80 protein-coding genes and 2 rRNA genes are annotated in these 99,309 nt (G+C 67.3%); 54 read left to right on the top strand and 28 right to left on the bottom strand.

The window, feature by feature from the left end:
- Together J2852_RS11135 and rrf are read left to right on the top strand one after the other, a co-directional pair.
- Positions 1-97: ribosomal RNA gene (locus tag J2852_RS11135) — 23S ribosomal RNA — on the top strand; the annotation flags it as partial.
- Positions 98-211: 114 nt separating this feature from the next.
- A 5S ribosomal RNA gene (gene rrf / locus J2852_RS11130) occupies positions 212-327 on the top strand.
- Between the two features lie 157 nt (positions 328-484).
- On the opposite strand, the gene J2852_RS11125 is transcribed toward rrf, so the two are convergent.
- The 5 genes from J2852_RS11125 to J2852_RS11105 form a co-directional block, all read right to left on the bottom strand.
- The gene (locus J2852_RS11125; RefSeq protein WP_209875286.1) at positions 485-10,753 is read right to left on the bottom strand and encodes a hypothetical protein; all 10,269 of its coding nucleotides are present in this window, start codon (positions 10,751-10,753) and stop codon (positions 485-487) included.
- A 61-nt stretch (positions 10,754-10,814) separates the two neighbouring features.
- On the bottom strand, positions 10,815-12,122 hold the full coding sequence (locus tag J2852_RS11120) for a hypothetical protein (RefSeq protein ID WP_209875284.1): 1,308 nt from the start codon (positions 12,120-12,122) through the stop codon (positions 10,815-10,817).
- Entirely contained in the window at positions 12,119-15,433 is a 3,315-nt protein-coding gene (locus tag J2852_RS11115) for a hypothetical protein (protein ID WP_209875282.1), read from the bottom strand. The genes J2852_RS11120 and J2852_RS11115 overlap by 4 nt, the downstream gene beginning before the upstream one ends.
- Positions 15,434-15,548: 115 nt before the next feature.
- Positions 15,549-15,944 carry a hypothetical protein gene (locus J2852_RS11110; protein WP_209875280.1) on the bottom strand — a complete coding sequence of 132 codons (396 nt, stop codon included), beginning with the start codon at positions 15,942-15,944 and terminating at the stop codon, positions 15,549-15,551.
- Positions 15,945-16,305: 361 nt separating this feature from the next.
- A complete protein-coding gene (locus J2852_RS11105) occupies positions 16,306-16,869 on the bottom strand; it encodes a TetR/AcrR family transcriptional regulator (protein WP_209875279.1) in 564 nt (187 codons plus the stop codon).
- 158 nt (positions 16,870-17,027) lie between these two features.
- Between J2852_RS11105 and J2852_RS11100 the strand changes: the two genes are divergently transcribed.
- The gene (locus J2852_RS11100; protein WP_209875278.1) at positions 17,028-17,555 is read left to right on the top strand and encodes a PaaI family thioesterase; all 528 of its coding nucleotides are present in this window, start codon (positions 17,028-17,030) and stop codon (positions 17,553-17,555) included.
- 28 nt (positions 17,556-17,583) lie between these two features.
- Here the strand turns inward: J2852_RS11100 and J2852_RS11095 are convergent, their stop codons facing one another.
- The 4 genes from J2852_RS11095 to J2852_RS11080 all read right to left on the bottom strand — a co-directional run bounded on the left by J2852_RS11095 (position 17,584) and on the right by J2852_RS11080 (position 21,706).
- Positions 17,584-18,525 (bottom strand): electron transfer flavoprotein subunit alpha/FixB family protein, encoded by a 942-nt coding sequence (locus tag J2852_RS11095; RefSeq protein ID WP_209875277.1) that lies wholly within the window; start codon positions 18,523-18,525, stop codon positions 17,584-17,586.
- A gap of 1 nt (position 18,526) precedes the next feature.
- Positions 18,527-19,276 carry an electron transfer flavoprotein subunit beta/FixA family protein gene (locus tag J2852_RS11090; protein WP_209875276.1) on the bottom strand — a complete coding sequence of 250 codons (750 nt, stop codon included), beginning with the start codon at positions 19,274-19,276 and terminating at the stop codon, positions 18,527-18,529.
- Between the two features lie 19 nt (positions 19,277-19,295).
- Positions 19,296-20,849, bottom strand: a complete 1,554-nt coding sequence (locus tag J2852_RS11085) for a malonate--CoA ligase (protein WP_209875275.1) — start codon at positions 20,847-20,849, stop codon at positions 19,296-19,298.
- 92 nt (positions 20,850-20,941) lie between these two features.
- A complete protein-coding gene (locus tag J2852_RS11080) occupies positions 20,942-21,706 on the bottom strand; it encodes a GntR family transcriptional regulator (RefSeq protein ID WP_343206720.1) in 765 nt (254 codons plus the stop codon).
- Positions 21,707-21,886: 180 nt separating this feature from the next.
- On the opposite strand from J2852_RS11080, the gene J2852_RS11075 reads away from it, so the two are divergent.
- The 25 genes from J2852_RS11075 to J2852_RS10955 all read left to right on the top strand — a co-directional run bounded on the left by J2852_RS11075 (position 21,887) and on the right by J2852_RS10955 (position 52,702).
- Positions 21,887-23,026 carry an isobutyryl-CoA dehydrogenase gene (locus J2852_RS11075; RefSeq protein ID WP_209875274.1) on the top strand — a complete coding sequence of 380 codons (1,140 nt, stop codon included), beginning with the start codon at positions 21,887-21,889 and terminating at the stop codon, positions 23,024-23,026.
- Between the two features lie 53 nt (positions 23,027-23,079).
- On the top strand, positions 23,080-23,970 hold the full coding sequence (gene mmsB, locus J2852_RS11070) for a 3-hydroxyisobutyrate dehydrogenase (protein WP_209875269.1): 891 nt from the start codon (positions 23,080-23,082) through the stop codon (positions 23,968-23,970).
- Positions 23,967-24,788: an ABC transporter ATP-binding protein gene (locus tag J2852_RS11065; RefSeq protein ID WP_209875267.1), complete on the top strand. Its 822-nt coding sequence runs from the start codon at positions 23,967-23,969 to the stop codon at positions 24,786-24,788. Before mmsB ends, J2852_RS11065 begins: the two co-directional genes overlap by 4 nt.
- Positions 24,788-26,719: a long-chain fatty acid--CoA ligase gene (locus J2852_RS11060; RefSeq protein WP_209875265.1), complete on the top strand. Its 1,932-nt coding sequence runs from the start codon at positions 24,788-24,790 to the stop codon at positions 26,717-26,719. Before J2852_RS11065 ends, J2852_RS11060 begins: the two co-directional genes overlap by 1 nt.
- A gap of 50 nt (positions 26,720-26,769) precedes the next feature.
- Positions 26,770-27,657, top strand: coding sequence for a branched-chain amino acid ABC transporter permease (locus tag J2852_RS11055; protein ID WP_209875263.1), 888 nt, complete (start codon positions 26,770-26,772; stop codon positions 27,655-27,657).
- Positions 27,658-27,669: 12 nt separating this feature from the next.
- The gene (locus J2852_RS11050; RefSeq protein ID WP_209875261.1) at positions 27,670-28,743 is read left to right on the top strand and encodes a branched-chain amino acid ABC transporter permease; all 1,074 of its coding nucleotides are present in this window, start codon (positions 27,670-27,672) and stop codon (positions 28,741-28,743) included.
- 130 nt (positions 28,744-28,873) lie between these two features.
- A complete protein-coding gene (locus tag J2852_RS11045; RefSeq protein ID WP_209875259.1) occupies positions 28,874-30,154 on the top strand; it encodes an ABC transporter substrate-binding protein in 1,281 nt (426 codons plus the stop codon).
- A gap of 78 nt (positions 30,155-30,232) precedes the next feature.
- Positions 30,233-31,072, top strand: coding sequence for an ABC transporter ATP-binding protein (locus J2852_RS11040; RefSeq protein ID WP_209875314.1), 840 nt, complete (start codon positions 30,233-30,235; stop codon positions 31,070-31,072).
- Between the two features lie 149 nt (positions 31,073-31,221).
- Positions 31,222-32,451, top strand: a complete 1,230-nt coding sequence (locus J2852_RS11035; RefSeq protein WP_209875257.1) for a phenylacetate--CoA ligase family protein — start codon at positions 31,222-31,224, stop codon at positions 32,449-32,451.
- Between the two features lie 34 nt (positions 32,452-32,485).
- Positions 32,486-33,979 (top strand): aldehyde dehydrogenase family protein, encoded by a 1,494-nt coding sequence (locus tag J2852_RS11030; RefSeq protein ID WP_209875255.1) that lies wholly within the window; start codon positions 32,486-32,488, stop codon positions 33,977-33,979.
- A gap of 227 nt (positions 33,980-34,206) precedes the next feature.
- Positions 34,207-35,379, top strand: coding sequence for an isovaleryl-CoA dehydrogenase (locus tag J2852_RS11025; RefSeq protein WP_209875253.1), 1,173 nt, complete (start codon positions 34,207-34,209; stop codon positions 35,377-35,379).
- Positions 35,380-35,397: 18 nt separating this feature from the next.
- Positions 35,398-36,579: an acetyl-CoA C-acyltransferase gene (locus J2852_RS11020; RefSeq protein WP_209875251.1), complete on the top strand. Its 1,182-nt coding sequence runs from the start codon at positions 35,398-35,400 to the stop codon at positions 36,577-36,579.
- Between the two features lie 146 nt (positions 36,580-36,725).
- On the top strand, positions 36,726-37,859 hold the full coding sequence (locus J2852_RS11015; protein WP_209875249.1) for an acyl-CoA dehydrogenase: 1,134 nt from the start codon (positions 36,726-36,728) through the stop codon (positions 37,857-37,859).
- A 139-nt stretch (positions 37,860-37,998) separates the two neighbouring features.
- Positions 37,999-39,606 (top strand): carboxyl transferase domain-containing protein, encoded by a 1,608-nt coding sequence (locus J2852_RS11010; RefSeq protein WP_209875247.1) that lies wholly within the window; start codon positions 37,999-38,001, stop codon positions 39,604-39,606.
- Between the two features lie 10 nt (positions 39,607-39,616).
- Positions 39,617-40,399, top strand: a complete 783-nt coding sequence (locus tag J2852_RS11005) for an enoyl-CoA hydratase/isomerase family protein (protein ID WP_209875245.1) — start codon at positions 39,617-39,619, stop codon at positions 40,397-40,399.
- Positions 40,400-40,403: 4 nt separating this feature from the next.
- On the top strand, positions 40,404-42,410 hold the full coding sequence (locus tag J2852_RS11000) for an acetyl/propionyl/methylcrotonyl-CoA carboxylase subunit alpha (protein WP_209875243.1): 2,007 nt from the start codon (positions 40,404-40,406) through the stop codon (positions 42,408-42,410).
- Position 42,411: 1 nt separating this feature from the next.
- A complete protein-coding gene (locus J2852_RS10995) occupies positions 42,412-43,311 on the top strand; it encodes a hydroxymethylglutaryl-CoA lyase (protein ID WP_209875241.1) in 900 nt (299 codons plus the stop codon).
- A 29-nt stretch (positions 43,312-43,340) separates the two neighbouring features.
- The gene (locus J2852_RS10990) at positions 43,341-44,174 is read left to right on the top strand and encodes a universal stress protein (RefSeq protein WP_209875239.1); all 834 of its coding nucleotides are present in this window, start codon (positions 43,341-43,343) and stop codon (positions 44,172-44,174) included.
- Between the two features lie 20 nt (positions 44,175-44,194).
- On the top strand, positions 44,195-45,841 hold the full coding sequence (locus J2852_RS10985; RefSeq protein ID WP_209875237.1) for an electron transfer flavoprotein-ubiquinone oxidoreductase: 1,647 nt from the start codon (positions 44,195-44,197) through the stop codon (positions 45,839-45,841).
- A 35-nt stretch (positions 45,842-45,876) separates the two neighbouring features.
- Positions 45,877-46,638: an SDR family NAD(P)-dependent oxidoreductase gene (locus tag J2852_RS10980; RefSeq protein WP_209875234.1), complete on the top strand. Its 762-nt coding sequence runs from the start codon at positions 45,877-45,879 to the stop codon at positions 46,636-46,638.
- A gap of 208 nt (positions 46,639-46,846) precedes the next feature.
- Positions 46,847-48,010 (top strand): MBOAT family O-acyltransferase, encoded by a 1,164-nt coding sequence (locus J2852_RS10975; RefSeq protein ID WP_209875232.1) that lies wholly within the window; start codon positions 46,847-46,849, stop codon positions 48,008-48,010.
- Positions 48,010-48,147: a hypothetical protein gene (locus tag J2852_RS10970; protein ID WP_209875230.1), complete on the top strand. Its 138-nt coding sequence runs from the start codon at positions 48,010-48,012 to the stop codon at positions 48,145-48,147. The genes J2852_RS10975 and J2852_RS10970 overlap by 1 nt, the downstream gene beginning before the upstream one ends.
- 11 nt (positions 48,148-48,158) lie before the next feature.
- Positions 48,159-49,907: a class I adenylate-forming enzyme family protein gene (locus J2852_RS10965; protein ID WP_209875228.1), complete on the top strand. Its 1,749-nt coding sequence runs from the start codon at positions 48,159-48,161 to the stop codon at positions 49,905-49,907.
- Positions 49,894-51,720 (top strand): AMP-binding protein, encoded by a 1,827-nt coding sequence (locus J2852_RS10960; RefSeq protein ID WP_209875226.1) that lies wholly within the window; start codon positions 49,894-49,896, stop codon positions 51,718-51,720. Before J2852_RS10965 ends, J2852_RS10960 begins: the two co-directional genes overlap by 14 nt.
- Before the next feature lie 16 nt (positions 51,721-51,736).
- Positions 51,737-52,702: a hypothetical protein gene (locus J2852_RS10955; RefSeq protein WP_209875224.1), complete on the top strand. Its 966-nt coding sequence runs from the start codon at positions 51,737-51,739 to the stop codon at positions 52,700-52,702.
- Here the strand turns inward: J2852_RS10955 and J2852_RS10950 are convergent.
- The 4 genes from J2852_RS10950 to J2852_RS32020 all read right to left on the bottom strand — a co-directional run bounded on the left by J2852_RS10950 (position 52,675) and on the right by J2852_RS32020 (position 58,403).
- Positions 52,675-53,541 carry a glycosyltransferase family 47 protein gene (locus J2852_RS10950; RefSeq protein ID WP_209875222.1) on the bottom strand — a complete coding sequence of 289 codons (867 nt, stop codon included), beginning with the start codon at positions 53,539-53,541 and terminating at the stop codon, positions 52,675-52,677. The two genes, J2852_RS10955 and J2852_RS10950, sit on opposite strands and share 28 nt — an antisense overlap.
- Positions 53,542-53,614: 73 nt before the next feature.
- On the bottom strand, positions 53,615-54,637 hold the full coding sequence (locus tag J2852_RS10945; RefSeq protein WP_209875220.1) for a hypothetical protein: 1,023 nt from the start codon (positions 54,635-54,637) through the stop codon (positions 53,615-53,617).
- Entirely contained in the window at positions 54,634-55,743 is a 1,110-nt protein-coding gene (locus J2852_RS10940; protein ID WP_209875218.1) for a glycosyltransferase family 9 protein, read from the bottom strand. Before J2852_RS10940 ends, J2852_RS10945 begins: the two co-directional genes overlap by 4 nt.
- Positions 55,740-58,403 carry a tetratricopeptide repeat protein gene (locus tag J2852_RS32020; RefSeq protein ID WP_209875216.1) on the bottom strand — a complete coding sequence of 888 codons (2,664 nt, stop codon included), beginning with the start codon at positions 58,401-58,403 and terminating at the stop codon, positions 55,740-55,742. Before J2852_RS32020 ends, J2852_RS10940 begins: the two co-directional genes overlap by 4 nt.
- A gap of 136 nt (positions 58,404-58,539) precedes the next feature.
- Here J2852_RS32020 and J2852_RS10930 point away from each other — a divergent pair, with 136 nt between their 5' ends.
- Entirely contained in the window at positions 58,540-59,610 is a 1,071-nt protein-coding gene (locus J2852_RS10930; RefSeq protein ID WP_209875214.1) for a LacI family DNA-binding transcriptional regulator, read from the top strand.
- Positions 59,611-59,973: 363 nt separating this feature from the next.
- Here the strand turns inward: J2852_RS10930 and J2852_RS10925 are convergent, their stop codons facing one another.
- Positions 59,974-61,362 (bottom strand): sensor histidine kinase, encoded by a 1,389-nt coding sequence (locus J2852_RS10925; protein WP_209875212.1) that lies wholly within the window; start codon positions 61,360-61,362, stop codon positions 59,974-59,976.
- 256 nt (positions 61,363-61,618) lie between these two features.
- Here J2852_RS10925 and J2852_RS10920 point away from each other — a divergent pair, with 256 nt between their 5' ends.
- Positions 61,619-63,037, top strand: a complete 1,419-nt coding sequence (locus J2852_RS10920; RefSeq protein ID WP_209875210.1) for an aminotransferase-like domain-containing protein — start codon at positions 61,619-61,621, stop codon at positions 63,035-63,037.
- A gap of 256 nt (positions 63,038-63,293) precedes the next feature.
- Positions 63,294-64,763: a cytochrome c oxidase accessory protein CcoG gene (gene ccoG / locus J2852_RS10915; protein ID WP_209875207.1), complete on the top strand. Its 1,470-nt coding sequence runs from the start codon at positions 63,294-63,296 to the stop codon at positions 64,761-64,763.
- A gap of 1 nt (position 64,764) precedes the next feature.
- On the opposite strand, the gene J2852_RS10910 is transcribed toward ccoG, so the two are convergent.
- A complete protein-coding gene (locus J2852_RS10910; protein ID WP_209875205.1) occupies positions 64,765-65,688 on the bottom strand; it encodes a LysR family transcriptional regulator in 924 nt (307 codons plus the stop codon).
- Positions 65,689-65,852: 164 nt separating this feature from the next.
- On the opposite strand from J2852_RS10910, the gene J2852_RS10905 reads away from it, so the two are divergent.
- From J2852_RS10905 to J2852_RS10880, 6 genes are all read left to right on the top strand, one after another.
- Positions 65,853-66,971: an ABC transporter substrate-binding protein gene (locus tag J2852_RS10905; protein ID WP_209875203.1), complete on the top strand. Its 1,119-nt coding sequence runs from the start codon at positions 65,853-65,855 to the stop codon at positions 66,969-66,971.
- Between the two features lie 185 nt (positions 66,972-67,156).
- Positions 67,157-68,224 (top strand): ABC transporter ATP-binding protein, encoded by a 1,068-nt coding sequence (locus J2852_RS10900; protein ID WP_209875201.1) that lies wholly within the window; start codon positions 67,157-67,159, stop codon positions 68,222-68,224.
- A complete protein-coding gene (locus J2852_RS10895; RefSeq protein WP_209875199.1) occupies positions 68,221-69,075 on the top strand; it encodes an ABC transporter permease in 855 nt (284 codons plus the stop codon). Before J2852_RS10900 ends, J2852_RS10895 begins: the two co-directional genes overlap by 4 nt.
- Entirely contained in the window at positions 69,075-69,875 is an 801-nt protein-coding gene (locus tag J2852_RS10890; RefSeq protein WP_209875197.1) for an ABC transporter permease, read from the top strand. Before J2852_RS10895 ends, J2852_RS10890 begins: the two co-directional genes overlap by 1 nt.
- Positions 69,876-69,900: 25 nt before the next feature.
- A complete protein-coding gene (gene speB, locus J2852_RS10885; RefSeq protein ID WP_209875195.1) occupies positions 69,901-70,950 on the top strand; it encodes an agmatinase in 1,050 nt (349 codons plus the stop codon).
- 4 nt (positions 70,951-70,954) lie between these two features.
- On the top strand, positions 70,955-71,758 hold the full coding sequence (locus J2852_RS10880) for a carbon-nitrogen hydrolase family protein (protein WP_209875192.1): 804 nt from the start codon (positions 70,955-70,957) through the stop codon (positions 71,756-71,758).
- Here the strand turns inward: J2852_RS10880 and J2852_RS10875 are convergent.
- Complete coding sequence (locus J2852_RS10875; protein ID WP_209875189.1) at positions 71,727-72,647, bottom strand: LysR family transcriptional regulator; 921 nt, start codon at positions 72,645-72,647, stop codon at positions 71,727-71,729. The genes J2852_RS10880 and J2852_RS10875 overlap by 32 nt on opposite strands.
- Before the next feature lie 116 nt (positions 72,648-72,763).
- Here J2852_RS10875 and J2852_RS10870 point away from each other — a divergent pair, with 116 nt between their 5' ends.
- Positions 72,764-73,951 (top strand): urate hydroxylase PuuD, encoded by a 1,188-nt coding sequence (locus J2852_RS10870; protein ID WP_209875186.1) that lies wholly within the window; start codon positions 72,764-72,766, stop codon positions 73,949-73,951.
- On the opposite strand, the gene uraH is transcribed toward J2852_RS10870, so the two are convergent.
- Positions 73,936-74,313 carry a hydroxyisourate hydrolase gene (uraH, locus tag J2852_RS10865; protein ID WP_209875183.1) on the bottom strand — a complete coding sequence of 126 codons (378 nt, stop codon included), beginning with the start codon at positions 74,311-74,313 and terminating at the stop codon, positions 73,936-73,938. The two genes, J2852_RS10870 and uraH, sit on opposite strands and share 16 nt — an antisense overlap.
- Positions 74,314-74,471: 158 nt before the next feature.
- On the opposite strand from uraH, the gene uraD reads away from it, so the two are divergent.
- The 4 genes from uraD to J2852_RS10845 all read left to right on the top strand — a co-directional run bounded on the left by uraD (position 74,472) and on the right by J2852_RS10845 (position 78,320).
- Positions 74,472-74,954, top strand: a complete 483-nt coding sequence (uraD, locus tag J2852_RS10860) for a 2-oxo-4-hydroxy-4-carboxy-5-ureidoimidazoline decarboxylase (protein ID WP_209875180.1) — start codon at positions 74,472-74,474, stop codon at positions 74,952-74,954.
- Positions 74,951-76,177, top strand: coding sequence for an allantoate amidohydrolase (locus tag J2852_RS10855; protein ID WP_343206719.1), 1,227 nt, complete (start codon positions 74,951-74,953; stop codon positions 76,175-76,177). Before uraD ends, J2852_RS10855 begins: the two co-directional genes overlap by 4 nt.
- 3 nt (positions 76,178-76,180) lie before the next feature.
- Positions 76,181-77,410, top strand: coding sequence for a M20/M25/M40 family metallo-hydrolase (locus J2852_RS10850; RefSeq protein WP_209875177.1), 1,230 nt, complete (start codon positions 76,181-76,183; stop codon positions 77,408-77,410).
- A gap of 457 nt (positions 77,411-77,867) precedes the next feature.
- The gene (locus tag J2852_RS10845; protein ID WP_209875174.1) at positions 77,868-78,320 is read left to right on the top strand and encodes an RrF2 family transcriptional regulator; all 453 of its coding nucleotides are present in this window, start codon (positions 77,868-77,870) and stop codon (positions 78,318-78,320) included.
- Here J2852_RS10845 and J2852_RS10840 read toward each other — a convergent pair whose 3' ends face one another.
- Complete coding sequence (locus tag J2852_RS10840; protein ID WP_209875171.1) at positions 78,321-79,154, bottom strand: uroporphyrinogen-III synthase; 834 nt, start codon at positions 79,152-79,154, stop codon at positions 78,321-78,323. It abuts the gene before it with no gap.
- Between the two features lie 110 nt (positions 79,155-79,264).
- On the opposite strand from J2852_RS10840, the gene J2852_RS10835 reads away from it, so the two are divergent.
- Positions 79,265-79,546: a GNAT family N-acetyltransferase gene (locus J2852_RS10835; RefSeq protein WP_209875168.1), complete on the top strand. Its 282-nt coding sequence runs from the start codon at positions 79,265-79,267 to the stop codon at positions 79,544-79,546.
- A complete protein-coding gene (locus J2852_RS10830) occupies positions 79,543-80,337 on the top strand; it encodes a DUF3108 domain-containing protein (RefSeq protein WP_211112186.1) in 795 nt (264 codons plus the stop codon). Before J2852_RS10835 ends, J2852_RS10830 begins: the two co-directional genes overlap by 4 nt.
- Positions 80,338-80,451: 114 nt before the next feature.
- On the opposite strand, the gene J2852_RS10825 is transcribed toward J2852_RS10830, so the two are convergent.
- The 3 genes from J2852_RS10825 to J2852_RS10815 all read right to left on the bottom strand — a co-directional run bounded on the left by J2852_RS10825 (position 80,452) and on the right by J2852_RS10815 (position 82,410).
- On the bottom strand, positions 80,452-80,979 hold the full coding sequence (locus J2852_RS10825; protein WP_343206718.1) for an RT0821/Lpp0805 family surface protein: 528 nt from the start codon (positions 80,977-80,979) through the stop codon (positions 80,452-80,454).
- A 95-nt stretch (positions 80,980-81,074) separates the two neighbouring features.
- Positions 81,075-81,473: a hypothetical protein gene (locus tag J2852_RS10820; protein ID WP_209875162.1), complete on the bottom strand. Its 399-nt coding sequence runs from the start codon at positions 81,471-81,473 to the stop codon at positions 81,075-81,077.
- 490 nt (positions 81,474-81,963) lie between these two features.
- Entirely contained in the window at positions 81,964-82,410 is a 447-nt protein-coding gene (locus J2852_RS10815; RefSeq protein ID WP_209875159.1) for a DUF4112 domain-containing protein, read from the bottom strand.
- Positions 82,411-82,772: 362 nt separating this feature from the next.
- Here J2852_RS10815 and J2852_RS32015 point away from each other — a divergent pair, with 362 nt between their 5' ends.
- Entirely contained in the window at positions 82,773-83,198 is a 426-nt protein-coding gene (locus tag J2852_RS32015) for a response regulator (protein WP_209875156.1), read from the top strand.
- A 21-nt stretch (positions 83,199-83,219) separates the two neighbouring features.
- Here J2852_RS32015 and J2852_RS10805 read toward each other — a convergent pair whose 3' ends face one another.
- Positions 83,220-83,951 (bottom strand): hypothetical protein, encoded by a 732-nt coding sequence (locus J2852_RS10805; RefSeq protein WP_209875153.1) that lies wholly within the window; start codon positions 83,949-83,951, stop codon positions 83,220-83,222.
- Between the two features lie 556 nt (positions 83,952-84,507).
- Between J2852_RS10805 and J2852_RS32010 the strand changes: the two genes are divergently transcribed.
- The 3 genes from J2852_RS32010 (at position 84,508) to J2852_RS10790 (ending at position 88,893) form a co-directional block, all read left to right on the top strand.
- A complete protein-coding gene (locus J2852_RS32010) occupies positions 84,508-85,665 on the top strand; it encodes a hypothetical protein (RefSeq protein ID WP_209875151.1) in 1,158 nt (385 codons plus the stop codon).
- A 98-nt stretch (positions 85,666-85,763) separates the two neighbouring features.
- On the top strand, positions 85,764-87,515 hold the full coding sequence (locus tag J2852_RS10795) for a type I secretion system permease/ATPase (RefSeq protein WP_209875148.1): 1,752 nt from the start codon (positions 85,764-85,766) through the stop codon (positions 87,513-87,515).
- Between the two features lie 22 nt (positions 87,516-87,537).
- Complete coding sequence (locus J2852_RS10790; protein WP_209875145.1) at positions 87,538-88,893, top strand: HlyD family type I secretion periplasmic adaptor subunit; 1,356 nt, start codon at positions 87,538-87,540, stop codon at positions 88,891-88,893.
- A gap of 77 nt (positions 88,894-88,970) precedes the next feature.
- Here J2852_RS10790 and J2852_RS10785 read toward each other — a convergent pair whose 3' ends face one another.
- The gene (locus tag J2852_RS10785) at positions 88,971-90,425 is read right to left on the bottom strand and encodes an aldehyde dehydrogenase family protein (protein WP_209875142.1); all 1,455 of its coding nucleotides are present in this window, start codon (positions 90,423-90,425) and stop codon (positions 88,971-88,973) included.
- A gap of 539 nt (positions 90,426-90,964) precedes the next feature.
- On the opposite strand from J2852_RS10785, the gene J2852_RS10780 reads away from it, so the two are divergent.
- The 4 genes from J2852_RS10780 to J2852_RS10765 all read left to right on the top strand — a co-directional run bounded on the left by J2852_RS10780 (position 90,965) and on the right by J2852_RS10765 (position 93,932).
- Complete coding sequence (locus J2852_RS10780) at positions 90,965-92,428, top strand: ribonuclease J (RefSeq protein WP_246499481.1); 1,464 nt, start codon at positions 90,965-90,967, stop codon at positions 92,426-92,428.
- Positions 92,429-92,577: 149 nt separating this feature from the next.
- Positions 92,578-92,919 carry a hypothetical protein gene (locus J2852_RS10775; protein ID WP_209875137.1) on the top strand — a complete coding sequence of 114 codons (342 nt, stop codon included), beginning with the start codon at positions 92,578-92,580 and terminating at the stop codon, positions 92,917-92,919.
- 211 nt (positions 92,920-93,130) lie between these two features.
- A complete protein-coding gene (locus tag J2852_RS10770; RefSeq protein WP_209875134.1) occupies positions 93,131-93,274 on the top strand; it encodes a hypothetical protein in 144 nt (47 codons plus the stop codon).
- A gap of 181 nt (positions 93,275-93,455) precedes the next feature.
- Positions 93,456-93,932, top strand: coding sequence for a DUF2243 domain-containing protein (locus J2852_RS10765; RefSeq protein ID WP_209875132.1), 477 nt, complete (start codon positions 93,456-93,458; stop codon positions 93,930-93,932).
- 7 nt (positions 93,933-93,939) lie between these two features.
- Here the strand turns inward: J2852_RS10765 and J2852_RS10760 are convergent, their stop codons facing one another.
- Positions 93,940-94,275, bottom strand: coding sequence for a DMT family transporter (locus J2852_RS10760; protein WP_209875129.1), 336 nt, complete (start codon positions 94,273-94,275; stop codon positions 93,940-93,942).
- 241 nt (positions 94,276-94,516) lie between these two features.
- Between J2852_RS10760 and arr the strand changes: the two genes are divergently transcribed.
- Complete coding sequence (gene arr / locus J2852_RS10755) at positions 94,517-94,933, top strand: NAD(+)--rifampin ADP-ribosyltransferase (protein WP_209875126.1); 417 nt, start codon at positions 94,517-94,519, stop codon at positions 94,931-94,933.
- Between the two features lie 135 nt (positions 94,934-95,068).
- Here the strand turns inward: arr and J2852_RS10750 are convergent, their stop codons facing one another.
- Complete coding sequence (locus tag J2852_RS10750) at positions 95,069-96,835, bottom strand: SLC13 family permease (RefSeq protein ID WP_209875114.1); 1,767 nt, start codon at positions 96,833-96,835, stop codon at positions 95,069-95,071.
- A 110-nt stretch (positions 96,836-96,945) separates the two neighbouring features.
- On the opposite strand from J2852_RS10750, the gene J2852_RS10745 reads away from it, so the two are divergent.
- Positions 96,946-97,533: a DUF533 domain-containing protein gene (locus tag J2852_RS10745; protein WP_209875111.1), complete on the top strand. Its 588-nt coding sequence runs from the start codon at positions 96,946-96,948 to the stop codon at positions 97,531-97,533.
- Here the strand turns inward: J2852_RS10745 and J2852_RS10740 are convergent.
- From J2852_RS10740 to J2852_RS10730, 3 genes are all read right to left on the bottom strand, one after another.
- On the bottom strand, positions 97,508-97,939 hold the full coding sequence (locus J2852_RS10740; RefSeq protein ID WP_246499479.1) for a CBS domain-containing protein: 432 nt from the start codon (positions 97,937-97,939) through the stop codon (positions 97,508-97,510). The two genes, J2852_RS10745 and J2852_RS10740, sit on opposite strands and share 26 nt — an antisense overlap.
- Positions 97,940-97,953: 14 nt before the next feature.
- On the bottom strand, positions 97,954-98,247 hold the full coding sequence (locus tag J2852_RS10735) for a hypothetical protein (RefSeq protein WP_209875108.1): 294 nt from the start codon (positions 98,245-98,247) through the stop codon (positions 97,954-97,956).
- A 63-nt stretch (positions 98,248-98,310) separates the two neighbouring features.
- Positions 98,311-99,273, bottom strand: coding sequence for a hypothetical protein (locus tag J2852_RS10730; protein ID WP_209875105.1), 963 nt, complete (start codon positions 99,271-99,273; stop codon positions 98,311-98,313).
- Positions 99,274-99,309: the final 36 nt, after the last annotated feature.

Below are 99,309 nucleotides of genomic sequence, written 5' to 3'. Positions count from 1 at the left end.
TGAGAGCCGTGATAGACCATCACGTCGATAGGGGGCGTGTGGACCGGCGGCAACGCCCGAAGCTAAGCCCTACTAATCGCTCGATCGGCTTGATCCTCTGCGCTCGCCACGCGCAGCGGCAAGCCCGCTCTCAAGATTGCTCCCGCCGTCAAGAAAACGTCCTCGAAAAGCAAGAGTTTCGTTGGTGTGGTCGATGTGCGCGTCGTGGTGACCTGGTGGTCATGGCGAGGTGCCCAGCACCCGATCCCATTCCGAACTCGGCCGTGAAACGCCTCAGCGCCGATGGTACTGCGTCTTAAGACGTGGGAGAGTAGGTCGCCGCCAGGTCGCCACGACGCGCACAACACAACACCAACACCAACCACACCCAACGAACGCTCAACGCACCGTCACTTGCAACGTCTTCCCAACAATCACCGAAACCGGCCGCCCCAACAAAGGGCGGCTGGTTTCACGTTTGGGCAGCCTCGCAGACAACGCCGGCTCACCCTTTTCCCGCCGAGACCTTGTCGAGCGGCAGGAACAGGTTGGGCAACTGGATAAGCGCGGTGCTCGCCGATTCCACGGTGGCGAAGAGATAGGCCGTCACGACGAGTTGGCCATCGCCGTCCAGCGCCGGTTGCTGAGCAACCCAGCGGTCGAAGGACGCAGCCAGTGCGTCTGCATACTCGTCAAGTGGAACTCCGCCATCGGTGTCGTCCGCAAGGACAACCGTGCGGCTCACCGTCACCGGCTGCACGGCGTAGACGATTTCAGCCTTCCCGCTCGCGTCAGTTCCGCTGTACTGCGCGAAGCGATAGCCCAGAATCAAGGCGGTGCGCGGCTCGATCGCAGTTCCGGCAATCGCGGTCAGCAACGAGGCAAGCCAGCCGCGCAGGCTTTTGTCGGCCGTCTTGACGATGGACGCGATGTCGTAGCCGCTGCTCGGCCCCACGATTAGAGGCGCAATGGGCTGAGGAAACGCCACCTCGGGCGTCGTCAGGATGAAGTCCGGCATGACGGTGCCCTCCTGCGTCAGCGCGACGTCAGAGTTGCGCGTCACGACGGCCGACGCCGAGGCGTTGTGGTGCAGCCGGACGTCCAAGCCGGACAGCGTGATTTCCAGATCCACGAAGGTGTCCCCGGGGGCGGGGTGGAAGGTAATGATCAGCGGTCCACCGCTGCTGTTTCCCGATCTCGGGCTATCGGACGCATTCAGCACCGTCGCAGCCATCGTCGTCCCCACGGGCAGGCCTTCGGCCTTGACGGTCGCCGTCCATGCGCCGTCCGCGGAGTCTTCCACCGCTTCCATTCGTATGGTGAGGGTGGTTGCGGTCACGGAGGATGACGTCGGAAGCGCCGCAAAGTTCACCAATGGGCAGTTCGCCGCCGGGCTGTTCCAGGTCGCGTTGTAGCGCAGCGCATCCACCAAATCGGCCATCGCCGCCACGATCGCTGACGCATCGGAATCCCCCTTCAGTAGAGCCGGCAGGGCGGGCCCGATCTGGGCGGATCCGGCCTGAAACTGAACGACAGCTTCGGCCAGCGTAAGCTGTGGCTTGTCGGTGGTGAGCTCCATGGCGGCCGGCGCCGTCGTGGCACTTTGGAGATTGTAGGTGATGGTCAGGTCCGTGGTGTCCTGGGCCACTTTCCCAAGGTGCAACTCGGCACCGTAGGTCCACCGGAACAGGGTGTCGAAGCTGACCGTTGTGCCCGGCGCGCTGTCGGCGGTCTGGGTGTCGAGCGAGGGCGCGGCTGGGAAGAAGCGGTCTATCACGGGAATAGAGACCGCGCCGGAGCCGATGGGGACCGAAACGGGAATGGCGAGGGCGAGCCACGTCTCGCCGCCGTCCCCATCCCCGGCCACCGCCACATGGCTGATCTGGAAGGCAAGTTCGATCGACAGGGTCGCATCGTCGGTTGGATCGCTCGGCTGGAAGAGGTAGGCGAGGGTCGCTGTGGCCGCCGATGGATCGGACAGAGTAAGCCGCGCGCTGGTCGGGATGGCGGCAGTCGATTTGTTGCCGGGCGTGACCAGTCCCCACAGGGAGAGCCCGGCGTTCCGCCAGCCGTCAGGGAGATCGTCGCCCCAGGTCGCGGGGAAGTTGAGAACGCCGTCGATGGCATAGGCGTTGGCGAGCGCGTTCTGAAGGCGGTCGGCAAACGTGTTCCGCGCGAGCGACTGGCCGGCGGGGTCGGTTCCCGCTTGGTTGGCGAACAGGTAACGGAGTTGATTGTCGGCGTAGAGCTCGCCCAGCGCCGCCCGGCCGGAAACCAGCCGGCGGTAGTCGTCGACGCTGGCCTTATAGGCTGCCGCCGCGTAGGGGCCGCCGAGGACCTGATCGACGAAGGCGAAGCTCGACTGCAGCAACTGATCGCAATCGACCGACGAAAAGGCGGTCTTGCCCCATTCGCAGCTGCCGTCGCTGAAGGTGTATTGGGGCATGGGGACGGTCCCGGATTGCAGGCTGGTGTAGGCCGGAGCCGGCGCGAAGTAGGTCGGGTTGTCGGAAATGGTGGGGTTCACCAGGGCGGCTGCGACGGCCCAGAGCGTGCCGCTGTCCCGGGCGTCCGTTCCGCTCGCCAGCGCCAAGTCGGGGAAGGCCTCCTGGAATTTCTTGGCGAAGTCCGTCAGCCCCGCCGACAGGTCGGCGGCGGCCGAGGCGGCGGCGTTCGCGACGCCGGGCAGCAGCGCGACGTCGTCGGCATCCAAGTTGGCGATGCGCCACAGCGTCAGGGTCACCGCGATGGACACGGGCGGCATGGCCTCGGTTGGAGCCGCGATTGGGTAGGACAGCGTGACCGGGTCGGGTGGGGTCGCAGCCGTGCCGTCGAGATAGGATAGAGCGGCATCGACATAGTCCATGATCGCCTGCTGCCCCGTTGCATCCACGAGCAGCCCCGGGCCGTCGTCCAGTGAGGTGGACAGGCGGAACTCGACGTCGGCTCGGCGGCTCAACTGCCAGGATGCCGTCTCGTAGAGCGGCCGGGCGGTCGTCCTGTTGGTGTCGAGCGTGGCCTTGTCGACGCTGAGCGTCAAAGTCAGCGTCGACCGGCTGTCGGCTGCGCTCCAGAGGATTTGGCTGCCGGTCCACGAGGCTGGCCCGACCAGCAGATCCGTGTAGGTCTGGGGAGCGGTGAAGGGCGCCAGATCGGCGGCGATTGCGTTTCCGAAGGAATCGCGCAGCTGCGCGGTTACGGTGGGTTTGGTGCCGATGGACGCGTAGGGATTGTCGCTCGGCCCGGCGGCGAGCAGGTTGTTGAGCGGTAGCGACAGGACATAGGTCCAGCTGTCCCCATCCGATGGGCTGCAGGGCGGCGCGTAGCCGAGGTCGGCGTAGGCATCCCCGCTCACGGCGATGGCGAAGGGGCTGTACAGCTGGTTCAGCCAGGTCTGCCGGTCGTCGGCCAAGCCGGTGGGATCGGGGTTCGGCCGCGTGACCTGAACCGGCAGAACGCCGGGGGCGAAGGCTGGCTGATAGGTCAGCACCGTCGAGGACGTGGCGTAGAGGCCGGTGCTGTTGAGGGCATCTGCCGCTCTCGCGACGAACAGGACGGTGTCGGATGCCACCGACGAGGTTTCGGCCGTGCCCGACTGCGGTTGGCCGCGCAACGCCAGAATCGCGATCTCCGCCGTGTCGGAGGAGGAGAACAGCGCCGTCAGGCCGGCATCCGCCGTGCCGAGCGTCAGGTAATAGCCGGTGGCGTTCGTCTGGCTGTAGGCAACGAGGATGTCCAGCACGCCTTGCGCGTTCTGGAAAGTGGCGTCGGTGGTGGGGGCCGCCGCCCCGTCGGCCATGGCGACGGCGGCGGTGCTCTCCGCAGGCTGCTCCTCCATCGAGAGGATCGTGCGCAACAGGATGGTGTCGGCGGGCGGGTTCGCGCCGTCGGCGTAGCGGCCGCCGGCCGTCGGCACAAGAAGGGTAAGCGCGACATCGGCGTCCTCCCGCACCGCGTCGGCCAGGGCCGAAACGATGCGCGCTGAGCCGGCGCCGAGCCCGGCCAGAGCGAAGGCGGTCGTATCCTGGCTGCCGTCGGGGAGGGTCAGCTTGCGCAAGGTGACGTTGATCAGCGATCCCCACTGGATCGTTGCGTCCAGCGGCGTGCCGGTATCGCCGGCCGTCCCGGCCTGGAGGGTAACCGTTCCGGGGTTGGCGGCAAGGCTTGAAGGGATGGTGGCCAGAGTGGAGGTCGCGCCGCCGGCGGGCGTGTAGGACGCGAAGGTGGCGAACACGTAACTGGCGTTGCTGGCGGTCAGCTTCGCCGGCATGTCCAGGGTGAGCTTCGCCTGGACGGTGAGGCCCAGGATGGCGTTGATGTCGCTCGCCGTGAACTTGCCGAGCACGCCGGGCGCGACGGTGATCCAGCCGCCTCCGGCGCCCGCGGCGACGGTAAGGTCCAGCCCGGTCGCCCAGGTGCCGTTCGGCCCGGCCGGAACGACCTTCGACACCGGCGTCTGCTGGCCGGTCAGCGCGTAGAGCGGCTGCACGTCCTTGCCCGCTTGTCCGGTCCGCGACAGCCGCACACCGCCACGGAAGCTGACCGTGATGCCCGACGCGGTCTGGTCGAAGGTCAGATCGTTCCACTGGTCCGCAGTGATCTGATCGAGTGAGGCGGCTGCCGTCTGCCGCAGCGCCTCGTCGCTGCCGCTTTTCAGCAGATACTCGAAATAGGCGAGAAAGGCGTAGGTCGCCAGCGAGGCCGGGTCGCTCTCCGGCGAGGTCGTGACCGGGACGCCGTCGCCGTCGCCGGACGGGACCTGGAACAGCGCGTTGATCGTCTCAATGTCGGCTTCGTAGGAGACCGGCTGCTGGTTGTAGGTCGCGAAGTCGCAGACGGTCGCCAGGGGCTGTTCCGTGGCACCGCCGCAGGAGATCAGGTCGGGGATCATCGCGAAGGACACCGCCGACTGGCTGTCGCCATCGCTGCCCGGAACCGCGACGACCGTGACCGACGTGAAGCAGTCCTGGAAGAACTCGACCAGCGTGCCGTAGGCGAGCTGTGTCGTGGGGGCGTCTCCCTCATAAAGGCGGGTCAGCCGTGGCCTTGCCCGCAGGCGTCGGGACAGATTGCCGAACGCCGCGCCGGACGCGGTTCTGCCCTCGCCGGCGGTGCCGGCCTTCGCCAGCGCCCATTGCAGCAGCGTGCGCATCAGCGCATTGAAGGCGCAGTCCTTCTGCGCGGAGTCGTATTGGATCGCGAGATTGCACAGTACCTGGGGAATGCCGCCGACATCGCCGTCGCCGTCGCCAAAGGCAAGCGTCAGTTCCGGCAGGAACCACAGCGTCAGGGGGGTGGTGGGCGCCGGCTGCGCGGTGGCGGCGCGGGCCCAGGGGATCGGCCGCGCGAGCGCCATCGCCGTCGCCGCGTCGTTCGCCACGGACGCAAGGGACCAGGGCAGCGGCCCGGTGCCGACGTCCACATCCGCCGTGTAGCTGAAGCTGATGGTGATCCTGATCCCCGGCCAAATTCTGATCCGGATTTTCGCGCCGGCGTGCACTTTCACGGTGGTGGTTAGCGAAATTGACGATCCGCTGGTGAAGGTCACGGCGCGGGTCAGGCCGATGCTCACATGGACCGCCGCCGACACCAGCCCGAAATCGACCGTCCCGTAGAGGGCGCCCGCGTAGCCCAGCGTTAGCGTCGCCTGGAATTCCGCCGGCTGCCCGCCCGCGCCGGCCGGCGGGCCGCTCGCCCCGGCGTTCGGGTCGTAGCCGGAACCATAGCCGGCGACCGCGTTGAATCCGCCTGTGTAGGTCAGCGACCAGCTTCCCGACAGAAGGCCGTCCTTGACCTTGCCGGTGGCGGTCATGGACATGGAGGCGGCGACGCCGCAGGCGTAGGAGACCGTCTTCCACCCACCCGGCAGCGTCGTGCCGGGGGCAAGGTTGTAAAGCTTGAACCCTCCCTGGCCGGTGAGGCCGCCGTAGGCCGGCGTTGAGAGCGAGGTCGAGCCGGGCGAGGTGCCGTCCTCCGGATATCCGAAATTCAGCTCCCATGCCCCGTCCGTGTAGAAGGACAGCGTGATCTCCGGGAACTGGTACTGGAAGGGGCCGAAGGGAAGCGTCCGCCGGGTCGTGCTCGACAGGCTCGTGGAGAAAACGCCTCGGGTGTCGCTGAGGCGCTGGTAGGGCAGGATCGTGTCGAGCCCGAGGCCACGGAACCGCGCCGCGTAGGGGCCTGGATCGGCAAGCGTGATGTCGAGAGTCACTGAATCGAGCAGCGTCGCGGTGACCGCCACGGTTGCCCCCGCCGACGGCTGGGTCATGCCGCTCCACTGGAACGATCTGTAATCGGTGAGCGCCGGGCCCTGCAGCCAGGCGATGAGGTCGGATGGATCGGTGTAGGGCGTCGCCGGCCCCACCATCTGGGCGACCGCGCCGTAGTTCAAGCGCAGGCAGAAGGCGTCGGTCACCGCCTGCCGCAAATCGTCCAGCGCGGCGCCGGTCATATCGTAGGCGGATTTGATCGCGTCGTAGACGTCGTCGGCGGTGTAGGCGACCTGCGCCATCAGGTCGACGGCCTCGCCGTAGGCCGCGCCCAGAGCCTTCAGCGCCTCCGCGGCCGCTTCGGAGCCAAGCCAGAACAGCCCGTTGGCGATTGCCCGCGCCCAGGCGGCGGTGTCGCGCAGCAATTCGTCCAGCAGCGCTTCCATGTTGGCGACGACCCAGTCGCCGATGGTCTCGGTCAGATGGTTCAGGTCGTCGAGGCTGAAGGCGATGGTCGCCTTGAAGGACTGGTCCCCCCAGGAAAAGCCGATGCTGCCTTTGAAGTGGGCGTGGGCGATCTCGTCGGTGGAGAGGGGAAACGACACGGCGAGTTCCAGTCCCATGCCGGTGTCGAGCTTGATCGCCGGGATCACCACGACCCCGTCGATCTTCACCGGGTCCGTGCTCGCCCGGACATCGACCGACAGCGGAAAATCGGCCGAGAAGCCGTCCGCGTTGTCCAGCAGGCAGGTCATGGAGGCGTCCAGGACGCCGCAATACACGCCCGGCTCATCGAAGGCCGGCAGCTTGAGCGACAGGCCGAGATGGAAGCTGAGGCCGTTCTCCAGAATGGAGATCTTGGTCGTGATGGATTCCAGCTTGAGCAGCGCGACCGCGGCGTCGAGGTCGAAATGCGGCGGCACGTCGCCGTCCTGATAGGTCGCGAGGCAAACCGACGGCCCCTTGGTCGGGTCGTCGGCGGCGCTGATGACGAGCAGATCGACCTGTTTGCCGTCCTTCTCGTCGTTCTTGCGCAGCGGGTAGACGAACGGATCGTCGGAATCCGCCTTCATGCTCAGGCCCCAGGTCCCGCCCCAGTTGCCCGCCACCATCGGGTGGAGCTTGACGTAGACGTCGAAGGACATGCCCGGCAGCGAGAGTTGCGCGCCGAAGCCGTAGCCCTCCGCGAAGGTGATCGTGCCGATCTTCGTGGTGCTGGGGACGACGTAGAGCCAGGGGTCGATCGACAGCGTGTAGTCCGGCGGGTCGTCCGAGGTGCGGATCAGGTGGAAGATGTAGCCGGTCTGGTAATCCGCGACGAACCACTCGCTGTTGGAATCCTTCCTGCTCTTGCGGACGACGACCTGGGTCGTGCAGGTCGTGGTGGACAGGTCGGGACCCATGGCATAGCCCAGTTCCGACACCAGCGCGCGGAAATCGTCCGGGATTCGGTAGGCGTTGAGTTCGGCGAAATCCGCGTCCGTCAGCGTCGTGGCGGCGCTCTCGACTTTCAGCGGGATGGGCGCGGCGCCGTAGGTCTTCAGGACGCCCAGCATCAGCGACGGAACGGAGATGTTCGCGGCCCATTTCAGCATGTCGGCGAAGCTCAGGCTCGGGACGTTGCTGATGCTGCCGATGAACAGGCTGTTCCGTGGGCTGGCGCCGTTGAAGTAGATGGTCAGGAACGCCTCGATGCCGCCCGGGGGATAAGCGAGGAAACCGGTCAGGCCGAAGGACGGAACCGCCTCGCCCGCCAGTTCGCCGATGCCGAGCAGCAGGCCCAGGTCGCCGACCGTCAGGTCTGGGATGCCGAAGGGCTCGTGCCAGGTGGAGGTCATGAAGATGGCGGCGGAGCCGCTGACCGCGCCGGTGTTCTCGACGAACAGCAACTGGCCGATGAAGTCGAGCGCGTTCTTCCCGTAGGGGCTGGGCGGCTCCACATAGCCGGACCCCGCCTGAAGCGTGACGTCCACGCCGATCAGCACCTCGTAGTAGCCGGCATTGTTCATGGTGAAGCCGACCGAGGCGCTGTTCACGGTGGTGGACGGTCCCAGGTTCCAGGCGATGTCCTGGATGGTTCCGTCGAACTGGAAGAGCCAACTCTCCGGGGTGTCGTTGTAGAAGCCGATCACCACGCCCATCGCCGACCTGTTCCTGGTCATCAGCCCCATGGCGCCGTTGGTCGTGGAATCCTGGCAGTCCGTCCAGGAGAAGCTGCCGGTGAAGGTGATGCCCGGATAGACGCCGGGGGCGCCGGCCTGCTGGATGGGAAGCCGGTAGGTGCCGCTACGGAAGTTCGCGTAGGTGATCGCCATTTCCGCCGACAGGCCGAAACTGTGGCCGTCGTACGTGTCGAAGAGATGAAGGCACGAGGCGAGCTTGCTGAAATAGTCCGATGTTACGGTGAACTGGACGCCCGCCGCGAATCCGTACCCCCTGCCGACACCGGGGGTCGGCACCTGCTGGTAGAAGCCCGCGAAGCCGACGTCGCCGGACGCGGCGCTTCCGGTGATGGTGAAGACCTTCCGTTCGAAATCGTAGGTGAAGGCGAGCGATTCTCCCGTCCGCAGGTTCGGTTGGGTCGCGTTGTCGGCGGGATAGCTGGGCTGGCTGTTGTCGAATGTGCCGGCGACCGCCATCCAGTCGTAATGGCCGCCGCTCGTGAACGAACCGTCCAGCAGCCCGACCTGCGGCCCCCACTCGTAGGTCATCGCGAAATCGAGGCCGGCGACGGTGATGTCGCCGCCGAAGGTGCCGGCCCAGCTCTTGCCGGAATCGGCCGAGTGGATGGCGATGCTGAAATCGCCGCCGAGATCGACCCCGCAGGCCACCAGATCCCACGCGACCGCGCCCGCGACGGCCATCCTTCCCGCCGACCCGTCGCCGGTTCCGCTGCTGATCTCCGCCGAGAAGGAACGGACGGTCACCGTCATGTCGAATTCGTCCGGCGTCGCCACGTTGCCCAGAAGCTGGTAGACCACGTCGCTGACGGACAGGGTTTCCTCGTTCAGCAGTTGGCCCGCGAAGTCCCAGCGGTCCGCGGTGATCGTCGAGGTGACGCCGAAGACCCAATTCTCCACCGAAACCATGCCGTTCAGCGCGTACTGGCTGCCTTGGACGGAATCGTACGCCATCTCCACCATCGCCCCGGAGATGGCGATGTCCAGGCCCGACAGTTCGACATCCGCGTCCACCATGGCGGACCAGCGGATCGTCGTCTGCGTCCCGAAGGCGAGGCTGATGCCAAAATCGCCGAAGCCGATGCTCAACAGGTCCGGGTTCGCGGCGATCTGGCTGGGAAAGACGCTGAGGACGGTGCTGTTCAGCGTGCCCAGATCCAGCGTGGTGTCGCCCAGCCAGTTCCCCGCGAAGGACATCGACGGGTACTCGACCTCGATCGAGAACCGGGCGGCCCCGATCGACAGCAGCGCGGAGATGGCGCCGTTGACGTAGCTCGCGTCGCCCCAGGAGCACACCCAGGTCATGTTCAGGGCGTCGACGACGAAGCCCGGCAGCCCCGGAACCGGATGCCACGGGGTGGTGATCCCCAAGGTCCCGTAGGTGTCGGTGGTCACCGCCGTCTCGGGGTCGAAGGTTACGCCGAAGGACGCGACGCCGAAGCTTGCGATGCCCGTCCGCTCGGTGAACAGGCCGGAGGTCAGGTCTCCGGGATAGGCGGCTGTGGGGAACAGCGGCAGGAAGACGTTCTGCGAAGCGGCCGGGGTGGCGTCCGCGTCGCCGATGTGCTGAAGCGTCACCTCGTCGGACAGGCCGAGCATGATTTGCGTCGCGTAGACGGTGTCGGCCTGCCCGACGATGGCGCTGTCGCAGACGAAGAGGTTGTCGATCTGCGGCACCATCCAGCTTTCGCAGGTTCCGTCGTCGGTCGGGGCGTCGTCCGTGGACGGCACGTAGCTGAGGCCGAGGCGGTAGCCCGGCGCCGACATCGTCAGCCCCACCAGCGTGATGCTGACCGGACCGAGCATTGTGGCCAAGGTGAAGGTCGGCCCCCATTGGTCGAGCGTGACCAGGCCGCTGGCCCGCGCCGGGTCCTGCCAGGCGACCAGGGAATCCAGCGGAACCAGCGGTCCCACGGGATGGGCGTCGGCCGCCAGGGTCACCCCGTCGGGGGCCGTGCCGGTGTTGAAGGCGAAGGAGAGGGAGGGGGAGGACAGCACGTCAGCCGTGAACGGGCTGTCGGTGAAGGCGTAGATCCCGTCGCCGAGGACCCAGCCGTCGGGCAGTTCCACCGCGACGGTGAGGGAGACGTCGCCCTGGCCGTCGCCGGCGATCGTGACATCGACCGTGTAGGGATCGCCGTCGAGGAAGCCGTTTTTGCCACCCCAGCACTGTTCGGTTCCGGCCAGGAAGCCGGAGGTTCCGGAGAACCGAAGCCGCTCGCCCTGCGGCTGCGGTAGCGGGCCCGGCAGGGTGACCCGGATGCCGGGCGGCAGTCCGGCGGACGTTAGCACGGCGTCCAGTCCCGTGGTGCCGAGCGAGGCATCGTCGAGGGTGACCGGGTTGCCCTGGGCTGCCAGCGTCGTGTAAATCGAATCGATCGTCATGATCGTCCCTCGTCCCTGCCGACCGACACGCGGTGGCCGTTGCGGGCTGCGTGTGCGCGGTTCAGAGCGACGGAAAATCGATGAACACCGGCATATGGTCCGAAGCGCCGTTCATGCCGTTGGCCGCCTCGTGTCCCTGGCGGTGGGCGATGTGGCCGAAATTGTTCCAGCCTCGGAACTGCGTGACGGAGTTTCCTTTGGTGGATGGCCGGTTGTATCTCGCCAGAAGGGTGTTGTAACGGGTCTGAAGCTGCGACGTCCATCGGTAGCCCGCGACGCCGTTCCCTTGGACCTGATCGACGACAAGGGTGGTGGGAGCCATCCCGTCGCCGCCGCTGAACCGGTATAGGACGTTGTCAATGGCGGGGATCGATGTGTTCGTATAGATTTGAGGATTCGCGCCTTTGACGAGGAACATGGTGGGGGTTTGAATGATCGAGGCCTGATAACGGGCTGTGCGCAAATTCTGATAGGCGGGATTTGGGCCGTTCCTGTACATGGGAACATTAAAGTCGCCGATCACCATTTTTGTGTTCGCGGTCCCGGCTTGCCTAATTTCAGGAAGATTTCCAAATGTGCCGATGGCTTTTGTGGCGGATGGGGAGTAATATCTCTGCATTGTTTCCCAATTCGTTTTATTTGAATTTGGTGAAGTGTGAACGGCAAAAACATTTATCCGTTTGTTGTCCGAAGTGATGAACGAGAAATTGACCGGAGCCCTGTTGTATTTGTAGGGAAATTTAAAGAACCCGTCGTAAAAATTATCGGCGTTTAGGAGATTCAACGGAACTTCCGGTGCGTTGTTGTTCGGGTAATACGCCTGCGGCGCGTAGGACGTCCCATCATCCGCGCTCGCCACGAAGGCCGGGTCGTCCCAGGGATCGGGATAGTCCTCGGCAATGAACCGGGGATTGTCGGCATCGACCCTTCCGCTGTGCACGCCGTACCACAGCAGGCCGGTCCACGGCCATTGCACCGCCTGCAACGGGACGTCGACGTATTCGTTCGGAACCGGCCCCATGTTGGTCCAGATGTGCGGGCCTTGGAACGTCAGGCGGTTCGACAGATACAGACAGCCGACCGCCTCGCAGGCTCCACCCGCGCCGACGGTCACCGGCGGAATGCAGACGTAATTGCGATTCTTCCTCTTCAGCCACCTGTAGAGTTGCAGAAGGCCCTGCGTGCCCGGCAGATTGCTGAGCACCTTGCCGCTTCCCCCGTCCGCCGCGTTCCGGAAGCAAATCTCCACCAGGATGATCAGGTCGGGGTACTGGGCCTGGGTGATGCAATCCTGGATGACCTTGCGGAGGGTGGCGTTGCTGTACTTTCCATTGGTGAAGTTCTGAACGTTCCAATACAGGATTTTCATGATCCGATGCCCTCGGCGTTCGCGATGTCCGAACGGGTGGTCGCGGCGCCGTACCACGGAAGGCCGGTCGCGGCGGTTCCGGACGTCCCGTCGAAGGGGACACCGAACATCGGGATGGTGAAGGGTTGGGCGTTGCCCGGAACGGCGGTGCCCATGAAGTTCAGACTGCATTGCCGGAGATACAGTTCGGTGCGGACGCTCCGGCCATCGGGCAGGAGCGCGCCCGCGATTGCGACGGCACCGATGGAGAGCTTCGCCACCCCTTGCAGCGTCACCGCCCTGTTCTGGTCGATGCCGTCGATCAGCAAGCCCAGGCTGTAGCTCCCGGCGGCCGTCCAGCCCAGGTAAAGGGTCCCGGTCAGGCTGCCGCTCCGTGCCGCCTGGAGGCCCGTCGTGCCGAGCGTCAGCGTATAGGCGATGGCGTAGTCGAAGGCGTCGACCGGGATCGTCCAGCCGGTGGGCACCTGCAACGGGATGGCGCCCAGGGAGGAGACGCTGCCGGCGGGCAGCAGCGCGGCCGCGTTCAGCGGCAGGTCGGTCGCCAGCCCCGTCCGAAGGCCCTGGCCGGGCGTCGGGAACCCGACCTTGCTCACGTCCAGGGCGTAGGCCGTCTTCCCGCCGTCCCCGGCGGTCATGACGATGCCCAGGTCGCTGTAGGGCAGCGCGTCCAGGTCGAAGAGATCGACGGTGGGCTGTGCTCCCAGATAGAGGTAAGGATCGCCGGCCGTGCCACCGGCGTTGGTTTGGGCCGGAGGGTTGAAGGTCAGCGTGCCGCTGATCGAGAAGCGCGAGGTGTCGCCATCGACCGGCACGAACTGCACGCCGCTGACGGTGACCGTCTTCAGGATCTGCGCGGCCGTTTGCGTCTGGGCATAGTCGTAGGCGGCGCGGAAGGCCGCCGTTCCGGTCGACACGAAGGCGTAGTAGCCGGCCGCCCCGGCGGTCGCCGGCTGCTGATAGCTGCCCGACAGCGGCACGATGTTGTCCGGTGCGTCCTCTCCCGCCGCCGTCTGCCGGGCCGCTGGCAGGCTGAACAGGCTGTTGATCTCCAGGCGCCCGGTGGCGTTGAAGGAGCTGAGCGTGCCGTTGTCGAACCCGGCGAGCAGCCGGTCGAGGCTGTACCCGAACTCCTTGCCGTTGGCGGGTGATGCGCTGGTGTCGGCGGTCTCCATGTCGACCACCGCGAAGGGCGCGCTGGCCGTGACGGTGGCGGTGCCGTTCGCGGCGCCCAGATCGTTGGTCTGCACGGCGAGCGCCACCGCCGACAGGCCCCGGCCCGGCAGCATGCCCGACACGGTGGCCGGAAGGCTGGTGGCGGGAACGGCGAAGCTCATCACGCCGTTCCATGCGGGATCGGTCAGCGCGTTCCACAGCGTGGCGTACAGCGCCGAGGTCAGCGGGTCGCCGGAGGCCGCCGCTTCGATGGCGTCGATGGCCTGGATCAGATTGGCCTGAGCGATTGTGGGATCGCTGTTGAAGGACGCGCCGTCGGTCCAGTTGGACAGCCCGTTGGCCAAGGTCCGGATGTCGAGGGACGCGAATTTCAGGATCAGGAAATGCGCATCGCCCACCGTTGGCCTGAATACCCAGTCGGCGAAGGCGACCTCCCCCGACAGGGTGAACAGGCTGTTCCCGTCGCCGTCGGTGGTGCGCGTCGCGACCACGAAGCACTCGTTGGCGGCGAGCGCGGTCTGGAGCGTCTCGGCGATGTCGTCGATCGACCAAATCCGCGTGGCGCCCCCGGCGTCCACCGTGCTGGCGACCTGCAAGCTGGCGAGCGCGGAGTCGGAGGCGGTCGCGACCAGCCCGGCGTTGGTGACCCAGGTTTCGGTCGTGCCGCCCTCGTCCGCACTCCGCGCCCTTGGCGCCGCCGCACGGGCTGCTTTGGCGGCCATTACGGTCGCCATGGCACGGGCCGGCGCCAGGACGCGTGTCTCAAAGGCCCGGAAGCTCTGGCAGGGAACCGACGCCAGCTGGTCGTCCGCGCATCCGTAGGGCGCCATCGGCAGCGCCGGCAGCGTCGTCGCGGTCAGCAGGGGCCGGGGCAGGCAGGCGAACAGATAGTTCGGTTGAGCGGCATCCGGTCGGAACAGGGCGGACTGCGCCGGTTGCGTCCGGTAGCTGGCCGGGGAACCGTCCCCCGTGACCGACACCCAGGCGGTGATGGCGGCCCCGTCCTGGTCTTGGAGGGGCACGGCGTCGGCGGTCGTGCGCGGGGCGGTGGGGTCGAAGGGGCAGTATGAGGCGCCGGCGGAAAAGGTCAGGGTGGTGCCGGCCGGTCCCTGGATGCTCTCCGTGCCGGCCGATCCGCAGAGCAGCGCGATGCCGCCATCCGCCGCAGGCGGCGAAAGGGTGGCGAGGAACGGGCCGTCCGGCTCGAAACAGCTTTGCCCGCCGCCGCCGTAGAGGGACCGGAAGACCAGCGCGGCTCCGTCCTGCGGGGTGAGCCGGATCCGCTGCCCGGTCGGCGTGGTGAATCCGCTGTCCAGCGGGCCGGTGTAGGCGCCCTTCCGCGCGCCCGCCTCGGGATCGAAGGCGAAGCGGGTCCGGGCGCCGTCGAACGGCGCCGACGGGTCGAGGCTGACCGCGTAGGCGATGGCGGTCGTGCGCGGGATGTCGAACGCCGGATAATCGAGCAAGGCGACCGCCCCATCGGAGGTTCGGTGCTGATAGTGAACGCCCAGGTTCGCCCCTCTGGGCGACGTGTCGAAGGACAGTTTGCCTCCCAGCGTCAACACGCCGGCATCGTCACCACCGAGCGCGATGCCGAGCGAGGAATCGAACCCACCGATGGACGAGTTGACGATGTTCAGCGCGAACCATCCGTTCGCGGTGATGGTCAGAAGGTCGCCGTCCGACAGAAAGGAGACGGCGCTGCCCGACGGAATGTAGAACTGGAAGGAGGCGCCGAAGGACAGGCTGACGTTGCCGGACGTCTGGAGCCGGTTGGACATCGCGGTCGCGATGTGTTCCGGGTTTCCCAGGCTGGCCAAGGTCGCCTGATCGTACCAGACCATGGAGCTGGTGGAACTGGACGATTGCGTGAAGGCCTTGCCGGCCGAACTTGCCCACAGCGAACGCGCGAAGCCGGCAAGATCGGGTGGCTGCGACGGCGCGAACACCCAGAAACCGGCGTAGCCTGGCCCGGTGGAACCGTCCGTGGTCGGCCATGTCCAATCGCTGAGCAGATAATCGGGAGTCGGCGTCGCCGCTGTTGCGGGTAGGACAAAGGCGACCCAAGACCAGCCCGGCCCGGCCTCGGGAAGGTAAACGTACGGACAAGCGGAGCTGACCGCCAACTGCATGGTCATGGCGTCGGGTCCTGTTCGGTTGGAACCGCTGACGGCGCGGCAGCACGGTCTCCGCCCCCGAGGGATACGGCCGCGATTCACGGAATCGAGGACGTATCCCGTCCGGCGGTGCGGGTCAGCCGTAGGCCGGCACGAGGAACGTGCCGGACGTATCCCATTCGAAAAGAATGCCGGAGAAGGTTTCGACCGTATGGTCGTCTTGCTTGATGATGAGGTTTTGCACCTGGATCGTTCCGTTCACCGTTCCCGATCCGGTCGTGTAGGGCGGGTACCACTTTGCCCAATCGAACGATAGCGTGTAGCCGCCCGACGTTGCGGTGACTGGACCCCAGGTGTTGTTGCCGTCGAAGAAGGTCGTGCTTCCAAAACTCTCGCTGTCGCTGCTGGTCTGGTAGATGGTCAGCGCCGCGTTGCCCGCATAATTGTTGTTTGGTCCGGGCTGAATGATGACCTTCCAGCTGGTCGGTCCTTGGTATGACGTGGAAGATATGTTGGTGACGGTCGCCGTCATGTCATTCTCCGCAGATATTATTATAAATTCATGCGCATGCATTCATCGTGCATACTCCACGTATTGAGTATTGTTCTTGCAATTTTCTACCGTCAATGGTCTAAGTTGCGTCAATTTTTGACAGAATATGTTTTTATGCTTCGACGATGAAGCCAAAAAACGGTTGTGCAAACCGAGCCGCACCGGGGCCGTTTGGAAGGCGGCCACCGCCGTGGAGCAGGGTGATGACTTCAATGCGCCGAAGGGTGAGAACTGTGCCATGTGCCGCCGGTTTGAACCGAAGGCGGCACGCATTGGGACATGACCCTTGACGAACTGCTTCAGGTCAGCCGGGTCGCCCATGTCCGGGTGGGGGAGGGTATCAAGCTCCCTCTGGCACCAACACCCGCCCACAGATATCCCGCGCCTTTTCGAACCGGTCCGGCGCTGCCGATCGCGCCAGAAGTCCTTCGCCGAAAATGAACGAGTAGAACAGGTACGCCCGCGCGAAGGCATCGTCCTCCGCCAGCCCCATGCCGGCGAACAGCTCCGACACGCAGCGCAGACGCTCCCGGTCCACCTCGGCCACGATCTCCGATGCCCGAGCGTCACGCCGCGCCCAGTCGCGCATCGCCATTTCGATGGCCATGCCGCGCGGGTTGCCGTTGCCCGCGTAAAGCGACAAGACGTCGCGCAGCCGCTCTCCCGGCGATTGGCCGTTCAGCCGCGTCTGCATGTTGATCGCCTCGATTCGGCCGATCTTCCAGTTTTCCTGCAGCGCCTCCATCAACTCCGTCCGGTCGCGGAAGTGCCAGTAGAAGCTGCCCTTCGTCACCTTCAGCCGCTTCGCCAGCACCTCCACCCGAACCTGCTCCGCGCCTCCTTCGGCCAGGGCGGAGAAGGCGGCGGACAGCCAGGATTCCCGGTTCAGCGTCTTCACTTCCATCGGGGATACTCCGAACTCCATACGGAGGCGTATTGACTCGTCTGCGACCACTTCATAACGTACTGACCAAAAACCGGCAGGAAAATTGCCGACGCACCATAACGGAAACGACCGGACGGAAGGCGCCAAACCGCCCGGCTTTGGGGAAGAAACACACGATGACCGACCGCCAGCCTGCCCAGCATGGTTCGCCTGACGACAGGGTCACCGACCGCATCCGCGAAAGCTTCGGCCGGCAAGCCCTGATGGCTTCGCTGGGCGCTGTGCTGTCGCGGGTCGATTCGGGGACGTGCGAAATCCGCGTGCCTTGGGCCAGCCGTCTGTGCTCTGAACGCGGCGGCGTGCATCCGGGGGTCAGCGCCGCGCTTGCCGAAACGGCGGCCAGCTACGCCGCCTGCTCGCGCCTGCCGGCGGAGGTGTCGCTGCTGACCATGGAACAGAAGCTCGACCTCGGCGCGCCGACCTGCGGCGACACGCTGGTGACCGTGGCGCGCGTGGAGCGGGAAGGGCCAAGCCTTTTTGTTGTCCGAGCCGAAGTGCTGGCTGAAACCAATGGTGCCCGCAAGACGGTGGCCGTCCTGCTGGCGACCATGATGGTCGTGCGCAACGGCGACGAGGCGCCCTTCGTCGGCCATTGGCACCTGAACGAACCGCGCGCCGGCAAGACCGCGCGGGCGGCGGCGTAATGGGGGAGGGCAGAGCCCTCCCATCATTTCAACGCCCCTTGTCCAGCTCAGCCGTCAGCTCCGGCACCGCCTTGAAGAGGTCGGCGACGAGCCCGTAATCGGCCACTTGGAAGATGGGCGCTTCCTCGTCCTTGTTGATCGCGACGATGACCTTGCTGTCCTTCATGCCGGCGAGGTGCTGGATGGCACCGGAAATGCCGACCGCGATGTACAGCTCCGGCGCCACGATCTTGCCGGTTTGCCCGACTTGGTAGTCGTTGGGAACGAAGCCGGCGTCGACCGCCGCCCGGCTCGCGCCGACCGCCGCGCCGAGCGTGTCGGCCAGCGCCTCCAGAAGCTTGAAGTTCTCGCCCGACTGCATGCCGCGCCCGCCCGACACGACGATCTTGGCCTGCGTCAGCTCGGGCCGCTCCGACTTCGTCAGCTCTTGGCTGACGAAGGTGGACTTGCCGCTGGGAGCGGAGGCGGCCAGCGTCTCCACCGGGGCCGAACCGCCCTCGGCCGGCGCCGCCTCGAAGGCGGTGGTGCGCACGGTGACGACCTTGATGGGGTCGGCCGACTGCACAGTGGCGATGACGTTGCCGGCGTAGATCGGACGGGTGAAGGTATCGGCGCTCTCAACCGAGAGAATGTCGGAGATCTGCGCCACGTCGAGCAGCGCCGCCACACGCGGCAGAAGGTTCTTGCCCTCCGAGGTGGCGGCGGCCAGCACATGGCCGTAGCCCTTGGCGAGGCCAACCACCAGCGGGGCCACGTTCTCCGGCAGGTGGTGCTTGTAAGCCGCGTCGTCGGCCAGCAGCACCTTGCTCACACCCGCGACCTTGGCGGCGGCCTCGGCCACGCCCTGCGCGCCCTGGCCGGCGACCAGGAGGTGGATGTCGGAGCCGATCTTCTGCGCGGCGGCCACGGCGTTCAGCGTGGCGGGCTTCAGCGCGGCGTTGTCGTGGTCGGCAATGACGAGAATGGCCATGTCAGATCACCCGCGCTTCGTTCTTGAGCTTATCGACCAGAGCCGCCACGTCGGCGACCTTGACGCCGGCCTTGCGCTTGGGCGGCTCGGCCACCTTCAGCGTGGTCAGGCGCGGCGCCACGTCCACCCCCAGCGCGTCCGGCGCGACGGTGTCGATGGGCTTCTTCTTGGCCTTCATGATGTTGGGCAGCGAGGCGTAACGCGGCTCGTTCAGGCGCAGGTCGGCGGTGACCACGGCGGGCAGCTTGAGTTCCACCGTCTCCAGGCCGCCGTCGATCTCGCGGGTGACGGTCACGGTCCCCTCGCCGGGCACGACCTTGGAGGCGAAGGTGCCCTGCGGCCAGCCGAGCAGGGCTGCCAGCATCTGGCCGGTCTGGTTGCAGTCGTCGTCGATGGCCTGCTTGCCCAGGATGACCAGCGTCGGGCCTTCCTTGTCGACCAGCGCCTTGAGCACCTTGGCGACGGCCAGCGGCTGGGTCTCGGCCTCGGTCTGCACCAGGACGCCGCGATCCGCGCCCATGGCCAGCGCGGTGCGCAGCGTCTCCTGCGATGCCGCCGGGCCAACCGACACGACGATGATCTCCGAAGCCTTGCCGGCTTCCTTCAAGCGAACCGCCTCTTCGACGGCGATCTCGTCGAAGGGGTTCATGCTCATCTTCACGTTGGCGGTCTCAACGCCAGTCCCGTCCGCCTTCACGCGGATCTTGACGTTGTAATCGACCACCCGTTTCACGGGCACCAGAACCTTCATGGGGTGTCTCTCCCTCGGATCAGGGCGCCTTTGCGCCGGTGAAGAGGTCCTTGTGGGCGTCGCGCAGCAGGTTCTTCTGAACCTTGCCCATGGTGTTGCGCGGCAGTTCATCGACGAAGAACACGCGCTTCGGCACCTTGAAGTTGGCGAGCTGCTGCTTGCACACCGCGATCACCGCGGCCTCGTCCGGAGCGATGACGCCCGGCTTGCGCAGCACCACGGCGGTCACCGCCTCGCCGAAGTCCGGATGCGGCACGCCGACGACGGCCGATTCAACCACGCCGTCGATGCCGTCGATCACCGTCTCGACTTCCTTCGGATACACGTTGAAGCCGCCGGAGATGATCAGGTCCTTGGCGCGGCCAACGATGTGGACGTAGCCGCGCGCGTCGATCTTGCCCACGTCGCCTGTGATGAAGAAGCCGTCCGGCTTGATTTCTTGGCGGGTCTTTTCCGGCATCCGCCAGTAACCGGAAAAGACGTTCGGTCCCTTGACCTCGATGATGCCGATTTCATCGGTGCCCAACTCGCGGCCCGTTTCCGGATCGACCACGCGGACGCTGACCTCCGGCAGGGGGAAACCCACGGTGCCCGGAATGCGGTCGCCGTTCAGCGGGTTGGAGGTCAGCATGCCGGTCTCGGTCATGCCGTAGCGCTCCAGGATCGCGTGGCCGGTGCGGGCGGAGAATTCCTTGTGCGTGTCGGCCAGCAGCGGCGCGGAGCCGGAGATGAACAGGCGCATGTGCGCCGTGGCTTCCTTCGTCAGGCCCGGATGCGCCAGCAGGCGGGTGTAGAAGGTCGGCACGCCCATCATCACTGTGGCGCGCGGCATCAGCTTCAGCACCTGATCGGCGTCGAACTTCGACAGGAACAGCATCGATGTGCCGTTCAGCAGCATGCAGTTCGTCGCCACGAACAGGCCGTGCGTGTGGAAGATCGGCAACGCGTGCAGCAGCACGTCGTTCGGCTGGAAGCCCCAGTACTGGTGCAGCGTCAGCGCGTTGGACGACAGGTTGCGGTGGCTCATCATGGCGCCCTTGGAGCGCCCGGTGGTCCCCGACGTGTAGAGGATCGCCGCCAGGTCGTCGGCGGAGGCCAGCACGGTCGCGAAGTCCGGATCCAGACCGGCCGCGCGTTCCGGCAGCGTGCCGTCGCCTTTGGTGCCCAGCGTCAGCAGATGCGCGACCTTGGCCTTGTCGGCGGTCTCGCGCAGCCCTTCGGCGGTTTCCGGCTTGGCGACGAAGACGTGCGGCTCGGCGTCGGTCAGGAAATACTCGACCTCGGCCTTGGTGTAGGCGGGGTTCAGCGGCAGGAAGACGCCACCCGCGCGCACGGTCGCCAGATAGAGGACAATGTTCTCGACCGACTTCTCCACCTGCACCGCGACCCGGTCGCCCTTCTTCAGGCCCAGGTCGCTCAGCAGGCGCGCGTAGCGCCCGACGAGCGTGTCCAGATCGCCGTAAGTGACGACCCGCCCGTCGTCCGTCTCCACGAAGGGGCGGCTCCGATCCGCCGGGAAGCGGGAGCGAAACAGGTCGTAGATGTTGTCGCTCGCGGTATCGGTGTCGGCCATGTGCACTCCCTCCCCATGCGCAGGCATTATTGTGAGCAGGGTTTAGCACATGGGAATCGCACGGGCTACATTTTTGTATACAGAAAACGGCCTTATTGTATCCCGCCTCCGCCCATGATGGACACGAATTCAGCGAAGATATCGATCTGAATGGTAACGTGCCGCCGCATGGCGTTATAGGCGCCGTCCGGGTCTCCGGTCAGAATCGCCTCGACCACGTTGTCGTGCTCGTCGAAGCTGTCGCCCACGCGGCTCGGGTGGTTCAGCTGGTAACGGCGGTAGGGCGCCAGCCGCGCGAACAGGCCGCGCGCGATCTCCTGAAGGGGCTCGTTGTGGCTGCCCGCCTGGATCGCCTCGTGAAACTCCCGGTTCAGGGCGTAGTAGGCGTCCAGCTCCCGCGCCTGCATGTGGGCACGGGATGCATCGTGCAGCCGCTTCAGGTTCTGCTTTTCCTCTTCCGACATGCGGCGGGCGGCGTAGCGGGCGCACAAACCCTCGATTTCCGACATCACCTCGAACATCTGCACCATGCGATGCAGCTTCAGCGGGGCGACCACGGCGCCGTGGCGCGGCTGTTTCTCCACCAGCCCCGCATGGACCAGCTGGAGGATCGCCTCGCGAATCGGCGTGCGGGAAATGTTGAAGCGTTGGGCGAGGCTTTCCTCGTCCAGACGGCTGCCCGGCCTCAGCCGGCCGAGGAAGATGTCCTCCTCGATGGCGAGGCGCACCTCGTCGGCGCGGGTGGCGCCCTTCTTCTCATTCGCAGGCTTGTCGTTGATGCCCCTGTCGCTCATCGGGGACGTGTCCTTATCCTCGTCTGCGGCGTTGCGCCGCTCCGGCAAACGCACGACACTCATCGGCATTTCTCCGCAGCTTGTCCAGTCCGCTTGTCCAGCGCCGTTACAACACGCCGCACCGCCTCACTGTATACAATATGTGGACATCCCGTATCCAGCGTGATAGGACTTCGCATCAAGAATGAGAACCGGAAGCCATGATAAGGGCTCCGTTCCTGTGCGGTCTGGGGGAGGATGCGCATGGACTTTGCGCTATCGGAGGAGCAGCAGGCGTTCCGTGACACCGCGCGCGATTTTGCGCGGCTGGAGATGGCGCCGCACGCCGCCCTCTGGGATGAAGAAGGGGTCTTTCCCGTCGATACGCTGCGTCAGGCGGCGGCCCTTGGTTTCGCCGGCATCTATGTGGGCGACGACGTGGGCGGCTCGGGCCTTGGCCGACTCGATGCGGCGGTGATCTTCGAGGAGCTGGCGGCGGCCTGCCCGTCCACGGCGGCCTACATCTCCATCCACAACATGGCGTCGTGGATGATCGACCGCTTCGGCAACCAGGAACAGCGCGAGCGCTTCCTGCCGAAGCTGACGAGCATGGAGCATTTCGCCAGCTATTGCCTGACGGAGCCCGGCGCTGGATCCGACGCGGCCTCTCTGCGTACACGGGCGGAGCGCGACGGCGACCATTACGTCCTGAACGGCTCCAAGGCCTTCATTTCCGGCGGCGGCTCGTCCGACGTCTACGTCTGCATGGTCCGCACGGGCGAGCCGGGGCCGAAGGGCATCTCCTGCCTCGTGGTGGAGAAGGACACGCCCGGCCTGTCCTTTGGCAAGCAGGAGCACAAGCTGGGTTGGAAGAGCCAGCCGACCTCCGCCGTGATCTTCGAGAACTGCCGCGTTCCCGTCGCCAATCGAATCGGCGCGGAGGGCGAGGGGTTCAAGATCGCCATGAAGGGGCTGGACGGCGGGCGCCTGAACATCGCCGCCTGCTCCATCGGCGGCGCGCGCTTCTGTCTGGAGCAGGCCATTGCCTACACGGGCGAGCGCAAGCAGTTCGGCAAGCCGCTGAACGCCTTCCAGGCGCTTCAGTTCAAGATCGCCGACATGGCCACGGAGCTGGACGCGGCCCGCCTGATGCTGCACCGGGCGGCCAGCAGCCTCGACGCCGGCTCGCCCGACGCCACCACCCACTGCGCGATGGCGAAGCGCTTCGCGACCGACATCGGCTTCCAGGTGGTGAACGAGGCGCTGCAGCTGCACGGCGGCTACGGCTACATCAAGGAATACCCGATCGAGCGGTATTTCCGGGATCTGCGCGTGCACCAGATCCTCGAAGGCACCAACGAAATCATGCGCGTCATCATCGCCCGCCAGCTCATCGGCGGCTGATTTCCGTGAATCCGCCGGCGACCAACGCCGGGCGACGTAAAAGGGGGGAAACCATGGCGACTATCGCCTTTATCGGGCTCGGCAACATGGGCGCGCCGATGATGCGCAACCTGTTGAAGGCGGGCCACACGGTCCAGGCCTTCGACCTGTCGGAGGCCGCCTGCACCGCCGCGCGCGAGGCCGGCGCCACCGTCGCCGCCAACCCGGGCGCTGCCGCGGCGGAGGCCGAGGTGGTCGTCACCATGCTGCCCGCCGGCAAGCACGTGCGCGAGGTCTACACCGGCGAGGGCGGCATCATCGCCCGCGCCAAGCCGAACAGCCTGTTCATCGACAGCTCCACCGTGGACGTGGACTCCGCCCGCGCGGTGGCCGAGGCGGCGAAGAAGGCCGGCCACGTCATGGTCGATGCCCCGGTGTCCGGCGGCGTCGGCGGGGCCGAGGCCGGCACGCTGACCTTCATGGTCGGCGGCGACGACGACGCCTTCCAGCGCGCCGAGCCGATCCTCGGCCACATGGGCAAGGCGATCATCCACGCTGGCGGTCCGGGCAACGGCCAGGCCGCGAAGATCTGCAACAACATGATCCTCGGCATCTCGATGATCGCGGTGTCGGAGGCCTTCGCGCTCGCCGAAAAGCTTGGGCTGGAATCGCAGAAGCTGTTCGACATCGCGTCGAAGTCGTCGGGCCAGTGCTGGTCGCTGACCAGCTATTGCCCGGTGCCGGGCCCGGTCCCGACCTCGCCGGCCAACCGCGACTACGCGCCGGGCTTCGCCGCCGCCATGATGCTGAAAGACCTGAAGCTGGCGGTCGAGGCCGGGCAGAGCACCGGCAGCCCGCTGCCGCTGGGCGGTGAGGCGGCCCAGATCTACACCCTGTTCTGCAACGCCGGCTTCGGCGGCAAGGACTTCTCCGGCATCGTGAACATGCTTCGAGGCAAGTCATGAGTGCTGCTGACACTCCCATGTTCGAAGCGCGGGGCGTCTCCCTGCGCTTCGGCGGCGTCCAGGCCCTGACCGACGTCAGCTTCCACATCAAGAAGGGGGAGCTGTTCTCGATCATCGGGCCGAACGGTGCGGGCAAGACCTCCATGGTCAACTGCATCTCCGGCCGCTACCGACCGACCGACGGCAAGGTCTATTTCAAGGGCCAGGACGTCACGGGCATGACGCCCAACCACCGCGCGGCGCTGGGCATCGGCCGCACCTTCCAGAATCTGGCATTGTTCGGCCACATGACGGTGCTCGACAACATCATGGTCGGGCGCCATCACCTGCTGAAGAACAACTTCCTGACCGGCGCGCTCTACTGGTTCACCGGCGCCCGCCAGGAAGAACTGGCGCACCGCCGCGAGGTCGAGGAGATCATCGACTTCCTGGAAATCCAGCACGTCCGCAAGGCGACGGCCGGCACCCTGTCCTACGGCCTGCGCAAGCGTGTGGAGCTGGCCCGCGCCATCGCGCTGAAGCCCGACCTGATCCTCCTGGACGAGCCGATGGCCGGCATGAACCTGGAAGAGAAGGAGGACATGGCCCGCTACATCGTTGACCTCAACGAAGAGTGGGGCATGACCGTGGTCATGATCGAGCACGACATGGGCGTCGTGATGGACATCTCCCACCGCGTGATGGTGCTGGAGTTCGGCAAGAAGATCGCCGAGGGCTCGCCTGAGGAGGTCTTGGCCGATCCGCGCGTCAAGCGCGCCTACCTCGGCGAGGACGACGAGGAAGAGGCCGCCCCCCCGCAGAAGCAGGAGGTCGCGTGATGGCTCTCCCCGATCTGAGCACCTACGATACCCTGCCGAAGCTGCTGACCCTGCACGCGCGCGACCACGGCACCGACGTGGCGATGCGCGAGAAGGACTTTGGCATCTGGCGCGAGTTCACCTGGGCCGACGTGCACGCCCGCGTGCGCGCCTTCACGCTGGGCCTGATCCAGCTGGGCGTTGAGCGCGGCCACGTACTGGCGCTGCTCGGCGACAACCGGCCGGACTGGGTGATGGGCGAAGTCGCCGCCCACGCCATGGGCGCCATGAGCCTCGGCATCTACCGCGACGCCATGGACGAGGAGGTCGCCTACCTCATCACCTACGCCGACGTGCACATCGTCTTCGCGGAGGACGAGGAGCAGGTCGACAAGCTGCTGAACCTCGGCGACCGCCTCCCCACCCTGAAGCGGATCATCTATTCCGACCCGCGCGGCATGCGCAAATACTCCGACCCCCGCCTGATGGAGGCGTCGGAGCTGGTGCGCCTGGGCGAGGAACTGCACAGGCAGAAGCCGAACCTCTACGACGAGATGGTCGCTCAGACGAAGGGCGAGGACGTGGCGGTGCTCTGCACCACATCGGGCACCACCTCCAACCCGAAGCTGGCGATGCTGCCGGCGGGCCGCCTGCTGCGCCACTGCGCCAGCTACCTGTCGGTGGACCCGAAGGGGCCGGAGGACGAGTACGTCTCCGTGCTGCCGCTGTCCTGGATCATGGAGCAGATCTACGCGGTCGGCATGGGCATCCTGTCGCGGATGCGCGTGAACTTCGTCGAGGAAGCCGAGACGATGATGAACGACTTCCGCGAGATCGGGCCGAGCTTCGTGCTCTTCGCCCCGCGCTTGTGGGAGCAGATCGCCGCCGACGTGCGCGCCCGCATGATGGACGCCTCGCCCTTCAAACAGAAGATGTACGACTACGGCATGAAGCTGGGTCTGGAGGCGCTCGCGCAGGGCAAGCGCTCGGCGCTCGCCGACCAGATCCTCTTCCGCGCGCTGCGCGACCGTCTCGGCTTCACCAACCTGAAGTCGGCGGCGACCGGCGGTGCCGCGCTGGGTCCGGACACCTTCAAGTTCTTCCAGGCGCTGGGCGTTCCGCTGCGCCAGATCTACGGCCAGACCGAGACGATGGGCGCCTACACCGTGCACCGCGCGGGCGAGGTGGACTTCGACACCGTCGGCGTGCCCTTCGACGACGGCATCAAGGTCAAGGTGATCGAGCCCGACCAGAACGGCGTCGGCGAGATCGTGGTCAGCCACCCGAACATGTACGCCGGCTATTACCGCAACGAGGCGGCGACGGCCGCCGACATGCACGACGGCTGGATGCACACGGGCGACGCCGGCTACTTCGACAAGAAGGGTCATCTGGTCATCATCGACCGCATCAAGGACATCGCCACCACTGCAAAGGGTGATCGCTTCAGCCCGCAGTACATCGAGAACAAGCTGAAGTTCAGTCCCTATGTGGCTGAGGCCGTCATCCTGGGCGACAAGCGCGAGTACCTGTCGGCGATCATCTGCATCCGCTTCCCCATCGTGTCGAAGTGGGCGGAAAAGAATCGCATCACCTTCACAACCTATTCCGACCTGTCGTCGAAGCCGGAGGTGTACGAGCTGCTGCGCCAGGAGGTGGAGCGCGTCAATTCCACGCTGCCGGAGTATCAGCGGATCAGCAAGTTCCTGCTGCTCTACAAGGAGCTGGACGCCGACGACGGCGAGCTGACCCGCACCCGCAAGGTGCGCCGCGGCGTCATCGCGGAGAAGTACGGCACGATCATCGACGCGATCTACGCGGATCAGCCGGCCATCGACGTGGACACCACCATTACTTTCCAGGACGGCACCAAGCAGCGCATCCGCACGACGCTGAAGGTGGTCGACCTGCTGCCCACGCCGGCTCGCAAGCCGGCCCCGGTGGCGGCGTAGGGGGCGACGATGAACGATAAGAATTTCGCGCGCCGGGGAGGCGAACGCCCATGACCTTGCTCTTCCAGCTTCTCGTGAACGGCCTGATCGTCGGCGCGCTGTACGGCGTCGTGGCGATGTCGTTTGTGCTCATCTACAAGGCCAGCCGCATCGTGAACTTTGCCCAGGGCGAGTTCCTGCTGATCGGCGCCTGGGCCTGCTGGTGGCTGCTGACCTCGTGGCAGCTGCCGTTCTGGATCGGGTTCCCGATCACGCTCGCCTTCATGATGGCGTTCGGCGTCATTCTACAAGTCGTCGTGCTGCGGCCGATGATCGGTGAGCCGATCATCTCCGTCATCATGGTCACCATCGGCCTGTCGATCTTCTTCCAGGCGCTGATGAAGTGGATGTTCGGCGTCTTCGCCAAGCCCTTCCCGCAGATCTTCGCCACCCAGACCATGAACGTCTTCGGGTTGGAGGTGCAGACGGTGTACGTGGTCAGCCTCGCGATCTCGCTGCTGATCATGGCGGGCTTCGGCTGGTTCTTCAAATACTCGCGCCTCGGCCTTGCCATGCGCGCCACCGCCTTCGACCAGCAGGTGGCGCAGTCGCTGGGCATCTCCGTCCGCCAGATGTTCGCCATGAGCTGGGCCATCTCCGCCATGGTGTCGGCGGTGGCGGGTGTCGTGGTCGGCGTCGTCAACGGCGTCTCCTCGGCCCTGTCCTTCTTCGGCATCAAGGTCTTCCCGGCGGTGATCCTCGGCGGTCTGGACAGCGTCATCGGCGCGGTGCTGGGCGGCCTGATCGTCGGCCTGCTGGAGAACTTCGCCCACTACGTGGACAGCCAGTGGCTGAACTGGGGCAACATGTACGAGATCGCCCCCTTCTACGTCCTGATCATCATCCTGATGTTCAAGCCGTACGGCCTGTTCGGCACCAAAGACATCGAGCGCGTGTAAGGAGCGGCCGACATGGCGAACATCAGTCTCATCCCCTGCGGCGACTTCAAAACCACCTACGGCCGCGACACGACCATCTTCCCGACGGTCACCAGCCGCAACTTCGCGATCCTCGGCATCCTGATCCTGCTGGTCTGCCCGGCCTTCATGGACCGCTACTGGCTGAACCTGTGCATTCAGATCGGCTACCTGGGCATCGCGGCGCTGGGCCTGAACATCCTGGTCGGCTTCACCGGCCAGATCTCCATCGGCCACGCGGCTTTCTTCGGCTTCGGCGCCTTCTCCTCGGCCTGGCTGTCGAACAGCTTCGGCATTCCGGTGGCGCTCGCCATCCCGCTGGCCGGCGTGATGACCACGGCGGTCGGCATGATCTTCGGCCTGCCGGCGGCGCGCCTGAAGGGCCTCTATCTCGCCATCGCCACGCTGGCGGCGCAGTACATCCTCCAGGACTTCTTCGGCCGCGCCGACTGGTTCACCGGCGGCGTCGCTGGCACCATCGCCGAGCCGTTCAGCCTGTTCGGCTTCGCCTTCGACACGGACGAGCGCTTCTTCTACGTCGTGCTGGTTTACATGGTCGTCATGTATATCCTGGCGACCAACCTGATGCGCTCGCGCGACGGGCGCGCGCTGGTCGCGGTGCGTGACCATTATCTCTCCGCCGAGATCATGGGCATCAACCTGACCAAGTACCGCACGATGTCCTTCGGCATCTCCGCCTTCTACGCGGGCATCGGCGGCGCGCTCTACGCCCACTATCTCCAGTTCGTGTCGGTGGAGGGCTTCACGATCCTCTTCTCGATCCAGTTCCTCGGCATGATCATCATCGGCGGGCTGGGGTCGATCATGGGCTCGCTGATGGGCACGGCCTTCATGGTTCTGCTGCCGGAAGTGATGCAGGCGCTCACCAACAGCCTCGCCGGGACGGCCATCGACACCGCGCTGAACCTGAAGGAGGCCATCGCCTTCCTGCGCGAGATGGCGATCGGCCTGGTCATCATCCTCTTCCTGGTGTTCGAGCCGGACGGGCTGGCCCACCGCTGGAAGCAGATCAAGGCCTACTGGAAGCTCTACCCCTTCTCGCACTGACCGTTCTGTGAAACCATCCTTCCACCGTCATCCCCGCGAAGGCGGGGATGACGGGAAAAGGGCAGAAAAGCTTCACGCTGGGACCGGCCCCCGCCGGAATCCGAAAAACATAACAAGGGAGAAACGCACTATGAACTTGAAGACCGTGTTGTTCGCCACCGTCGCGCTCACGCTGGGCACCGGCGCCGCTGTCGCCCAGCAGATCCCGGTCGGCCACCTCGCCGACCAGTCGGGCGCGACGTCCGACGTGGGCGTGCCCTTCGCCCAGGGCGTGGCGGACGCGCTTGCCTACATCAACAAGAACGGCGGCGTGGGCGGCACCCAGATGGCCGTCGAGACCGTGGACTACGGCTATCAGGCGCCGCGCGCCATCAGCCAGTACAAGAAGTGGTCGTCGGGCAGCGGCAAGGTCGCGGCCATCCAGGGCTGGGGCACCGCCGACACCGAAGCGCTGACCGGCTTCGTCGGCAAGGACGAGATCCCGTTCTTCTCCGGTTCCTACTCGGGCCATCTGACCGACCCGTCGGGCAAGGGCACGCACGGTTCCAAGCCGTCGCCGTACAACTTCTTCTACGGCCCGTCCTATTCGGACGGCCTGCGCGCCATGCTGATCTGGGCGGCCGAGGACTGGAAGAAGAAGGGCGGCTCGGGCAAGCCGAAGTACGTCCACATGGGCGCCAACCACCCCTATCCGAACGCTCCGAAGGAGGCCGGCGAGGCGCTCGCCAAGGAGCTGGGCTTCGACGTGCTGCCGGCGGTCCAGTTCGCGCTGACGCCGGGCGACTACACCGCCCAGTGCCTGACGCTGAAGGAGGCGGGGGTCAACTACGCCTATCTCGGCAACACGGCCGGTTCGAACATCTCGGTCCTGAAGGCCTGCCAGACGGTCGGCGCGCAGGTCCAGTTCATGGGCAACGTCTGGGGCATGGACGAGAACGCCGCCAAGGCCGCCGGCACGGCCGCCAACGGCGTCATCTTCCCGGTCCGCACCGCGACCATTTGGGGCGACGACGCGCCGGGCATGAAGGTCGTCAAGGAAATCTCCAAGATCTCCGACGCGGCCGGCACCGCCTACCGTCCGGTGCACTACATCTCCGGCATCTGCTCCGCCTACTACATGAAGGAGGCGATGGACTGGGCGAAGGCGAACGGCGGTGTGACTGGTCCGAACATCCGCAAGGGCATGTACCAGAAGAAGGACTGGGTTCCGGCCGGGCTTGAGGGCGTCTGCGTGCCGTCCACCTGGACCGACAGCGACCACCGCGGCATGGACAAGGTCAACGTCTACCGCGCCAACGTGAAGGGCGACACCGGCGGCTCGGTCGAGGAGCTGGTGAAGGGCGGTGCGATCAAGCTTGAGAAGATCGCCACCATCGACGTCCCGCGCAAGCCGGAGTGGCTGGGCTGGTAACCAGCGGAACGACCCCTCCCCGGCCCGCAAGGGCGGGGGAGGGGGCTCCCTGCTTCTCTTCGCATCAGGTGCCGCATGATGAACGCCGACACGGCTGTAGCCCCCGCGCCGACTCCCACCACGGCCAAAGCGCCGCTGCTGTCCGTCAACAACATCGAGGTCGTCTACAACGACGTCATCCTGGTGCTCCGCGGCCTCAGCCTGGAGGTGCCGGAGGGTGAGATCGTCGCTCTCCTCGGCGCCAACGGCGCCGGCAAGTCCACGACGCTGAAGGCCATTTCCGGCCTCCTCAAGACCGAGGACGGCGAGGTCACGCGCGGGGACATCACCTTCGGGGGCCAGCGTATCAACGGCATCGACCCCGACCAGATCGTCCGCCGGGGCATCTTCCAGGTGATGGAAGGCCGCCGCATCATCGGCGACATGACCTGCCAGGAAAACCTGCGCCTTGGCGCCTTCACCCGCCGCGACGGCGGCGTGAAGGACGACATCGACATGGTCTACCACTATTTCCCGCGCCTGAAGGAACGCACCGGCCTCGCCGGATACCTGTCGGGCGGCGAGCAGCAGATGCTCGCCATCGGCCGTGCCATGATGGCCCGCCCGAAGCTGATCCTGATGGACGAGCCCTCCATGGGCCTGTCGCCGCTGATGGTGAAGGAGGTGTTCAGCATCATCCGCCAGATCAACAAGGATCTCGGCGTCACCATCCTCCTGGTCGAACAGAATGCCCGCATGGCGCTCCAGGCCGCGACGCGCGGCTACATCATGGAGAACGGCAAGGTCGTGCTGGACGGCACGGCGGAGGAGTTGCGCAACAACGAGGACGTGAAGGAATTCTACCTCGGCGGCGGCAACGAGGAGCGCAAGAGCTTCAAGAACCTCAAGAGCTTCAAGCGCCGCAAGCGCTGGATTTGAGCAAAGCGGTCGCGCTGGGCCCCCATCCCGACCGTCCCTCACCTTCGGCGGGGGAAGGGGCCTTAAGTTCCCTCCCCCGTACGCAGCTGGGGGAGGGTTAGGGTGGGGGCCCACGGCAGCACCCAATCAGAAATGGCCGGGAGGCATCGGTGGCTGACTTCTACGACTCTCTGGAAACCCGCTCCGCCGACCAGCGCGAGGCGGAGCTGTTCGCGGCGCTTCCCGCGCAGATCGCGCACGCCAAGGCGCACGCCCCCTACTTCAGCCGCCTGCTGGCCGACGTGGATCCGGCCTCCGTCCGCGACCGCGCGGCGCTCGCCCGCCTGCCAGTCACCCGCAAGTCGGACCTGATCGCGCTTCAGAAGGACGCGCCGCCGTTCGGCGGCCTGACCACCGTCGCCATCGGCCAGCTGGCTCGCGTCTTCGCCTCGCCCGGCCCGATTCACGATCCGGAACCGCACGGCACCGATCCCTGGCGCACCGCCCGCGCCCTGTTCGCGTCTGGCATCCGCACCGGCGACCTCGTGCAGAACTGCTTCTCCTACCACCTGACCCCCGCCGGCTCGATGTTCGAGACGGGGGCGCACGCGCTCGCCTGCGCGGTCATTCCGGCCGGCGTCGGCAACACGGAGATGCAGGCCCAGGTCGCCGCCCACCTGAAGCCGAAGGCCTACGTCGGCACGCCGGACTTCCTGAAGATCATCGTGGAGAAGGCCGACGAGTTGGGCCTCGACCTCTCCTCCATCAAGGTCGGCCACGTCACCGGCGGTCCGTTCCTGCCCGACGCCCGCGCCTTCTACGATGGGCGCGGCATCAACGTGTACCAGAGCTACGGCACCGCCGACCTGGGCATCGTCGCGTACGAGACGGAGGCCCGCGCCGGCCTCGTGGTGGACGAGGGCGCCATCATCGAGATTGTGCGCCCCGGCACCGGCGACCCGGTCCCGGAGGGCGAGGTCGGCGAAGTGGTTGTGACCATCTTCAACAAGGCCTACCCGCTGGTCCGCTTCGCCACCGGCGACCTGTCCGCCGTCCTGCCGGGCCAGAGCCCCTGCGGGCGCACCAACATGCGCCTGAAGGGCTGGATGGGCCGCGCCGACCAGACCACCAAGATCAAGGGCATGTTCGTCCACCCGCAGCAGGTTGCCGAGGTGGTCCGCCGTCACCCGCAGATCGCCAAGGCCCGCCTGATCGTCGGCCGCGAGGACGCCAGCGACACCATGACGCTGCGTTGCGAGTCGGGCGAAAGCGGCGAGGCCTTGGCCGCCGCCGTCCGGGAGACCCTCGCGGCGGTCACCAAGCTCAAAGGCACCGTGGAGTTCGTCGCCCCCGGCAGCCTGCCCAACGACGGCAAAGTCATCGAAGACGCCCGCAGCTAAGCCCACCGCCAAGAAAGCATAAGGACCGTAAGTCATGAGCGCCTCCACCGACCTCCAGCTCGACCCCTTCGCGCTCGCCAAGGAGCTGTCGGGCAAGCACTTCATCGGGGGTGAGTTCCGTCCGGCCGCGTCGGGCAAGACCTTCCCCGTCGTCAACCCGGCCACCGGCGAGACCGTCGCCGAGGCCGCCTACGGCGAGGCCGTCGACGTGGACGCCGCCGTCGCCGCCGCGAAGGCCGCCCAGAAGGAGTGGGCCAAGCGCCCGGCGCGCGAGCGCGGCAAGCTGGTGGCCGAGTGCGGGCGCATCCTCGACGCCCACAAGGAAGAGATCGCCAAGCTGATCGCGCTGGAAACCGGCAAGGCGCTGCGCACCGAGTCGCGCGTTGAGGCCGGCGTCCTGTCCGACGCGTTCGTCTTCTTCGGCGGTCTGGCGCCGGAGCTGAAGGGCGAGACCGTGCCCTTCAACCCCAACATGATCACCATGACCGTGCGCGAGCCGATCGGCGTCGTCGGCGCGATCATCCCGTGGAACGTGCCGCTGCTGCTGATGGCGCTGAAGATCGCCCCGGCCATGGTCGCCGGCAACGCGGTGGTGGTGAAGTCGGCGGAAGAGGCGCCGCTCGCCGTGCTGCGCGTTGTCGAACTCATCAACACGGTCATCCCGGCCGGCGTCGTGAACATCCTCTCCGGCTTCGGTCCGGAGTGCGGCGCGCCGCTGGTCGCGCACAAGGACGTGCACAAAGTGACCTTCACCGGCTCGGTCGAGACCGGCAAGATCGTTTCCAAGACCGCCGCCGACAAGCTGATTCCGGTGACGCTGGAACTGGGCGGCAAGAGCCCGATGATCGTCTGCGGCGACGCCGACATCGAGCAGGCCATCGCGGGCGCTATCGCCGGCATGCGCTTCACCCGCCAGGGCCAGAGCTGCACCGCCGCGTCGCGCATCTTCGTCCACGACAGCATCCACGACGTGTTCGTCGAGAAGCTGAAGGAGAAGGTCAACGCCATGAAGATGGGCGACCCTCTCGACGAGACGACCGACATCGGCACCATCGTGTCGCCGCAGCAGATGGACCGCGTGCAGTCCTACATCGCCATCGGCAAGGAAGGCGGGGCAACCGCGCATGTCTGCTCGGCCATGCCGGTCGATCCGAAGCTGACCAAGGGCCTGTACGTGCAGCCGCACATCTTCACCGGCGTGAAGAACAGCGACCGCATCGCGCAGGAGGAAATCTTTGGCCCGGTCTGCTGCGTCATCCGCTGGACCGACTATGAAGAGGTGATCGCGCAGGCCAACGACACTGAATACGGCCTCGCCGCCACCATCTGGACCCGCGACCTGAAGCTGGCGATGGACGCGGTGACCCGTCTGGAGGCGGGCTTCGTGCAGGTGAACCAGAACCTCGTCGTGCAGCCGAACCTGAGCTACGGCGGCGTCAAGTCCTCCGGCCTCGGCAAGGAAGCCACGCTGGAGGCCATGCTGGAACACTTCACCCACAAGAAGACGATCATCATCAACATGAAGTAAGTCCGGTAGCCCGGCCCCCATCCCAACCTTCCCCCACTTCGCGGGGGAAGGAGCCCTAAATCCCCTCCCCCGTCGAAGATGGGGGAGGGTTAGGGTGGGGGCCGAACACAGGAGCTTTCGACCGGCTCCGGGGCTTGCCATACCCAGCCCCATACGCTACCGTATGGCCCGGCCATACGCTGCCGTATGGAACAAAGAAAAACATCACCGGGGGGAGCGCCCACACCATGCTGTCCAACCAGTACCCGACCCTGAACTTCGACCTCGGCGAATCGGCGGACATGCTGCGCGATTCGGTGCGCGGCTTTGCCGCCGACCAGATCGCGCCCCGCGCCGCCGAGATCGACCAGACCAACGAGTTCCCGAACGAGTTGTGGCGCAAGCTGGGCGACCTCGGCGTGCTCGGCGTCACGGTGGAGGAGGAGTATGGCGGCGCCGGCATGGGCTATCTGGAGCATGTCGTGGCGATGGAGGAAATCTCCCGCGCCTCCGCCTCGGTCGGCCTCAGCTACGGCGCCCACTCCAACCTCTGCGTCAACCAGATCCGCAAGAACGGCACCGAGGAGCAGAAGCGCCGCTACCTGCCCAAGCTGATCTCGGGCGAGCACATCGGCGCGCTCGCCATGTCGGAGCCGAACGCCGGGTCCGACGTGGTGTCCATGAAGCTGCGCGCCGAGAAGAAGGGCGACCGTTACGTCCTGAACGGCACCAAGATGTGGATCACCAACGGCCCCGACGCCGACACGCTGGTGATCTACGCCAAGACCGACGTGAACGCCGGCCCGCGCGGCATCACCGCCTTCCTGGTCGAGAAGGGCTTCAAGGGCTTCTCGGTCGCGCAGAAGCTGGACAAACTGGGCATGCGCGGCTCGAACACCGGCGAGCTGGTGTTCGAGGACTGCGAGGTGCCGGAGGAGAACATCCTCGGCGGCGTTGGGCGCGGCGTGAACGTGCTGATGTCCGGCCTGGACTATGAGCGCGCGGTGCTGGCCGGCGGGCCGCTGGGCATCATGCAAGCCTGCATGGACGTGGTCATCCCCTACGTCCACGACCGCAAGCAGTTCGGCCAGCCGATCGGCGAGTTCCAGCTGATGCAGGGCAAGATCGCCGACATGTACACGATCATGAACGCCGCCAAGGCGTACGTGTACACCGTTGCCAAGGCTTGCGACCGGGGCGAGACCACCCGCAAGGACGCGGCCGCCGCGATCCTGTTCGCCGCCGAAAAGGCGACCTGGATGGCGCTGGAAGCCATCCAAACCCTGGGCGGCAATGGCTACATCAACGAATACCCGACGGGCCGCCTGCTGCGCGACGCCAAGCTCTATGAGATCGGCGCCGGCACCAGCGAGATCCGCCGTATGCTGATCGGCCGCGAACTCTTCAAAGAGACGGCGTAAGGGAAGGGAATCACGGACATGACGGACACCGTTGTCATCGCGGGTGCCGCCCGCACGCCGATGGGCGGCTTCCAGGGCGAGTTGCAGGGGCTGACCGCGCCGCAGCTGGGATCGGCCGCGATCAAGGCCGCCATCGAGCGTGCCGGCGTGAAGCCCGACGCGGTCGAGGAGGTGTTCATGGGGAACGTGCTGCCGGCCGGCCTGGGGCAGGCGCCCGCCCGTCAGGCATCGCTCGGCGCCGGCATCCCGGAGGCCGCGGGTTGCACGACCATCTCCAAGGTGTGTGGCTCGGGCATGAAGGCGGTCATGTTCGCCCACGACCTGATCAAGGCCGGCACGGCCGAGGTCATCGTGGCCGGCGGCATGGAGAGCATGTCCAACGCCCCCTACCTGCTGGACCGCGCGCGCGGCGGCTACCGCATGGGCCACGGCCGCGTGCTCGACCACATGTTCCTGGACGGGCTTGAGGACGCCTACGACCGTGGCCGCCTGATGGGCACCTTCGCGGAGGAGTGCGCCCAGCACTACCAGTTCACCCGTGAGGCGCAGGACAACTACGCCATCGAGAGCCTAGCCCGCGCCAAGCGCGCCACCGAGGACGGTAGCTTCCGCAAGGAAATCACCGCCGTCACCGTGAAGGGCCGCAAGGGCGACACGGTGATCGAGGTGGACGAGCAGCCGCTGAAGGCCGACCCGTCCAAGATCCCGACGCTGAAGCCCGCCTTCGCCAAGGACGGCACGGTGACGGCGGCCAACGCCTCCTCCATCTCCGACGGCGCCGCCGCGCTGGTCCTGACCACCCGTTCCAACGCGGAGAAGCAGGGCCTTCAGATCCTCGCCGAGATCAAGGCCCACTCCAACCACGCCCAGACTCCGGCTTGGTTCACCACTGCCCCCGTGGGCGCCATCCAGAAGGTCCTTGAACGCGCCGGCTGGTCGGCCAAGGACGTGGACCTGTTCGAGTTGAACGAGGCCTTTGCGGTGGTCGCCATGGCGGCGATGCGTGAACTCGACATCCCGCACGACAAGCTGAACGTCCACGGCGGCGCCTGCGCGCTAGGCCACCCCATCGGCGCCTCGGGCGCCCGCATCCTGGTGACGCTTCTGTCCGCCCTGGAAAAGAACGGGCTGAAGCGCGGCGTAGCAAGCCTCTGCATCGGCGGCGGCGAGGCCACGGCTGTGGCGGTGGAGTTGGTCTGAGCGAAGCGGCAAAAGTTCCCTCTCCCCTCCGGGGAGAGGGTTAGGGTGAGGGGGTTGCGCGACGCTGGTACGTCCGGCATACGCGCATCCCCCTCACCCCGACCCTCTCCCCGGAGGGGAGAGGGAGAATAAGGGGAGGGAAAAACATGCGGCTGACGGAAGAGCAGCAGATGGTGCGCGACATGGCGCGCGCGTTCTCGGCCGAGCGGCTGGCGCCGACGGCGGCCGAGCGGGACCGGACCGGGGCCTTCCCGAAGGCCGAACTGGCCGAAATGGGCAAGCTCGGCCTGATGGGCATGCTGGTGCCGGAGGAATACGACGGGGCCGGCACCGACCACGTCGCCTACGCGCTTGCCATTGAGGAGATCGCGGCGGGCGACGGCGCCATCTCCACCATCATGAGCGTGCACAACTCCGTCGGCTGCATGCCGATCCTGAAGTTCGGCAACGCCGAGCAGAAGGAACGCTTCCTGAAGCCGATGGCGCGCGGCGAACAGCTCGGCTGCTTCTGCCTGACCGAGCCGCAGGCGGGATCCGACGCCTCGGCCATCAAGACCAGGGCGCGCCGGGACGGCAACCACTGGGTCCTGAACGGCACCAAGCAGTTCATCACCTCGGGCCGGAACGCTGACGTCGCCATCGTCTTCGCGGTCAGCGACCCGGAGGCCGGCAAGAAGGGCATTACCGCCTTCATCGTGCCGACCGACACCCCCGGCTATCAGGTCGCGCGGGTGGAGGAGAAGCTGGGGCAAAGCTGCTCCGACACCTGCCAGATTGTGCTGGAGGACTGCCGAATCCCGGCCGACCTGATGCTCGGCCCGGAGGGCGGCGGCTACAAGGTGGCGCTCGCCAACCTAGAGGGCGGGCGCATCGGCATCGCGTCGCAGTCGGTGGGCATGGCGCGCGCAGCGCTCGACCACGCCATCCGCTACGCCCAGGAGCGGCAGAGCATGGGCGTGCCGATCATCCAGCATCAGGCGGTGGCCTTCCGGCTGGCCGACATGGCGACCCGTGTCGAGGCGGCGCGGCAGCTCGTCCTGCACGCCGCCAGCTTGCGCGACGCCGGCGAGCCCTGCCTGAAGGAAGCGGCGATGGCGAAGCTCTACGCCTCGGAAATGGCCGAGAGGGTCTGCTCCGACGCGATCCAGATCCACGGCGGCTACGGCTACCTGAACGACTTCCCCGTCGAGCGCATCTACCGCGACGTGCGGGTCTGCCAGATCTACGAGGGCACCAGCGACATCCAGCGGCTCGTCATCAGCCGGGCCTTGGTCCAATGAGGGACGCGTTTGCCGTTGGGTTTTGCTCCGCTAAACCCAACCTACGAATCCACCCGTAGGTTGGGTTGAGGCAAAGCCGAAACCCAACACCGGTCACACGAGACCACGACGAATAAGAAGAGACGGGAGGACGACGGCCATGACCGTCCTGAAGAGCGCCCTGAACCCGCGCTCCGCCGAGTTCCAGACGAACGCCGACGCCATGTCGTCCCTGGTGGCCGACCTGCGCGAGAAGGTGTCGGCCATCAAGCAGGGCGGCGGCGCGAAGGCCCGCGACAAGCACCTGTCGCGCGGCAAGCTGCTGCCGCGCGAGCGCATTCGCCAGCTTCTCGACGTCGGCTCGCCGTTCCTGGAACTGTCGCAGATGGCCGCCTACAAGGTCTATGACGACGACGTTCCGGCGGCCGGCATCATCACCGGCATCGGCAGCGTCGCCGGCCAGGAATGCATGGTCGTCACCAACGACGCCACGGTTAAGGGCGGCACCTACTACCCCCTGACCGTCAAGAAGCACCTGCGCGCGCAGGAGGTTGCGCAGCAGAACAATCTCCCTTGCATCTACCTTGTGGACTCCGGCGGCGCCAACCTGCCGAACCAGGACGAGGTCTTCCCCGATCGCGACCATTTCGGGCGCATCTTCTTCAACCAGGCCAACATGTCCGCCCAGGGCATCCCGCAAATCGCGGTGGTCATGGGCAGCTGCACGGCCGGCGGCGCCTACGTCCCGGCCATGTCGGACGAGGCGATCATCGTCCGCAACCAGGGCACCATCTTCCTCGGCGGCCCGCCGCTGGTGAAGGCGGCGACGGGCGAGGTGGTGTCGGCGGAGGATCTGGGCGGCGCCGACGTGCACTCCCGCACCTCCGGCGTAACCGACCATTACGCGATGAACGACGCGCACGCGCTCGCCATGGCGCGCAAGGTCGTGTCGAACCTGAACCGCAGCAAGCGCATCGACATGGACTTGCGCGAGCCGCAGGACCCCGCCTACGACCCGCGCGAGCTTTACGGCGTCATCCCCAGCGACCCGCGCAAGCCCTTCGACGTGCGCGAGGTGATCGCCCGCGTCGTGGACGGCTCGGTGCTGGACGAGTTCAAGCCGCTGTACGGCACGACGCTGGTCTGCGGCTTCGCGCACATCTTCGGCTATCCGGTCGGCATCATCGCGAACAACGGCATCCTGTTCAGCGAATCCGCCCTGAAGGGCGCGCATTTCGTGGAGCTGTGCTGCCAGCGCGGCATTCCGCTGGTCTTCCTCCAGAACATCACCGGCTTCATGGTCGGCCGGAAATACGAGTCCGGCGGCATCGCCAAGGACGGCGCCAAGCTGGTCACCGCCGTCGCCTGCGCCAAGGTGCCGAAGTTCACGGTCATCATCGGCGGCAGCTACGGTGCCGGCAACTACGGTATGTGCGGTCGCGCCTATTCCCCACGCTTCCTGTGGATGTGGCCGAACTCCCGCATCTCCGTCATGGGCGGGGAGCAGGCGGCCGGCGTGCTCGCCCAGGTCCGCCGCGATGCCATGGAAGCCCAGGGCAAGTCCTGGCCGGCGGAGGAGGAGGAAGCCTTCAAAGCCCCAATCCGCCAGCAGTACGAACACCAGGGTCACCCCTACTACGCGTCCGCCCGCCTGTGGGACGACGGCATCATCGACCCGGCGGACACCCGCATGGTCCTCGGCCTCGGCCTCTCGGCCAGTCTCAACGCGCCGGTCGAAAAGACCACCTTCGGCGTCTTCCGGATGTGAGGCGGGAATCATGACCGACATTCTTACGGACATCGCCGCCAACGGTGTCGCCACGGTCACCATGAACCGTGGCCAGGTGCACAACGCCTTCAACGAGCACGTCATCGCCGACCTGACGGCCGCCTTACGCAAGGTGGGCGAGGATCCCGGCGTCCGCGTCGTCCTGCTGCGCGGGGTCGGCAAGAGCTTCTCCGCCGGTGCTGATCTTGACTGGATGAAGCGCATTTCCGGCTACAGCCATGACGAGAACGTCCAGGACGCCATGGGCCTTGCCACCATGCTGCGCACGCTGGACGAATGCCCGAAGCCGACCATCGCGGTCGTCCAGGGTCCGGCCTTCGGCGGCGGCGTCGGGCTGGTCTCGGCCTGCGACATCGCCATCGCGGCGGACACGGCAACCTTCGCCCTGACCGAGGTGCGCCTCGGCCTGCTGCCGGCGGTCATCAGCCCCTACGTCATCGCCGCCATGGGCGAGCGCGCCTGCCGCCGCTACTTCCTGACCGGCGAGCGGTTCTCGGCATCGGAAGCTCTGCGCCACGGCCTGCTGCACGAGGTCGTTCCCGCCGACGGCCTGGAATCCGCCGTGGACGCCACGGTCAAGCGCCTGATGGAATGCGGCCCGGCCTCGCAGACCGCCGCGAAGGAGCTGATCCGCGCGGTGGCCCGGCGTCCGTTGACCACCGACGTGATGCTCGACACCGCCCAGCGCATCGCCCGTCAGCGGGCCAGCGCCGAGGGAAAGGAGGGCGTCGGCGCCTTCCTGGAAAAACGCGACCCGAAGTGGCGGAGCTGACCCCATGTTCGACAAAATTCTGATCGCAAACCGGGGCGAGATCGCCTGCCGCGTCATCCGCACCGCCCGCCGCCTCGGCATCCGCACGGTCGCCGTCTATTCAGAGGCCGACGCCCGCGCCATGCATGTGGAGATGGCCGACGAGGCCGTCTGCATCGGCCCCGCCCCCGTGGGCGAAAGCTACCTGCGCGGCGACGTAATCCTGGAGGTTGCCAAGCAGACCGGCGCCCAGGCCATCCACCCCGGCTACGGCTTCCTGTCGGAAAACGCCGGTTTTGCCGCCGCCTGCGCCGAGGCCGGCGTGGTCTTCATCGGCCCGCCGATTGAGGCGATCCGCGTCATGGGCTCCAAGGCCGAATCCAAGCGCCTCATGTCCCAGGCCGAGGTGCCGCTGGTCCCCGGCTACCATGGGGAGGGGCAGGCTCTCGACACCCTGACCGCCGAGGCGCAGCGCATCGGCTTCCCGGTGCTCGTCAAGGCGTCGGCTGGCGGCGGCGGCAAGGGCATGCGCGTCGTGCGCGACCCGGCCGACTTCGCTGACGCGGTGGCCGGCGCCAAGCGCGAAGCGAAGGCCGCCTTCGGCGACGACAGTGTGCTGCTCGAAAAATACCTTGGCCGCCCGCGTCACGTCGAAATCCAGGTCTTTGCTGACACGCACGGCAACGCCGTGTATCTGTTCGAGCGCGACTGCTCCGTCCAGCGTCGCCACCAGAAGGTGATCGAGGAGGCCCCGGCCCCCAGTCTGCCCGACGACCTGCGCCGCCGCATGGGCGAGGCGGCGGTGGCGGCGGCCAAGGCCGTCAACTATGTCGGCGCCGGCACGGTGGAGTTCCTCTACGAGGACGGCGGCTTCTACTTCATCGAGATGAACACCCGCCTTCAGGTCGAACACCCGGTGACCGAGAAGATCACCGGGCAGGATCTGGTGGAGTGGCAGATCCGTGTGGCGGCTGGCGGCACGCTGCCCCTGGCCCAGGAGCAGCTGACCCGGCGCGGCCACGCCTTCGAGGCGCGCCTCTACGCCGAGGACCCACAGCGCGAGTTCCTGCCGGCCATCGGCCGCCTCGCCCGCCTGCGCCCGCCCGCCGAGAACGATCATGTCCGCGTGGACACCGGCGTTCGCGAGGGCGACGAGGTCACCATGTTCTACGACCCGATGATCGCCAAGCTGATCGTCTGGGACGAGGACCGCGACGCGGCACTCCGCCGCCTACGCGTGGCGCTCGCCGCCTATGAGGTGGTCGGCGTTACGACCAACGTCGGCTTCCTGGGTGCCATCGCCGCGCACCCGGCCTTCCGTGCGGTGGAGATCGACACCGGCTTCATCGAGCGGCACCGCGCCGACCTGCTGCCCCCGCCGGCCCCGGTGCCGGATCGCGGGCTCGCCATCGCAGCGCTGACCGTGCTGCTGCGCCGCAATGCCGAAGCGAAGAAAACCCGCCGCGCCGCGTCGGATCCGCATTCGCCCTGGCTGTCGGCCAGCGGCTGGCGGCTGAACGACGACAACCACCACGACCTCCGCCTCCTCGACGGTGAAACCCTCCGCCAACTGACCCTGCACTTCCGCCCCGACGGCTATGAGATCGAGGTGGAAGGCCGCCCGGCCATCCGCGCCGAGCAGGTCAGCTGGGACGGCGAAGTCCTGACCGCGACCATTGACCGCGTGCGCACGCGCTCCACCGTTGTTTTCCAGGGCTTCGACCTGACGATCCTGTCGGACGGCGCCGTGTGGCGCCTGCGCCTGGACGACCCGACCGCCCGCGCGGCGGAGCAGGAGGGCGGCACCGGCCGCCTGACAGCACCCATGCCAGGCACCGTGGTCCGCGTGCTGGTCGAGCCCGGCCAGACGGTCGAGGCCGGCGCGCCCCTGATGCTGCTGGAGGCCATGAAGATGGAGCACACCATCAAGGCCCCGGCCGCCGGCACCGTCTCCGCCGTCAACTTCGCGGCGGGCGATCAGGTGTCCGAGGGCGTGGACCTGCTGGTCCTCGACGTCACCGAGGAGAAGTGACATGCGTTTGCCCAAGAGCGTCCGCATGGTGGAGGTCGGCCCCCGCGACGGCCTTCAGAACGAGAAGCAGATCGTTCCGACCGAGGTGAAAATCGGCCTTGTGAACCGCTTGGCCGAGGCCGGGCTGACGGCCATCGAGGCGGGCAGCTTCGTCTCGCCCAAATGGGTCCCGCAGATGGCCGACACGCCGGACGTCTTCGCCGGCATCAACCGCAAGCCCGGTGTGCGCTACGTCGCCCTGACCCCCAACGCCAAGGGTCTGGAAGGGGCGCTCGCCGCCAGGGCTGACGAGGTGGCGGTGTTTGCCGCCGCCTCCGAAAGCTTCAGCCAGAAGAACATCAACTGCTCCATCGCCGAGAGCCTGGAACGTTTCGCCCCGGTGATGGAGGCGGCCAAGGCCCAGAACCTCCCGGTGCGCGGCTACGTCTCCTGCGTGCTCGGCTGCCCCTACGAGGGCGAGATCGCCCCGCCCGCCGTCGCCGTCGTGGCGGGTGAGCTGCTCGCCATGGGCTGCTACGAGATCTCGCTCGGCGACACCATCGGCACCGGCACTCCGGCCAAGGCGCAGGCCATGATCGCGGCGGTGGCCGAGCGCGTGCCCACGGACAAGGTCGCCGTCCACTTCCACGACACCTACGGGCAGGCGCTCGCCAACATCCTCGCCACGCTTGAGATGGGCGTGGCGGTGGTGGACAGCTCCGTCGCCGGCCTCGGCGGCTGCCCGTACGCCAAGGGGGCGTCCGGCAACGTGGCGAGCGAGGATGTCCTTTACATGCTGAACGGCCTGGGCATCGAAACGGGCGTCGATCTGGACAAGTTGGTGGCCGCCGGTGCTTACATCAGCGAGGCCATCGGCCGCCCGACCGCTTCCAAGGTCGCCCGCGCGCGCGGCTGCGCCTGAACGGTGCGCCTGAACCAGGAGAGGACCCCATGAACTTCACGAACCTGCTGGTGCATCTGGACGACAGCAACCGCAGCGCCGAGCGGCTGGGCCTCGCCATCGGGCTGGCGCAGCGCTTCGGCGCCTCGCTGACCGGCCTGTTCGCGCAGAGCGAATCGTCGGGCGCCGGCCTCGTCGCCCGACGCGCCGGCCCGGCTCTGTCCGCCGCCGCCGACCGCGCCAGCGCCGACTTCCAGATGCGCACCGCCGAAGCCGGGGTCAAAGGCCGCTGGTGGCAGCTCAGCCACGGCGAATATGGCCATGTCATCGCCGAGACGGTCATCTGCTCCCGCTACGTGGATCTCGCCATCTTCGGCCAGCACGATCCCGGCAGCGATGTCCGCGTGCCGCAGGACCTGATCGAGGAGGTCGTCCTCAACGCCGGTCGCCCGGTTCTCGTCGTTCCCCACGCCGGCAGCTTCCCCACGGTCGGCGAACGGGTGGTCATCGCCTGGAACGGCAGCCGCGAGGCCGCCCGCGCCGTCAACGACGCGCTGCCCCTGCTGCAACAGGCCAAATCCGTCCTTCTCCTTGCTCTCCACGCCCAGCAGGGCGCGGGGGAGGGCGGTGGCAACGTTCCTCAGGTTGACATCCTGGAACATCTTGCCAGCCACGGCGTGCAGGCGACGCAGGAGCGCATGACCGTCACCAGCATCATGCCGATGGACGCCGTGCTGTCGCGCGCGTCCGACCATGGCGCCGATCTGCTGGTCATGGGCGGCTTCGGCGGGTACGGTGCATCGCTGTTCCCGCTGTTCGGGCGGGGCAGCAACACGCGCCACATTCTGCGGCAGATGACATTGCCGGTTCTATTGTCTCACTAGGAATAAAGAGGGCTTGTGATATGGATCGCGAACCGCGCGAGGTGATGGAATACGACGTCCTCGTCGTCGGCGCCGGCCCGTCCGGCTTGAGCGCGGCCATCCGCCTGAAACAGCTCGCCAATGAGGCCGGGCAGGAGCTGTCGGTCTGCGTGATCGAGAAGGGCTCGGAGGTCGGCGCCCACCTGCTCTCCGGCGCCGTGTTCGAGCCGCACGCGCTGGACGAGCTGATCCCCGACTGGAAGGACAAGGGAGCCCCCCTGACCACGCCGGCCCGCGAGGACCACTTCGTCTTCCTCACCGCGACCAAGGCGCACAAGTTCCCGGTCACCCCGCCGCAGATGAACAATCACGGCAACTTCATCATCAGCCTCGGCAACCTCGCCCGCTGGATGGCCGCCCAGGCCGAGGAACTGGGCGTCGAGATCTACCCCGGCTTCGCCGCGGCGGAAGTGCTGTACGACGAGCAGGGCGCCGTCAAGGGCGTGGCCACCGGCGACATGGGCATCGGCAAGGACGGCGAGAAGACCGCCAACTACACCCCGGGCATGGAGCTGCACGCCAAGCAGACCATCTTCGCCGAGGGCTGCCGCGGCTCGCTCACCAAGACCCTCTTCGACAAGTTCTCACTCCGCGACGGCGCCGACCCGCAGACCTACGGCCTCGGCATCAAGGAGCTGTGGGAGATCGACCCCGCCAAGTCCCAGCCCGGCCTGATCGTCCACACCATCGGCTGGCCGATGGACGCCAAGACCTACGGCGGCAGCTGGCTGTACCACATGGACGGCAATCTGGTGTCGGTCGGCTTCGTCGTCGGGCTCGACTACGACAACCCGCACCTCAGCCCGTTCGAGGAGTTCCAGCGCTACAAGACACACCCGGCTATCCGCCCGACCTTCGAGGGCGGCCGGCGCATCGCCTACGGTGCCCGCGCGCTGTCGGAGGGCGGCTTCCAGTCGATCCCCAAGCTGACCTTCCCCGGCGGGCTGATCGTCGGCGACGCGGCGGGCTTCCTGAACGTGCCCAAGATCAAGGGCAACCACACCGCCATGAAGTCGGGCATGGTGGCGGCGGAAGCCGTCTATGAGCACCTGACCGGCGGCAGCAACGGCCGCGAGGTGACCGAGTATCCGGAGCGGTTGAAGGCGTCGTGGGTGTGGTCGGAACTGCACGCGGTGCGCAACATCCGACCGGGCTTCCAGAAGGGGCTGTGGGCGGGGCTGGCCAACGCGGCGTTCGAGACCGCGACCAAAGGCAAGGCGCCGTGGACCTTGCACCACCACGCCGACCACACGACGCTGAAGAAGGCTGCCGAGGCGCCGCCGATCGTCTACCCCAAGCCGGACGGGGTGGTGTCGTTCGACCGGCTGTCCTCGGTGTACCTGTCGAACACCAACCACGAGGAAAACCAGCCGGCGCACCTGACGCTGAAGGACGCGGAGACGCCGATCCGGGTGAACCTGGCGCTCTATGACGCGCCGGAGACGCGCTACTGCCCGGCCGGGGTGTACGAGATCGTGCGCGCCGAGGACGGCACCGCCCCGCGCCTGCAGATCAACGCGCAGAACTGCGTGCACTGCAAGACCTGCGACATCAAGGACCCCACCCAGAACATCAACTGGGTCGTCCCCGAGGGCGGCGGCGGGCCCAACTATCCCGGCGGCATGTAAGAAAAACCCAATCCAAGGAAACAGAGGAAATCCCAATGCAGATCAACGGTCAGGCCGCCATCGTCACCGGCGGCGGGTCGGGCATGGGCGCGGAGACCGCCCGCCATCTCGCCAAGCTCGGCGCCAAGGTCACGGTGCTCGACATGAACGAGGCGGCGGTCAAAGAGGTGGCGCAGGAAATCGGCGGCCTCGGCCTCGTCTGCGACGTGTCGAACGCCGACTCCGCCGAGAAGGCCTTCGCCGAGGCCCGCGCCGCGCACGGCCCGGTCCGCATCGCGGTCAACTGCGCGGGCGTCGCCCCGGCCAAGCGGATCGTCGGCCGCGACGGCCCGATGCCGCTCGACGACTTCCGCAGGGTGATCGAGGTGAACCTGATCGGCACCTTCAACATCCTGCGTCTGGCCGCTGCCGAGATGGGTGCGCTCGACCCGCTGGCCTCCGGCGAGCGTGGCGTCATCGTCAACACCGCCTCCGTCGCCGCCTATGAAGGCCAGATCGGGCAGGCGGCCTACGCGTCGTCCAAGGGCGGCGTCGTGGCCCTGACCATCTGCGCCGCGCGCGACCTCGCCCGCAGCGCCATCCGCGTCATGACCATCGCCCCCGGCCTGATCGGCACGCCGATGCTGCTGAACATGCCGCAGGAGGTGCAGGACAGCTTGGCGGCCAGCGTGCCCTTCCCCAAGCGTTTCGGCCGTCCGGAGGAATACGCCCGCCTCGTCCAGCACATCCTTGAGAACGAGATGCTCAACGGCGACGTCATCCGTCTCGACGGCGCGATCCGCATGGCGCCGCAGTAACGGTTTCAGCACCTTCTATGACGAACGGCCCCGCTTCGCGGGGCCGTTTTGCATTTGGGGATGGCCCTTCGCGCCGGATCTTATCCTCCCGGTCGTCCGGTCGAGCCCAAGGAAATAAGCCGGAATATGAGAAGCCGGTCTGTGCCGTTTGCATAATATCTATAGCCGATCAAGCAAAGGGCCTTGATGGAACGAGCGAGCCCAACGAATGAGCGTCGTTTCGCTGTATTGGCTGGGATGGCTCGCCGGGACCGTGGCGCTGTTCTGGGCGGCGCCGTCGCGCGTGCGGCATCTTGTGCTGGCGGCAATTTCCCTTGCCTTTCTGACCGTGCACGCCCCGGTGTCGGCGGTTGTCCTTTCCGTGCTGGCCGTGCTGTGTTTCTGGCTGCCGCGCCTGTCGCCCAGGCCGGCTCCGGCGATTTTCGCCATGGTGCTCGCCATCGTCGCCTTGCTGGTCGCCTACAAGGCCGGCATCCTCACCATTGGGGCGGCTTTCGATGACACGGGCGCGGTGGTCCGGCTCGTCATGCCGCTGGGGCTGTCCTACTACGCTTTCCGCTGCATCCATTACCTGCTGGAGCACTACAAGGGCGCGCTGCCGCCGCATCGCTTTAGCGATTTCATCGGCTACCTGTTCTTCCTGCCGACGCTGCTCGCCGGCCCCATTCACCGCTTTCCCGACTATCAGCACGACCTCTCCCAACACCGCTGGGACGCCGACACCTTCTCGCGCGGTCTTGAACGGGTCCTGTACGGCTACGCGCAGATCGTCATCCTCGGCAATTGGTTCGCCTCGACCAAGCTGCCGGCGCTGATCGCCGGAATCGACCCGTCGCGGGAGGCGCTGATCGCCTATCTCGACGCCCTGCGCTTCGGGCTGAACGTCTATTTCCAGTTCGCCGGCTATTCGAACGTCGCCATCGGCTTCGCCCTGCTGCTCGGCTTTTCGGTGATCGAGAATTTCGACTGGCCCTTCCTGCGCCGGAACATCTCCGAATTCTGGCGGTCCTGGCACATCTCGCTGTCCGGCTGGTGCCGCGCCTACGTCTACATGCCGGTGGTCGCGGTCACCCGCAACGTCCAGCTCGGCGCGCTCGCCACCATGCTGGCCATCGCGCTGTGGCACGAACTGTCGCTGCGCTACGTGCTTTGGGGCCTCTACCACGGGCTGGGCATCGTCGCGTGGCAGCTGTTCCAGCGCGCCAAGCCCGCCTTGCCGATGCTGCGCGGACCCGTCGCGCAAGGGTTGGCCGTGGGCGGCTCCGTAGCACTGACCTTCAACTTCGTGATCCTCAGCTTCGTCCTGATCAAGGAAGCGACCATGCCAGACATGCTGCGCGCCTACGCGACCATCTTCACGGGGACCTGGTGATGCATGGGTTCCTTGCGCGCGTGGTGGGGGAACGGGCGGCGGTGCCCCTGACGGCGCTCTGGTACGTGTTCCTGGTCGTCCTGATCGTCTACTTTGCGCTGCTCGATCAGGCGCCGTTCCGCTACGGCCAGCTGTAGGCGGGGGCGCCATGACGGAAGCCCTTGCCCTCGCCGACGGTGTTGAAGCGGACCTGCACCGCGCAATCCTGAGTGGCCCGAACGTCAAGCGCGCCCTGACGGCTCGCCAATGCCAGATCCTGCACTGGGCCGAACGCGGCGCGACGCTCGTCCGCACCGCCGAAGCTCTGGGGCTGACGCAAGCCGAACTGTCCGTTCACCTCAACCCGCTTCTGGCTGATGGCCTTGCCCGCCTGATCCCCGGAACGCCCGCCCCGCCGGACATGCTCACGTCCCTCTGGACCGACGCCGTTCAGGCGTTCGGCTTTCGGCCCTGGCTGATCCCCTCCGACGACGCCCCGTCCCTCACATTCGCCGAAGCGGCCGAACGGGTGGACGTGCTTGCCCGCCACCTCACCGCCGCCGGTCTGACACGCGGCGACCGTCTTCTCGCCCACGCCGCCCCGAGCGTCGATGCGGCTCTCCTCTTCTGGGCCTGTACCCGCCTTGGCATCATTTACGCCCCCGTGGACAGTGCCGCGCCCGCCGACGCCGTTCGCCGCGCCCTGGATCTTGCTCAGCCAGCCCTGGTCTACGCCGATACCCCGCGCGCCGGAGCCTTTAATGCGGGTGGCATTCCGGTCATGGTCCTCGGCACCCCCGTCCTCCCTCCCGACACGGACCTCCCCCCACCGCCAGACGAGGACGACATCGCCGTCATTCTTTTCACGTCCGGCACCACGGGGGAGCCCAAGGGTGTGGAGCTGTCGCAAGGCGCCCTGACCCGCAGCGCCCGCCTGCTCGCCGGCTCCTACGGCCTCAATCCCATGGACCGCCTGTTGAGCCTGGGCGAGTTCCACACCATGAGCGGCCTGCGCAACCCGCTGATCGTCACCGTCGCGGCCGGTGCCGCCTGCGTGCTGGCGGGGGAGGGGGAGCGGCGGCACCCCATCGGCGCCATCGACCTGTGCCAGCGCCGTGGCGTCACCGTCCTTTCCGCCGTACCCGCTTTCCTGAAGATGCTGAGCGGTATGGCCGCCCGCTTGGAACCCGGAGCCTTCGGCCCGCTACGCCTGATCCTCTCGACCGCCGCCGACCTGTCGCCGGAGCTTTCCGCCGCCATCCGCTCCATCACCGGCGCTCCGGTCCTCAACTACTACGGCCTGACGGAGACCTGCGGCGCCTGCACCCTGGTCGCCCCTGCCGATGCCGACCGGGCGCAAGATTCCATCGGCACGCCAGCCGGCGCCGTCTGCCAGATCGTTGCCGAAGACGGCCGTATCCTTGCTGATGACGAGGCCGGCGAACTGCTCGTCCACAGCGCCAACCTGATGGCCGGCTATCACCGCCGCCCCGACCTGACGGCGACCATGCTGCGGGACGGCTGGCTCTACACCGGTGACCTCGCGGTGCGGCGACCGGACGGGCACATCGTTCTGGTCGGCCGCCGCCGCGACATCATCAAGACCGCGCGCGGCGACCTGCTGGCCCTCGGCGCCGTCGAGCGTCTGCTGGAGGAAGACCCCGCCGTGGAGGAAGCCGCCGTCTGCGGCACCCGCGACGCGCGCGGCGACGAACGCCTGACCGTCTTCGTCCGCCTGACCGCCAACGCCGACGCGGCCCAAACCATTCCCCGCCTGAAAGTCCGGCTGGCAGAGCAGCTCGGCCCCCGCACCGCACCGCGCGACCTGCATGTTCTCGCGGACTTCCCGCGCGGCGCCAACGGCAAGGTGCTGAAGCACAAACTCACGGAGGACTTCCTTTCCGATGACGGATTCTGACGCACTGTCCCCTTTCCCGGCCGCGCTCGACCGGATCGAAGCGACGGTGGACCCCCAGCGGATCTTCCTCCAGGGTGAGCAAGTCCTGCGCTACGGCGATCTGTTCGACCGCGTGCGTCGCCTCGCCTCGTTCTTCCGTGCCCGGAATCTCGCCCCCGGCGCCCGCGTGGTGATCGCCAGCCGTGACGACCGGCACGTCATCACCCTGCTGATCGCGATGATCCGCACCGGCGTCACCGCCGTCGTCGCCGATCCCGCCGCTCCGGCCGACGAGTTGAATAAGCTCATCCGTGCCGCCGACGCGCACGGCTTGATGATCGACGCCGGCCACCCGGCCGCCGCCGAGGCCCGCGATGTCCTGCGCGACGGCGGCGTGTTCCTCACCCTGCACCCGGAGGAGGAGCGGCGGGGCCTGCTTGGCCGCCTGCTGGCGGACAAAACCGGCTATCCCGCCCTGCTCAAGGACCACGCCCCGGCGCGGGACCTCCCCGGCACGCTCCCCGACGACACCCGCGCCTACATCCTCTTCACCTCCGGCACCACCTCGAACCCGAAGGGCGTGGAGATCACCCATGGCAACCTGTTCGCCCACATTTCTACGCTGAACCGCGTTTACGGCTACGACCCGAACGCCCGCATCCTGAACCAGCTGCCGCTCCACCACACCGACGGGCTGGTCGAAGGGCCGATGTGCGCGTTGCTATCCGGCGGGACGTTGTACCGGCCGGGTCCCTTTTCCATCCAGCAGATCGGCACGCTGGCCGACTGGATTGCCCGGCACCGCATCACGCACCTCGTCACCGTGCCCACCGTCCTCGCTCTGATCGAGCGGCTGGGCGACGCCGACCGCGCCATGTTCCGCACCGGCGATTTCCGCTTCATCGTCTCACTGGCCGGCTACCTGGACGAGGGGCTGTGGCGCCGGTTCGAGGACCGCTTCGGCACCCGCATCGTCAACGTCTACGGCCTGACGGAGACGGTCTCGGGCTCCCTCTACGCCGGTCCTGACGACGCTAGCCACCGCTATGGGACCATCGGCAAGCCGGTCGATTGCGAGTGCCGCATCGTGGACGAGGCCGGCAACGACCTTTCGCCCGGCCAAGTGGGCGAACTTCTGCTGCGCGGCCCCCATGTGATGCCCGGCTATTTTCGCAACTTGGAGGCCACGACCGAGGCGCTGCGCGACGGCTGGCTGCACACCGGCGACCTCGCAACTATGGATGACACCGGCTGCTACGCCATCGTCGGGCGCAAGAAGAGCGTCATTATTAAGGGCGGCATCAACGTCTATCCGGAAAAGGTCAACGCCGCCCTGAAATCCCACCCGGAGGTGGTCGACGCCGCGACCTTCAGCCTTCCCGATCCGGTGTGGGGAGAGACGGTCGCCGCCTGCGTAACCCTCCGCACCCCCATCGCTCCCTCCGCCCTGATCGAGCATTGCCGCAGTTTGATTGCGCCGGAGAGCCTTCCCGCCGAAATCCACGTCCTCCCCGAGTTTCCGCGCGGCCCGGCCGGTAAGCCCGTGCTGAACGCCCTGAAAAGCCACGTTCTGAAGGCCCGCAGCCAAGCCCCCGCGCCCGACCCGGCGGCGGAGGTCTACGTCATCGCCGCGCGCTGTTTCAAAACCTCCGCCGCAGACCTGTCGCCGGCCTCCACGCCGGAGAACACGGCGGGCTGGGATTCCTACGCGCACATGGAACTGACCAACGCGCTGGAATGCGCGCTCGGCATCCGGCTGGCGCCCAAGGACATCATGAGCATGGGGTCGCTCGGCGACGTGGAGCGGATCGTGCGGGGCAAGCTGGCGGCATAAGATTGGGTGACGCGAGATGAAGAGGCACCGGGGACCGCCGCTGACCGTGTGGATGCTTGCCGTGGCGATCCTGGCGATGCTGATCGCCACGAGCGTGATCGGCTTCCACCTGTCCGAACGCCCCTTCATCCACTACAACCGCGCCCGCATCGCTACCGTCGCCGAACAGGCCGCCAAGGACCCGAACGCCACCATCGTCGTCGCCCTCGGCGCCTCCCGCCTGCGGCACGCAACGCTGGACGAGGCGGATATGGCGGTGCTCGGTGCGGAGCGCGGCATCCCCAACCTGCGCCTGCTGCGGATCGTCCATAACTCCGGCCAGTTCAGCGATTTCGCGCCGTTCCTCGACGACCTGCTGGCCCTACGGCCGAGGCTGATGCTGCTGGAGATCGACCTTCTGTTCAAGGAACGGCGCACCCTGCCGTTTTATCACTACTACCTGCGCGACACGCTGGACGTGGTGGCGCGCGGCCGCCCCTATCATCGCGACGAGGTGGAGCACCAGTTGGGCAAGCCCTGCGGCCGCCGTGGCGAACCCGCCTGGGATCACGACCCCGCCCGTCTGGACCGGTTCGAGGCGAACGTGACCCGCGAGATGCTGTTCGCGGCGGACTCGCCCGCCTACGACCGCGCCCGCCGCTTCATCGAACGGGCGAAGGCCCAGGGCACCCAGGTGGCGGTCATCCAACTGCGCAGCCGTTCCAACTGGGAGGCCCGCCAGCACGGCACCGGCCGCGACTACCGCCCCGACGCGCTGGCCCGCGTCGAGCGGGATTCCGCCATGGCGCTGTGGCGCTTTCCCGTTTCCCTCCAGTCCGACGCCCGCTACTGCGACTACGTCCACCTGACGGAAGAGGGGCGGGAGGCCTATTCCGCTTGGCTCCTCGACCGCATCGCCGAGGCTCTGCACTCCATGCGCAGCGTCGACGCCCGCCCAGAACAGGTTGAGCTGCCTTATCCCGCCGCCATCAGCCGCCCGTGATGCTCGCGGATGCGCTCGCCCCAATGGGACGTGAAAAAAATTCCCGACCGGCTCTCGAACGCGGTCAGCGCCCGCTCGCGGAACTCCGGCCCGCCCTGGTGCGTTCGCACGCGCTCGGTGATCTCCGCCCAGTCCTCCACGATGATGGCGCCGCACTCCGCATAGAGCGGGTCGAGCAGGCTGGTCCGGACGATGGGTACGGCCCCAACCGCCAGCGTCTCCCAGAAGCGCAACGTATCCACCCCTTTGCCGCGCGGGCAGATGACGTAGCGGGACTGGCCCAGCAACTTCAGGTAGTCTGCATAACTCAGCCGATCCGCGCAGCGATGGACCCCGTCCAGCGGAATCCCGTGCCGCTCCGGCGAGGTGTCGGACATGGAGGTCAGCAGGATGTCGATCGGCCGCTCGTCCCAGGGCAGGCCGCCCACCGACGCCAGGATCGCCGTCTGGTCGCCGTGCGGCCGTTCCCGCTCCGAGAAACCGATGGGCACCTGAAGGATCTTCTCCGACCAGAGCGGCAGGTTGGGGCCGCTCCACGACAGGATCCGCTCGTCCTCCACCAATCCAGCGAACTCCGCCGGCGTGGTGGAACTGACGCCGGTCACCAGCCCGAAGGGCACCTTGATGTGGGGCAGGGCGTTGGTGAAGGCCGAAAGCCCGTCCGTCTTCACGAAGACCAGATCGCCGGGCTTCATGGCGTCCACGTTCAACCGGTCGTGCGCGTGAAGCCGGCTGACGCCCTCGCGGAGGTAATAGTCCTCGGGGAGGTCCAGCGCGTGCGCGCACAGCGTCGGCAGGCTGTTGTAGCGCAGCAGGCCGATTTCCTCGGCGATCGGCATGGCGTCGTCTCCCCCGCGTTCCGGTTCGCCCCTTAGTAGCACGGGCACCCTGAAGGCCGATACCGGAGAGCGTTTACGCCACCGCCCCCGGATGATCGGAGTCCAGCAGCTCCGCCACCCGTGCGCAGAGCAGGTCCAGCACGGCGGACCATTCGTTGTCGGTGCGTTCCATGAAGGCTTTCCACACCCGGTCGCGCTCGGCGGCGACGCCGTCCGGCCCCATCTCGTGGAAGATGTGGCGCAGGTTCGCCCGGTTCGCCTCCATCCGCGCCGGGTCGTAGGACCAGCGGAACCGCTCGTTCCCCGCCCCTTCCCACCAGTCGTCATGCCCGTAGATCAGGTGGCCGGACAGCAGATACTCGATCATGTTGATCGGGCCGGTCTCGTTGAAGGAGGTGTTGGCGACGATCAGGAAATGCTGGCGCAGGAAGGCCAGCAGGTCCGCCCGCTCCTTGGCGATGTGGGGCGCCACGCTGAAGTCGGTGTTCTCCTGCAAGCCCAACTCCCGCAGCGCGGCGATCAATTCGGCCGAGTTCTTGCGCAGCCCGCCATGGTAGACCAGCATCCGCACCTTGGGCGGCGTCGGGAACTGACCGTAAAGGCGCGAGAACTCCGGCTTGTCGATGGGGTGCGGGTGCACCGACAGGTGCCGGGTGCTCGCCGCCAGATGGTCGTGGCAGTCGGCCACCAGCGGGTCGCGCCCCTGGACGCGCCGGATCGCCACGTCGTTGCTCAGCACCACCAGCGCGAACTGCTGTTCTAGCCAGCGGTAGGTCTCCGACACCGGGTCCAGTGGCGCGTTCAGCCCGAAGCGCCGGAAGGCCCCGAACCGCCACTTGTCCACGTCGAAGTTGGAATTCTCCACGACGACGGAGCGCTTCCACCCCTTCAGCGCCGGGTGCGGCAGGAAGGAGACGAGCACGTCGCGTCCCTTTGGCTCCAGCGGCGCGTCCCACGGAGCGAAGACCGCCCGCGCCCCGAACTCCTTCGTTAGCGCCCCATAGACGAAATGGCTGAGCTGCGCGTGCCAGTGATGCGTCGCCGGATATCGGTCCGGCGCCATGGGGAAGGAGACGTGAATGGTCGGATCGGTCACGGGCGGCATCCCTTTGCCAGCAGCGCGGCGATGGCCCGTGCGGCCGCGTCCGGGTCGATTGCCGCGATGCAGTGCGGCTCCCCCGCTGAACAGGACGCGGTGCAGGGCGGCACCGCCGTCTTCGGCCGCAGCACCAGCGCGCGGTCGCTCCACGGCCGGAACCGCTCCGGCGCGTGATAGTGGTCCGGGTCCCCGCCCTCCGGATGGCAGGAGAAGACGGCGACCGGCACCACCATGGCGGCCCCCATGTGCGCGGGTGCGGAGTCCATGGCGATCAGCCCCTCGGCCCGCCCGATCACCGCCGCCGCCGTGCGCAGGCCCGTCCGCCCGGTCAGGTCAATCACCCGCCCCGGCAGTGCGGCTTCCAGCACCGCCGCCGCCGTCCGCTCCGCCCCGGTGCCCAGCACGACCACCCGCCGTTCCCCGGCTACCGCCGCGACCACCTCGGCCAGCCGCTCCACCGGATAGACGCGCCGCCCGCTGGCCGCCCCCGGCGCCACGGCCAGGAACGGCCCCGTCGCCCCGACCAGCCGCGCCGCCTCCGCCCAGTCCTCGTCCGTCAGATACAACTCCACCGCCGTGCCGTCCGGCCGCCCGCCGACGAACTCCAGCAGCGAGAGTGCCTGTTCCACCTCATGCCGCCCAGGCGGCGGGGCCAGGACATGGCTGTAGGCGCGGTCGAAGCCGGTGTTGCCCTCCGCCTTCCAGGGCGTGACCGTCTCCGAAAAGCCGACCACGACCCGACCCCGGCTGTTGGCGGCGAAGGTCGTCGCCCCGTGCCGGTCAAAGTCGTAGCGCGGCACCACCGTCAGGTCGAACCCGGCCCGGTACGCCTCGGCGAAGACCGCCAGCCCGCCGGGCGACACGGCGCGGAAATCGATGCCGCCGCCGTCCTTCGGGATCGGGGCGATCACCGCGTCCACATGGGGGCAGGGGGCCGCCAGATCGCCGACCTCCGGCCGCACGGCCAGCACGATCCGCGCCCCCGGCGCGCTCGCCCGCAGGCCGCGCAGGAACGGCGTGCCGAGGATGAAGTCCCCCGCCTCGTCCAGCTTGATGACCAGGATGCGCTGCGCCTTGGCAACGTCGAACACCGGCGTCGTCATGCGGCTTCTCCAACGTCGATTGCCGCCACCGGCAGCCCGGCGCACCAGTGCCGCCACGCCGCCCGGTAGCCGGCCTCGACCGCCGCCGCGTAGCCCGCCTCGTCCATCAGGGGGGAGCGCGCCATGCGCTCGCGCAGTCCCTCGCGCTGCCGCGCCAGGAAGGCCGGATCGCCGGCCAGCCGCACGGCCAGCGCCACATATGCGTCCTCGTCGGCGGCGATCATCTCGGTCAGCCCGACCGCCCCGATCAGCGAGGCGCCCCAGCGGGAGATCATCGCCTCTCCCGGAAGGTTCAGCACCGGCACGCCCATCCACAGCGCGTCGCACATGGTCGTGCCGCCGTTGGCGAACACCGGATCCAGCGCGCAGTCGATTCGCACGTAATCCTCGTAGGGATCCGGAGTCGGCCCGCGCAGCACCAGCCGCTCCGCCCCGATTCCATGGCGCGCGAAGGCGTCCAGCATCCGTTGGCCCACGCCGCCGGTGGTCAGCCCCCGCCATTTCAGCATCAGCCGCGCGTCCGGAACCGCCGCCAGCACCCGCGACCACAGCACGAAGGTGGAGGCGTTCAGCTTCGTGATGTTGTTGAAGGATCCGAAGGTGAACACCCCCTCCGTCTCCACCGGCGGCCGGTCCGGCGGCACCACCGCCGAGTCCGCCGGCCGGTAGCACAGGACGCTTCCCGGCAGCCGGATCAGCTTTTCCGTATGCCGCGCGCCCGCCATCGGCGGCGCGAAGCGCGGGTCGGTGAACTGGTAATCCATGGCCGACAGCCCCGTCGTGTTGGGGTAGAGTGGAATGCTGACCTGCACCGGCGCCGCCCGGCGGGCGAACAGCGGCATCCGGTTGCGCGACATGTGTCCGTCGCAGTCCACCAGAATGTCGATCCCGTCCGCCCTTATCACCCGCTCCAGTTCGTCGTCGTGCATCCCCGCGCAGTCGCGCCAGCCGTCCGCCAGCGCCATGAACCGCTCGGTCGCCGCGTCCTTGCGCAGGTCGTTGTAATAGCAGACGACCTCGACCCGCTCCCGATCGTGATGGCTCAGCAGCGGCAGCAGGAAATGGTAGCCGGGACCGGGATAGCGCTGGAAATCCGGCGACACATAGCCGACCCGCAGCCGCCGCTCCGGATCGCGCGACACCCCCTCGAACCGCGCCCCGTCGTACCGCGTCTCTGCCGCCGGCCTCGGTACCGCGAAGCGCTTGAACCGGCGGTGCTCCTCGAACACCTCATCCAGGTCGGCCTCTTCGGTGAAGCACAGGCAGAATAGAAGGTTGGACCGCACCTCGGCGTTCCCCGGCGCCCGCTCCAGCGCGGCGCGGAAGGCCGCCACCGCCTCGGCGTGCCGCCCCACCGACATCAGCGCGACGCCCAGGTTGGAGCGCGCCAGCGCCTCATGCTCCGCCGCCCCCAGCACCAGCGCACGGTTCAGCACCCCAATGGCCTCTTCGAACTCGCTGCCGTCCAGCAGGGCCGTTCCGATGTTGGTCCAGCCCTGCGCGCCGTCCGGCCGCAGAACCACCGCCCGCCGGTGCCAGTCCAGCGCCTCCGCCATCCGCTTCAGCCCGTGCAGCACCGACCCGGCGTTGGCCGCCATGTCCGCGTCGTCTGGGGCTACCCGCGCCGCCCGCACCGCCAGCCGGACCGCCTCGTCCCCGCGCGCCCCGCCCCCCAAGGCCAGCCCGAGCCCCGACAGCGCCACCGCCGCGCCCGGCGTCACCGCCAGAGCGCGCCGGAACCAACGCGCCGTCTCGGCCGAGCGCCCGTTTGTCTGGTGCAGCGTCCCCAGCACCAGCAGCGCGTCCCCTGCCTCCGGAATCAGCGCGACCGCCCGCGCCAGCCAGCGCGCGCCATCCTGCCATCCCGCCACCCGCGCCAGCGCCGATCCGACGATCTTGATCGCCTCGGCATGGTCGGGCGCCAGAGCCAGCAGCGCGCGCCCGGCCTTCGCCGCACCATCCGCATCGCCCAGCGCGTGGCACAGCCCGACCACCTCCCCGTGCGCCTGGACCAGCAGCGGATCCGCCTTCGCCGCCGCCCGAAAAGCCGTCAGAGCCTCGACCGGCCGTCCGGCGTCGCGCAGCGCCGCCCCCTGGTTGAAGGCGGCGACCGACAGATCCGGTCGCAGGGTCACCGCGCGCCCGTACCACGTTGCCGCCGGCAGCAGCCGGCCCAGGTCGTACAGTGCATCGCCCAGCACCGATGCGATCTCCCCCTGGTCCGGCACCAGCAGCAGAACCCGTGTCAGAGCCTTCGCCGCGTCCTCCGTCTGGCCGGCGCGGGCGCGGACGTTGGCTTCCATCTGATGATGCTCTGCTTCCAGCGGTGCCAGCCTTGCCGCGTGCCCATAGGCGTCGGCGGCCTCCGCCCATTGCCCAGCGGCCTCCAGCAGGCGGCCCAGGTTCAGGCGGAACGCCGGCTGCCGCCCGTCGTTCTTCACCGCGCGCCGGATCAGTTCGATCCCCGCAGCGAGGTCCCCCGTCTGCCCCTTCAGTAGGCCCAGCAGGTGCAGCGCGTCGGTCTGCTGCGGCAGGCGGCGCAGAACCTGCTCGTACAGCGGCTTGGCCTCGGCCAACTGACCGTTCTGGTGATGGGTGACGGCGCGGGCCAACAGCTCTTGCACGCCGGCGGCGGAATTCTGGCGGCTGTTGGGTTTCATGCGGGTCCTAAGTGCAAAACGTTGCGGGGCCGATAATGCTGGTGCTTCTCCCCCCATTGCAAGGCGGGCCTTGCAAGTTGGCGGTTGCCGCCGCCTGCGCCGTGCTATGATGGCATGTCGTCAAGGAAGGAAGAGAATGGCCTTGCTCCCGTCGAAAACGCCCCGCAAGCGTTCGCGCCGTGCCACCCAGCGTTTGACCATGACGGACGTGGCGAGCGCCGCCGGCGTGTCGCCGAGCACGGTGTCGCTCTACCTGCGCCGTCCCGAAGCCGTGTCGGCCGAACTGGCCACCCGCGTCCGTGCGGTGATCGACGAGCTGGGCTACGTCCCGAACCTCGTCGCCGGCAGCCTCGCCGCGGCCAAGAGCCGGACGATCGGCGTGATTCTGCCGTCGATCACCAACTCCTTCTACGCCGAGACCTACAACACGCTGCAACAGGCCTTCCAGGCGGCGCACTACCAGACCCTGCTGGGCGTCAGCGAGTTCGACCCGGAGCGGGAGGAGGAGCTGATCCGCGCCATGCTCGCCTGGTCGCCGGCGGCGATGGTGGTGACCGGCCTGCACCACACCGACCGGACGCGCGCCATGCTCGGCTCCTGCGGGGTTCCGGTGGTGGAAACCTGGGACATTCCCTCGCCCCAGTGCCCGGCCGTGGACATGAGCGTCGGTTTCTCCCATTTCGAGGTTGGCCGACGCCAGACCAGCCACCTCTACGACCAAGGTAGCCGCAAGGTCGCTTACATCGGCGCCGCCGTTCACCAGGACATGCGCGTGCGCAGCCGCACCGACGGCTATGAGGACGAGGTGAAGCGGCGCGGTCTGCACGAGCCCATCGCCTTCACGGCCCCCGACACCGCCTCCACCCCCGTCGGCATCTGGCTGATCGACGAGGTGCTGACCACCCACCCGGACATCGACGGTGTGGTCTGCTCCAACGACGCGCTTGCGCTGGGCGTGCTTTTCGAGGCGAACCGGAAGGGGCTGCGCGTTCCCGACGATCTCGCCGTGGTCGGATTCGGCGACCTGACTTTCAGCGCCTCCTGCATCCCACCCCTGACCACCGTGCGCCCACCCCAGCGGGAAATCGGCGAGCTGGCCGCCGGTCTGATCCTGGCGCGCCTCAACGACGACAAGGCACCGGCGATTCAGCGCAACTTGGAATGCGAATTGGTGGTCCGCGACAGCACGCGCGCGTCGTCGTCCTGACCGCCTCCGCAATTCATCCGCTATCGGCCCGGAACGCGGGCATTAAAAAGGGGTATGAGGCGGCTGTTCTCAGCGCCGTCATACCCCTCCTGCCCTTTGCGGGCTTCTCCCTAGACTCAGGCTCTAAGACGCTTCGTATCGCTATTATGTGCGGATTTCAACGAAAATACGAAATCCTACGATATTGATTATATTGTGCGCTGCGGCATAATGGGGGCCTACGCTTTAGGGCGTTTCCTCCCTAGACTTCAGGCCGCCGGGCACACCCCGGCGGCCATTTTTCTGCCCGCATGGTGGCGCGGTGAACACGCGCCGATTCCCGATGCGCTCCGCATCTTTTCCGCGCAAAATACGGACAAGATACTATTCTCTCCGCATTGGAATGTTGATTTCGAACCGTGTGCCGGGATCAGCGGGCATGGCGGTCACCGTGGCATCGATCTGCCGCACCGTGTTGACCAGCAGGCGCATGCCGAGACTTTTCGTGGGGGCGGACAGGTCGAAGCCATCCGGCAGCCCAATGCCACGATCGAACACTTCCAGAGTGAGCGAGTCATCATCGCCCTTTCGCAGGGTGACCCAGACCGTTCCCCTGCGCTTCTCGGGATAGGCATACTTGAGCGCGTTGGTGATAAGCTCGTTGACGACCAACCCGATGGGAACGGCCTGATCGGTCGGGATGACGATTCGGCCTCCATTGAAGACGATTTCGTGGGTTGGCGCCGTTTCTTGCAGCTTGTGGCAAAGATCGCGCAGGAAGCCGCCGATCTCGATGAACTTGGAATCGTACTGGCGCCAGAGATGGTCGTGCACCCCGGCGATGGTCAGCACCCTGGTGTAAGCGTCCATCAACACCTTCTTGGCGTCGTCGTCATCCGACGCCCGCGCCTGCAGCGAAAGCTGCGCGGCGACGAGCGCCAGACTGTTCTTCACGCGATGGCTGACTTCCTGGGTCAGCAGCCGCTGGCGCTCCTGCGCCTCCTGCTGTTCGTTGACGTCCGTGCTGGTGCCGAACCAGCGCGTGACGACCCCCGAGGACTCGTCGCGGATCGGAACCGCACGGAACAGAAACCATCGGTAGGCACCGTCCTTCCGGCGTATCGGGACCGTGTATTCCCACGCGGCATCGGCGGCTCTCGCGGCTTCAACGACCTCCGTCATGCGATCGACATGCTCGGGATGGATGACCGGCTGCCATCCTTCTTTCTGCATTTGCTCCATCGACGTGCCGGTGAATTCGAACCAGCGCTGATTGAACCAAAGGCTTTGGTCGTTGGGATTTCGCATCCAGGCCAGCTGGGGGATGGCATCCGCCATGGTGCGGAAGTTGGCTTCGCTTTCACGCAAGGCCGCTTCGGCCCGAAGACGCTTGTCGATGTCGGTTGCTGCGCCAATCCAGGCGATCAGCCGCCCATGCAGGTGGACCGGCGCGACACGCCCGATGTGCCAGCGATAAGCGCCATCGCCGTGGCGTTTGAGCCGGACCTGAACGTCGTACGGCTGGCCTTGTGAAACGGCCCGGTTCCGAACATCCTTAAGGCGCGGGAGGTCGTCCGGATGAACGGCGTCCTTCCAGGTCCGATTGCCGCTTGCGTCGGTTTGCCCGGTGTATTCGCGCCATTCCCGATTGAAGAATTCAACGGATCCATCGGGACGGCTGATCCACATCTTCCTGGGGGCGCTTTCGATAAAGGCACGCAGCCGTTCCTCGCTCTCGTTTCGCCACTCTTTCGAGTAATCTTGCGTGCCCATGATTTAGCAGCCCTGATGATTTCCTGACAGACTTCGCCGCTATTTAGGGCTGGTGAAATTCCGGTCAATCGACTTGAGAGCGAATCTCATAAAATACGTAAAAGCATGCCGAATTTTAGGTGCGTTGCTTTTTTAAGAACGATATCGAGAGAGGTAGAAGATCGAGGAAGCATGGTGATGGAGAGTTCGTGTCGCCCTTGACAATCCATACAATCACGTGAATGAATGGAGCGTCATCAGCGCGCCGGGGAAAGCCATGCAGCCGGATCAAAACCTTTGGGTTCCGGAAATCGAGGGGCGGGACAAGCCCGTCTATCTCGCCATCGCCGACGCTATCGCCGAGGACATTCGCGCTGGGCGCCTCAGCCCCGGCCAGCGTCTGCCGCCGCAACGCCTGTTGGCCGAGCACATGGGCATCGACTTCACCACGGTCAGTCGCGCCTATGGCGAGGCGCGCCATCGCGGCCTGATTGACGCGCGGGTGGGGCAGGGCACCTTCGTCCGCGCTCCCGCCTCCACCTCGACTCCCCGCGCGCCGGAACGTCCCATGTCCGCTGGCCCCGCCGGCTTCGTGGACATGACCATGAACCAGCCGCCGCTGCCGGACTCGCCGGGCCTGCTGGACCGCCTGCATCAGGGCATGGCCGCCGTGCTGTCCGGAATCGGCCTTCCCGCCATCCTGCGTTATCCCGAAGCCGGCGACCCCAATGGCGACCGCGTGGCGGGTGCTCACTGGCTGTGCCGCCGTCTGCCCGATCTGCCGGCCGAGCGCCTGCTGGTCTGCCCCGGAACCCAGGGAGCCCTTCTGGCATTGCTCACCGCGCTTGCCCGTCCCGGCGACACGGTGTGCGCGGAGGCGCTGACCTATCCGGGGTTCAAGGCCGTCGCCGCTCAGCTCGGCCTGCGCGTCGTCGGCGTTCCCATGGACGCGGACGGCATCGACCCCGACGCGCTCCGCGCGGTCCTGGCGCAGCACCGTCCCAAGGCGCTCTACTGCATGCCGACCTTCCACAACCCGACCACCGCAACGATGCCGCTGGAGCGCCGCAACGCCGTCGTCGCGGCGGCGCGCGAGCATGGCGTGCCGATCATCGAAGATGACATCTACGGCCCCCTGCCGATGGACCCGCCGCGTCCCCTGGCGGCCCTCGCGCCGGACATCACCTTCCACGTTTCCGGGCTCGCCAAGTGCGTATCGCCCATGCTGCGCATCGCCTACGTCGTGGCTCCGGACGCCCGGCAAGCGCTGAAACTGACGGCGGCGCAGCGGGCGACGTCGCTGATGGCCTCGCCGCTGACCTCGGCCATCGCCCATCGCTGGATCGCCGACGGAACCGCCGACGCCGTGCTCGACGCCGTTCGTTCTGAGGCCGTGGCGCGCCGCCAGCTTGCCGATTCCATCCTTCCGCCGCGCAGTTTCCAGTCGAAGCGGGAGGCCTTCCACCTCTGGCTCCGCCTGCCCGACACCTGGACGCGCGGCGAGTTCGCCACCCACCTGCGCACCCGTGGCATCGCCGCCGTGGTCAGCGACACCTTCGCGACGACGTCCGAGATTCCGGAGTCCCTGCGCATTTGCCTCGGCGCCCCTATCGACCGCGCCGAGACCCGCCGCGTTCTGACCATCCTGGCCGAAGCCTTGGACCAACTGCCGGTCTCTGCCGGAGTGATCATCTGAGCGGCGGCGTTGTCTCGCCATCGCCTTTAGGATAATATGCCTTCGGCGGCAAACGATTTGCGCCCTTACCCAATGCAACACAACACGAAAATACGTTGCGCGGTGTTTCATTGATTGGATTGCGATCCCATCAATAACGACTTCCTAAGCCCTCCGCGACCGTCCGTCGCAGCAATCCATTCAATATCCCTTGAGATGGGTATATTGAAGGCATACAATGCCGGCCTACACGCGATTGACCGCGCAAAGGCATGTCATGCAAAACCTCGCCCGCAAATCCGCCGGAGACGCTCCGGAATCCGTTCCCGCTCCGCCGCCGCTCTACGCCTCTCACGAAAAGGTCTACCCGAAGGCGGTCCGGGGCCGTTTCCGACGGATCAAGTGGTGGGTGGCGCTGGTGTTGCTAGCCTTCTACGTGATCCTTCCCTGGATCCGCTGGGACCGTGGCCCCGGCATGCCGGACCAGGCCGTCCTGCTCGATCTGGAAAGCCAGCGCTTCTACCTGTTCGCCATCGAACTCTGGCCCCAGCAGATCTACTATATGACCGGGGCGATGATCCTGGCGGCGGTCGGGCTGTTCCTGGCGACGGCCATCGCCGGCCGTGTCTGGTGCGGCTACACCTGCCCGCAAACCGTATGGACCGACCTGTTCGTGCTGGTCGAGGAATGGATCGAAGGCGACCGGGGCGCCCGCATCCGGCTCGACAACGGCCCGCGCAACGCCGCGTGGCTGCTGAAGAAGGCCGCCAAGCACAGCGTCTGGATGCTGGTCGCGCTCGCGACCGGCGGAACCGCGCTGCTCTATTTCGTGGACGCGCCCGGCTTCATGGCCGATTTGGCCGCGTTCCAGCCATCCATGGTCGTTCTCGGCTGGATCCTGTTCATGACTGGCAGCACCTACGCCATGGCCGGCTTCATGCGGGAGCAGATGTGCACCTACGTCTGCCCCTGGCCCCGCATCCAGGCGGCTTTGCTGGACGAGGAAAGCCTCGTCGTCACCTATCAGGATTGGCGCGGCGAGGGCCGCGCTCCGGTCCGCAAGGACCAGAGCTGGGAGGAGCGCAAGCTTGGCGGACTCGGCGACTGCATTGACTGCAAGGCTTGCGTTCATGTCTGCCCGACCGGCATCGACATCCGTGACGGCATCCAGATGGATTGCATCAGCTGCGGCCTGTGCATCGACGCCTGCAACGACGTGATGACCCGCATCGGCCGCCCCGGCGACCTGATCCGCTACGACACCCAGGCCGCCCAAGCCGCCAAGGCCACCAACCGCGTACCGGCTCCCTACCGCCTGATCCGCCCGCGCACCATCATCTATTCCTTGATTCTAGTGGTGGTGACCGGCCTGATGGCCATCGGCCTGATGCTGAAGCCGTCCCTGGACGTGGCCGTCCTGCGCGACCGCGCCCCGCTCTACGTGACGCTCTCCGACGGCGCCATCCAGAACAGCTACACGGTCAAGATCTCGAACATGACCCGGCAGCCGCAGAGCTACCGCCTGACCCTGTCCGGGATCGTTGGCGCCACCGTCGCCGCCCCCGGCGTGGAGGCCGCGTCCCAAGGCGTGCTGGAGCTGACCGCCGAGCCCGACTCGGTCCAGACCTACCGCATCCACGTCCGCGCCCCGGCCGGCGCGGCGGCCGCTCCCTCCACGCCGGTGACCGTCACCCTGACCGGCGCCGGCTCCAGCTTTGACGCCAAAACAGTGTTCATGGCTCCATAAATCAGGGCCTCCGGAACTCAGGCGCGGTCACCTCTTCCCGGACCATGCCGATGAACAGCTCCACCGCTGGGCTTTCGGCACGGTTCGGGTCGTGGGCGACTTGGAAGGGGGCCTGATAGGACAGCACCCTCGGCAGGAGTGCCCGCAGCCGCCCCGCCTTCACGTACGGGGCGGCGTAGTGGTCCGGCAGATAGCCGAGGTATGATCCGGACAGGATCAGCCGCGCCGCCCCCTCCATGTCGCTGACCGTGGCGCGCGGCATGGTGATGGCGAAGATTTTCAGGTCGCGGGAGCCCCAGTAGCTGCGCGCCACCAGCCGGTACCGCCGCACCTCGTCCAGGCTGATGGCCTCGTCCGGCAGGGCGAACAGCGGATGGCCCTCGGCGCAGTAGAAGTGGTTCGTTTCCTGGTAAAGGTCTTGGTAGCTGAGGCTCGGCACGATTCGGGGAAAGCTGGCGATGGCCAGTTGCAGCTGCCCGCCGATCACATCGCGCAGCAGTTCGTTCGGCGGTCGAACGTTGATGACCAGAGACACCTCCGGCGCCGCCTCCGTGAACCGGGCGAAGACCCGCTCCAGCGGGGCCTGAGGGTCGGTTAGGGTGTTGTCCACCAGCCCGATGCTCAGCGTTCCGGTCAGCCGGTCGCGCAGGCCCCGCACCCGCGCCCCGAACCGGTCCAGCGTGTCGAAGACCCGGCGCAGCTCGTCATAGACGGCCTGCCCCTCGGCGGTCAGCCGGAAGCCCGACCGCCCCCGCCGGCACAGCCGCACCCCGAGTCGCCCCTCCAGATCAGCGAAATGGGTCGAAATGGTGGAGAGCGACAGGTTCAGTTCGCCCTGCGCCGCAGTGAAGCCGCCGGCCTCGACAATGGTCATAAACATACGGAGTAGGCGGAGATCGACGGTCTCCAGCTGCACCAACGCCATCGCGCTTGGGACTCCCTGCGGCTTACTTCGGCATCTATCGAAGTAAGTTACCAACCTTCGAGATTTTTGGGGAGTGAAAGCCGCCGTCTAATAGTCGGAGTCCACACTGTACGTGCCGCGAACCGCCTGCCACCCTCCGTCCTCGAACAACAAGGGTTAGAGCCATGACCGAGACGTCGCAGAAAACGAGAACTCATGGTGGTTTCAGCCGTCGCGCCCTGCTGGCCGGCGCCGGCACCCTGGCCGCGACGGCGGCCATCGGCGTTGCCGGCTTCCCCCACATCGCCCGCGCCCAGGCCAAGACCCTGAAGGTCGGCGTCTACGGCGGCTATTTCAAAGAGTCCTTCGAAAAGCACATCTTCCCCGAATTCTCGAAGGCGACCGGCATCACCGTCGAACCGGTGGCGGAGCCGACCGGGGAGGCGTGGCTGGTGCAGCTGGAACAGGCGGCCCGTGCGCGGCAGGCTCCCGCCGACGTGTCGATGATGTCACAGGTGGCGATGCTGAAGGGCATGGCGGCGGAGCTGTGGGCGCCCTTCGACCTGTCCAAGATTCCCAATGCCTCCAAGGTTCTGCCGCACCTCATCAACAAGTATCCGGACGGCAAGGTCAGCGGCATCGGCGCGGTGTCTTGGTACATCACGCTGGTCACCAACACCAAAGCCTACCCGGAGCCCCCGACCAGCTGGGCGGCCCTGTGGGATCCGGCGAACAAGGAAAAGCTCGGCTTGCTGGCGCTCGTCAGCAACTCCTTCCTGTTGGAGGTCACCGCCGCCACCTTCTTCGGCGGCACCAAGCATCTGGACACCGAACAGGGCCAGCTCGACGCCTTCAAGAAGCTGTCCGAACTCAAGAACAACGTGAAGCTCTGGTACCGCGACGAGGCGCAGTTCGAAGCGGCGCTGAAGTCCGGCGAGATCCCCATGGGCCAGTACTACCACGACGTGACCGGTCTCGCCGCCGCGGACGGCAACCCGGTGCGCTCCACCTTCCCGAAGGAGGGCGGTATTCTCGATTCGGGAAGCTGGGCGGTCACCCGCGCGTCCAAGGCCGGCGATCTGGCGCATGTCTTCGTGGACTACATGTGCCAGCCGCAGATTCAGGCGCTTCTCTCGCGCAAGGTCGGCACCGCGCCCACCATCGACCGCAAGCTGACCGACCTGACCGACAAGGAGTTCGCGGCGGTGTCCTCCGACATCCCGCCGATCATCCCGCGCTACGACCTCTACCAGACCAAGTCCGACTGGCTGAACCAGAAGTGGACCGAGATGATCGTCGGGTGATCAAGCCCCGTCCTTTCCCTCTCCCGCCCCGAGAGAGGGAGGGGACCCACGCGTCAGCGTGGGGAGGGTGAGGGTCGGGCGCGGAGAAGGCGCTTGATCCTTGGCTGTACCCTCACCCGCCCGCTTAGCGGCCACCCTCTCCCGGGACGGGCGAGGGGATTTTGGTTCCTCTCATGAGTCCGCCCATGTCCGCACTCGTCCTTGACGGTCTCACCAAGCGTTACGGCTCCACGGTCGCGGTGCATGGCGCGTCCCTGCGCATCCCGCACGGGCAGTTCGTCTGCCTGCTCGGCCCAAGTGGCTGCGGCAAGACGACCCTGCTCCGCATGATCGCCGGGCTGGAGGAGCCGTCCGGCGGGCGGCTGCTGATCGACGACCGGGACATCACCGACACCCCCGCCCACACGCGGGAGTTCGGCATGGTGTTCCAGTCGCTGGCCCTGTTCCCGCACCTGACGGCGGGCGAGAACATCGCCTACCCCCTGCGCATCCGTGGCGTGTCCCGCGCCGACCAGCGCAGGCGCGCCGAAGAGCTTCTGGAACTGGTCCGTCTCCCCGGCGTGGCCGACCGGCCGGTGTCCAAACTGTCGGGCGGGCAGCGCCAGCGCGTCGCCATCGCCCGCGCCCTGGCCCTGTCGCCCAAGCTGTTCCTGCTCGACGAACCCCTCTCGGCCCTCGACGCCAAGCTGCGCGAGGCCATGCAGATCGAGCTGAAGCAGCTTCAACGGCGGCTCGGCATCACCACCATCGTGGTCACCCACGACCAGCGCGAGGCCATGACCATGGCCGACCTCGTCGTGGTCATGTCGCAGGGGCGCATCCATCAGGCCGCCTCTCCCATGGAGGTCTACCGCCAACCTGCCGACGCCTTTGTCGCCGACTTCATCGGCCTGACCAACCTGCTGGACGGGCAGGTGGTCCAGCCCGGCACGGTACAGGTCCCCGGCGGCGCCCTTTCCCTGCCGAACCTGCCGCCCTCGGGGCGCGTGCTGCTGTCGATCCGGCCGGAGGAGGTGATCGTCCATCCCACCTCTGGCGATGGCTCCAATGGCAGTTTGAACCGCCTGCCCGGCACGCTGTCCTTCATGCGTGACCTGGGATCCAGCGTCGAATTTCGCATCGACGTCGCCGGCAAGGAGATCATCGCCCTGTCCCGCCCGCAGGACCGTCCGCCGGTGGAGCCCGGCGGCGCGCTGTCGGTCGAGCTGCCGCCCGGCTCCTGCGTCGTCCTGCCACCCATGGTCGCGTCATGATCCGCCGCGCCCCCCGCACCTTCGCCGAGCATTCGCCGATCCTGTTCCCGGCGCTGATGCTGGTCGTCTTCTTCGTGATTCCCTTCAGCCTGATGATCGCGGTCAGCGTCTTCCGGCGCGTGCCCGGCGGCTTCTACGAACCGGACTTCGTCTTCTCCAACTACGAGCGGTTCCTGACCACCTTCTTCGGCGGGGTGATGTCCTTTTCGCTGGGGCTGGCTGGGCTGGTCGCGGCGGTCGCGGTGGGGATCGCCTTCCCCTTCACCTACCGGCTGGTGCGCCTGCCGCGCCCGAACCAGATCCGCTGGCTGGTCTTCCTGCTGTCGATCCTGTCGCTGTCGGAGGTCATCATCGGCTTTGCGTGGTCCACGTTGCTGTCGCGCACGGCGGGCATCACCAACCTGTTCGTAGCACTGGGCCTGATGGCGGAACCGCAGTCGCTCAGCCCCAGCTTCGGCGCGCTGCTGGCCGGGCTGGTGTACCAAGCCTTTCCCTACACGGTGCTGGTCCTCTACCCGGCGCTTGCGCGGTTCGACCCCTATCTGGTGGAGGCGGCGCGGACGCTGGGCGCCTCGCCGCTGCGGGCCTTTTTCACGGTGGTGGTACCGGCGCTGCGCAACACCATCGTCGCTACGACTATCATGGTGTTCGTCTTCGCGCTCGGCTCTTATCTGCTGCCGCAACTGCTTGGTCGGCCGCAGCACTGGACACTGTCCGTACTGATCACCGATCAGGCGATCTACCAGTCCAACATGCCCTTCGCGGCGGCCATGGCGGTGTTCCTGGTGTTGGTCAGCCTGGCGCTGGTCGGATTGGCCTTGCTCGCCGGCCGGCGGGAGGAGGTGGCGTGATGCCCTGGCGCAAGCTCAACACCGTCGTTGCCTCGCTGATCGCGCTGGTGCTCTCGGCCCCGCTGATGGTCGTGGCCGGCGTGTCGGTCAACGCCAAGAAGTCGCTGACCTTTCCGCCGCAGGGTTTCTCGCTGGCGTGGTACGCGGAGGTGTTCACCGATCCCGGCTGGCGCGGCGCCCTGATCGCCAGCCTCGTGGTGGCGACCCTGTCGGCGGCGCTGGCCGTCGTCATCGCCTTTCCGCTGGCGTGGTTCCTGTGGCGGTGGCGGGCGCCCTGGGCGCGGGCCTTCGAGATTCTGGGCATGACGCCTTTCATCCTGCCGCCGGTCATCACGGCGCTGGGCTTCCTCAGCTTCTGGGCGGCGGTGGGCGAGTACGGATCGCCCTGGACGGTGGTGGTCAGCCACGCGGTCTTCTTCGTGACGCTGCCGCTGGTCACGCTGTCGCTCGGCTTCGGCGCGGTGGACCGCGCCTATGTGGAGGCGGCGGCGACCATGGGGGCCGACGACCGGACGGTGCTGCGCACCATCGTGATGCCGCTGGTCCGGCCCTACGTGATCTCCGGCTTCGCCTTCGCCTTCGTGCTGTCGCTGAACGAATACATCGTCGCCTACATGGTGGTCGGCTTCACGATGGAGACGCTGCCCATCAAGATCTTCAACGCTCTGCGTTACGGCTATACGCCGACCATGGCGGCCGTGACGGTCCTGTTCGTGTCGCTCACCGCGCTGGTGTTCGGGTTGATCGCCTTCTTCGGCGACCTGCCGCGCCTGCTCGGCGCCTGGGCCAAGCACGACTGATCCCCCTTAAGGACGAGATTTCCCCATGATCGACCCTCACAAGCTCAACCGTTTGCGTACGAAATACAGCGGCACCGGCGGGGACGACTTCCACGACCCGGACTTCAAGCGGGTGGCCGCCCTCCAGTTCTCCGGCGGAAAGCGGGTGCAGCCCTTCGCCGGGGTGTCCACGCTGCTCGACGCGCCCTACCGGCCGGACGCGCCGGACAGCGCCGATTTCGGCGGGCTGGACATTGCGTTGATCGGCGTGCCCATGGATTTGGGTGTCACCAACCGGGCGGGTGCCCGCCTTGGGCCGCGTGCCGTGCGGGCGATGGAACGCATCGGACCCTACGAATACGCGCTGCGCATGGTGCCCTCGGCCGCCTGCAAGCTGGCCGACGTGGGCGACGTGCCGCTGGGCAGCCGCTTCAACTTGGAGACCTGCCACCAGGACATTCTGGCCTTCTACAACCGCGTGATGGATGCGGGCGTGGTGCCGCTGTCGGTCGGCGGCGACCATTCCATCACCTATTCGATCCTGAAAGCGCTGGGGCGGGAGCGGCCGGTCGGTATGGTCCATTTCGACGCCCACTGCGACACCGGCGGCTCCTACGAGGGCTCCAAGTTCCACCACGGCGGGCCGTTCCGGCAGGCGGTTCTGGACGGCGTGCTCGACCCCGAACGCACCGTGCAGATCGGCATTCGCGGCAGCACCGAGTATCTGTGGGAGTTCTCCTACGACAGCGGCATGACCGTCATCCATGCGGAGGAGGTCGCCGAACGCGGCATCGCCTCGGTCATCGAGACGGCGCGGAAGGTGGTCGGTGACGGGCCGGTCTATGTTTCCTTCGACGTGGACTGCCTGGATCCGGTCTTCGCTCCCGGCACCGGCACGCCGGAGGTCGGCGGGCTGACCACGCGGGAAGCCCTGGCGCTGCTGCGCGGGCTCGACGGGCTGGACGTGATCGGCGGCGACGTGGTGGAGGTCGCCCCGCAGTACGACGCCACCACCAACACCGCCCACGCCGGCGCGCAGATGCTGTTCGAGATCCTGTGCCTGGCGGTTGGCGCGCTCGGCCGGCGCAAGGGGTAGGGGCATGCGCATTGCCCTGTTCCAGACGGACGCGGAGCCCGGTAGGCCCGACCGCAACCTCGACCGTCTGGAACGGGCGGCGCGGGCGGCGGCGGGGCAGGGCGCCGGGCTGCTGGTCGGGCCCGAGATGGGGCTGACCGGCTACAACATCGGGGCCGGGGCGGTGCGGTCTCTGGCCGAGCCGCCGGACGGCCCGTCCGCCCGGCGCGTGGCGGAGATCGCCGCCGGGGCCGGGATCGCCATCCTCTGCGGCTACCCGGAGCGGACCGAGGGTGGAGTCTACAACGCCGCCCAGCTGATCGGCCGGGACGGGCGGCGCCTGCTGAACCAGCGCAAGGCGCATTTGTACGGCGATCTCGACCGGGGCGCCTTCCTTCCCGGCCCGGACGAGGTTCGCCTTGCCGGGATCGACGGTCTGCGGGTCGGGGTGGTGATCTGCTACGACGTGGAGTTCCCGGAGCTGGTGCGCCGCCTCGCCCTCGCCGGGGCGGACGCGGTGCTGGTGCCGACCGCGCTGATGTCCCCCTACGAGATCGTCGCCACCACCATCGTCCCGGCGCGCGCCTTCGAGAACGGGATCTTCGTCGCCTACGCCAACCGCTGCGGGCGGGAAGGGGATCTCGCCTATTGCGGGCTCAGCACCGTGGCCGGGCCGGACGGGACGGTGCTGGCGCGGGCCGGCGGTGGGGAGGAGCTGCTGGTCGTGGACATCGACCCGGCCCTGCGGTCGGTCGGCACGCACCTCGCCGACCGGCGGCCGGAACTCTACGGCGCGGTCACAGAACCGCGCCGGGACCGAGCCGGGTGAGGTCGGCGCGGACGTTGTCCACGAAGAAGTCGATGAAGGCGCGGATCTTCGCCGGCAGCAGGCTGCGGTGCGGGTAGAGCACGGCCAGCGTCACCGGCTCCGGCGGGCAGTCCGGCAGGACGAGGCTCAAGCGCCCGCTTTGCAGATGCTCGGCGACCTCCCAGACGGGTTTCAGGACGATTCCTTCGCCAGCCAGCGCCCAGGCGGTCAGCACGTCGCCATCGTCGGCGTCGAACTGGCCGGTGACCGGCAGGTTCATCGGGCCGTTCGGCCCTTGCAGCGTCCATTGGAACTGCTGCGACCCGGGAAAACGCAGCAGCAGGCAATGGTGGTCCAGCAAATCCTCCGGCCGCTCGGGCGTGCCGCGCCGCTCCAGATAGGCGGGGGCGGCGCAGAGCACGCGGGGCAGGTCGGCGACCTTGCGGACGACGAAGCTGGAGTCCTTCAGCACCGCCATGCGGATCGCCACGTCGGTCGCCTCGCGCAGCAGGTCCAGGATGTGATCGGACAGGCGCAGCCGCACGTCCACCAGCGGGTTGGCCGCCCGGAAGCGCGGCACCATCGGCGCCAGGATGCGCCGGCCGAAGCCGAGCGGGGCGGTGACGCGCAGGCTGCCCACGGGGGCGCCGCCGATGGCCGCCACGCTGCTCTCGGCGCGCTCGGCGGCGTCCAGCACCTCCAGGCACTGTTCGTAGAAGACCTTGCCGGCCTCGGTGAACTGCACCTGGCGGGTGGTGCGGTTCAGCAGGCGGGCGTTCAGATGCTCTTCCAGGCTTTGCAGGCGATGGCTGACCACGGCGGGCGACAGGCGCAGGCTGCGGCCGGCCGCCGACAGGCTGCCCAGCTCCACCACCCGCACGAACACCCGCATGTTTTCCAACAACGCCAAGGCTCAGCCCTCCTTTCGGTCGGGAAAAATCATTTCACCTTTGCGTTCTTTTTGAAAGTGCCGGGGGCGCAGCCCCCCTACACTTCCACCGGATTCACGACGGAGGCCATGGCGCGATGGAGCCGATTGTCTGGGAATGGGCCAATTTTCTGGTGCGTTGGCTGCACGTCATCACGGCCATCGCCTGGATCGGCTCTTCCTTCTACTTCATCCATCTGGACCTCAGCCTGCGGCGGCGCGAGGGGCTGGCTGAGGGCGCGGCGGGCGAGGCGTGGCAGATCCACGGTGGCGGCTTCTACCACATGGTCAAGTACATGGTGGCCCCGGCGGAACTGCCGGAGAAGCTGACGTGGTTCAAGTGGGAATCCTACGCGACGTGGCTCAGCGGCTTCTGCCTGCTGGCGGTGCTGTACTACCACGGCGCCAACCTGTTCCTGATCGACCCGGAGGTGCTGAACCTGCCCTGGTGGGGCGCGATCCTGATCAGCCTGGGCGCGCTGGGGCTGGGCTGGCACGTCTATGACCGCATGTGCAAGTCGCCGCTGGGCAAGGACGACACCAAGCTGGCCCTGGCCGGCTTCGTCTTCTTGGTCGCGGTGGCCTGGGGCTTGAGCCACGTGTTCAGCGGACGGGCGGCCATGCTGCACGTCGGGGCGCTGATCGGGACCATCATGTCGGCCAACGTGTTCCGGCTGATAATACCCAACCAGCGCAAGGCGGTGGCGGCGATGATGGCGGGGGAGGTGCCGGATCCGGCGCTGGGCAAGGCGGCCAAGCAGCGATCGCTCCACAACAACTACCTGACCCTGCCGGTCGTCTTCCTGATGATCAGCAACCATTACCCGCTGGCCTTCGGCACCCGCTACAGCTGGGTCATCGTTGCCGTCGTTCTGGTGGTCGGCGCGGCCATCCGCCACTTCTTCAATTCGAAGCACGCCGGAAAGCCGGCGCCCTGGTGGACCTGGGGCGTGGCCGCCGCCGGCATGGTCGCCATCGTCGCGCTGAGCACGGTGGGGCCAAAGGACAGCGTCGCCGCCTCGCCGGCTTCCGCCGACTTCGCGCAGGTGGAGGAGATCGTGACCTCCCGGTGCAGCATGTGCCACGCCGCCTCCCCGGTGTGGGAGGGCATTGCCGCCCCGCCGCGCGGCGTGCGGCTGGACAGCGCGGAGGAGATTCGCCGCCACGCCGGCCCGATCCGCAGCTGGGCGGTTCTGTCCAACGCCATGCCGCCCGGCAACGTCACCCAGATCACGCCGGAGGAACGGCAGGTCCTGGCGGCCTGGACCGATCAGCTGCCCCGGTAGGTGGAGTAGCTGTAGGGGGAGATCAGCAGGGGCACATGGTAATGCTGGTCCGCGTTGGCGATTCCGAAGCGGATCGGCACCATGTCGAGGAAGGCCGGATCCGGCAGGCTGATCCCGGCGGCGCGGAAGTAGGCCCCGGCCTCGAACACCAGTTCGTAGACGCCGGGCGTCAGCTCCGCCCCGGCGAGCAGCGGCGCGTCGCAGCGGCCGTCGGCGTTGGTGCGGGTCTGGACCAGTCGGGTCCGGACGTCGTCTTCCATGCCGCCGCCCTCAATCCGGTAGAGGGTCACGGCGATGCCGGCACCGGGGCGGCCGTGGGTCGTGTCGAGAACGTGTGTCGTCAGGCGACCGGTGTCGGCCATGCGTTCCTCCATTGTGGAAGCTTCGGTTATAGCGGTGCCCCATCCTGGCCCGAACCGGGACCGCCCAAAAAGACTTTCAAACGGAACCGAAAAGCGGAGGCCGGAAAATCCGGCTAGGATAGCCGCTCCGCCACTCTGGGGAAGCCCGACCAAGCCAAATGGACCGCGCGGCCTTTCTGACCCGCTTCGGCGGCGTGTTCGAACATTCGCCCTGGATCGCCGAGGGCGCATGGGACGCCGGCCCCATCCCGGACACCGCCGAGGGGCTGCATGCCGCCATGGTGGCGGTGCTGCGCGCCGCACCTCGGGAGAAGCAGTTGGCCCTGCTGAACGCGCACCCGGACCTTGCCGGCAAGCTGGCGGTGCGCGGTGAGCTGACCGCCGATTCCAGCCTGGAGCAGGCGAGCGCCGGGTTGGACCGCTGTACGCCGGAGGAGTTCGCGCGCTTCACAGACCTGAACGACGCGTACAAGGCGCGATTCGGCTTCCCCTTCATCATGGCGGTCAAGGGCCGCAGCCGGGCCGAGATCCTGGAGGCCTTCGAGGCGCGCGTCCACAACGGCCCGGAGGAGGAGTTCGCCACCGCCCTGGCCCAGGTGGAGCGGATCGCGTGGCTGCGCCTGAAGGACATGCTGCCGTGACGGTGTTCGGCGCGGCGCTGATGGAGCGGCTGGAGCGGTTCGCCGCCTTCTCCGAGGAGGAGGGGGCGCTGACCCGGCTGTTCCTGACGCCGCAGCACCGGGCCGCCGCCGACCAGCTGATGGCCTGGATGCGCGAGGCCGGAATGACGGCAACGCTCGACCCCGTGGGGACGGTGGTCGGGCGGTGCGAGGGGGCCGCGCCGGGCGCGCCGGCCCTGCTGCTCGGCTCCCACATCGACACGGTGCGCAACGCCGGCAAGTATGATGGCAACCTGGGTGTGCTGGCCGCCGTCGCGGCGGTGGGGGAGCTGAACCGGCGCGGCGAGCGGTTGCCCTTTGCCATCGAGGTGCTGGGCTTCGGCGACGAGGAGGGCGTGCGCTTTCCCGTTACCCTGACCGGCAGCCGCGCCGTGGCCGGGCGGTTCGACCCGGCGGCGCTGGATGCGCGGGACCGCGACGGCGTGGCGCTGCAGGACGCGCTGCGGGACTTCGGCGGTGATCCGGACGCGGTCGCGTCGGCGGCGCGGATGGACACCCTGGCCTTCATCGAGGTTCACATCGAGCAGGGGCCGGTTCTGGAGGCGGAAGGGCTTCCGCTTGGCATCGTCACGGGGATCAACGGGGCCTCGCGATTCTCGGTTCGGGTCGGCGGGATGGCGGGTCACGCGGGGACTGTGCCGATGGCGCTGCGCCGTGACGCCCTGGCGGCGGCGTCCGAGATGGTGCTGGCGGTGGAGCGGGTGGGCGCGGGGACGCCGGATCTGGTGGCGACCGTGGGCCGGCTGGACGCGAAGCCCGGTGCCGTCAACGTCATCCCCGGTGAGGTTCTGTTCACATTGGACATCCGGGCGCCGGTCGACGCCGTGCGGCGGACGGCATGCGCGGCAATCCATGCGGAATTGGAGGCCATCGCGAAGCGGCGCGGCGTGACGCTCGCCATCAAGCCGGGGCACCAAGCGGACGCGGCCCCCTGTTCCCCCAAGATCATCCGGCAGATCGAAGCCGCCGTGCGGCGGGCCGGGATCCGGCCGCATCACCTGCCGAGCGGGGCCGGACACGACGCCATGGCCTTTGCCGGCGTGCTGCCCATGGGCATGCTGTTCGTCCGTTGCCGGGGGGGCATCAGCCACAACCCGGCCGAGTCCATCACCGTGGAGGACGCCGATCTGGCGGTGCGCGTCCTTCTCGACCTCATCCGCCATTTCGAACACGGGGCTCCCTGACTCATGACCGACGCGCAACAGGCCATCCGCGACTATCTGGGCACGGCCCGTGACGAGCAGGTCCGCTTCCTGGCCGAGCTGGTCAAGGTGCCCTCCGACAACCCGGCCGGCGACTGCGCCCCCCACGCGAAGCGCGCCGCCGAATTGCTGGAGGCCATGGGCCTGACCGTCGAGCGCCACCCTGTGCCGACCGAGCTTGTGCGGGCCAACGGCATGGTCACGGCAACCAACCTGATCGTCCGCCGCCGTTTCGGTGATGGCCCGGTGGTGGCGCTGAACGCCCACGGCGACGTGGTGCCGCCCGGCGAGGGCTGGACCCGCGACCCGTACGGCGCCGAGGTGGTGGACGGCTGGATGTACGGGCGCGGCGTCGCCGTGTCGAAGTCGGACTTCGCCTCCTACGCCTACGCGCTGCTGGCGCTGGAAAAGGCCGGGCTGGACCGGGGCACCGTCGAACTGCACCTGACCTACGACGAGGAGGCCGGCGGCGAAATCGGGCCGAAGTGGCTGCTGGACGAAGGGCTGACCAAGCCCGACTTCGCCATTGCCGCCGGTTTCAGCTACGCCGTCGTCACCGCCCACAACGGCTGCCTGCACCTGGAGGTGGAGGTCACCGGCAAGTCCGCCCACGCCGCCCTGCCGATGACCGGCATCGACGCGCTGGAAGCGGCGACCGCCGTGCTGAACGCGCTGTACGAGCACCGCAAGGGCTTCGGCGGCACCGTGTCGGCAACGCCGGGCATTGGGTCGCCGCAGTTGACCGTCGGCCTCATCAAGGGCGGCATCAACACCAACGTGGTGCCGGACCGCGTCACGCTGCGGCTCGACCGCCGCATGATCCCGGAGGAGAATCCGGAAACCGTCGAGGCGGGCCTGCGCGCCCTGATCGCCGAGGCCGTCCAGGCCGTCCCGCGGGCGCGGGTGGAGGTGCGCCGCATCCTGCTGGCCCGGCCGCTGACCCCGCTGCCCGGCACCGACCGGCTGGCGGAGATTCTCTGCGGCCACGCCAGCCGTGTCATGGGCGAGCCGGTCGGGTCGAAGGGCGTGCCGCTCTACACAGACGCTCGCCATTACGCGGATGCGGGCGTGCCCATCGTCCTGTTCGGCGCCGGTCCGCACACCATCGAGGAGGCCAACGCCCACCGCGCCGACGAGCGGCTGCCCCTGTCCGACCTGTTCAAGGCGACTGAGGTCGTGGCGCTGTCGCTGTTCGACCTGCTCAAGGCCGGTTGATGGAGGCTACGAGGCCATGCGGTTGTTGCATGGCCTCCGTTGTGCGCCGTTGTGCAGATTTCGGAGAATCGGGAATCTGCACAATGGGAAAAAATCGCTGATTACTGTTCCTTATCAGTGGCTTTCGCCGATTTGTTCGTAAGCATCCATTGTGCAGTCGATGCACAACGATGTGTGCACAAACAAACTGGCGAGGCATACCGCACGCGCATGGCGTGCAGCATCATGCAACAGCCGCGCGGGATTTGTTGCATCGGTTTATGGACGAATTTCGGGTGTTGATGGCGCCATCTTAACGGAAACGCCGAAACCAAACAAGAACATGGGGGGGGTGGAAAGGGCTTTCCCATTACGGGAGAAGGCTTTCTTCCGCGTTTCTGTAGTTAAGGGCTTGCATTTCTCCGCATCCGGTGTCTTTTCACGGTGAACCGTCGCCGGAACGAGCCAGGGTGCGATCATGCTGACCCAGAAAGCCAAATACGCGCTGCGTGCGCTGATCATGCTGGCGGAGCGGACGGACGACGAGCTTGTGCTGATCGCCGACATCGCCGAGCGCGAGAACATCCCGCGCAAGTTCCTGGAAGCCATTCTGGTGGAACTGCGCAAGCACGGCCTGCTGTTTGCCAAGCGCGGCAAGAGCGGCGGCTACCGGCTGGCCCGCCCGGCCTCGGACATCACCTTCGGCGAGGTCATCCGCCTGATCGACGGCCATCTCGCTCCAATCCCCTGCGCCAGCCGCTTCGCCTACCGGCCTTGCGAGGACTGCGCGGATCCGGCGACCTGCTCCACCCGTTGGCTGATGATCCAGGCGCGCGACGCGATCGCCGAGGTTCTGGACAACCGCACGCTGACGGATGCGCTCCGCCACCGGATCGCGGTGGGCGAGGCGGCCGCGCACTTCGATATTTGACTATTCCGCGTGTAGCCGCTCGCGGATGGCATTAACCAGCGGCTTCATGTGGAAGACGCTTTCCGGTGATATCTCGACGCGACCGCCGACCGCCTCCACGGCTTCGGCGACGACCGGCCCCACGGCGGCGATGCGCGTGCGGGCAAGGCCGGCTTGGAATTCCGCCTCCAAACCATGGTCGCGGGCGACGTCGCGCAGGCGGCGGACCTGGGGGGAACTGGTGAAGGCCACGAAGTCGATCCGCCCGGCGGCCATCTCGCGGATCGCCGCTTCGACCCGGCCGGTCTCGGCGTCGTTGGCGTAGCGGTAGGGCACCACCGCGTCGGCGGTGGCTCCGGCGGCGGTGATGGCGTTCAGGAGCGGCTCGTTCGGGTTGTCGGGGTAAAGCTGCACGCCGACCGTCCGCCCGGTGAGGTCGAGCGTCTTTAGCGCCTCGATCACGCCGTCCGTGGTGGGGGCGGGGGCGGTGAGGAAAGGCGACAGGCCGAGTTCGCGCAGCGCCCGGACCGGCTTCGGGCCGCGCGTGATGGTGCGCAGACGGCCCAGCGCCTCCACCATCGCGGCGTCGATGCCGAGATTCCTGGCGAGCGCGGTGAGGCGGCGCAGCCCCTCGCCGGTCAGCAGAATCAGGTCGTCGAAGCGGCCGTCGATCAGGCGACGCAGCCACGCCTCCACGGGTGCGGGGTCGTCCACGTCCTCCATGCTGACCATCGGGCAGCGCAGGGTTTCCGCCCCATGCCCTTCCAGCATGCGGGAGAACAGGTCCAGTTCGCGGCTTTCGGGGACCAGGATGCGTCGGCCGGCCAGATCGCCTGTCCCCGCGCGTTCTGCCATGATCGGCGTCTCCGGATCGTGGATGTCGGCGGTCAGCTTAACAGGGCTGCCGCCGGAACGTCAGCGTCCTCTTCCCCGTTGTGGTGGAACAACGGAAGCAAGGGGTTGGGATGAGCGGTGAGGTGAAGGACAACGCGGCGCTCGGCCGCTATGAGCTGGTCGTCGATGGGGCGACCGCCTTCGCGGATTATCGGATGGAGGACGGCCGACGGGTCTTCACCCACACCGAGGTGCCGGAGAGCATGGCCGGAAAGGGCATCGGGTCCGCCCTGGCGCGCGGCGCGCTGGAGGATGCCCGCGCCAAGGGCATGGCGGTGGTGCCGCTCTGCCCCTTCATCGCGGCTTACATCGAGCGGCACCCGGATTATCGGGATCTGGTCGCCGGGACATGATCAGGGCCCGCCGGCTGGCGGCCGGTCTGGCGTGGCTGGCCATGCTGCCGGGGGTGGCCGGTGCCGCCGTGCTGGAGCTGGATTTCGATGCCTACGGCGGCGGGTTGGCGCTCGGCCATGGGACCGTTGCGATCACGGTCGAGGGGAACCGCTACGACGCGCGGCTGCTGGCCGAGGCCAGCTCGTGGCTCGGCCTGTTCACGAACTTCCGCTACGGCGCGGAGGCGTCGGGCGTCATCGGGACGGGAGCCTTGAAGCCGGAGCAATTCCGGGGAGAGCGGCGGCTGCGCCGCAAGTTGGACGTCATGGCCCTGCGCTACACCGCCGAGGGGATCGAGGTGCGGGCCGAACCGCCCATGAGCCCGGAGAAGGCGGCGCGGGTGCCGGTCGAAAGCCGCCGGGGCAGCGCCGATCCGTTGAGCGTCGGGGCCGCTGTGATCCTGGCGGCGGCACGACCGGGGCAGGCCTGCACCGGGACCTATCCGGTCTACGACGGGCGGCGGCGCTATGATGTGATCATGACACCGCGCGGACGGGAGGAATTGCCGCCGTCGCGCTACCGGCTGGCGTCGGGAATGGCGGAGGTCTGTTCGGTCACGCTTCACCCGGTGGCGGGATTCCAGACCGACCGCGACCCGTCGAAGTTCTTCGCCCGCGACACGGACCGGACGGCGACCGTCTGGTTCGCCCCGGCGGGGCCAGGAGGACGGGCCGTTCCGGCGACCGTGGAGGTCGCGATGGACAGCGGCACCGTCCTTGTCCAGGTCGTCGCGGTCAGGGAAAGGCCGTGAGTTAAAGCGGATTTCGATCCGCTTTGGACCGCGACGGCGGTCCCGGCCGCGCGTGCGGCCGAAGCCCGGCCGGCACATGAGGCCATATGAATCTAAAGCGAATAGAAATTCGCTTTAGTTGGAGACGATCTTCCACTGGCCGGCGTCGTCGCGGCAGGCCGTGCCGTTGGCGACTTCCTGGCGGCCGTCGATGGTCACGGTGTGCTGGAATTCCTTGCATTCGCGCCCGTACTGGTCACGGCCGGCGCGGATGGGGGTGATGGTGCCGCTCGTGTTGGAGGAATCGGGGCTGTTCCAGCGGATGGTCTGCCCGACCGGCGCGTTCAGCGCGCGGTTCTCCGCCGACTGCACGGCGTCGCGCGAACCGGGGCTCAGCTGGTCCATCAGATAGCCGCCCGCAAAATAGCCGAGCAGGCCGCCGGCACCGATGGCCAGCAGGTTGCCGGTGCCCTTGCCGATCTGTGAACCGATCAGGGCACCGGCCGCGGCGCCGCCGAGTTTGCCCAGCAGGTCGTTGTCGATTCCCAGCGTCGTATTGTTGTTCTGGGGCACACCGTAGCCGTAGCCGGACTGCGCCATCACCGGCGCGGAAACAAGGGTCAGGCCCAGGCACAGAACCGATGCAAGACGAACCCGAGACACGTTGGCAGCTCCCATTTTGCGATGAAGGCCGCATCCCACCATCACGGCCGAGCCTGAGGTTGGGTCAAATCGGCGACATCGCAAGGGGTAGGGGGCTAGGCCGCGCGGGTAAGACCGTCGATGCCGCCTTTCTCGATCGGACCCCGCTCGATCTGATGGGCGACCGCATCGAGGGTGCCGTGGTGGCGGCGGGACAGGAGGCCGTCGTCGTCCCGGCCGTAGAGGCGGGCGAAGAGGGCGACCGGCAGGCCGGGCTCCGCATACACCTCGACCTCGACGAGGTTGGTGCAGACCGGGCAGGCGGTCATCGGATCGGTGGCTTCGAAGTCGATGCCACCCTCCAGGCACCGCAGGGCGAAGCTCTCCAGGAGAACCGACGCGCTGCCGGCGTGGGGCAGGCGGCGTAACGCGCCGACGACCTCGCGCGGGTGGCCGAAGCCGTCCAGGCGCAGCCCAGCGGCGTGGCGACCGTCGTGGACAACCAGCTTGATCACGGCGATTGCTCCAGTCTCGGGGCCGGGGGATGAGACGGTACCTTGGCCGCACGACCGTTCCACGCGCGCGCCCGCACCCGCATCTGCGCGCGGCAGTCGAAGGAGCAGTAAAGCGGCGCCGGCCCCCGGCGCGAGGTGCGGGCGAAAGGACGACCGCAGCAGGTGCAATGCAGCGGCCGGGCCGAACTGTGCGGGAAATTCATCACCTTGATCACGGCTGTTCCTTGGGTGGCCGCACTATACGGATGCCGTGTTACAGTTTGAGGCTCGGCAACGGCGTTGCCACTTTTGCGCCGGGAATTATCCCGGAGGCTCAGTGGCGGCCTTGTCGCGGCTCCAGGCGAGGCCATTGAGGACGAGGCCGTGTAGGGCGGGATATTGGGGCGGCGGGGTCGGGCATCGCGAAGGGATGGCAGGACTGGTTCCAACGGATGCCCGACGCCAGTGTTGCGGTTGTCTGACGGTTCGAAAATCCGTCTTTGAAACCCCGTCAGGGCATCCGCCGCCATTCGCCGTCGATGACCGACGGGCTGCTGCGGCCGAGATGCTGGTTCAGGATTTCCATGTTCTTGCGGTTGGCCTTCCAGAACACGTCCGCGACGTTGCCGACCACCGGCACCGCGCTGACGACGCTGTCCAGCGCCACGTTGCCGACCATCCGCGCGATGGTCCGGCGCGGCACGCCGAGCCTCCAGGCCTCGCGGATCAGGTAGCCCGACACGGCTGTGGTCACGATGTTACCGACGCCCGGCACCAGGCCGAGCAGCGCGTCGGCGCCGAGCCGGATGTTCGTGCCGGGCACGCGCACGGCGTTGTCCATCGCCCAGGCGAGCCATTCCAACCGCTCATGCGCTTCATACCGCTCGGCGGCGGTGTAGAGCGGGGCTTTCGGTCGGGAATAGCGGGCGTAGCGGGAAGAAAAAGACGCTTCGGTCATACGAACCCTCCAGATGTGGGACGGCTTGTCCGTCCCCGCAGGTGAAGGGCTCCGACATCACGGTCCGCAACCAATGGACCGCCAGAGGGGCCCGGAGCCAACGACGAACAGATGGGGGTGAGGCTTTCCCATACAAGAGGAGGGATTTCGTTTTTATTTCGGCGCGCCATTTCCCGTCGGTGGGTGCGGCGTGCCAATACTCAAGATTTGGCTTTCGTGACGTGCCGTTTGCATGAGCGCCGACCCATGCCCGCCGATCATGACCGGCCTGCTCGCTGTGCGTGCGGGGGGTGGAATTTAACGCGGTCTCGGCTGTTGCGATCGGAAAGGATCAACATGGGATTTCGGGGAAAGGGAACCCGTTGAAACTTCTGATCGTCGAGGACGATCCGTTGATCGGACCGTCGATGAAGGTCGTCCTGCGCCAGTATGGGCACAGCGTCATCGGGCCGGTGCGGACGGCCGCCAAGGCGTTGCGTGTGGTCGAGCGGGGTTCGCTTCGCCCGGATCTGGCGCTGGTGGACTACCATCTGGCCGGCGGCGAGAACGGGTTGAGCCTCGTTCGCGCGTTGAAGGAGCAGCACGGCGTGCCGGCCCTCCTGGTCACCGGTTACGATCATCGGGGGGAGGAGGCGCGCGGAATCGCGCTCGGCTGTCTGGTCAAGCCGTTCCTGCCGGAGGCGCTGGAGCAGGCGGTCGCGGCGGCGGAGGAGGTGCTTGCGGGGCATCGCCCCTCCTTTCCGCCGGCCGCGCTCATTCTGTTCGACCGGCCGCCGCTCGCCGCCTGAGCGGTGCGGCAGCGGCTTGCATCAGGCGGTGCCTGCCGAGAAATCGTCCGACGCGTCGGAGGTTGGGCCGGTGGCGTTCGTATCGCCCCCGACGCCGGAGCCTGTCTGGTCGCCGGAGCCGGTCTCTACGGTTCCGGAAGCGTTTCCTCCGATCAACGAGGCGAGCGTCACTTCGGACAAAGGCTGAATGACCCCACCACCGACCGGCAGCAAGGGCTTGTAGCCGGCGGTTCCATCCACCTCGCCCGGCGTGCCGGCGCCCGCGTTGCCGTCCACGGTCAGGCCGTGTATCTCGACCGCGCGGTCTTCCAGGGTAGCGCTGCCGCTCAGAAGCTGCGCGACGAAAGCATCGCTGTTCGTGAAGGTTTCCGAGAAACGCACGGTGCCGTTTTCATCGGCCACTACGAAATTGTCGCCCGTTCCGCCGTTGTTGCTGCCGCCGTTTCCGCCATCGCTGTTGTCGGTCCCGGTTCCTCCCTGCTGGACGAGCGGCAGCAGGATCGGGCCGATGGCCAGCACGCCTTCCGGTGTTTCGAGGAAGCCGTCGCCGTCGGTGTCGCTCGCCGCCGTGGGGTCGGACGGCGTGCCGTCGGAAAAGCCGTGGATGTGCATCGGGTGCTGTTGACCGGGCTCCAGCCCGGTGGCCGCGACATCGACTTGCAATGAGTCATTGCTCAGCGTGAGCACCGCTATGCCCTTAACCCCGGAATCGTTCTCTGCCGCAATCGGGGCAACGTAGATTTGGTCAGCCATAATGCTCCTCCTGAATTGTCCACGCGACGGCAACAGGAAGAACGCGCGTGCATTCCCGGTCATTGCTCTCCGGAACAGATTCCATAAGTTAATTCTTCAGATTACCCCTATCACTTCGAGCTATAATGCTGGAGAAGGCCGTGGCGTATCGGGGAATTGAGAGGCTGATATTCCCATTTTCTTGTGTTTCTATCCATATTTATTGACGCGGACGACGTATGCCTTCCGAACCGGAAAGCGGAAAGGCGGGATGACTAGCAAAACGGCGCTTTCAAACCTCCGCCGACGGCGGGAGAACCGGATGACGTATGCCTCCTGCGCGCTTGCCCCCTTGTCGAAGTGCGTATCCGCCGCCGGCATCGAATCAGAGGAAAGGAAATATTGACCGCGCGAATGCGGAAAATAATCGGCTTTTCCAGCTTGGATTATGCCTTGTGGAACCAACAACGACCAAGAATGTGGCCTGTTTGATCCACGGCGGCGCCCGGTGAACGAAAATGCCGTCGAGGTGCTGCCTTTCGTTCAAACTCTCCAAAATCATGTCAGGAGGCCTGGAATGCCAGACCAGATTTACGTTGCTACTTTGCAATCAGCAACGGGCACGGGCGGCACAGGAGGGACGGGCGGTACGGGAGGAACCGGCGGAACAGGCACCTCGAACGAATCCGCCAACACGGGCATTGCCATTGTCACGCAGTCCGCCGATCAGCTCACGGTGGATATGGTGGTAACCGGGCTGACGCCTGGGACGGATTACGACACCGACCTCGTCGGTCTGTTAACCGGAACCGGCGGTACAGGTGGTACCGGAACCGGTGGAACGGGCGGTACCGGGGGCACGGGCGGAACGGGTGGTACCGGTGGCACAGGCGGTACTGGTGGCACCGGAACAGGCGGTACCGGCACCGGCGGATCCACGGGAACGGATGGATCCACGGGCACCGGCGGGACTGGCGGGACCGGCAGCGGAAGTTCAAGCACCGTCGATCTGTCCACCCTTCAAGACGCGCTCGGCGGCATCGTCATCAATCTTGAAAATTTCGCGAGTGACACCGGAACCGGCGGGACGGGCGGTACTGGAACCGGCGGGACCGGCGGTACCGGGGGCACGGGCGGCACTGGTGGCACAGGCGGTACTGGTGGTACCGGAACGGGCGGAACCGGCACTGGTGGGTCCACGGGAACGGATGGATCCACCGGCGGGACCGGCTCGTCGAACCAGGGCGTTGCCGACGAGAACGGCACTGTGCATTTCTCGACGACGATCTCCTTGAACGACAGCGGGTCCGACGCACAGGCACTCTTGAACGCGCTGCTGTCGTTGGACCAGCGCGCCATCGCGGTCGAGGAAACCGGGACGGACACCGGCGGCACCGGCGGCCTGCTGTCCGACGTCGTGGCCTTCGGCGTGCTTCATCCGCTCGGCAGCACGGTGGCCGGCGGGACGGATGGGACGACCGGCGGTACAGGCGGCACGGGTGGAACCGGCGGCACGACCGACACCGGTGGTACGGGTACGGGCGGAACGGGGACTGGCGGCACCGGCACGACCGGTTCGACCGGAACCGGTGGCACGGACACCGGCACCGGCGGCACCGGCACGGGCGGCACGGGCACGTCGGGTTCGACCGGCACGACGACCACAGACGGAAGCGGCGGTGCCACAGCACCGCAGGCATTCCACCTCGCCGACGACTTCAGCGCCGGCCACTGAGGCAGATGACGGGAGGGGCGGGCCGGCATCGTTCGGCCCGCCCTTCGCCGGTTTCTCCCGCCGAGCTTTCCCGCGGCAACCCGGCATAAGGGCATCGGATGAAGGACACCGTGATCCAACAGGCGCTCGCGTCCTGCCGCAGCGCCTTCGTCATCGTCACAGCCTTCAGCTTCGGCGTGAATGCGTTGGCGCTCGCTTCCCCGCTCTATATGCTGCAACTCTACAACCGCGTGCTGCCCAGCCGCAGCACCGACACGTTGATCCTTCTGGCGCTGATCGTGGTCGCCGCCCTGGCGGTGCTGAGCGCGCTGGAGGGGCTGCGCCGGCAGATGCTGTCGGGCATGGCCGACTGGCTTCAGGACCGCACCGGGCCGGCGGTTCTGGAAAACGGGCTGCGGCAGGCGCTGCACGGGAACACGCTGAGCGGGCAGGGGCTCCAGGACTTGGCGACGCTGCGCGGCTTTCTCGGCGGGGGAGGGGTGATTCCGCTGCTCGACGCGCCATGGACGCCGATCTTCCTGCTGGCGCTGTTCGTCCTGAATCCTCTGCTGGGCATGATCGGCGTGGCCGGCGCCGTGATCCTGTTCGGGCTGGCGTTGCTGAACGAGATGGCCACGCGGGGCGCCCTGCAACGGGCCGCCGCCGCCGAGATGGCGGTGGCCGAGCGCACCGGCGCCAGCCTGCGCAACGCCGAGGTCGTCCGCGCGCTGGGCATGGAGGACGGGGTCATCCGCCGCTGGCGCCTGGACGGCCGCGCGGCGCAAGACGCCCTGGAGCGTGCGGGGCGCCGGCAGACGATCATCTTCGCGCTGTCACGCTTCGCCCGCACCGGCATCCAGGCGATCATCATGGGGGCGGCGGCGTGGCTGGCCATCCATCAGAACGCCACGGCGGGCACGATCTTCGCCTCGTCCTTCCTGTTGAGCCGGGCGCTCGCCCCGGTGGAGAACGCCATCGGCACCTGGAAGTCGCTGGTGACGGCGCGCGCCGCCTACCGCCGCCTGCGCGAGGGGCTGGCGCGCTTTCCGGCGCGCCGGGGAAGCATCGCGCTGCCCGAACCGGTCGGGGACCTGGAGGTCGAGCAGCTTTCCTTCGTCCCGCCGGGCAGCACCCGGCTGACGCTTCGCAACGTGTCCTTCCGCCTGTCGGCGGGGCAGGTGCTGGTGATCGTCGGGCCGTCGGGTGCCGGGAAATCGACGCTCGCCCGTCTGATCGCCGGAGCCTGGGTGCCCGGCGCCGGGGCCGTGCGGATGGACGGTGCCGACATCGCGAGTTGGCTCGATTCCGGCGGATCCTGCTATCTCGGCTATCTGCCGCAGGACATCGAGCTGTTCACCGGCACCGTGCGCGACAACATCGCCCGCCTGCGCCGGCCCGACGAGACCGACCCGCGCGAGTTGATCCGGGTGGCGAAGCTGGCCGGGCTGCACGAAACCATCCTGCGCCTGCCCCAGGGCTACGACACGGAGATCGGTGACGGCGGCGTTCGGCTGTCCGGCGGGCAACGGCAGAGGTTGGGCCTTGCCCGCGCCATGTACGGCGGGCCGAAGCTGGTCGTGCTGGACGAGCCGAACTCCAGCCTCGACACGGCGGGCGAAGAGGCGTTGCTGGACGCCATCCGCCAGATGCGCGAGGACGGCACCACGGTGGTCGTGGTGACCCACCGGCCGAGCATCCTGGGCATCGCCGACCGCATCATGGCGCTGCGCGACGGCGTGATGGAGGTCTACGGCCAGCGCAACGAGCTGATCGCGCGGCTCAATTCCGCCCAGGCGACCGCGTCCGCGGCCACGCCGGCCGCCGCGCACAACGCCGCCCAGAACGCAGCCGCCCAGCGGCGCCAGAGCTGACACCAGAGTTGATAGGGGCTCCATGACTCTGATCATCGATCACCGGCCGGATCCGGATCTGCCGCCGATCTCCACGACTCCGTTGCCGCGCGTGCGCCGGGCGGCCGTCGCCGGTTCCCTGCTGGTCGGGGTGTTCGTGGTCGGCCTCGGCGTCTGGTCGGCCTACGCACCGCTGGCCAGCGCGGCGCTCGCGCCCGGCGTGGTCGAGCCGGAGAGCAAGCGCAAAACCGTCCAGCATTTCGAAGGCGGCATCGTCTCCGCCATCATGGTCCACGACGGCGAGGCGGTGACGCCCGGCCAGACGCTGGTCCGGCTGGAGGACACGCGGGCGCGGACGACGCTGTCGGCGCTCCAGGGCCAACTGTGGGACGCGCTCGCCCGCGAGGCGCGGCTGCTGGCCGAGCAGGCCGGCGATGCTTCCATCATCGTGCCGGAGGCGCTGGGCGTGCGGCGCGATGATCCCGTGACGGGGCCGGTCGTGGCCCGCATTCTGGAGGGGCAGTGGCGGATCTTCCAGACACGCCGCTCGCTGCTGGAATCCAAGACCACGCAGTACCGCCAGCGCATCGAGCAGACCCACGCCGAGATCCGGGGCCTGAACGCCGAACAGGTGAGCATCGACCGCCGCATCGAACTGGCGAAGGAGGAGATCGCCGCCGTCCAGCCGCTGGTGGACAAGGGGCTGGAGCGGCGCACGCGCATCCTCGGCCTGGAGCGGCTGAAGGCCGAACTGGAAGGCCAGCGCGGCGAAGCCATCGCCGGGGTCGCCCGCTCGCAGCGGGTGATCGCGGAGGCGGAAACGGCGATTCTCGATGTGCAGAACGACCATCTGAACGGCGTGGCCGAGCAGTTGCGCGAGACGCAGCAGCAAATCCACGACCTGACCGAACGCATCCAGGCGGCCACCGACACGCTGACCCGCACCGAGGTCAAGGCGCCGGAGGCGGGCGTGGTCACCGACCTGCGCATCCACACGCCGGGCGGGGTGATCGGCGCCGGGGAGCCTCTGCTCGACCTCGTGCCCGAGGAGGATCGGCTAACCGTGCGCGTGCAGCTTCGCCCCGAGGATGTGGACGCCGTCCATGTCGGGCTGCCGGCCGAGGTGCGGTTGCTGCCGGCGCGTGGACACCCGACCGACCCGGTGGGCGGTACCGTCTCCTACGTTTCGGCCGACCGGCTGACCGACAAGGTGACGGGGCAGGGCTATTATTCCGGCTACATCCGGTTGCAGGAGGAGGATCTGGGCAAGCTCGACGGTCTGGTGCCGCTGCCCGGCATGCCGGCGGAAGTGATGATCCGGACGGGCGAGACCACCGTGGCGCTCTACGCGCTCACCCCCGTTCTCGACAGCTTCCGCCGCGCCTTCCGCGAGCGTTAGGGCGTTTTCGGGCAAGCTTTGAAGGAGGTGACGGTCTGAGCGGCCCCACCTCCCCCTTACTCACCTTCCGTACCGGATCAGGCCGGCGCGTAGCCGACGGTTCCCTTGATCTCCAGGAACTCTTCCAGGCCGAAATCGGCGTATTCGCGCCCGTTGCCGGACTGCTTGTAGCCGCCGAACGGCGCGCCGGCGTCCCAGGCCGGATAATTGATGTAGACGTTCCCGCTGCGCATCTGCGCCGCCACCTTGCGGGCACGCTCAAGCGAGCCGGACTGGACGTAGGAGGCGAGGCCATAGGGCGTGTCGTTGGCGCGCCGGATCGCCTCCTCCTCGCTGCCGTAGGGGAGGATCGCCAGCACCGGGCCGAAGATTTCCTCACGCGCGATGGTCATGTCGTCTGTGACGTTGGCGAAGACCGTCGGCCGGACATAATAGCCGCGGTTCAGCCCTTCGGGACGGCCGGGACCGCCGGTCACAAGGTCGGCGCCCTCCGCGATGCCGGTTTCGATCAGACGCTGGATCTTGTCGTACTGGACCTGACTGACGACCGGGCCGAGCCGGGTGTCGGATTCGGACGGCGCGCCGACCTTCAGCCGTTCGGCCGTGGTCCTGGCGACCGCCACCGCCTGCTCGTGGAGCGCCGCCGGCACGAACATCCGGGTCGGCGCGTTGCAGGACTGGCCGCTGTTGCTCATGCAGCCTTCGACGCCCAGCTTCACGGCGCGGTTGAGGTCGGCATCGTCCAGGATGATGTTGGCGGACTTGCCGCCCAGTTCCTGGTGCACGCGCTTGACCGTGTCGACCGCCGCCTTGGCGACGAGGATGCCGGCCCGCGTCGATCCGGTGAAGGACACCATATCGACCTCGGGATGGCGGGCGATGGCCTCGCCCACCGTCGGGCCGTCGCCGTTGACGAGGTTGAACACGCCCTTCGGCACCCCGGCCTCATGCATGACCTCGGCGAAGAGAATGGCGTTGAGCGGGGCGATCTCGCTCGGCTTCAGAACCATGGTGCAGCCGGCGGCGAGGGCCGGGGCGACCTTGCACATGATCTGGTTGATCGGCCAGTTCCACGGCGTGATCATGCCGACGACGCCGATCGGCTCCTTGCTGATCAGGGTCGAGCCGCGCAACTCCTCGAACGCGAACCCTTCCAGCGTTTCGATCATCTTGGAGAGATGGGCGGTTCCCATCGCAGCCTGCGAGCGGTGGGCCAGCGTCTTCGGCGCGCCCATCTCGCGCGACAGGACGTCCGCGAACTCGTCGTAGCGCGCCTTGTAGCAGTCCAGCAGGCGTCGCATCAGGGCGAGCCGCTCCTCGCGCGACGTCGCGGCGAAGGCCGGAAAGGCGGTGCGGGCGGCGGCGACCGCCCGGTCGACGTCGGCCGACGTGCCCATCGCAATGGTAGCGAAGGGTTCCTCCGTCGCCGGATCGATCACGTCGAGAGTCGCGCCGCCCGCCGGGGCGGTCGCCGGATCGACCACCGGATCGACCCAGGAGCCGTCGATGTAGAATTTCAGGCTGTTCGGCATCGGTGCCTCGTGTTCGTGCGGTGGGTGTTCATGCGGGTGGGGGAGGGGCGGCATCTTGCCTTGCGGTGGACGGTCGATCAACCGGGAGCCAACCGCGAGCAGGGCAGCCATGACGAAGGAACCGCCCCGGCCCGGCGCCCTCCGTTTGTTGAACCCTTGAAAGAATCGGTGGAAAGGTCATATAAGGCCCACTGCCGGTGAACCCGCGGGGGATCGGCGACACACTTCCCGGCGATGCGGTTGTTGAGCCGTTCTTCGGCGAGCAACGTAAATCCCTTTCCGCATCATTGTCTTTCAACCCCAGAATTCACGGTTGCGGCGCCCTCATGCTGGTCATGTCGGGTGCGCCCGCCCTCCTCCCCGGCCGGACGCCGGGTGGCTGCCTCGACATCTCCCCAATGTCCTGGCGCCGCCGGCAGACCGGGGAGGTCCACCCCATGCGCATCGACGAACGATGCACGCCCGTCCGGCAGCGTTGAATGCCGGCAGTCTATGACTGAACTGTAGGTAGTATGCCTTTTGAACCGAAGCGGCGCCGCATGGCGTCGAAGGGCGGATTCCGCCCGAAGCAGAACCGCCCGACCGCCCCCCGTAAGGTTCGGGGACCCGTGCCGGGCAATGATGAAATCCTGTTCCTTCCGCTGGGCGGCTGTTCGCGGATCGGCATGAACATGGCGCTCTACGGTCATGCCGGAAAATGGCTGATCGTGGACGCCGGCGTCGCCTTCATGGGCGACGAGGCGCCGGGCATCGACAGCCTGATGGCCGATCCGACCTTCATCGAGGAGCGGATGGAGGACGTGGTCGGGCTGGTCGTGACCCACGCCCACGAGGATCACATCGGTGCCATCCACCATCTGTGGCCGCGCCTGAAGTGCCCGATCTACGCCACCCCCTTCGCCGCGCACGTCATCCGTGACCGCTTCAAGGAAAAGGGCACGCTGCGCGAGGCCCGGATCCGCGTGTTCGAGGTCGGCGCGTCCTTCCCGGTCGGCCCGTTCAAGGTGCAGTCCATCGCCATGACCCACTCGATCCCCGAGCCGGTCTCCCTGGCGATCCACACCCCGGCGGGCACGGTGCTGCACACCGGCGACTGGAAGTTCGATCCCAACCCGCTGGTCGGCGAGACCGCCGACATCGCCGCGCTGAAGCGCCTGGGCGACCAGGGCGTGCTGGCGATGCTGTGCGACAGCACCAACGCCAACGTGGACGGCTCCACCGGGTCGGAGGCGGACGCCCGCGCCGGCCTGATGCAGGCCTTCGCAGGCCGCAAGGGAGCCATCGCGGTGACCGGCTTCGCGTCCAACGTGGCGCGCATGAAGGCGGTCGTCGAGGCCGCCGCCGCCAACGACCGCAAGGTCGTGCTGGTCGGCCGGTCCATGCTGCGCATGGAGAAGGCGGCGCGCGACAGCGGCTATCTGGGCGACCTGCCGGAGTTCATGAGCGTGCAGGAAGCGTCCTGGACCCCGCGCCGGAACCTCGTGTTCCTGTGCACCGGCAGCCAGGGCGAGGAGCGCGCGGCGCTGAGCCGTCTGGCCCGCGACGGCCACCGCGACCTGTGGCTGGAGGGCGGCGACACGGTCATCTTCTCGGCCCGCGCCATCCCCGGCAACGAGGAGGTTCTGGCCGACGTGCAGAACCATCTGAAGGCCAAGGGGGTCGAGGTGGTGACACCGGCCGACGCGCCGGTCCACGTCTCCGGCCACCCGAAGCGGGACGACCTGATCCGCATGTACGACCTGATCCGTCCGCGCTTCGCCGTGCCGGTGCACGGCACGCTGGAGCATCTGGAGGCCCACGCCCGCCTCGCCCGCGCCTGCGGCGTGGAGCGCGCGGTGGTTCCGGAGGACGGCGACATCATCCGCCTGTCCCGCGACGGTGCCTCGGTGGTCGGCCGGATCGAGCCGCTCCGCCTCGCCAACAACGGGCGGGAGTTGATCCCGTGGACAGGCCTTGACGCCGAAGAGGCGGAAGAGGATGTCCAGGAACGCATGGCGGCCTAGCGGACGGTTCAGGAACCGGACATCCCATTCGAACGTAGGATCCTTTAAGGGGGGATCGTACCGATCCGTCCCCATGCAAAAGGCCGCCCGACCCGGTTATAATGACCGGGGCGGGCACAGCCTGCCATTTGATTTCCGGAGCGTAGCCCATGGCTGGATATCCCGCCGACCGGCTTTCCTTTCCCGACATGCTCGATCCGGTGCTGGAAGCGCCGGAGGGCGACGACGAGGCGCTTGAGGCCGCCATCAACGAGGTGGCCGAGGCGCTCGCCGACAGCGGGACCCTGATCGTGGACGCCCTGGGCCGCCCGGCGCACGGCATCACCGACGAGGAGGCCGTCCTCGGCCTGATCGACACCTACATCCGCGTGCTCCTGCACCTCGGCGAGGTCGAGGAGGCCGCGGAATTGGGCGAGGTCATCGAACGCGTCGACCGCTTCCGCAGGCGGCGTGAACGCTCCCTCTCCAGGGGCCGGAAGGGGGATCGCTGATCGGCCTGCTGATCGGCCATTGAGCCCCGCCTTTCCTTTTCGCGGAAACACCAGCGGTGACTGGACCAGCGTTGATTGGGTGCCGGCTGGCGGTTTGAAGGACCGAAAGAGCGGCAACGCCCCGTATTGGGTACGTCGCAAAGAGTACGGAGCGGGTACCGCCCACCGCTGTTCCGCCGAGGGGGCGAGGGACAAAAGGGCAGGGGCGGCGATGCGGGTTGCGGGCGTGGCGATGATGTTCGGGGCCTTGGCCCTGCTGGTGGTGGTGGTCGCCTACGATCCGACGCCGACCCGTGTCGTGGTGGCGGCGCTGTGCTGCACCGTCGCGGGCTTCTACACCGGCCGGCGGCGCTGACCGATCGGCATAAGGCGTGCGAGACGATGACATGGAGGGCGAGGACGGGTGTTGTCCGGTCAGTCCCTGAGACGGGGCTGCTTGTCTGTCATGGAACATTCTCCCGGACCAGAAACCTCGTTCAACCTCGGGCCGGCCGTTCATTGCGGCCGGCCTGATTTCTTTGCGAAAGGCCGGTGACATGAGCCCGAATCCCGACCTTCCGCCCTCAGGACGGCTGACCTGGGCGGGCGTCTGGCTCGGCCTGTCGCTCGGCGGGTTCTTCGACGGAATCATGCTGCATCAGGTGCTGCAATGGCACCACATGCTGACCTCCGTCCCGGATCCGGCGGTGCGGGACGACATCACCCTGAACACCTTCGCCGACGGACTTTTCCATGTCGCCTGCTGGCTGTTCCTGGTGATCGGGCTTTGGGTGCTGTGGCGAGCGCGCGGCGAGTTCGGCGCGCTTCATTGGGCGCGGACCTTCGTCGGGGGCATTCTGATCGGCGCGGGAGCGTTCAACCTGATTGAAGGGTTGGTCAACCACCAGATCCTGGGCATTCACCATGTCCGCACGGGTAGCCCGAACGAACTGCTGTGGGACCTTGGCTTCCTGGCGTCCGGAGTGGTGCTGATCGGCGTGGGATGGAGCGTCCGCCCGCGCCGCCGCTTATGAACGGCTTTTATTGATGAACGGGAGGCGGCTCGTCGCTCAACCAGCGGACGGCGAGCGCGCGCAGGCGGCTGGTCTGTTCGCGCTGGCGGCGGGAGGAGACCCAGTAGCCCGCCCAGGTAAAGCCGACGATGAACAGCCAGAAAGCCCCCAGATAGCGCCAGTCGCCACCGGCCACCAGAAGCACCAGCAGAACCAGTGTAACGACCGCCACCACGACCCAGCAGACAATCCGCGTGCGGCGGAAGGCGGCTTCGTCGCTCCGCTCGAAATCCTCGGCCAGCGTCTGAATCTCCAAACCGGCCTTGCGCCGGGCTTCGGCTACGGAGTCCATCGGGGTATCCATGAAGGCTCTCATGCGGTCTGCCTGTCGCGAAGGTGAAACCCCGCGCGATGTAAGGTGTTCCCACGCCGACGCAACCCTGCGAAGGACGGTTTCCTCTTTTCCATAAGACGCCTTATGCGACTAATTGGCATCGTCCGCACCCCGGCCATCAATCTTTCAAGATGCATCCCCCATTGCCGGGATTTACAAATGGAGAATCGCATCTTGCGGCAGCTTGGCCGAACGGCATGGGGGCGAGCGGATGGCAGCCATCGACGGTTCGACGTTGCAGGTGTTCTACCATGGCACGAAGGCCGACCTGAAGCGGGGAGACCTGATCGCGCCCGGCTATAACTCCAACTACGGCAAGAGGAAGAAGGCGGCCTACGTCTATCTGACGGCCACGTTGGATGCGGCCACCTGGGGGGCCGAGCTGGCTCTCGGCGAAGGACCCGGCAGAATCTATGTGGTGGAGCCGACCGGCCCGATCGAAGACGACCCCAATCTGACGGATAAGAAGTTTCCGGGCAATCCGACCAAATCCTATCGCTCCCGCAATCCACTTCGTGTCACGGGAGAGGTCACGGATTGGCAGGGCCACTCCCCCGAGGAACTCAAAGCCATGAAGGACAATCTTGAGCGACTGAACCGACTTGGTATCGAGGCCATTGAGGACTGATCCCGAAGGCGTTTGATGGCTTCCATCAAACGCCTTCGGCTCAAACCCGGCAGCACATGGCACGGCCATGTGCGAGAGGGTCATACGGCCGGCCGATCATGAACTATTCATGCGCCGGCCGTATGATATCCGCGCTCAGCGAAGCGGCCAGACCATGACGATCAGCCAAGTTCCCAGCACCAGGATCAGCAGCGACAGCGGCCCGCCCAGCCGGGGGTAGTCGCCGAAACGGTAACCGCCCGGCGCCATCACCAGCGTGTTGCACTGGTGGCCGATGGGCGTCAGGAAATCGCTGCCCGCCCCGACCGCCACCGCCATCAGGAACGGATCGGGGTTGAGGCCCAGCTGGTTGGCGAGGCTCGCCCCGATCGGGGCCATCACCAGCACGGTCGCGGCGTTGTTGAGGAAGGGCGTCACGGCCATCGCGGCGGCCATGATCAGCGTGACGTTGGCAAAGGGCGGCAGATTGCCCGACGCCTGGGCCAGCAGTCCGGCGATCAGGTCGGTACCGCCGGTGCTTTCCAGCGTGCCGCTGACCGGGATCAGGGCGGCCAGCAGGACCAGGATCGGCCATTCCACGGCGTTGTAGGCCTCGTCGGCCGTCAGGACGCCGGTGACGACCATCGCCGCCGCCGCCGCCAGGAAGGTGACGGCCAGCGGCGCCAGATTGAAGCCGACGACCAGCATGGTGATCGCGACGATGCCGACCGGGACCCAGGCGGGACGGCGGCGGCCGAGTTGGAGGTGGCGTTCGGCCAGCGGAATGAGCTTGGCGTCGGCGAGCGCGTCCGGGTAACGGTCGGTCGGCACCTGAAGAAGCAGGAGGTCGCCTTCCTGGAACAGGATGTGGTGCAGGCGCTGGGTCATGCGCGCGCCGCGCCGGCTGACCGCCAGCAGGCTGAGCCCGAATTCCCGCCGCAGGTTCAGGCGGCGCGCCGACTGGCCGGCCAGGGGGGAGTCGGGGGTCACCACCGCCTCCACGATCAGCGCCTCCCCTACCCCGGGGTCGCCCGGCAGGCCGACCGGTTCCAGCGCCGCGCCGTGGACGATGCGCTGGAGCGCCGGGGCGTCGCCCTCCAGCACGAGGATGTCGCCGCCCAGCAGCACCCAATGGTCGTCCGGCACGTAGCGGCGGAACCGCTCGCGGATCAGGCCGATGACCGCCGCCTCCCCTTCCGCCAGCGCCTCCACCTCCCCCACCGTGCGCCCGACGAAGGGCGAGGCGGCGGGAAGCAGCATCTCGCTGGCGTAGTTCTCGACGGCGAAGGTTTCCTCCGGTGCGCGGGCGCCGCTGCGGTCCTCCGGCAGCAGGCGCCAGCCGATCACCAGGAAGGCCAGACCGGCCACCGTGATCCCCAGCCCCACCGGCAGATAGTCGAACATGGCGAAAGGCTCGCCGGTCATCTCCGCCCGCACACGGGACACGATGATGTTGGGCGAGGTGCCGACCAGCGTCATCAGCCCGCCCATCAGTGAGGCGAAGGCCATGGGCATCAGCACCTTGTGCACGCCCGTGCGGTGGCGGCGGGCCAGCTGCATGGCGATGGGCAGGAAGATGGCGAGCGCGCCGATGTTCTTCATCAGCGCCGACATGAAGGCCACCGCCCCGCCGAGAAACGCGATCTGCCGACCGGGCGTGTCGAGCCGGGACGCCATCGGCCGCACCAGCGCGTCGATCACGCCGGACCGCGCGATGCCCGCGCTGACGATCAGGGCCGAGGCGACGATGATGACAATGTCGTCGGCGAAGCCGGAAAAGGCCTCCTTGGCGGGCACCAGCCCCAGGGCAACGGCGGCCAGAAGCGCCAGCACGGCCACCACGTCGTAGCGCAGCCGGTTCCACACGAGCAGGATCACCACGCCGCCGACCAGGGCGAAGGACAGGAGCTGCGGTGTGGTCATTCGGTGCCGTACCCATGAATTGCGGAGGTTGGTTGGGGCGTAACCACGGGCATCCGGCGGTGTTCCCGCCATGACGGAAACAAACCCGTTCGACTTTCCGTTTTCGGGTTATGACCACGCAAGACCAGACTCCCTCCCCGGGAGGGAACGAGCAGACCGAGAACAACGGCCTCGGCCGGCGGCTTGGGCATCAGCCCGTGCTGCTTGCCACGCTGGCCCGGCAGATCCTGGAAGCCCATCTGCGGCAGCGGCACTGGCTGCTGGACCTGCCCACCTCCGACCTGCACACGGTGGCGGCGGAGGAGGCCGACCTGCTGATCCGCGCCATGGCCGCGGCCGCGCACGCCGACGGTGGGCTCGACCCGAGGGAGCACGGGCGGATCCGGGCCGCGCTGCGCACCAGCCAGATTGGCGAGGCCGAACGGCGGGACCTGAAGCGGATCATCGAGGAGCCGCCGTGCCTGGAAACCCTGCTTCGCCGGGTGAACACGCCGCGCATGGCGGCGCGCTTCTACGCCGTCTCCCTGGCCGTGCTGGATCTGGCCGTGTCGGGCAGGGAAGCGGCGGTCAACCGGTCCTATCTGCGCTACCTCGCGCATCGGCTCGACCTGCCGGGCGACCTCGTGGTCCGGCTGAACCGCCGCTTCGGCATGCGGGGGCTGGAGCGCGGCCTCAGACCTCCTGCCCCGACGCGCTGAGTTCGCCGAGTGCGTCGCGCACCGCGCCGGAGTCCAGCAGCAGCCGGCGCGAGATGTCCGACAAGGCGACCCAGCCGACGACGCGCCCGCTCTCGTCCAGGACCGGCAGGCGGCGGACATGGTAGGAGCCCATGATGTCCATGGCCGTCGCCAGCGTGTCGGTGTCGCGGCAGGAGAACAGGGTCGTGGACATCACGTCCCGCACGCGCGTCCGGACGTTGTCGGCCCCTTCCGCCACGACGCGGAACAGGATGTCGCGGTCGGTCAGGATGCCCTGCAAATCCTCGGGAGAGCCGACCGGCAAGGCCCCGACGTCCAACTCGCCCAGCAGGGTCGCCGCCTCCTGCACCGTGGCGTCGGGGGAGATGAATTCCAGCGTCTTGGACATGATTTCGGACACGAGCATCGGCCGGGTCTCCATCAGGAATCCCGGCCGCGCTCGTCACGGTCCGATGGTGGACGGGCCGACGGTGGCCGCTCTGAAGACGGACGGTCCGATGATGGCCGGTCGGAGGACGACGGGCGCTTGTCCGCCGCCTCTTCCCGTTCGCGCTGGCGTTGCCATTGGTCGAACCGTTCGGGGTCGGTGACCAGATCGACGATCGACGGCTTGTCGCCGCCCGACGAATTGCTGCCCGATGAATTGCTGCCCGATGACTTGCCGGACGATGCGCCGTCCGGCCGGTTGCGTTCGATGGCCATGGCGTTCCTCATGTCTGCCCGTTCCTTACAACAGCTTCAGCGGGGAACAGTTGGGGCCGGCATGAGGAACGTCACCTACCCGGCAGAGCGGATCCGGCGCCGTTCCGGCTCCCCGAAAGCGTCGAGGGCCTGAACCAGGGCGTCGTCGAACACCTCCTCCTTTTCGGTGAAGTAGTCGAAATAGCCGTAATGCCGGCGCAGCGGCAGCTCGGTCAGGGAGCGGATGCGGTAGGCTGGGTCCTGCAACGTGCCCCTGTCGATCAGATCGATCACGCGGCGCAGGCGGGCCACCTCGGCCTTGTAGGAGTTGGCGAACCACTGGCGGATTTTCCAGTTCTCCACCTCAAGCTGGTTCTTCGGCACCGGCCCCAGCCAGGACACCGGGAAGGGCGCCGCCACGGTCACGTGATCGAAGCCGTGCAGTTCGGCCAGAATGATGCTGCGGTGGTAGGCGCCGTCGATCAGGCCGCCAGGCGCCTCCTCGAAGCCGTAGAGGTACAACCACAGGGCGCTTTGCACCGCCTCGGGCGTGATGTCCTCCAGCCCGACCTCGCCGGCCATCAGGCGGCGCGCGGCGGGGTTGCCGTGCAGCACGCCCTCCCCGGCCCGGAAATCGTAGGTGTTGAACACCACGCCGACCTCGGCCTCGTTCAGCGTGCGCGCGATCTCCTCGGCGTAGCCGGTTTCGCGGGCGGGAAGGTACTGGCGGGCCGGCATCAGCCGCTCCAGCATGGCGTCGGGCGACAGCGGCACGTCGAGCCAGCGGCGCGCGTGCTCATGGATGGCGGGCCGGAAGACGCCGGTGTGGCCGAAGATGGCCGTCCACCAGGTCTGGAACGGGCCGGATGCGCGATCCCGGTGCAGAAGCAGATCACGCACGTTCTCGCCGCGCAGCCACGCGGCAAGGACGACGATCTGCCCGGAGGTCACCGTGAACAGGTCGGGCATGGCGCCGGTGCGGTCCAGCGCCGTCAGAACACCCGCCCCGTGCAGGTTGAAGCCACCGAAGCCGCCGAGGGCGACCGCTCGCTTTTCCATGACGAACTCCATGGATTACCAAAAGACAAAGAGAGC

This window comes from Azospirillum soli, from assembly GCF_017876165.1.
In the GTDB taxonomy this organism is placed as follows: Bacteria; Pseudomonadota; Alphaproteobacteria; order Azospirillales; family Azospirillaceae; genus Azospirillum; species Azospirillum soli.
The sequence above is the reverse complement of the archived record's forward strand: the minus strand, read 5'-3'. Positions and strand labels throughout refer to the sequence as shown.

Excerpts from the sequence above, each read along its gene's own strand:
- J2852_RS10775 (WP_209875137.1), top strand. The coding sequence starts at position 92,578 with ATGGCTGGATATCCCGCCGACCGGCTTTCCTTTCCCGACATGCTCGAT.
- J2852_RS10940 (WP_209875218.1), bottom strand. The coding sequence starts at position 55,743 with ATGACGACGCCGGTGTTCGACGTTGCCAAGGCGCAGCGCATCCTGGTC.
- J2852_RS32020 (WP_209875216.1), bottom strand. The coding sequence starts at position 58,403 with ATGAAACCCAACAGCCGCCAGAATTCCGCCGCCGGCGTGCAAGAGCTG.
- J2852_RS10770 (WP_209875134.1), top strand. The coding sequence starts at position 93,131 with ATGCGGGTTGCGGGCGTGGCGATGATGTTCGGGGCCTTGGCCCTGCTG.
- J2852_RS10905 (WP_209875203.1), top strand. The coding sequence starts at position 65,853 with ATGACCGAGACGTCGCAGAAAACGAGAACTCATGGTGGTTTCAGCCGT.
- J2852_RS10985 (WP_209875237.1), top strand. The coding sequence starts at position 44,195 with ATGGATCGCGAACCGCGCGAGGTGATGGAATACGACGTCCTCGTCGTC.
- J2852_RS10870 (WP_209875186.1), top strand. The coding sequence starts at position 72,764 with ATGGAGCCGATTGTCTGGGAATGGGCCAATTTTCTGGTGCGTTGGCTG.
- J2852_RS10765 (WP_209875132.1), top strand. The coding sequence starts at position 93,456 with ATGAGCCCGAATCCCGACCTTCCGCCCTCAGGACGGCTGACCTGGGCG.
- J2852_RS11025 (WP_209875253.1), top strand. The coding sequence starts at position 34,207 with ATGCTGTCCAACCAGTACCCGACCCTGAACTTCGACCTCGGCGAATCG.
- J2852_RS10930 (WP_209875214.1), top strand. The coding sequence starts at position 58,540 with ATGGCCTTGCTCCCGTCGAAAACGCCCCGCAAGCGTTCGCGCCGTGCC.
- J2852_RS11055 (WP_209875263.1), top strand. The coding sequence starts at position 26,770 with ATGACCTTGCTCTTCCAGCTTCTCGTGAACGGCCTGATCGTCGGCGCG.
- speB (WP_209875195.1), top strand. The coding sequence starts at position 69,901 with ATGATCGACCCTCACAAGCTCAACCGTTTGCGTACGAAATACAGCGGC.
- uraD (WP_209875180.1), top strand. The coding sequence starts at position 74,472 with ATGGACCGCGCGGCCTTTCTGACCCGCTTCGGCGGCGTGTTCGAACAT.
- J2852_RS10730 (WP_209875105.1), bottom strand. The coding sequence starts at position 99,273 with ATGGAAAAGCGAGCGGTCGCCCTCGGCGGCTTCGGTGGCTTCAACCTG.
- J2852_RS10795 (WP_209875148.1), top strand. The coding sequence starts at position 85,764 with ATGAAGGACACCGTGATCCAACAGGCGCTCGCGTCCTGCCGCAGCGCC.
- J2852_RS11005 (WP_209875245.1), top strand. The coding sequence starts at position 39,617 with ATGACCGACATTCTTACGGACATCGCCGCCAACGGTGTCGCCACGGTC.
- J2852_RS11060 (WP_209875265.1), top strand. The coding sequence starts at position 24,788 with ATGGCTCTCCCCGATCTGAGCACCTACGATACCCTGCCGAAGCTGCTG.
- J2852_RS11085 (WP_209875275.1), bottom strand. The coding sequence starts at position 20,849 with ATGGCCGACACCGATACCGCGAGCGACAACATCTACGACCTGTTTCGC.
- J2852_RS10815 (WP_209875159.1), bottom strand. The coding sequence starts at position 82,410 with ATGACCGAAGCGTCTTTTTCTTCCCGCTACGCCCGCTATTCCCGACCG.
- J2852_RS10910 (WP_209875205.1), bottom strand. The coding sequence starts at position 65,688 with ATGGCGTTGGTGCAGCTGGAGACCGTCGATCTCCGCCTACTCCGTATG.
- J2852_RS10920 (WP_209875210.1), top strand. The coding sequence starts at position 61,619 with ATGCAGCCGGATCAAAACCTTTGGGTTCCGGAAATCGAGGGGCGGGAC.
- J2852_RS11110 (WP_209875280.1), bottom strand. The coding sequence starts at position 15,944 with ATGACGGCGACCGTCACCAACATATCTTCCACGTCATACCAAGGACCG.
- J2852_RS10965 (WP_209875228.1), top strand. The coding sequence starts at position 48,159 with ATGACGGAAGCCCTTGCCCTCGCCGACGGTGTTGAAGCGGACCTGCAC.
- J2852_RS10805 (WP_209875153.1), bottom strand. The coding sequence starts at position 83,951 with ATGGCTGACCAAATCTACGTTGCCCCGATTGCGGCAGAGAACGATTCC.
- J2852_RS11020 (WP_209875251.1), top strand. The coding sequence starts at position 35,398 with ATGACGGACACCGTTGTCATCGCGGGTGCCGCCCGCACGCCGATGGGC.
- J2852_RS10950 (WP_209875222.1), bottom strand. The coding sequence starts at position 53,541 with ATGCCGATCGCCGAGGAAATCGGCCTGCTGCGCTACAACAGCCTGCCG.
- J2852_RS10975 (WP_209875232.1), top strand. The coding sequence starts at position 46,847 with ATGAGCGTCGTTTCGCTGTATTGGCTGGGATGGCTCGCCGGGACCGTG.
- J2852_RS11050 (WP_209875261.1), top strand. The coding sequence starts at position 27,670 with ATGGCGAACATCAGTCTCATCCCCTGCGGCGACTTCAAAACCACCTAC.
- mmsB (WP_209875269.1), top strand. The coding sequence starts at position 23,080 with ATGGCGACTATCGCCTTTATCGGGCTCGGCAACATGGGCGCGCCGATG.
- ccoG (WP_209875207.1), top strand. The coding sequence starts at position 63,294 with ATGCAAAACCTCGCCCGCAAATCCGCCGGAGACGCTCCGGAATCCGTT.
- J2852_RS11000 (WP_209875243.1), top strand. The coding sequence starts at position 40,404 with ATGTTCGACAAAATTCTGATCGCAAACCGGGGCGAGATCGCCTGCCGC.
- J2852_RS10835 (WP_209875168.1), top strand. The coding sequence starts at position 79,265 with ATGAGCGGTGAGGTGAAGGACAACGCGGCGCTCGGCCGCTATGAGCTG.
- J2852_RS10740 (WP_246499479.1), bottom strand. The coding sequence starts at position 97,939 with ATGCTCGTGTCCGAAATCATGTCCAAGACGCTGGAATTCATCTCCCCC.
- J2852_RS10785 (WP_209875142.1), bottom strand. The coding sequence starts at position 90,425 with ATGCCGAACAGCCTGAAATTCTACATCGACGGCTCCTGGGTCGATCCG.
- J2852_RS11065 (WP_209875267.1), top strand. The coding sequence starts at position 23,967 with ATGAGTGCTGCTGACACTCCCATGTTCGAAGCGCGGGGCGTCTCCCTG.
- J2852_RS10830 (WP_211112186.1), top strand. The coding sequence starts at position 79,543 with ATGATCAGGGCCCGCCGGCTGGCGGCCGGTCTGGCGTGGCTGGCCATG.
- J2852_RS10925 (WP_209875212.1), bottom strand. The coding sequence starts at position 61,362 with ATGGGCACGCAAGATTACTCGAAAGAGTGGCGAAACGAGAGCGAGGAA.
- J2852_RS10980 (WP_209875234.1), top strand. The coding sequence starts at position 45,877 with ATGCAGATCAACGGTCAGGCCGCCATCGTCACCGGCGGCGGGTCGGGC.
- J2852_RS10850 (WP_209875177.1), top strand. The coding sequence starts at position 76,181 with ATGACCGACGCGCAACAGGCCATCCGCGACTATCTGGGCACGGCCCGT.
- J2852_RS10840 (WP_209875171.1), bottom strand. The coding sequence starts at position 79,154 with ATGGCAGAACGCGCGGGGACAGGCGATCTGGCCGGCCGACGCATCCTG.
- arr (WP_209875126.1), top strand. The coding sequence starts at position 94,517 with ATGGCAGCCATCGACGGTTCGACGTTGCAGGTGTTCTACCATGGCACG.
- J2852_RS10890 (WP_209875197.1), top strand. The coding sequence starts at position 69,075 with ATGCCCTGGCGCAAGCTCAACACCGTCGTTGCCTCGCTGATCGCGCTG.
- J2852_RS10760 (WP_209875129.1), bottom strand. The coding sequence starts at position 94,275 with ATGGATACCCCGATGGACTCCGTAGCCGAAGCCCGGCGCAAGGCCGGT.
- J2852_RS10960 (WP_209875226.1), top strand. The coding sequence starts at position 49,894 with ATGACGGATTCTGACGCACTGTCCCCTTTCCCGGCCGCGCTCGACCGG.
- J2852_RS11105 (WP_209875279.1), bottom strand. The coding sequence starts at position 16,869 with ATGGAAGTGAAGACGCTGAACCGGGAATCCTGGCTGTCCGCCGCCTTC.
- J2852_RS11100 (WP_209875278.1), top strand. The coding sequence starts at position 17,028 with ATGACCGACCGCCAGCCTGCCCAGCATGGTTCGCCTGACGACAGGGTC.
- J2852_RS10970 (WP_209875230.1), top strand. The coding sequence starts at position 48,010 with ATGCATGGGTTCCTTGCGCGCGTGGTGGGGGAACGGGCGGCGGTGCCC.
- J2852_RS10790 (WP_209875145.1), top strand. The coding sequence starts at position 87,538 with ATGACTCTGATCATCGATCACCGGCCGGATCCGGATCTGCCGCCGATC.
- J2852_RS10745 (WP_209875111.1), top strand. The coding sequence starts at position 96,946 with ATGACCACGCAAGACCAGACTCCCTCCCCGGGAGGGAACGAGCAGACC.
- J2852_RS10880 (WP_209875192.1), top strand. The coding sequence starts at position 70,955 with ATGCGCATTGCCCTGTTCCAGACGGACGCGGAGCCCGGTAGGCCCGAC.
- J2852_RS11120 (WP_209875284.1), bottom strand. The coding sequence starts at position 12,122 with ATGAAAATCCTGTATTGGAACGTTCAGAACTTCACCAATGGAAAGTAC.
- J2852_RS32010 (WP_209875151.1), top strand. The coding sequence starts at position 84,508 with ATGCCAGACCAGATTTACGTTGCTACTTTGCAATCAGCAACGGGCACG.
- J2852_RS11045 (WP_209875259.1), top strand. The coding sequence starts at position 28,874 with ATGAACTTGAAGACCGTGTTGTTCGCCACCGTCGCGCTCACGCTGGGC.
- J2852_RS10780 (WP_246499481.1), top strand. The coding sequence starts at position 90,965 with ATGGCGTCGAAGGGCGGATTCCGCCCGAAGCAGAACCGCCCGACCGCC.
- J2852_RS10900 (WP_209875201.1), top strand. The coding sequence starts at position 67,157 with ATGTCCGCACTCGTCCTTGACGGTCTCACCAAGCGTTACGGCTCCACG.
- J2852_RS11095 (WP_209875277.1), bottom strand. The coding sequence starts at position 18,525 with ATGGCCATTCTCGTCATTGCCGACCACGACAACGCCGCGCTGAAGCCC.
- J2852_RS11040 (WP_209875314.1), top strand. The coding sequence starts at position 30,233 with ATGAACGCCGACACGGCTGTAGCCCCCGCGCCGACTCCCACCACGGCC.
- J2852_RS10895 (WP_209875199.1), top strand. The coding sequence starts at position 68,221 with ATGATCCGCCGCGCCCCCCGCACCTTCGCCGAGCATTCGCCGATCCTG.
- J2852_RS11090 (WP_209875276.1), bottom strand. The coding sequence starts at position 19,276 with ATGAAGGTTCTGGTGCCCGTGAAACGGGTGGTCGATTACAACGTCAAG.
- J2852_RS10955 (WP_209875224.1), top strand. The coding sequence starts at position 51,737 with ATGAAGAGGCACCGGGGACCGCCGCTGACCGTGTGGATGCTTGCCGTG.
- J2852_RS11030 (WP_209875255.1), top strand. The coding sequence starts at position 32,486 with ATGAGCGCCTCCACCGACCTCCAGCTCGACCCCTTCGCGCTCGCCAAG.
- J2852_RS10995 (WP_209875241.1), top strand. The coding sequence starts at position 42,412 with ATGCGTTTGCCCAAGAGCGTCCGCATGGTGGAGGTCGGCCCCCGCGAC.
- J2852_RS11125 (WP_209875286.1), bottom strand. The coding sequence starts at position 10,753 with ATGACGATCGATTCGATTTACACGACGCTGGCAGCCCAGGGCAACCCG.
- J2852_RS11015 (WP_209875249.1), top strand. The coding sequence starts at position 36,726 with ATGCGGCTGACGGAAGAGCAGCAGATGGTGCGCGACATGGCGCGCGCG.
- J2852_RS10990 (WP_209875239.1), top strand. The coding sequence starts at position 43,341 with ATGAACTTCACGAACCTGCTGGTGCATCTGGACGACAGCAACCGCAGC.
- J2852_RS10735 (WP_209875108.1), bottom strand. The coding sequence starts at position 98,247 with ATGAGGAACGCCATGGCCATCGAACGCAACCGGCCGGACGGCGCATCG.
- uraH (WP_209875183.1), bottom strand. The coding sequence starts at position 74,313 with ATGGCCGACACCGGTCGCCTGACGACACACGTTCTCGACACGACCCAC.
- J2852_RS11075 (WP_209875274.1), top strand. The coding sequence starts at position 21,887 with ATGGACTTTGCGCTATCGGAGGAGCAGCAGGCGTTCCGTGACACCGCG.
- J2852_RS11010 (WP_209875247.1), top strand. The coding sequence starts at position 37,999 with ATGACCGTCCTGAAGAGCGCCCTGAACCCGCGCTCCGCCGAGTTCCAG.
- J2852_RS10750 (WP_209875114.1), bottom strand. The coding sequence starts at position 96,835 with ATGACCACACCGCAGCTCCTGTCCTTCGCCCTGGTCGGCGGCGTGGTG.
- J2852_RS10845 (WP_209875174.1), top strand. The coding sequence starts at position 77,868 with ATGCTGACCCAGAAAGCCAAATACGCGCTGCGTGCGCTGATCATGCTG.
- J2852_RS11080 (WP_343206720.1), bottom strand. The coding sequence starts at position 21,706 with ATGAGTGTCGTGCGTTTGCCGGAGCGGCGCAACGCCGCAGACGAGGAT.
- J2852_RS11115 (WP_209875282.1), bottom strand. The coding sequence starts at position 15,433 with ATGACCATGCAGTTGGCGGTCAGCTCCGCTTGTCCGTACGTTTACCTT.